Source organism: Natronoarchaeum sp. GCM10025321, assembly GCF_042663585.1.
In the GTDB taxonomy this organism is placed as follows: domain Archaea; phylum Halobacteriota; class Halobacteria; order Halobacteriales; family Natronoarchaeaceae; genus Natranaeroarchaeum.
In genome coordinates this window covers 1,898,919-2,010,163 of sequence record NZ_JBHTAN010000006.1, presented here as the reverse complement: position 1 = coordinate 2,010,163, position 111,245 = coordinate 1,898,919, and the positions used below count along the sequence as shown (strand labels likewise).

Here is a 111,245-nt window from a genome sequence, read left to right as displayed (position 1 = left end):
TTCGAGAGACAGACCGGTACGTCGTCCAGCCCGAGATCGGTCAGATTCTCGATATCGGCGCGGGCCTGCGGGGTGAACTCGACATCGTCGGCTCCGTACACCTGCGTGGCGACGGCACGGATCTTCTCGTCGATGTCCATCGACAGGTCGTACGAGGGGTCCAGCGACGCGGTCCCCGAGGTGGCTGCTTGCTGCACGTACGCTGCTAGCTCGAGGCCACCCTCTCCGCCGTCACGGTGCATCGTCGAAACCGCGGCCGGAACGTCGCGCACTTCGTAGTGGTCCAGAACCGCCTGAATCTCCTCGTCGGTATCGTCGGGAAACCGGTTGACGGCTACGACGACTGGAATACCCATTGCCCGAAGGTTGTCGACGTGGTGATCGAGGTTCGCACAGCCAGCGCGAACGGTCGCCAGATGATCGTCCGCTGGCGGCCCTGCGCCATCGCCGGAGTCGTGAGTGCGTTGCTGTCGCTCCACCATCGCCTCGCCGTGTTTTTCGAGAGCGTCGACGGTCGCGACCACCACGGCAACGTCCGGCGCGACCCCTTCCCGGGAGACGATATTGACGAACTTCTCCGCGCCGAGATCGGCACCGAAGCCCGCCTCGGTGACGAGATACTCTCCGAGGCGCAAGCCGAGCTGGTCCGCGAGAATCGAGTTCGTTCCCGTTGCGATGTTGGCGAAGGGACCGCCGTGAACGAACGCCGGCGTTCCCTCCATCGTCTGGACGAGGTTCGGCCGCAAGGCGTCTTTCAGCAGGGCAGTTACGGCACCCACGCAGTCGAGATCCCTGACCGTAATCGGGTCGCCGTCGGTGTCGTAGGCCACGATGATGCGACCGATTCGTTCTTTGAGGTCCGCGATATCGGTCGCCAGACAGAGGACGGCCATCAGTTCGGAGGCCGCAGTAATGAGAAACGAGTCCTCCCGCGGTGGCCCGTTCACTTTTCCCCCAAGGCCGACGACGACCTCTCGAAGCGCCCGGTCGTTGACGTCGAGTGCGCGGTTCCAGGCGACGCTATCCGGTTCGATATCCAGGTCGTTGTCGTGCGTCCGCTCGGCGTCGATCATCGCCGCGATGAGGTTGTGCGCCGCCGTGACGGCGTGGATGTCGCCGGTGAAGTGCAGATTGATCTCCTCCATCGGGAGCACCTGGCTGTAGCCGCCACCCGCTGCACCGCCCTTGATGCCGAACACCGGCCCTTGCGATGGCTCTCTGATGGCGACGACGCTCGATTCTCCCCGCTGTGAGAGGGCCTGTCCCAGCCCAACGGTTGTGACGGTTTTTCCCGCCCCGCGTCGCGTCGGCGTCATCGCCGTCACGAGAACCAGGTTCCCATCGGACGGGGCGTCTAGCTCCCGGTGAATTGCATCCCAGGACAGTTTCGCGATGCCGTCTCCACGCCGGTCGAGATCGGTCTCGTCGAGACCCAGGTCTCCGGCGACCTCTTCGATCGGTCGTCGCGAAGCGTTTCGGGCGATTTCGACGTCCGGGGGTACGGTTTCGTCGGAGCCTGTTTCACTCATGTGTCAATCTTGACCGTCCTCTCAAAAATACTGTAACCTTGTTCCCACGAACTGGTAAATCGAATGCCGCGCCACTCACGTCTCACGACCCACAGCGACTGGATCCTCGACCAGATCTCACCCCCTCGGACAGCGCTTCCGGACCGTTCCCAAACGTTCATAGCCGCACAGAGGGTTCGACAGGCCTCGGATTTGTAACGCTGTAACTCGTTCTTCTATATGATGCGTCGAACGAACGGAAGCGGACAGCGGCCATCTACTGTCGTGTTGTACGGTGGAAAAGGCGGCGTCGGAAAGACCACCTGTGCGACGGCACATGCACTCGCCCTCTCGGCCAGAGAGTCCGATTCGAAGACGCTCGTCGTCTCGACGGACCCGGCACACTCCCTCGGCGATGCGTTCGAACAGGACCTCGGCGGTGAACCGACGGCGGTGACCGACTCGCTGTTCGCCGCCGAGGTCGACCCACAGACCGGACAGGAAGCGTATCAGTCAGTCGTCCGGGCGCTCGCCGACGAGTTCCGAGACGCAGGATTGCGATTGGGAGAAGACGACCTCGAACGCCTCTTCGAGGCCGGACTGATCCCGGGTGGCGACGAAGTGGCCGCCCTGGAGTACATGGCTCGCTACACCTCGGCAGGGTACGACACCGTCGTCTTCGACACTGCGCCGACCGGTCACACCCTTCGGCTATTCGATCTTCCAGAGGTGCTCGACGAGACGCTCGGCGTGGCTGGCGAGGTCCAGCGCCGCGTCCGGCAGACGGCCAGAACAGCACGGAGCATGGTGATGGGCCCTGCCGCGTACTGGGGCAGTCGCGACGAGGACGACGAAATCGCGTCGCTTCGCGAGCGCGTCAGCGAGGTGGGCGACCTGCTTCGCGACCCGGCCCACACTCGCTTTCGAGTCGTGCTCACACCCGAGCAGATGGCGATCAGCGAAACCGAGCGCCTCGTGTCACAACTCGAAGACGCCTCCGTCCCAGTCGACTCCCTCGTGGTGAACCGCGTGTTCGAGAACGACGAAGAATGCCCGTGCGACCGGTGCCAGCGCGACGCCAGGCGACACAGGAATCGCCTCCAGGAGATCGAGGATCGGTTCGAGTTCCCGGTCGGGGTCGTTCCGCAACTGGAGGGTGAGGCCCAGGGCCTGGAGACACTCTCCGACCTCGGACAGTATCTGCTCCCGGACAGTCATGACCGACAGCACACGAATACCCCGTAGTTGCTGACAGCATGCGTCAGTAGACGGTTTCCCGTTCGGCACGTCCGACCCCTGCCCAACTGAACTGTTACTCCTGGTCGAGTATGCATCGGGAGACGCGGCGAGAACGAGAGGTTGCCAGAAGCCCCCGCGTACAGCGCTCTGATACCTCGTCGACGACTGAATCAGGGTCCGGATCTGACGACACGTCCCGGATCGTATGTCGGGTATCCCCCGCCTTTGGGCCCTAAACGAACGGAATCTCGGGGAGGTAGACTCGGATATGGCTCGGCATCTCCTGTGCGACGACCGCGAAAAGTGTGGGTCGGCGTCGACCCGCGAAACTGCACAGTCGGGATTCAGTGATCGGATGGGGAGAATAGACGCTTAGAGCGCGTCGAGGATGTTCAGATAGCCGCTCCCGTAGAACGCTTTATCGTAGTCGTTGGGCACATCTGCTGCTCGCTTGAGTGCGCTTTCGACCTGATTGGCGTTGTAGTTCGGGTTCGCGCTCTTGACGAGCGCGGCCGCGCCGGCGACGTTCGGTGCCGCCATCGAGGTGCCGGCCTTCCAGCCGTAGCCCGGATCCTGTGGGATGAGGAGGTCATTGTCCTCGAACGAGACGCCAGTGTAGGTTATGTTGACCGGGTCGTCGCGACCGATACCGCCGCCGCTGAAGACGCCGACGCCATTGACCTCTGCCTCACCCACGACGTCGCTCTCGCTGGCACTCGGCGAGGATGGGTCGATCTCTGGGTCCTCGAAAATCTCGACGACGTTGCTCGCCTCGAAGACGCCGCCGGGACCGTCGCCGAACGTGTCGCTCGCTGTCCAGGCGACCGACGAACCCGAGGACTCGGACACTTGCCAGTCGATCACCACGTAATCCGTCGGGTCGCCGTCGTCGCTCTCCGCTGGAACGGTCACGTAGATCGAAATCCAGTCCGGTGCGGGCCGCTCGTGGTCAACCCCCGTCTCGTAATCGACAGTCACGGTTTCGTCCCCCTCGAAGGTGTCTTTGCTTGCCGCGAACTCCGCACCGCCGAACCCGACAGAAGCGTACCACGGTACGTCGTCGGTCGTGTAGGGCGGCGTCCCCTGAACGGTGACGTTCCCTCCGTCCTCGCCGGTTCGCTCGGCGGTTACATCGCCAGGATAATCCTCTGCCTTCGGCCCAAACGTCCCTGACACGAGATTACCAGTGGGGGCGAACACTGTATTGAACACGAGGTCATAGAACCACGGAACACCCGTCCCGATAGCGCTCAAATCGGCGTCCCCGCCTGGTGCCCCAAGCACGATATCGTTGGTCCCATAGTTCGTATAAAACGCCGGACTCTCTGGGGGTGCCTCCCTGTCGCCGGCGTCCCAGCCGTATCCGATCGGACCTGTCGCAGCGACCGAGAGGCCCTGTGCTCCTTCGTTCGGGAGGCTGATGAAGTTCTTGTCCTTTCGCAGGTCTGCGCCGGCGTTACCGGCAGACAACACGAGTAACGTCCCTTCTTTGTTTGCATAAGTCATCACGCTGTTGAGGACCTTCCCGTAGAAACTACCCAGTCCCTGTCTCGGGATCGGGTACGCGCCCAGCGAGAGGTTCGCGGCGTCGGCGTCGACGTTTACGCTATACACCACAGCAGCGAGGATGTTCGCGAAAGATGCGCCCTCCCCCGAGAACACCCGACAGTCCACGAGGTCGGTCTTCGGCGCTGTCCCGTTGACGCCGGTTCCCTCAGCGTTGTCGGCCGCGACGATACCGGCGACGTGCGTTCCGTGGTCGTCGCCGCCGACTGGGTTGTGATCGCCACCGTCGTCGGTGAAGTTCCTCGAAAGATCGACGTTTAGTGGCCCAGCGAGATCAGGGTGCGTCTCCAGCACCCCGGAATCGATGACCGCGACGCGTGTTCCTTCACCCTCTGTCGTCTCGTGGGCCTCCGGAACGTTCAGATCGGCCTTGTCCCATTGGAGGAAATCGCCTGGCTGACCCTCGTAGTCCGAGGCGTCGAACGTCGGCACGTCCTCGTTCACGTCCGGTTCGTTCAGTTCGATCTCGATGTCGGGCGCATAGTCTTTGACAGCCCGTTTTACCTCCTGTTCGGATCCGCGGACGACCGCGAAATTCACTCCCGGCATCTCGTGGACGACGTCTAACCCCCGTAGTCCACGCTTGCCGCGTGTCTTGACGATGAATCGATCAGTCCGTGTCGCCGCTGTGACTTCTGTTCCTACCGCGATACCACCCAGCAGTGCGCCACCTACCTTGAGGAAGGTTCGTCTGTTGTGTCGTGGCATGTAACACGATGTCAATTATTGGTGTATAAGTTTATGCTGATTATTAGAGGTAGGCGTCTTTTACTGGGTGGTTATTAGAGTTTCATCTGAATGGGTCCGAGCGATGACCCACGCTCTCGACGGCTAGATCGGGGAGTTCAGCGTGCCGAAGTACACCTGCCACGCGAGGGCGGACTTGGCCACCAGGCTCAGCAGGATGTACGCCCTCTCGCCGAAGAGGTAGTTCTTCCAGCGTGAGACCTCCAGATACTGCAGGGCCTGATTCAGCGCAAAGAGGTTGAAAAAGACGAAAATCGAGACGTAGATGTAGATGACGAACTCGGGGAACTCGCCGTCGCTGGCCACTACTGTGCCGATGAACGTAATCGCGATGACGATCCAGGGCACGATACCGGCGATGACACCCACCCAGTAGGGCGTCCAGTCAGTTTCGTCGGTCGACTGGTTGCGTTGCTCCATCAGGAGTCCGCAGAGATTCATCACCGCAACGAGTCCGAACAGCGCCACGAGCGTGCCGACGTCCCAGACCCCGGCCAGCATGCCGATCACGACGATCATCAGCGAGGCGCTCATGGAGTACTCGTACCAGCGGTAGGGGTTCATCCCCCTGTCGAGATACTCGATGTACTTGTCGTACCGGACAGTCGCGATGATAGTGTGCGCGAACGCGGAAATGAAGAGGAATCCAGCCACCAGCAGCGGGAGGTTGGCGTCGAAGAAGGAGACTGTCTCCGGAAAAATCGACTCGGTTGCGGGGTTGAACCCGTATCTGGTGCGCGTGACTGGCCACAGGACGCCTTCGGCCAGGAGGACCATCGCCAGTCCTTGCAGGAAATGCAGGACAGCCATGACGGCGTTCCATAGCCGGAGTCGGGTGTCCCGAGCAGACGTCTGTTGTTCGGTATCGGTAGCCGTCGCACTTTTCGTAGACATTGGTATACTTGAACCAATCACTACTCGCAAATACATCTGTGGGAAATGTGACACCCTCTCCGGATCCCGGATAGCGAGCGTTTCTCCGGAGTTCGATGATGTCTGTCGGTACCGCCAGTTCTCGGAGTTGATGTGATCCTCGACCGTTTCGACGAGTTCGTTCGTGTGGTTGTGGTCTCGTTCGGAGACAATCAGGTGAGAGAGTCGAAACGACAAACTGCAACTTTGGAACGTCGAGTGCGACCGCCCTCTCTCAGCGAGTAGCAGACGCAATTCTCCGACGTTTATTCACGTCTCTCCGCAACTGTATGGATCGAAAGTCGGCCTCGGCACTCATAGGGCTCGTCGTCGCCGGATGCCGAGTCCGCCTCGGAGCGAGTGCGTCGTCATCGGCCGTCCAGGCGTACGCGGTCGCGGGTCAAAAACCGTCCGCACTCCCGATGTGCGGTGTGAGATAACATGTTACAGAAGCGGCGAGAAGGTTATAATGGTTAGAAACGTATCTGCGATACTGTGTTTCTCGGTCACGCGTTGCTGGCGTTCGCCCTCGCCGCGCTGATCGCGGACTGGCGAGGCTGGCCGGCGCGGCGCGCGCTGACGCTGGGGCTGGTCGCCGGTGCGTTCGCCGCCGTCCCGGACATCGACGTCGCGTACGCCGCAGTCGCGCTCGACGCCGGGTCGCTGACGGCCGAGTCAGTGGTCGAACCAAGCACGTTCTGGGACGCCACGCGGAACGTCCACCGGACGATAACCCACTCGCTAGTCGTCGCCCTCCTTGCGGGACCCGCGTTCGGGCTCTGGGCGGGCACGAAGACTGCGACCCCGCAGACCCGGGCTGTGGGTCGCGGTCTCGCTGTCGTCATCCTCACCGCGCTGATCGTCGTCGCCTACGCGGTGAGTGGCCTGCTGGGCGGGGTCGTGATGGGGCTGTTCGCAGTCGCCGGCGTTGGCGTCGCGACGCTGAGCCGCTGGAAGACTGAGTTCCCGGCTCGAACAGTTGCTCTGGCCGCCACGGCGGGACTGCTGTCCCATCCGTGGGGCGACCTGCTGACTGGGGACCCACCGGGACTGTTCTATCCGTTCGGCGTCGCCGTCTTCGATAGCCGGGTGTTGCTTCACGCCGATCCGACGATCCACCTGCTGGGCGCGTTTGCGGTCGAACTGTCCGTGATCTGGCTCGCGGCGCTGACGACTGCCCGGATCGGCGGCCTGTCGTGGTGGAACTTCGTCGACCGCCGTGCATCCGTCGGCGTCGCCTACGGGGTCGCCGCCCTCGCGATGGCGCCGCCGACGCTCGACGTGTCCTATCACTTCGTGTTCTCGATCCTCTCGGTAGGGCTCGTCTGCGGGGGGCTCTCGGTGCGACCCAGCCCGATTCCGACAGCGACCGAGCTTCGACGACGGTTCTCGCGGTGGTCGCCGCCACTCACCCAGCGCCCGAGCGCGACCACCGACGACGAACTGCTGCCCGACTGGCTTGGCGTCGCGTTTACCGCGCTCGCGGGGATCACTGCGGCACTCCTGAGCTACGCGATAGTGTACGTCCTCGCCGCGGCGGTCTGACGTTATCGCTCGACTGTCGGCCGCGGGTCACACATCAATATATGTGTGAACCTCTTAGAACCGGTATGTCGCTGTCCGGACTCGACGAGTTGCTCGCCGGCGGCCGTCGAAACGCGGTCGTTTCGTGGCTGTTGATCGCTCTGCTGGGAGCCGCCAGCGTCGGTATCGTCGTCGTCACTGGCGTGCTCTGGTCGCTCTTTGCCTTCGTGCTCCTCGTCCTCGCGGTGATCCCGCCGCTCGCCTATCGCTCGCCGTACGTCATGTTGCCGTGGGAAGTCCTGCTAATGGCCGCCTTGCCGGTGGTCGGTCTGGCGCTCGGATCAGAACGGCTCTCCAGTCAGTTCGCCGCGTACTTCGCGGTCGCCGCCATCGCCCTGGTGATCGCCGTCGAACTGGAGTCCTTTACGGCCGTTCGGCTCTCACCGGGCTTTGCGATCGTGCTCGTCGTCGTGGCGACGCTGGCCGCCGCCGCGCTCTGGGGGCTGGTCCAGTGGGGCTTTGACGTCTACCTCGGCACTAACTACATCTCGACCAACGAGGAACTGATGTACGAGTGGATCTACTCCGCGCTGGCTGGGCTGTTCGCGGGCGGCGTGTTCACGCTATACTTCCGCCGGTACACGTCGATGGAGCCCCGACTCGTCGCCGAAAGCAAGCGCGTCGACGACGCCGGGGACCCCGGTTCGGGGACCACTCCTGAGGGACGGGGTGAGACTCGTGAGTAATAGCATCTCGCGGCTGTTCGGCTCGGAGCACCGACAGCGCCAACTCTCTCGACTGATGGAGGTCAGCCTCGTCGGATTGCTGTTTATCGGCATCGAACGGGGGAGTATCGGGATCATCGTCAACACGGGCGTCGCGCTGGCGGTCACCCGGATCCCGGGGCTTCTGGAGCGGGATTACGGCCTCCCGATGGATCCCCGGATCACGCTCTGGATCACGACCGCCGCCTTCCTCCACGCACTGGGGACTGTCGGCATCCCCGGCGCTGGCTGGAACTTCTACTCGGGGACGGAGTGGTGGGATCACATGACGCACGCGCTCTCGGCGTCAGTCGTGGCGGCGGCGGGCTACGCCACGGTGCGCGCCATCGACGAGCACTCCGACGCGGTCTACCTGCCGCCGAAGTTCATCGCGGTGATCATCTTGCTGTTCGTGCTCGCGTTCGGCGTCGTCTGGGAACTCCTCGAGTTCGCTATCGGAGTTAGCGCTGGAGCGCTGGGTATGCCGTCGGTACTCACGCAGTACGGCGTCTACGACACGCTCTGGGACATCGTCTACAACACGATCGGCGGCCTCCTCGTGGCGTTGTGGGGCGGGGTGTATCTGACGGATCTGTCGACGGCGCTCAGCCAGCGGTTCGCTGAACGCCGATCCTGAATCGGGCCGGCGTGTAGATTGCGCCGTCGCCGCTCAGTTCTCGGCGAGCGTTCCGGTGACCGCGAAGACGCCGACGGTGTCGACTGTGACGGTCCCGCCGTCGCTCCCGCCGTCGTCGACTGCGAGGTTCTCCGGTTCGACGCCCTCGGGCAGTCCGATCGTCACTGGCTCGGACTCGAAGTTGACGACGACGAGTACCGTTTCCGGCCCCGACACGTCGTCTCGCTCGCTTGCGTCGCGGGTGAACAGGACAGCATCTATCTCGTCGTCGGTCGGCTTCGACGATAGCTCGGCGTCCGGGTGCAGGACGTCGAGGTCGTGATACAGATCGATCATCCCCCTGTAGAACTCGAGATGATCCTCGTCGTACTCCTCCCAGTTCATGAACGCACGCTGGCGGCCGCCCGGCCGGACGTCCTCTTCGGGTCTGACGTTCCCCTCGTCGTCGCGCCCGCGGCGGTCGTCGGGGTCGGAGACCCGTCCCTCGCCGTAGCGGCTGATCTGGCGCTCCTGCCCGTAGTAGACCATCGGAACGCCCGGCAGGGCGATGCAGGCAGCGAAGGCAGCACGCTGTCCCTTCGCGGCGTCGTCCCACTCAGCCTCGGTGACGCTGTCGCGGTCCGGATTCGCAAGGTCGACCGCAGTGCGGTTCAGAAGACGTTGCTCGTCGTGGTTCTCGACGGCGTTGAGCACTCGCGAGTGATCGGGGACGCCGTGGTCCTGGCGCGCCAAGACGTCCTCGACGAGTTGTTCGGGATTGCTGGGATCGGCGGCGAAGTCGTAGAGATGCTCGACGCGCTCTTGGCCCTCGGTGAGGCCATCACCCTCTTCAAGCACGTTCTGGGCGGTGAAGGTGAACCCGTAGGAGTCGTAGTGCATGTCGAACTCGTTCTCCGAAAACGCGGGATCGGTCGGGAGCGTCTCGTCGAGCAGCAGGAACTCGCTGTTGTTCTCCCGAACCAGTTCGCGGACATCCTTCCAGAAACTGTGGGGAACGCCGTAGGCGACGTCACAGCGGAAGCCGTCGACGCCGACCTCGCGGGACCAGAAGTCCGCGACGCTGAGGATGTACTCGCGCATCGCGAGGTTCTCGTAGTTGATGTTGGGCATCCACTGGAGATCCGCAAAGCCGGTCGCACGCGGTGCGGCCTCGATCTGGGAGCCGTCTTTGGCGTAGCGGGGGGAGTTGACGCGGTCCCACCAGTCGAAGTATGTGGACTCCTCGTTCCAGGCCTTGACGGTAGCGCTGTTGCCCGCCTCGACCGACTGATCGCCCTCGGCGATGGTGTCGACGAACTGGTCGATCCACCGTCCGGCGTGGTTGATCACGAGGTCGAATAACACCTTGATACCGCGCTCGTTACACGCCTCGACGAAATCGGCGTAAGCGGCGACCGGGTCGTCGTAGCTCTCGGGGACGAGGTCCTCGGCGATCCCCAGATAATCGAGGGTGCCGTAGCCGTGGGGGCCGCCCGGTGGCAGGTCCATCTGCGCGCTCGTCGCCGGGACGACCGGCGTCACCCAGAGGACGTCGACGCCCAGTTCGTCGAGATACTCGACGCCGCGTGCGCCGGTCTCCTCGTCGCCGCCGATCAGCGTCTGGAAGGTCGTCTTGCCGCGTTCGCCCGCCCACGAGCGCGGGAAGATCTGATACATGACGGCGTCGTCGATCCACTCGGGCGAGCGGTTCGGCAGGAAGACCTCGCCTGCGGGATCGAGTTCGACCGAGTCCTGTACGCTGGTCTCGTACCCGTCGTAGGCGGCGGCGTGAACGCGTGCCGTCTCGCCGTCGAGCGCTGCGACCGGTACGGTGGCCGACCGGCCGTCATCCGCGACCTCGACGTCGGCCGTCGCGAGTGCGTCCCGGTCGTCCGCGAGGAACTCGACGCGCAGATCTCCGGGAGCGGCGTCGCTCGACGGCGCGAGGTTCGCGTTCGATTCGATTCGGAAGCGCTCGCCCGTCTCGTCGTACTCGCCGTCGAGTTCGATGCGAGGACGAGGGGCACCCGTCCCCTCGGGGAACGCGTACAGCGTCAGTTCGTGCTGGCCATCCGGCGCGTCGAGTCCGAGTACGTACTCGCCCGGCACATCGGCCACGAACTCGGCGGCGTTGTCCGCCCCGGCATCGTACCGGATAATCTCCGTCTTCGAGGTCGCAAAGGAGAGGACCTCCCCATCGCTCTCCTCGGGCGTCGAGACGACCGACCACTCGAAATCGTCGTCGTCGTAGTTCTCGGGGTCGACAGACAGATCCGGAAGGCGCGGCGCGAGATTGTCACGCCCTCCCTGGTCGATCTCCACGTCGACACCGAGTGCGGTGTCGTCGGCGTCGATGACGAACACCGAATCGTGGATCGGCTCACCGACGCGGACGAACCGCGTGTGGCCGGGATGATACGACTCGACCGGTGTCTCTGGATCAAATGAGGATGACATTATTCATCGTTTTTTCGCCCTGGCTCAATACGTCTTCGGTCTCACTCCTCCTCGCGCTCCCGAAGGTTCTGGCGAGTAAACTGTGGGCTTGCCCGGATACCGCGGCGCTTGGTGAACGAGCGGTACAGCAGAAAGCCAACCAACAGCGTGGGGACGACGACGATAGCCGCGGACTCTGCGGTCGCAAAGGCGTACAAAAGCGCCGTCGAGAGGGTCCCCGTCGCCACGAGGATTCCCAGCACGAGTCGTTTCGCGAGGCGGTCCAGAAGGTCGTCCGAGTCCTCGATATCCGCTCGCAGATGGAAGTTTTCGCGCTCGATCCGGTCGAGTGCGCTCTCGACTTTCGGCGGGACTCTGAACAACGACTCGGCGGTGTCCTGTAGTTCCTCACCGGCGTCGGAGAGGTATCGGCGTGCCGTCTCCTCGCGATACCCCTCCTCGGAGAGATAATCGGTCGCGATCGTGATGAAGTCGAAATCCGGGTCGAGCGTCACGCAGACCCCTTCGACGACGGTCGCGACGCGCAGGACGAGTGCGAGGTTCTTGGGTAGCCGGAACGGGAACTCGTAGATCGAGTCCTCGATCTGGCCGACGATCTCCTGGACGCGATAGGTCTCGATGTCCTCCCCGCGGGCGTCGGCGATAGCCAGTTCCAGCGCGTCGGCCATCACTGCCCGGTCGGCGTCCGGCGAGAGCGTTCCCAGTTCGACGAGCACGTCCAGAATACCGTCGATATCCTGGTTTGCGACGGCGATGTAGAAGTCGACGACTTTCTCCTGGACGAACGGATCGACCTGCCCGCTCATACCGAAGTCGTAGAAGACGATGGTCCCGTCCTCCTGCACGGCGAGGTTGCCGGGGTGGGGGTCGGCGTGGAAGACGCCATCGTCGATGATCATCTTGAGGTATGCCCGCTGGAGGGTCGTCGCTAGCTCGGTCCGGTCGATTCCCGCGTCGTCCAGCGCCTCGATATCGTTGATCTTCGTCCCCGGGACGTACTCCATCGTCAGTACCTTCGGCCCGGACCGGGAGTCGATCACGGCGGGGATCCGGATCGTCTCGTCGTCGGCAAAGTTCTGCTTGATATCTTTCAGCATCGCCGCCTCGCGCTGGTAGTTCATCTCCTCGCGGATCGTCTTCGCGAACTCGTCGGAGAGGTTCCGGAGCGAGAACGACCGCGCCTCGCCGATGAAGAACATGAGGATCGGAAGCGACCAGTTGATGACTCGCAGGTCCGCCTCGACGAGCCCTTTCACGTTGGGGCGTCGGATCTTCACGGCGACTTCCTGCCCGTCAACCCGGGCGCGGTGGACCTGACCGAGACTCGCGCCGCTGATCGACTCGGTGTCGAACCCGTCGAAGTACTCGTCGACCGGGCCGAGTTCGTCCTCGATGACGGTCCTCGCGTCCTCCCAGTCGGCCGGGGGAACCTCGTCCTGTAGCTGTGAGAGCACCTGAATGTACTCCGGGGGCAGGATGTCGGGCCGTGTCGACAGTAGCTGTCCGAGTTTGATGAACGTCGGTCCAAGCGTCAACAGCGTGTCCAGCAGATGCTCGGCGCGCTGGCGGCGCGTGCTGCTGTCGACCGACCGCCCTCGCCCGAACACCAGGAAGCGGTTCCGGTCGCGGGCGTACGCGAACAGGAGGGGAAAGAACTGTCTCGCTACTATGAAAAAGCGCCAGTAGGCGCGGAGGTTGACCAGGCTCACCACCCCCGTCTACTCGTCATGCACTTCGATCGTCGTTTCGACCTCTCCGGTCTCTTTGGGGAGGGTGAGTTCGAGCACGCCACGGTCTATCGTCGCCGTGGCATCTTGGCCGGTCGCGTCCGGCGGCAGGGGTACCTCGGCGTCGAGAAACAGCGAGCGGTCCTCGCGGAGATACTCGAAATCGGTCGGCAGGGCCTTCTCTCTGCGGGCCTCGATGATCAGGCGACCGCCGTCGACTCGCACGTCGAGGGTCTCGCCGGTCACGCCTGGCAGATCGATCACGAGCAGATACTCCTCCTCGCTCTCCAGTAGATCGGCGAACACGGCATCGGGCAGATCGCGCAGGGCATCGCGCAGCGCTGACATAACTCTCTCTTAGTAACGGGAAGCGAAAAAGGCCGTGGTCCCGGTATCTCCGCCCGGAGCAGTTGTGCCGGGCGACCGGGCCGACCGATCTCCTGGCAGGTTCGTTACCAGCCTGGCACTCGGTTTTTTGCCGTCGCGACACCACACTGGTGTATGAGCGATTCCGAGCCCGATCGGAAACGGTCGGGGTTCAAACACCGGACGCCGGTCGACGAGGCCAGAGAACGACTGCGCGAAGCAACGAGCCAGACGGTCGGCTCGACGGAACTTCCACTGACCCAGGCTGACGGCAAGTTCCTCGCAGAGCCAGTAACCGCACGGCGAAACGTCCCGCACTATCGTCGGGCGGCGATGGATGGCTACGCCGTGCGCGCGGCGGACACCTTCGGCGCGAGCAGCCGATCACCGGAACTCCTGCGGACCGCGGACCGGGACGCCGACCCCGCACCGGGCGAGGCCGTTCGCGTCCACACGGGGAGCGAAGTGCCGGAGAGCTGTGATGCCGTCGTGATGATCGAGGACGTCGACGAGGTCGCCGGCGAGATAGAGGTGTTCGACGCCGTAGCCGAGAGCGAGAACGTCGCACCGGTCGGCGAGGACGTCGAAGCGGGCCAGGCGCTGTACGAACCGGGCCACCGACTTCGCCCCTCGGATCTGGGGCTGCTGAAGTCGCTAGCCGTCGACGAGGTCGCCGTCTACGACGAGCCGACGGTCGGCGTGATCCCGACCGGCGAGGAGCTAGTCCAGCACGACCCCCAGCCCGGCGAAGTAATCGAGACGAACGGCCTGACGGTCTCACGGCTGGTCTCGCGCTGGAGCGGCCGCACGGAGTACCGGAACGTCGTCACCGACGATTTCGAGAGCCTGCGGGCGGCGGTCCAGCGCGACCTGACCAAGGACATCGTCGTGACGACCGGTGGCTCGTCGGTCGGCGAGCGCGACCTGATCCCCGAGGTCGTCGACGAACTGGGCGAGGTGCTGGTCCACGGTGTCGGCCTCAAGCCCGGCCACCCCGTTGCGCTCGGCGTCGTCGAGGAGACGCCGGTGCTCATGCTCCCGGGCTATCCGGTGGCGTGTATCGTCAACGCCGTCCAGTTCCTGCGACCGGCGATGCACTGGGTCCGTGGCACGTCGCCCCCTGCCCATCCGACCCGACAGGCTCGACTGGATCGGAAGATAGCGAGCGAACCCGGAACCAGAACGTTCGCCCGGGTCCGGACCGGGCAGGAGGGCGAGGAACTGGTCGCGGAGCCGACACGGGCGAAAGGCTCGGGGGTCCTCTCCAGCGTCGCGCTCGCTGACGGCTGGGTCGTGGTGCCCGAACCCCGTGAGGGGATTCCAGAGGGTGAGACGGTCGCTGTCCAGCACTGGGAGTGGTCGCCGTGAGCGAGCGCCGCCAGTTCCGCGAACTGACCGATCCCGACGTCGCACACGAGGTCGTCGACGGTCTAGAGCTATCGCCCGACACCGAGCACGTCCCGCTGGCCGACGCCGGCGGTCGTGTGCTCGCCGAGCGCGTCGATGCGGCGCTCGACGTGCCGGGGTTCGACCGTGCCAATCTGGACGGCTACGCGCTGCGCGCTCGGGACACGTTCGGTGCGGACGAGGCCGACCCCGCCAGACTCTCCGTCGTCGGTACCGTCCACGCGGGCGCGGACCCCACAGTCGAAGTGGACGATGGCGAAGCGGTCGAAATCTCTACCGGCGCGGTGATGCCGCCGGGCGCGGACGCGATGGTCCCGGTCGAGCGGACCGACGACGAGGGCCAGGGCGACGACCGTGACGTGCTGGTCCGTACCTCGGTCGCGCCGGGCGACAACGTCATGCTCGCCGGTGCGGACGTCGCCGCTGGCGAGCGGGCGCTCGGCCCCGGAATGCGACTCACCGCCCGTGAGATCGGCCTGCTCTCGGCGCTCGGCGTCGACGAAGTGCCGGTCCGCGGACAGCCGACGGTCGGCATCGTCTCGACGGGGGACGAACTCGTCCGGCCGGGCGAGACGCTGAACAGCGATGCCGGACAGATCTACGACGTCAACAGCTACACTATCGCGACGGCTGTCGAGGAGGCCGGCGGCGAACCGGTGCTGTACCCCCACGCCGGCGACGACTACGACGAGATGGAGCGCATCCTCGTCGAGGCCAGCGAGGAGTGTGACATCGTACTTTCGTCGGGGTCGACCAGCGCCAGTGCGGTCGACGTCATCTACCAGGTGATCGAGGACCGCGGCGAACTGCTGCTCCACGGCGTCGGCATCAAGCCCGGCAAGCCGATGCTGGTCGGCGAACTCGCCGGCGGCGCGTACGTCGGCCTGCCCGGCTACCCCGTCTCCGCGATGATGACGTTCCGGGTCTTCGTGGCCCCGCTGATCAGAGACGCCGCCGGGCTACCGGAGCCTGCGTCCGCGACGGTCGACGGCGAGATGGCGACAGAAGCCCGCCACGATCAGGGTCGACGCCGGCTCATGCCGGTCGGACTGGTCGAGAGCGGTACGGGCGACCGACTCGTCTATCCGGTCGACAAGGGCAGCGGCGCAACGACGAGTCTGGCCGACGCCGATGGACTCGTTACGGTCGACGCCGAAACGGACTACCTCGCGGCGGGCGAGCCAGTCACTGTCAAACTGTTCTCGCCGGACGTCCGACCGCCCACCGTCTTCGGCGTCGGCGAGGACGACCCGGCCGTCTCCCGGCTACTGGACCGGCTCTCGAACCCCCGCTATCTGTCGGTCGGGACGCGTCAGGGACTCCGCCGGCTTCGCGATGGCGTCCCCGACGTAGCCGTCACGAGCGGGTCGGCGGCTCCGGACGTCGAGGCCGACGAGCTGGCCACCTGGCAACGCGAGTGGGGGCTGGTCGTTCCGGCCGGCAATCCGGACCGTATCGAGGGGCTGGGCGACCTCGTCGACCGCGATCTGCGCCTGATCAACCGGACGACCGATTCGGGCCTGCGGACGACGCTCTCGGAAGCTATCGCGGATCTGGCGGACGACCGGGGGACGACCCGGCACGAACTGGTCGAGGCCATCGACGGCTTCGACCTGGCCGTCCGTGCGCACGAGAGCCCCGCTCGAAAAGTGAAACACGGCCGTGCTGACGCCGGTCTCGGGCTTCGGGCGACCGCGTCACGGCTCGACCTCGGCTTCGTCCCGCTCGGCGTCGAGACGGTGCGCGTGCTGGCGCTCCCGGATCGACTTGGGAAACACGGACTGCAGGAACTCGCTGCTGCGCTGGCGGATATCGACTCGGTGCTCGCCGACCTCGACGGCTATCAGCGCCCCTAAATCCGGCGGCACGTTAGCCGTCGGTTGGGGCGATCCGGCGGTCAGGCCCTCGGCACGGTTTCATGCGAGTTCGTCGAACGAGCGGATGTGGCGGTCGCCCCAGACGACGAAGCCGCGTTCGTGGGGATCGTAGCGCTGGACGTGGATGCCGTCGATACCGGCGTTTCTGGCTGCACCGATATCCTCGGCACTGTCGCCGACGAGCGCGCCGGCGTGGCCGTTCTGGCCGACGTCGAGGTTGCCCATCGCCTCTTCGACGGGCGCGGGGTCGGGCTTCCACCCCACGTCGTCGGTGCAGCAGATGACGGTGTCGAACCAGTCGGCGATGTCGTGGTACTCCAGGACAGGACCGGTCAGATAGTTCTGACAGTGGGTCACCAGCCCGGTCGGCCGGTCGAGTTCGCCGACGAAGGTGGCGTCCTCGTACAGGAACGTCGACTCGGAGCGGGTGATCGGGTCCTCGACCTCGTGAAACGTCGCCCAGAACCGCTGTGGATCGATCCCTAGCTGGTCGAGCAGTTGGTCACGCTGCCCGCCGTAGCCGTGCCAGAGCAGTTCGGCCTGGCGTGTCGTGAACTCCCGGCCGAGTCGCCGCCCCACCTCGTCCATCACCTCGTAGACGTAGGCGGGTTCGACGTCGACGAGCGTCCCGTCGAGGTCGAGCAGCCAGAAGTCGTAATCGGGAACCATCGGGAAGATTAGGTATGCGATAGAACGGAATAAGTATTCCCCTCATTCGGAGCCTCAGGGGCTCTCTAGGCAACAGTATACGGTCCCTTCGATGCCGGACTGGGCGACGGTGGGCGACACGACCATCCGCCGTGGTTTCCGGCGCGATAGGCTCCGAACCGTGGCGTTACTCGACCTCCAGCGAACTCGAAAAGTACTTCGAGAGCACTTCGGTGACGCTGTCGGCGTTGAACGGGTCGAGGTCCGCGGCGATCTCCTCTTTCAGCGCGTCTAGATACGCCTCGTCCGTCTCGAACGCCCGGTACTCGACGGATTCGACGTCGACGTGGAGTTCCTCGGTGGTCAGTTGGCGCATATGTGCCTCGTCGCCGACCTCGCCGCGCCAGAGGTTGTTACGGAAAAACAGCCAGCCTTCGTCGCCCGGCGAGGCCGCCGAGCGGTAGAGTTTCGTCTCGAACGTCTCCGGGTCGAGGCGTAGTTCCGGGTCGTCGACTGGCACCCGGAACTCGACGGCGAAGACGTAGCGAGCGTTCATCTTCAGTCGTGTTCGGACTCGATCAGGTCGGCCATATGGATGTCCTGATCCGTGATTCCACCCTCCTCGTGGCTGGTAAAGCGGATCTCGACTTCCTTGTAGCGGATCTCGATCGTCGGGTGGTGGAACTCCGCCTCGGCGATTTCGCCGACCATCTGTGCGAAGGTGACCCCACGAAGGTACTCGTCGAACTCGTAGACGCGAACTATCTCGTCGCCCTCACGCTCCCAGCCATCGGGAAGTTGCTCGCTGATCTCCTCGTCGGATAGCAAATCTGCCATACGACGTTCGTCGGTCTGCAAGAAAATAAAAGGTCACCCCGTCAGTCATCCGAAAGCGCGCTTTCGGTGATTTCTTCCGGGAACTCGTCAGGGAGTTCTTCCGGGGAGATACCCTCGGGAAGTCCGTCGACGAAATCTTCGCGGTCGATCCCTTCGGGAGGCATCGGCGGGTAGCTCTCGCCGTCGAACTCGGGGTCGAATAGCTGGAGTGCCGTGTTGATGGTCGTCCAGTCGTCCTCGCCGGCGGCCTCGCGCAGGCTCTTGGTCGGCGGCGCGAGTAGCTTGCTCACGAGCGCGTCGGCCATCGACTCGACGACCTCGCGTTCGTCCGTGGAGAGTTCGGCGTCCGCTTCGGCCTCCAGTTTCGAGACGGCAGTCGAGACCTCCTGGGATTTGACCCGATCCGCGCTCTCGTACATCGCGGCGATAACCTCGTCGGCCCGTTTCCGTTTGTACTGGTTGACCAGCCGATCGAACTCGGCATCGATTATCTCCTCGGCCTCCTCGGCCGCGGCGCGGCGCTGGCGTCGCGTCTGCTCGGTGACCGACGTGAGCGTATCGAGATCATAGACGGTGACGCGCTCGATATCCGCAACTCTCGGATCCACGTCGCGAGGCTGTGCGAGGTCGACGACGACCGTCTCCCCCTCTGTCTCGAACGGTTCGACGCCGATGACCGGGCTATCGCTCGCGGTCGTCGAGACGACGAGGTCGGCACGCTCGGCGACGGCGTCCGCACCCTGTAGCGGGACGGCGGTCGCATCGGCGTCGACCTCGCTCGCGAGATGCTCGGCATGCGGCATCGTCCTGTTGGCGACGACGATATCGTTGACGCCGCGATCCGCGAGCGCCTTGACGGCAGTCGTCCCCATCTCCCCGGCACCGATGACGAGCGCTGTCGGCGCATCGGTGTCGAGTTCGCGCATCGCGACGGTCGCGGCGGCACTGCCCAGCGAGACGATTCCTTCGTTGATCGCTGTCTCCGTCCTGACGCGCTCGCCCACGTGAATCGCCTTCGTCACGGCATCTTCGAGCATCGGGCCGATCCCGTCTTCGCCGCGGGCGTCCTCGTAGGCCGTCCGGACCTGCCCGAGGATCTGGTCCTCGCCCAGGACCAGCGATTCGAGTCCCCCTGCGACGCGCATGAGGTGTCCGAGGCTCTCCTCGTGGTCCATGTAGCGGACCGACTCGTCGTCTACGTGCGGTGCGAACGTTTCGAACGCCGCCCGGCCGACGGAGGCGTCGTCGGTGACGACGTACGCTTCCGTTCGGTTGCAGGTGTGAAGCGCGAACGCTTCAGTCACGTACGGCTTCTCGATTAGCTCTGCGACCTCTGCACGCTGGTCGGCCGCACCCGCCCGTGCCACGTCGTCGACGGTCGCGGTGCTATGCGAGACGCTAACCCCAGTTACGGCCCCTGTAGCGTTCATCATTCACCATCACCCGGGAACTCCCCGAGTTCCTCCTGGATCACGTCCTCTGCCACTTGCCGGACATTAGATGTTCGACTACGTAAAGCCTTCCAAACCGCTGGAGACTCCACGACCGTTCTGACGGCGTCCCGGCGCTCGCTCGGCGAGAGCGATACCGTCCGGAGTTCGCCGCGGAGCGTCCCTGTCAACTCGGCCATCCCGCCCGCGCCCTCGAGTTCCGTTTCGATCTGCCGGCGGAGATACCGCGATAGCGCCGGGCTTGTACCGCCGGTGGAGACGGCGACGACCACCGGATCGTCCCGCACCGTTGCCGGGACGACCACGTCGTCGACCGCCCTGTTGCCGTCGTCGGTCGCGCCGCTCCGGTCCGCTCGGTTGACTAGCGCCCCGCCTTCGCGGGCGGCCGTCTCGGCCGCCTCGTTGACCGATTCGTCGTTTGTCGCCGCGACGACCAGTGCTGGCTCCGTCCGATCGATCCACTCACGGACCGACTCGGCGTCGGGCGCTTCGCGGATCAGGTCGCTGTCGCCGAACTCCTGCTCGGCGAACGTCGGGCTAACGACGATTACGTCGGCCTCGCGGGCGAACCGGCGGGCCTTTCGCGCGCCGACGCGGCCGCCGCCGAAGACGAGCACCGTCGCACCGCTGAAGTCGTGGAGCAGTGGGATCATGGTCTTCGCTCGATAGCTCTCGCGATAGTCTGCATATCTACACTCCACACGATGGTCGTTGTGCCGTACATGTTCGGGCGATCACTCCCCGGCCGGTGTGGTGTTGGCCTCCGCCCGTTCGTCGAGGCGGATTCCGGTCTTTTTCAGGATCTGCGTCGAGAACAGGGAGTCCCAGTCCTCGTCGCTGACGTCCCAGTACTCGGCCATCCGCTCGCGTACCTGCTCGATCCGACGTTCGCTCTCGGCCTCGGTCCGACCGTGGGTCATCGCGAAGAAGTTGTACGGCCAGACGCCATCGTGACGCGGCCGACGGTAGCAGTGGGTGACAAAGGGGAGTCCGGCGATTTCGGGGCCGACCTCGTCGACCAGTTCGTCAGGGACGTCCCAGACCGTCATGCCGTTCTCGGTGTAGCCAAGCGCGTAGTGGTTCGGGATCACGCCGACGCGTCTGACTTTCCCCTCGGCATCGAACCGCTTGATCGTCTCGATGACCCAGTCGGTTTCGGCGTCGATTGCCGCGGCGACGTCCGCATAGGGCGTCGCCGAGATCGGTAGGCCGCCCTGGATCTCCAGGACGAGATCGAGTTCCTGGGGCGTGAGCGTCTCGCGACCGCTCGGCGTCACGTCTGGCCCGAGGTCGGAGCAGTCGACCGCACCGCCCTCGATCGGCCCGTCGACGTAGAACTTCGCCTCGACGCGGAACTCCTGGCGTTTGGGCAGGTTGTACGTCTCCTGGCCCGTCGCGTCCTCTATCTCCCCGAGCACCGTCTCGACCCGGTCGGGATCGGCGACGCTCACGACGAACCACATGTTCAGATACGGATGCTCGCGCTCGTAGTTGTGTGCGACCTCGGTGAAGCCGTTCACCTGCTCTGCGATCTCGTCGAACCGTTCCTCGGGGGCGTGCATGGCGACGAGCGTCGCCGCGCCGCCGATCTCCTGGGCGTTGATCAGCGCGCCAAAGCGGGTCAGCGTCCCCTCCTCGTCGAGTTCACGAACCCGGTCCAGTAGCGCCTCGGCCGATAGCTCGATCCCGTGTTCGGCAAGCGCCGCCGCGGCCGGTTCGAACGGCTCGGCGACGACGGGGAAGCCGCCCTGAAACGCGTTGACGATCGCCCGGTCCTGCTCGGTCAGGTCCGCGGCGTCAGTACTCATACCCGAACCTCGGGAACGACCGGACATAAGCCCCTCGGGACGACTATCGGCTGGCGGTCACGGCTGTCGAGGACTCCCGGCCGAGGAATTAACGGGGTTCCGTCCCAGTGGCCGCATATGAGCGGTCGCTATCGGTTGACGAGCGTCGAAACGGTGCGAGAGGAGGGATCGTGGCTGTTCACGGTACGTGACCAGCACGGTTCACAGGAGGAGGTGGTTCTCGTCCCCTGTGAGGGCACCGGCGTCGAGGCGTGGATAAACCGCTGTACCCACGAGAACCAGCGGCTCTACCGGGAGGAAATCGGTGCAATCGTTCGCGACGACGGCATCGTCTGCCCGAAACACGGCTCGATCTTCGACACGTGCTCGGGCGAGTGCGACAACGGCGAAGCGGCGGGCACGACGCTCCCGTCGGTCGATATCACCGTCGATGGGGGACAGGTGTACCTGACTGACGATTACGTCGATTATCTCGGGACCGGTACGAGCGACGACGACGGCGACGACGGTCCCGACTCGACCTCACATCTCCAGTTCTGAGTCGGCGAGAGCGCTATTCGCCCTCGACGCCGGAGACGGCGAACCCGGCCGCCTCGATGTCCGCCAGAATCGCGTCCTGGTCGGCGCTGGCCTCGTAGTAAAAGACGATGTCGAACGTCCCCTCGCGCAGTAGTTGTTGGCACTCCCAGACGAACTCCTCGTCGTCGAGGGTCAGCCCCTGATGCTGATTCGAGGAGAAGTCGGGGTCGTCGTTGCCGGAGTAGACGAAGGTGTCTTTCGGATCGTAGCCCGCGTGCTCGGCGATAATCTCGCCGACGTCGAGGGTCGCTTGCATCATGTCGATTTCGTCCTCGGAGCCGAGTTCGGTGTGGACCACGGCACCGTTGAGCTGGATCTCTCCCGGTTCGAGTAGCCGCTTCGTGCGCTGGTAGAGTTCCTCGTCGAGTACCTCGGGCATACCCGTTACTTTCGGAACTGAACGTATATCGCTCACGGTCTCGCGCTCCACGATTTCGGAACGCGGTGAGCGAACGAGATAGCCTCGGCTGGGAAGTGTAGAAAATACGGGAAGACGTACTGCACGGGCGGACCGCCTGAGTGTGACCCCAACGCGACGCCCGGAACCGCACCGTTCGGGTCGTGTTACAGGCGGACGAGGTTCTTCGCTCGTGGGCCCTTCTCGGCCTCTTCGATCTCGAATTCGACTTCCTGACCTTCCTCCAGGTCAGGCCCGCCGACGTCTTCCATGTGGAAGAATACGTCTTCGTCAGCGTCGTCACTTTCGATGAATCCGTAACCGCCCGTGTCGTTGAAGAAGTCAACCGTACCTTTCGCCATTGCACCTAGTAGTCGTTTGTTCTGGTATAAAAACGGTTGGGTTTCGTACGCTCGATGACACGAAACCACGGAGGACCCACTGCAAACGAAGTGGGTATGGGAACACGAGAGAGTTCGTCTCCCGGCGTTCTCCTACCGGCCGAACCGCCGGGAGCGTTGTTTGTACTCCCGTAGGGCACGGAGATAATCGCGACGCCGGAAGTCCCGCCAGTTGACGTCAGTGAAGTATAGCTCCGAGTAGACTGACTGCCAGATCATGAAATCCGACAGGCGTTCGGCACCGGTCTTGACCACGAGATCCGGCGCGTCCGGAAAGACGAGTCGTTCCTCGACGTCGTGCTCGGTGACGGCGTCGGGCGAAAGCTCCCCCCCTTCGACCTCCGTCGCGAGCGCCTGGACAGCCGTCGTGAACTCGTGTTTCCCCCCGAGGCCGATGCTTATCTGGATCGGCGCGTCGGCCCGGTCCCCGTCGGTCGGCCCCCTGATCGCCATCGGTTTCGGTGCGTCGACGTCCCGGAGCGACCGTTCGAGCGTCGGTGCGACGGCTTCGTCCAGCACGCTGACGTAGACCGTTACGCGGTCGGTGCCGTACTCGAAAGCCAACTCGAAGAAGGATTCGAGCGTGTCGTAGGCACCCCGCTCTAGCAGGTCACGCTCCGCGAGCACGAGGGCGACGTGTGCCGGCGGCGGTGCGTCGTGACGGCGGACACGCAGGGCGAGATACCGATCGTACAGTCCCACGTTCGTGTTCAGATCCCGCGCTGTGGTAAACACACCGGCTTGGAACGCCGTGGCTTCGGGACTCTTATGTAACCATCAGGTAAAGGAAGGGAATAGTGTGACCTCATCCGAACGACGAGCGGGGGCGTTTGCCGCGGTCGGAACACTTGCGCTCGTCGCAGCAGTCGACGCACGCGTCGCGACCGGCCTCTTCGCGCTGGTCGCGGTGGGCGCGGTCCTCGTCACCGACGGGGTTGCCTTCGAGTTGTTCGCTCGCCCCGGTGATCGCCGGGACGAGCGGCTGAAAGGCCTCGTCGGCTTCTCCGTCGCAGCCGTAGTGCTCGGATTTCTCACTGTTTTCACCGCTCTTCCCGTAGCGGTGTTTGCTGGCTCTATCGTGCTGTACGCCTACGGGAACCTCGCCGCGGAACTCGGTCGGGGCTACGGCGACGGCCCCTTCGCCGACGCCGCAGGTTTTGTCGCCGGCGGACTGCTCGCGGGCGTTGCCGCCCAGTATCTCGCCGTACTGATCGCGGCCGAGCCGATACCACACGCCTCACAACTCGTCGTGATGGCGACCTGTGGCGCGCTTGTCGGCGCGTTGATCCGGACGGTCCTGCTGGGCCGTGACGACCCGCCGGTGATCCTCTCGATCGGCCTGTTGCTGTGGCTGCTCTCGGAGGTGACGCTCACGACGAGCACCCTCGACGTGGCAGTCGCTCTCGGCGTCACCGTCGCCGTCGGCTACCTCTCGTACGCGCTGGAAACTGCCTCGGTCGAGGGGATGCTCACCGGCGTCTTCCTCGCCTTCGTCGCCATCGTCCTCGGCGGCTACTCCTGGTTCGCCGTCATGATCGCCTTCTTCGGTATCGGCGGGCTATCGACCAAGTTCCGCTACGAGGACAAGCGTGATCGGGGCGTCGCGGAGGGCAACGACGGCGCGCGTGGGAGCGCGAACGTACTCGGTAACGCGACGGTCGCGCTCGCCGCCGTCTTCGGCTACGCCGCCGCGGACGCGGGGCTGATCGCGGTCGATCCGTACCTCTTCCTGTTTGCCTTCGCTGGCTCGCTCTCGACAGCGCTGGCCGACACCCTCTCCAGCGAGATCGGGAGCGTCTTCGATGCGCCGCGACTGATCACGACGCTCGAACCCGTCGCCCCCGGTACCGACGGCGCGATCACCTGGCAGGGCGAACTCGCGGGAACAGTCGGTGCGACGATCATCGGGCTCTTTTCCGGACTGCTGTTCGCGACCATCGGAACGACCGGAACGCTCGTCGTCGTCGCCGCAGGCATCGCCGGGATGACAGTCGACAGCCTCGTCGGTGCGACCCTCGAAGGCGAGTACTTCGGCAACCAGAGCGTCAACTTCTTCGCGACGCTTTCGGGTGGGATTACCGGTGTCGTACTGGCTGTCGCCTTCGGCCTCACTGGACTCTCGTGATCCGAACTGCAACCGGGGCCGACGCCCCCGTTTTGCGCGCGCTCCAGTCGCTTCTACCGGAACCTGCGCCCGAGACGTTAGAGCGCGCGCTGGAGGACTATGGCCTGTTGCTCGTCTCGACCGACGATACCGACACGCCGGTCGGCTACGCGATGACGCTCCCCGGGGGAGAGAGCGCCTACCTGGCCGAACTCGTCGTCGCGCCGGACGCCCGACGGGAGGGCCGCGCATCGGCGCTGCTCGCGGCGACGATGGCGCGGCTTCCCGACCGCGTTACGACGCTGTCGCTTGCGGTGTCTCCCGACAACGACGCGGCGCGGTCGCTCTACGAGGACGCCGGGTTTCACGTCGTCGACGTCGATCCCGAGTACTACGACGGCGACCCGGCGCTGTTGCTCGCGCGGACCCTCTAGGCCGACTCGTCGACGAGTTCGTCGGCCGTCCGAATACGGACGCTCGTCGGTCGCTTCGTGAACTCGCCCAGCGACGTCGAGACGACCTGTCTGACCCCGCGCTGGGCCGCCAGATCCAGCAATCGCTGTTCGAGCGGCGCGTCGAGGACGAGCGCGTTCGCCGTGGCGTCGCTCCGGTCCAGCAACTCGAACGCCTCCGAGACGGCCCCCTCCTCGACGACGCCGAAATCGTCGTCGAGCAGTCGGACCAGACCGTTCCCCACGACCTCGTGTACGTGACCGTGGATGGTCTGTGGCTCGCTCTCGTCGGCGTCGTCGCGGTCCTCTGTCTGCTTGCCGGCGTCAGCCGCCTCCGTCGTGGCGGCCTCCTCCTGGGGAGTGCACTCCGCCCCGTCGGCGCCTTCCCGAGTTAGTTCCGGATCGATCGTCGTGGGCGGACCCTCCCCGACCGGTTCTTGCGCCGAGGAACTGCCACTGGGTGGGGCTGGACTGGCGCTTCCGTCCGTCGCGGCGACGGCCGAGCGCGGTGCCGACGCGCCTTCGACGACGTTGTACGGCACTTTCTCGCGGAGCGCCTCGAACACTTCCTCTCTGGAGAGGTCTTCGACCGACTGACCGTTCGGCGCGAAGGTGACGTAATCGACGTCGCCCAGTTGGCTGAACTCCTTGAGGATCAGGTCGCCGCCGCGGTCGCCGTCGAGAAAGACCGTGGTCGTCCGCTCGGCCGACAGGTCCGCGACCTCCTGGGGAACGTCGGTCCCCTCGACCGCGATGGCGTTTTTGACGCCGTACTCTAGCAGCGTCAGGACGTCAGCACGCCCCTCGACGACGATGACAGCGTCGCTCTCCTCGACGCGTGGGCCGGCAGGGAGCCCCTCGTACTCGGTGATGTCGGCGACCCGGACCTGCTGGCGCACCTCTTCGAGGATCTGTTGGCTGCTGCTGGTCGTCTCGTCGAACGCCTCGACGAACAGTTCCTGTGCTCGCTCGATGACTTCCCGGCGTTTCGCCGCGCGAACGTCCTCGATGTTCGTTACTTCCAGGTCGGCCCGACACGGGCCGATTCTGGTGAGTGTTTCGAGGGCCGCGGCGAGCGTTGCCGTCTCTACCTTGTCGAGACTCGTCGCTATCGTTACGGTACCGTGCGTCTCCCCGCCCGCGGAGTCGATTTCGACGTCGATGCGACCGACTTTCGAGGACTGCTGTAAGCTTCGCAGATCAAGTTCGTCGCCGAGGAGTCCCTCGGTCTGACCGAAGATCGCACCGACAACGTCACTCCGCTCGACCACCCCGCTGGCGATGACGTCGGCGTGAATGAGATATTTTGTGGTGTCGTCCATTGATGATCTGCCCCGGTGAGAGGCGTGATTGTGATGTGCCCATGATGAAGGCCATGGAACAGTTTATATAGGAGTCGGCCGGCCCAAATAGCTGTCGTCACTGGGCGAGGACACCTGCGAGCGCCTCAGTCGCCATCTATCGTGATAACTACGGATACTGAAGTTGTTTACTACAGTTATAAAAGTAATACGCTACAGTCTTTGCACTAAAACACTACAGTTCTCGAAGTCAGCACTCACCGGGCGCGGTGGGGTTCCTGCAATACGGCGTCGGCATTCGCCAGCGATGCCAGCGGATCCTCTGGCTGGTCGTGCTCGAAAAGTATCCACTCGACGCCGGCGTCCCGGGCGGCCTCGATACAGGACGGGATATCGAGAACGCCGTTGCCGAGGTCGATCGGTTCGCCGTCGGCGGTGACATCCTTGAGGTGGACGAGCGGGATCCGGTCGCCGTATCGGTAGAGCAAGTCGATCGGGTCCTGGCCGGCCGCTTTCGCCCAGCCCAGATCGAGTTCGACCCCGACCGAGTCGTCCGCTGTCTCGACGAGCAGGTCGAACGCGGTCTGTGCGTCGGTATCGGTCGGCGTGACGAACTCGTGATCGTGGTTGTGATAGAGGAGCCGACAGCCGTGTTCGTCGAGCGCGTCGGCGAGCAGGCCCAGACGCGTCGCTGTCTCCGTCACTGCCGCCCGGTCGACGAAGCGGGACTCGTCGAGATACGGGACGACGACCGTGGCACAATCGAGGGCGTGACAGGCGTCGGCGACCCGCTCCGGTTCGCGTTCGATCAACTCAGCCTGTAAGTGGGCCCCAGCGACCGTCAGCCCCGCCGCCGATACTGCCGTCGACAGGCCGTCTTCGCTCGGGAGGCCGGCGAACTCGACGCCGTCGAGGGAAGTTTCGCCGACCATCGTCAGCTGGTCGACGACCGAACGGTTCAGGTCGCGAAGTGTATATAACTGGATACCTGTCTGCATGTCAAATTATCACACGCGAGTTGTCAAAAAGTTCCGCACTGAATCGGCTGTACTGTCCATCTCTCTCTCTGCCGTCTGTACTCTCGTTCGTCCGTCATGATACGACAGCACTTAACATCCGCAGGCCCGACGTGGTGGCAATGGCGACACGTCTACGACGGATCGGTTGGGCGCTGGCGTTTCTCTCGCTGGCAGTCCTCGGAATCCCGTGGTTCCTCTGGGGTGTCGATACGGTGATCTTCGGACTTCCGGTCTGGATCTGGTGGCACGCCGGTGTGATGATCACGGCGACGCTTACGTTCTGGCTGTTCGCTCGCGAGGACTGGGGACTCTGGATCGAACCGGGCGACGAACCGCGCCTCGGACCGGAGGGCGATAGCTCCGGCGACGACCGCGGTGGTGATGGCCTGTGACCGCTATCGGTATTCAACTCGGAATCATCGTCGGCTATCTGTTCCTGGCGCTTGCGATCGGTCTGGTGGCCTACCGAGTCACCGAGCGGACTGCCGAGGACTTCTATCTCGCAAGCCGGTCGTTCGGGACGATCGTTCTCCTCTTTACGACCTTTGCCACTCTCCTGTCGGCGTTTACGTTCTTCGGCGGGCCGAACCTCGCCTACGCGCAGGGGCCCGAGTGGATCCTCGTCATGGGATTGATGGACGGGATCATCTTTGCCATTCTCTGGTACGTCGTCGGCTACAAGCAGTGGCTGATCGGCAACCGTCACGGCTACGTCACGCTTGGAGAGATGCTCGGCGACCGGTTCGGATCCGTCGGCCTTCGGGGGCTTGTTGCCGGTATCAGCCTGTTCTGGCTGTTCCCGTACGTGATGCTCCAACAGATGGGCGCGGGGGCCGCGCTGAGCGGACTGACCGCCGGCGCTCTGCCGTTCTGGGCCGGTGCGGCGCTCGTGACCGTCTTCATGATCATCTACGTCGTGCTCGCGGGGATGCGCGGCATCGCGTGGACCGACACGGTACAGGGCGCGTTCATGCTCGTCATCACCTGGGTCGCCGCGCTATGGGTGTTAGACGCCGTCGGCGGTGCGGGTGCGGCGACCGCCGCAGTCGCCGAATCGAACCCCGAGTTCCTCGCGCTGGGAAGCGCCTTCTACACGCCGCAGTACATGCTCTCGACGGCCATCTCGATCGGTTTCGGCGTCGCGATGTTCCCGCAGGTGAACCAGCGCTTTTTCACTGCTAACTCGGAGACGGTGTTCAAACGCACCTTCATCCTCTGGCCGGTGCTGGTCGTCCTGCTGTTCATCCCGGCCTTCCTGCTCGGGACGTGGGCCGCAGGGCTCGGTATCGACGTTCCGGCGGGCGAAAACGTCGTCCCGATCCTGCTCAACGAGTACACACCCGTCTGGTTTGCCGCGCTGGTCATCGCCGGCGCGATGGCCGCGATGATGTCCTCCAGCGACTCGATGTTGCTGTCGGGGTCGTCTTACTTCACTCGGGACGTCTACCGCCCCTTCATCGATGCCGACATCTCCGACCGGCGCGAGGACCTGCTCGGCCGGGTCGGCGTCGTCGTCTTCGCCACCGCGACCTTCTTCGCGAGTCTGAGCCAACCCGGCACACTGATCGAAATCGGCAACCTCGCGTTCTCGGGCTTCGCGCAACTCGCGTTCCCGGTCCTCGTCGCGCTCTACTGGCGACGGACTACGCTTTCGGGGATGTACGCGGGGATCGGCGGTAGCCAGCTGTTCTACCTGTTCTCCGTGTTCACGTCGTTCGTCCCGGCGACCTACCTCGGCTGGAACGCCTCTATCGTCGGCATGCTGCTGGGACTCGTCCTGACGGTCGCCGTCTCGGCGGCGACGACGGCGGCCGCCGACGAGCGCCGGTCGCGGTTCTTCTCCGGCGTCGACCGGTAGGTCGGCGGCGTGCTCCTCCGGGGACCCACTCCCGATGTAGCTCGTCTCGACGACGACGAAACACAATCTTCAGGCACTAACAGCTGTGATATCGATTGTTGTGTGTATAAATCCCAATACCAAACAATTATCTTTCCCAGGCGGATACAGTCGTGTATGACGACCCACGTTGCAGTTGTCGGTGCCCACGGAAGTGCCGCCGGACCGGTGGTCGAACGGCTTGCCGCGGAACCCGATCTCGAACTGACGCTGATCGACGACGGCGAACCGGGGGGCGGGCTCTGCGTGCTCGCCGGCTGTATGCCGTCCAAGGAACTGCTGTCGGCGGCCGAGCGGCGGTTCGCCGCCCGCACTGACGACCGGATCGGGGCGGACGTCCCCGACCTCGACCTCGAACAGGTCGTCGCGCGGAAAGACGAGAGCGTCTCGATGTACACCGGGAAACGCCAGTCGAAAATGAACTCCATTATCGAGCGCGACGACGTCACCCTCCGTCAGGAGGAGGCGACGTTCCTCGACGACCGCCGGCTTGCAGTCGGCGACGACGTTATCGAGCCGGAGTACGTGGTCGTCGCGACAGGGTCGACGCTTTCCGTCCCGCCGATCCCCGGCATCGAAGAAGTCCCCTTCCAGAGTAGCGCGGACGTCTTCGACACGACCGAGTTCCCCGAGTCCGGGCTAGTCATCGGGCTTGGCGCTATCGGGCTGGAACTGGTACCGTATCTCTCCGAGGCGGCCGGAATGGATATCACGGCGGTCGAACAGCTCCCGGCCGTGCTCCCCGACGCCGATCCGGCGTTCGGAACCGAACTCGTCGATCACTACGAGGACGCCTTCGGCATCGACGTCAGACTCGGCACGCGGACCGAACGGCTCGAACGGACAGATGACGGCGGGGTCCGCGCCGTGGTGAACGACGGCGAGACCGAGAGCACTGTCGAGGCCGACCAGTTGTTCATGTTCACCGGGCGCAAGCCCGCACTGGATCGGCTTGGACTCGACGCGACGGCGCTGACTCCCGAACCTGGCTGGGTTGAGGACACGATGCAGGCCCGCGACCACGAGCGCATGTTCGTCATCGGCGATGCCAACGGGAGCGAACCCATCCTGCATGTCGCCAAGGAGGAGGGCGAAGTCGCCGCCGAGAACATCCTCAGACATCGCGCAGCCGAAGAACTGGAGTCCTACGAGAACGTCACTCATCAGGTCGTCTTCTCCGGTCTCGCCGACCTGCCGTACGCACGCGTCGGTCACACGGCTGACTCCGCGGAAGCGGCCGGCATCGACTACGTCACCGCGACGCAGTCGGTCGACTCGCTCGGCGTCTTCCGGAGTCGGAACTACTCCGAGGGACTCGCCAGCATCGTCGTCGGGGGCGACGGGACGGTGCTCGGCTATCAGGGGCTCCACCCCGACGCGGACGTGATGGCCAAGACGATGCAGTTGGCCGTCGAGATGGGCCTAGACGTCCACGAGATTCCGGACCGCGCCTACCACCCCACGACGCCGGAGATACTCGACGGCCTGTTCAGCGACGCTGCTGCACAACTGTAGTAGAGTACCCGACCGCGTCCTGCCGTCAGTCCCGGACGGCCACGCCCCCTACCACGACCCTAGTCCTCGGCCTCCTCCTGTTTGACGTAGACGTTCCCGTCGAACTCGATGGCGTCGCCGCGGTCCTCCGGTTCGGAGTCGGTCTGGAGTGTCGTCGGGACGTAGCCGCGTCCGGCCGCGCCGCCCATGATCCACTCGCGGATCGATAGCTGTCGTTCGACGCCGTCCCGCCGGGCCTCTTCGACGCGCCGTTCGGTCGTCTGGAAGTAGTTGACGACGGTGACCAGTACGACGCCGCCGATGGTGTTACCGAGCAACACCGGCAGGATGAACCCTGTCAGTCCGGACAGGAGCACCGGTTCGCCGAGGAAGACCAGATACATCAACTCCGTGAAGGAGACGACGACGTGAAACAGATCGGCGTAGGGGATCATCAGAAACGCCATGTAGATGAGGAAAAAGCGCGTGATGGTGTCGCGGACGGCGTAGTCGAGCCAGACGACACCGGCGACGATCAGCCCCGCGAAGCCGCCCTTGAAGAACAGATCCCAGAAGGGGGTGTCGATCCCCTTCATCGCGAGGTCCGTCGCCGCGAGGGCCGCCGGATCGCCGAACACGCCCGTCTGTGCGAGGATCAGCGCGCCCATCGTCCCGCCGGCGAAGTTCCCGACGATCACGACGCCCCAGATACGGAGGAGAGCGGGGAGGCTCGCGAGGCGTTCGAGAAAGAGCGCGACCGGAGGGAGCGTGTTCTCGGTGTATAGCTGGTAGCCGCCGAGAATGATGTAGACGAAACCGATCGGGTAGAGGATCCCGCTCAGGACGGGATGGCTCCCTGTCGATGCAGTCATAGAGGCGTAGACGAGAAACGTGAGCGTGATGGCGAAGCCGCCGGCCAGACTGCTGAAGAACAGTTCACGCAGCCCGATATCGATCTCCTCGTCGGCGGCCGCGATGATCCGCTGGAACACCTCGTCCGTCTCGAAGCGGTCGCGGACTACTTTCCCTTCCGCGGGCGCTCCGTGTTCGGATTGCTGCGCGGAGTCGTCTCTATCGGGTGTCGCCATTACGTAGATGCTCTCGCTCGCTCCACTAAACGCCGTCTATTCGTGCCAGCCTTGCAGGGGCCGGGACGACTTGCGGAGATTCTTAAGCCACGCCGCCAATGATCGGATATGCAGACACACATCGTGCCGGTCGGCTTCGATTACGACCGGCTGATCGCGCCCCTGGTCCGCGATCAGCAGGACGTCGACCGGGTGATCCTTCTCGAAGGGGCCGTCGGCAGCGAGGAGAACGTTCAGTACGCACAGCACCTTTCGGAAAAACTGGACAAGGACTTCCAGAACCTGCTCGGCGCGGAGACGGATCGGTTCGTCCTCGACGACGTCTACGACTACGACGCCGCCTTCGAGCAGGCGTTCGACCTCATCAACGACGAACTGGATCGGGGCAACGAGGTCTGGGTGAACATCAGTGCGATGCCGCGGACCATCTCGTTTGCGTTCGCCACCGCGGCCCACTCGATCATGGTCGAGCGCCAGGAGGACCGCGATAAGATCCACACCTACTACACGGCACCCGAAAAGTATCTGGAGACCGAACTCGCCAAAGAGCTACGCAAACAACGAGAGCTACTGGAGACGCTGCAGGAGGAGTCCGAGGTCCCCGGAGAGCGCCTCGACGAGCGCCTCGACAGCGCCACCGACCTGCTCTCGGAGTTCGACGAGCGCGGGACGACCATCGGTGCGAAGGAGATCGACGGCAGCCACATCGTCGAGCTACCGGTCGCCTCCTTCTCGAACGTCAAGCCGTTCGAGGAGCTAATCCTCTTCACGCTGGGCGAGCACGGCGAGTTCGAGAGCGTCTCCGAGTTGGCCGAGGCGCTGGCACGCGAACTCAACGAGGAGTACACCGATAGCTTCCGCTCGAAAGTGATCTACAACGTCGACCTGCTCGGCCCCGGCGGGAAAGGCTACATCGAACAGGAGTCACACGGCAAATCCCACCGGACCAGCCTGTCGCGCATCGGTGAACTCTGGGTCCGTGCGCACTCGAACGACAGCGAGTAGCTCCTTCCGTCCGCCCGGTCCCTTACTGGACACGTTCGGCGACGACCCGATCTAGCTGTGGCAGGACCTCCGCAACCGTGAGCGCGTAGCCGACGGCGAGCACTGCCGCAAGTCCGATGGGCGGGACCGCTTCCGACGGAACGCTCGCGGGGACGAGCGCGCCGATATCGACGCCGGGAAGCGACGGCGAGGCGATCAGGAACCAGATGCCGAGCGCGGCGACGAGCAACAGCGTCGATCCCAGCGCCGCCAGGTTCCCCGTCCGGTAGGCGTGGACGACGAGCACGAGACCGACGGCATCGGAGATGATCGGGTAGTTACTCGTCGGATCACCGACCAGCACCGCACCGACCAGCAGGATGGCGAGGATGTACGCGAGCGACAGTACAGAACGCACTATCTCCTGGTGTTCGTCGACCAACTCGCCGACTCCGGTCCAGTCCATCGAATCGGACTACGCGTCGCCACCGACAAGTGGGTTGTCGTTTCTGGCCGTCATTCCCCGGCAGTCCGTCCTGCACGCCACTCCCGGACGCGCTCGCGTAGCACGAACAGCACCGGGAGCAAGATCACACAGGCCATGAACGCGTAGACGATGCTCAGCCCGGTGACGAGGCCGAACCGCCGGAGCGGTGGGGCCAGCGCCAGCGCGAGAACGCCGAACCCGGCCGCGGTCGTCGCGGCGCTCCCCAGTAGCGCACCGCCGGTGCCGGCAATCGCCGTCGAGAGCGCCTCGTCGAGCGAGGCGCCGTTGCCCTCGACCAGTTCGTCCTGAATGCGCTCGCTCAGGTGGATGCTGTAGTCGACACCCAGTCCGATGGCGAGGCTGGTGATGACGGCCGTCTCGCTGTTGAACGGGATGCCGAGCGCGGACATCGTCCCGAGTAGCCACGCGAGCGCGATCAGGACTGGCGTGATAGTGACGATGGCGAGGTCCGGCGCGCCGTGCCGGATGAAGTACAGCAGGGAGAGAAACGCCATGATGACCACGAGCGTCACCGCGAACGCCTGCACCAGCGTCTCCAGCAGAGCGTCCTGCTGAACGGCGGTGAGTACCGGCCCGCCGGTCGCGGTGGCGGAGACGGCGTCGGTCGCCGCGATGCCGTCGGCGATCATACGGGTGTCGTCGGCGACTGACTGGGCGGACGCGTCGCCCTGCACGCCGACGAACAGGCGAGCGCTCTCGTACTCGTCGCCGCTTCGGTAGAGGACCTCTCCAGCACGCTCCGGCGCGACGTCGTAGAGCGTATCGTAGACCGCCGCGACGTCCTCGTCGGGTAGTCCATTTCCGGTCTCGTCGCGCGCGTCGATGGCGTCGGCGAGTTGGTCGTTCTCGGCGGCGACGTCGCGCAGCACGCTCGCGGGGCTGTCGACCGCGGCGTTCCCGTCCGGTCGAGCGACGACGGTACTCCCGGACTCGGGCGGCGCTGTCGCCTCGTCCATCGCCGCCAACACGTCGGGATCGGTGACCTCTCCCCTGACGAGTATCTGTGTCTCCGTCCCCGCGCCCTGCTGGCGGAAGTTGTCGCCGAGATAGGCGGCGTTTGCGCGAACGTCGTAATCTCCCGGCGAGAGCGGCCCGGGTATCGACTTGACCCAGTCAGGCGGATCCTCGGGCAGGAAATCGGCCTGGTTGAACTCGGTGTCGATACCGGTCGCGCCGTACGCCCCCGCGGAGGCAAGCAAGAGCGCGAGCACGAGCACCGCGACGGGACGGCGCTGGACGAGCGAGACGATACCGGTCAGCGTTCGGTTGATCGGTCCCGTACCCACGCCGACTGCGGCGTTGCGTCGCTCGCGGCCGAATCTGGCGAGTAACTGTTCGAGTTCCAGTTTCACCGCCGGGACGAGCGTGCCGAACACGATCAGCGTCGCGAGGATGCCGCCCGCGCTCAACAGTGCGAAGTCCTGGATCGCTGCCAGTGGGCTAACGTAGTTCGAGAGAAAGCCGATACCGGTCGAGAACGTCGCGGCCGCGAGCGCGAGGACGACGCTCGCGACGCCGAGTCGCATCGCCGCCGTCGGTTCGCGGGGGACCGTCGCGTCGGGACCGTCGTCACGCAGTCGTCCCTCTCTGGCCTCCCGATAGCGCATGACGACGTGAAGCGAGTAGTCGATGCTGAGACCGATCACCAGGAAGGGGACGGCGATCAGCAGTTGGCTGGAGGGAATCGAGAGCCAGCCCTGAATGCCCGCAAGCCACGCCATTACGACGGCGATGCCGAACACGCCGACGAGGACGTCGACGAGGTCGCGGTAGGCGACGCCGAGGACGGCGAGGACGAGTACCAGCGCGACGGGCGTGATGATGGCGAAACTGTCCCCGACCGCCCGCGTCGAGGCGTCGTCGGTGATGCCGCCGCCGAAAGCGAACGCGTCGTCGAACCGCTCGTCGACGAGGCCGTCGATAGCCAGTTGGGCGTCGCCGATTGCGTCCTCGCCGCCCTCGACCGAGTCCGCGCTGGCGTGGAAGACGAAGGTGAGGCGGGCGTCGGCGGTCGTCGTTCCTGGCTCGTAGCTCGACGGCAGGAAGGCCGTGGCGTCCGGACCGGGCGTCTCGGTCGCCGGATCGAGCACGTCGCCGAGCAGGGCGTCGACGTCCTCCTCATCGAGGGCTTCGAGGGCATGGATCTGTTCGGCAAGCGTCGGTTCTCCCTCGACGGGGGGGCCCGACTGCGCTTGCTGCTGGAAGTAGGCCGCCGTCGCGACGACGTTCTCGACGCCACCGATGGCGTTATCCTCCTGCAGTGTGGCGTCTGTCGCGTCCTCTTCACGTATCTCCTGCTGGAGATAGAGGCCGTCGAGCAGTGATTCGCGGGTGAGGACGTCACCCCCCTCGTCGCGGACGACGATCTGAGTGACTGCTCCCTCGTCTTCACCGTACGTGGCCCCGATTTCCTCCTGGGCCGCTTCTTCTGCTGACCCGGTCGCAAACTGACCGATATCACCGCCTTCGGTGTCGTCGAGGACGGGACCGGCCGCGACGAGCGCAGTAGCGGCGAGCAAGAGGAGGATGACGAGTTTGCTGTTCTCGACGAGGGTGTCCGCGTACCGGTCGATGATGCCACCGCTCATCTATCCGGGGCGGTCGGTGGCTGGAGGGCGGTCGGCTGACGGGAGGGGATCGAGTACGGCACTGTAGCCGTCTCGGCGGGGATTGGCTTCATACCCTCCCTGTGATCGCCCGGCATACTTAAATTTCTGATCCGTTTCAGTACGTCGAGAGCTACACCGGCGGCTTCGAATTGAATGTTACCCCGCGCACGGTGGCGCGGGGAATCCTGCTCTCACGAGGGCAAGCTTCCTGTTTCTACGACGTGACTTGCAGACACAGACTCAAACAGAGCCCTGTCCGTAGCGGCCACAGTCTCCACAGGCGTGTCTTCGGGCCATCCCAGCCCTAACTCAGAAAAGCCCCTCTGCAAGACGTTCATTGCCGCGTTCGCATCCCTGTCTGTCTCGAAGCCGCACGAGGGGCAGGAGTGTTCCCTGACCCAAATGGGCTTCGTTGTCTCCACGCCACACGACGCACACTCTTTGGTTGTGCCTCGGGCTTCGACTTGCACGACGTGACAGCCGTACAGCTCAGCCTTGTATTCGAGGAGCGTGATGAACTGCCGCCACGCCGCATCCTGCTTGTTGCGAGCGTTATGCGACTGCTCTAACATCTTTTTCACGTCCAAATCTTCAACGAACACGGCATCGTACTCGCGGACGAGCCATGTCGTTATCTTGTGCTGGTAGTCCAGCACCTTCCGGCGAATGTGACGCTTCACCTTCGCCAGTTCAACCCGTTGTTTCTCGTAGTTGTTTGACCCTTGTTCTTTCCACGAGAGTTTGCGTTGCTCTCTGCGGAGTCGCTCGTGTTCGGCTTCAAGATCGAGCCAATCAACGGTCTTGCCATCGCTGGTGTGGATGTAGTTCAGGATGCCAAGGTCAACGCCAACGCTATTGGTTGCGTCAAGTGATTCTTTATCCGGTTTCTCGGGCAAGTCAGCATCGTCGGTATCCAGTCCGAATGAGACGAACCACTCACCAGTCGTCTCCTTCTTGAACGTGACCTCTTTGATGGTGGCGCGGTCGGGGATTGGACGCGAGTACCGGATTTTCACCCATCCGATTTGGCTGAAGCGGACGTATGCGTACTTGTCGTGGCCCCTCTTTTCATCGAGGTCGAAACCGGACTGACTGTACGTCACACTTCGATACTCTGCGGGTGCTTGCCGCTTGAGCCGACCAACCTTGTATCCCTTTTCTTTCTTCTTGCGAAGGTTCGAGAGGTTGCGGTGGAAGCGAGCGACAGTAGCTTGTGCGGCTTTCGAGTGCAGGTCGCTGAACACTGGCCACTCGCGCTTCCACTCGGGGAGTTTATTGTTCTGGTCGTATTCGGACGGTTTGTCGTCTTCGGGACTGTTTGTATAGTCCCAGCGGACGTGGTTGTAGAGTTGGCGATGAACGTCGAGATGGTGTTTCAGTCCTTCCGCTACCTCTTGTGTCGGATAAGCGTGGTAGCGGTGACTGTAATCCATCGCTGTCTTTTGATTAGAGACGTGTTCATTTAATGGTTCGTATCACAAGTTGTCGGCTTCATCCCCGACCACGGTGGGTCGAGGTATTCGCCTTGCTGACCAGTATAAATAACAGCACCGGTAGAGTAACTGGGTATATGGCGAGGTCCGGTCACCCCGGCCGCGGCGACAGTTTCGTAGGGGCGTCCTAGCCCCATCTCTCCCACCCCGTTTCGACGGATGTATTGTGCCCGACCAGTATTCAGCGAACAACGACCAGTATGTACGACCACTATCGACAGCGAACTACGCGGTATCGACGACGCCCCACCCGGGCGGTGAGAGCATGAGCACCGACGACGCGAGCGACGCGGGAGCCGACGCAACGGCCGATAGCGACGGTCTCGATGGCAGCTACGAGCCAAGCGAGATCGAACCGGCGTGGCAGGAGTACTGGGTCGAGCAGGGCGTCCACGAGTACGACGAGTCCGTCACCGACCCGAACACCCTGTTCTCGATCGATACGCCGCCGCCGACGGTGTCGGGCGACCTCCACATGGGCCATCTCTACCAGTTCACCCTGCAGGACTTCGTCGCCCGCTTCCGGCGGATGTTCGAGGAGACGACCTACTTCCCCTTCGGCTACGACGACAACGGGATCGCCTCCGAGCGACTGACCGAGCGCGAACTGGACATTCGGCATCAGGATTTCGAGCGCCGCGAGTTTCAGGAGAAGTGTCGTGACGTCTGTACCGAGTACGAGGACGCCTTCACCGACGACGTCCAGTCGCTGGCCGTCTCCGTCGACTGGGACAACACCTACAAAACGATCGAGCCACGCGTCCAGCGCATCTCCCAACTTTCCTTTATCGATCTGTACGAGCGCGGCCGGGAGTACCGCCAGAAAGCGCCGGCGATATGGTGTCCCGACTGCGAGACCGCGATCTCGCAGGTCGAGATGGAGGGTGCGGAACGCGACTCACACTACAACGACGTGGCCTTCACCCACGTCGATAGCGAGTCGCAACGCGACTTGGAACAGTCGAGCGACAACCAGCCGCGAGACACCGGCGAGGATATCGTCATCTCGACGACCCGCCCCGAACTGCTCCCCGCGTGTGTCGCCATGTTCGTCCATCCCGACGACGAGGAGAACGCGCATCTGGTCGGCGAGACCGCTCGTGTCCCCCTGTTCGATCACGAGGTGCCGATCATCGAGGACGAGCGCGTCGACATGGAGAAAGGGACCGGCGTCGTGATGTCCTGTACCTTCGGCGACCAGACTGACATCGAGTGGTATCAGGCCCACGACCTGCCGCTTCGCGTTGCCATCGACGAGTCCGGGACGATGACCGATCTCGCCGAGGAGTACGAAGGCCTCTCGACCGACGAGGCTCGCGAGGAGATCGTCGAGGACCTCGACGACGAGGGCTATCTCCGGGACCGCTGGGAGATCAGCCACGACGTCAACGTCCACGAGCGCTGTGCGACCGACGTCGAGTTCCTCGTCACCGAGCAGTGGTACGTCGAGATCCTCGACAAGAAAGAGGAGTATCTGCAGGCGGGCCGGGAGATGGACTGGTACCCCGAGAAGATGTACACCCGGTACAAACACTGGATCGAGGGCCTGGAGTGGGACTGGTGTATCTCGCGCCAGCGCGACTCGGGCATTCCGATCCCGGTCTGGTACTGCGAGGACTGCGGCGAGACGATCATCGCCGACCGCGAGACCCTGCCGGTCGATCCGCTTTCGGACGACCCGCCGGTCGACGCCTGTCCCGAATGTGCAAGCGATGATCTGCGGCCCGAGGAGGACGTCTTCGACACCTGGGCGACCTCCTCGCTGACGCCGCTGATCAACGCTGGCTGGGACTGGCGCCGCGACGAGTCGGCAGAGACAGCCGACGAGGTGGACGGCGCATCCGGGGAGTTCACCATGGACCGGCCACAGCTATACCCGTTCGACCTGCGCCCGCAGGGCCACGACATCATCTCGTTCTGGCTGTTCCACACCGTCGTCAAGTGCTACGAGCACACCGGCGAGGTGCCCTTCGACGCGACGATGATCAACGGGATGGTCCTCGACGAGAACCGCGAGGCGATGTCCAAGTCCAAGGGCAACGTCGTCCGCCCCGAGGAGGTCCTCGACCGGTTCCCGGTCGACGCCGCGCGCTACTGGGCCGCCGGCACTTCTATCGGCGACGACTTCCCGTTCAAAGAGCAGGATCTGGTCACCGGCGAGAAACTGCTCCGAAAGCTCTGGAACGCCTCGAAACTCGTCGGCCACCTCGTCGACGAGACCGATCCCCAAGAGCCCGAGGAACTCGCCGCAATCGACGAGTGGCTACTGGCCAAACAGAACGCCGTTATCGAAGAGGTCACCGAGAAACTGGAGAACTACGAGTTCTCGAAGGCCCGCAACCAACTTCGCGGGTTCTTCTGGAACACGTTCTGCGATGACTACCTCGAAATCGCCAAACAGCGTCTGAGCGAGACCGACGACCCCTCGACGGCGTACGCCCTGCGGACGGCCCATCGGCGATTCCTCAAACTGTTCGCCCCGCTCCTCCCGCATATCACCGAGGAGATATGGCAGTCGGTGTACAGCACGGAGAGCATCCACACCACCGACTGGCCGACGACGACGCATCACGAGGCCGACCTCGACGCGGGCGAGACGGCGACCGCGGTGATCGGTGCGCTGCGACGCTACAAGAGCGAGCACCAACTTCCGCTCAACGCCGAACTCGACCGCGTCGAGGTGTACGGTTCCATCGACGGGTTCGAGAGCGCAATCGGCGAGGTCATGCACGTCGATGATCTGATCGCTTTCGACGAGGACCCCGACGTGACGACCGAAATCGACGAGATCAGCCTGGACTACTCGCAGGTCGGTCCGAAGTTCGGCGGCAAGGTCGGCGAGTTCGACGCCGCGCTCGAAAGCGGCGACTACGAACTCGACGACGGCACCCTTCGACTCGCCGGCGAAGCACTCGATTCGGATCTCTTCGAGGTGCGTGAAGAACGGACCTACGCGGGCGACGGCGAGATGGTCGAAGCCGATGACCTCGTCGTCGTGGTCGACAACTAGTCGTCCTCCCGCAGGCTCAACCACGCGATTATCGCACCGACGGCGAGCAGCCCGATAATTCCGAGCAGCCCGAGAGGGCCACTGAAGAGGGCGAGTTGCCCGGCAGCCAGCGCGGTGAAAGCGAGCCTGTAGCGCTGGCTCGTGTCTCCCGGCGTTGCGAGAAACACGATGCCGGCGGCGGAGAGCGAGACGCCCAGAGCGAGGACGAGCGTTTCGACTCCGGCGACATCGAGCACGACGCCGACCGATACGAGGGCAATCCCGGCGGCGGTCACGCCCTGCACAGTCCGCCGATCCGGTTCGGGGAGATTCGTGGCCATGGCTCCGATTCGTCCGACTGTCGACTTAACCCTGCTGAAACGACACCTGCTTGCGTTACCGATCCTGAAGCAGTGTGCTGTCCTCTCGGGGCCTCCGAACGGCGAGACGGGTCCGTACTCCTGTATGCACTGCTGGCAGTGACCAACTACGTCCTGCTGTTCAGCAGGGGTATCCACACCTGGGTTCTCTGATGCCTCGCCCGGATTCAGCGGGTACTCCCGGTGCCCCTGTGCCGTTGTTCGACTTTCTTCGTGCGGATTGCAAGTGCCAGAAACACCGCCAGCAAGGTGAACACGAACGTTCCCGCACCCGCTGCGTCGAACGCCGTCGCTCCGAGCCAGAGTTCGGTATCCCGCGGAACGGGCAGGACGGTGTGATGTGGCTCGCCGACGAGCGGAATGAAGAAGTCGACGACGAAATCGAACCCGTACCAGAGGGTGGCGATGCCGACCGCCCACGGTGGGAACTCGCTGATCCGATAGAGTACCAGCGCCTGGACGACCATCGAGAGATGACTGAAGAACATGAACGTGTAGAGAAACGGTGAGCCACCGGCCATGTAGACGTCGGCAAAGACGAGGATGGTGTAAGGGGTCCAGAGCCCGAGGATGACGTTGCCGAAAAAGGCCAGCGCGGTGAGCCACTCGCGGGGGTTCCCGCGTGCCCAACTGGCGAACGCCCCTGCGGCGAACAGCGTCGCGAGCGGGCTATCGGGCACCCACGGCCACATGACCGTCGGAGTGTTGAGTAGCTGACCCGTCTCGAAGGCGTAGAACCAGAAGCCGAAGGCAGTCCCTACCAGATTGATCGCGACGACGATCCAGACCAGTCGCAGGCCCAGATCCTCGACGACGCGTGGTACCGGCGCTAGCCACTGCGGGAGCGGATCGTGCTCCGGTAGCTCTCCCATCGTCGTGTACGACACGGGAGACCTTCAAAACGCTAGCGGTTCCGGCGGCATCGTCTGCGTGTGATCGCCGCGACGAGCGGGAGAGCTACGGCGGATAGATCTCGGTGTACTTGTCCAGCACCGACTGGAGATGCTGCCGATTTGAGATCTCGTAGCTCTCGCGTTCTATCTCCTCGCCGGTGGCGGTATCAGTGATCTCGACCGTCCACTCGGCGTGGTCCTCGTGCTCTAGGCCCCGCTTTGCGTACAGTAGGACCCCCTCGTCGTGGACGAGCGAGACCGAGCTTTCGTCTTCGACATCGACGCTCCAGCCCATAGTACCGACTGGGGGTCGGCCGGCCAAACCCCTGTCGACGGTAGAGCCAGTCAATCGCGACCAATGTAGCTCCGGGATATCCGTCGAGAACCACCGCTGATCCGGCGGTTTTCAGGCGTCAAAACTCAACCAAAGGAACGGGTTAAGTGTGCTCAGTCCTAACGAAGATTCATGCCGGAAGAGACCGATCTTGAGGAACTCAGACGCGGGACCGAACTCGTAAAACGCGGTTTCGCTCGCATGCAGAAAGGTGGCGTCATCATGGATGTCGTCAACCGCGAGCAGGCCCGTATCGCAGAGGATGTCGGTGCAGTCGCGGTGATGGCACTGGAGGCAGTGCCAGCGGACATCCGTAAGCGGGGCGGTGTCGCCCGTATGCCCGACCCAGTCGAGGTCGAGGCAATCATCGAAGAGGTATCGATTCCCGTGATGGGCAAGTCCCGGATCGGTCACACCGCGGAGGCCCAGATCCTCGAATCGATCGGTGTCGATATGATCGACGAGTCCGAGGTACTGACCCCCGCCGATGACCGGTTCCACATCGACAAGCGCGAGTTCACCTCCCCGTTCGTCTGTGGCGCCCGGAACCTCGGCGAGGCGCTTCGCCGGGTCAACGAGGGCGCGGCGCTGATCCGAACCAAAGGTGAGGCCGGGACCGGTGACGTCAACCAGGCGGTCCACCACCAGCGCAACATCAAGAGTGCGATCCGACAGCTAACCGGGATGTCCCACGAGGAGCGCGAGGAGTGGGCCCGCGCGAACGAGGCGCCGCTTGACCTCGTTCACGAGACCGCAGAGCAGGGACGCCTCCCGGTCGTCAACTTCGCTGCGGGCGGCATCGCGACGCCGGCCGACGCGGCACTGATGATGCATCACGGCTGTGATGGCATCTTCGTTGGCTCGGGGATCTTCGGCGCGGAAGACCCCGAACAGATGGGCGAGGCCGTCGTCGAAGCGGTCAACAACTGGGACGACCCGGACGCCCTGGCGGAGATCAGCAAGGATATCGGCTCGGGCATGCGCGGCGACGCCAACGCCGACCTCCCCGAGGACGAGAAACTGCAGCACCGCGGCGTCTAGGCTCGACGCCAGTTTCCGGTTTCTGCCGCTCTCGTTCGCTATATCGTACGTAGCGACTGCTTTCACCGCCCGTCTGGCTATCAGTTTTCGATCATTTTCGTATGTTAACAATGGGCGGTAAGTTAAATAGCCCCGACAGCAAACCCTAGAGCGTGAGTACTATGGATATTTCTGATATCGCGTCACAGGAGTACGTCGAAGTCGACGTCGGGACGAGACTCGGGAAGGTTCGCTCGCTGTTCGACGAAGAGAACCCGAAGGGGATCATCGTCACGCGCGATGGTGAGTACGACGGCGTGCTCGCCGAACGGGACGTGCTCCAGTCTCACGTCGAGGACGACGCGAAGGCCGGTTCGCTGACGAAGCCCAGTCGAAACGATCCGGCGCCCCAGATCGACCGGACCGAGCATATCCGGGACGTCGCCCGCCAGCTCGTCGAGGGCGGGACCAAGGTCGCGCCGGTGTTCGAGGGTGAGAAGCGGTACGGCATCATTACGGCCGACGCCATCTTGACGGCCGTCATCGATAATTTAGACGCGCTGACCGTAGAACAGATCTGTACCGACGATGTGATCAGCATCCCGGAGGATGCAGGTGTCGGGAAGGCGATCAACTACCTCCGGGAGAACGGTATCTCTCGACTTCCGGTGGTCAACGAGAACGGCCACCTCTCGGGGGTGATCACGACCCACGACATCAGTAACATCGCGATCCGCCGGATGGACAAACAGACCACCGGCGACCGGAAAGGCGACGTCGAGCGCGTGCTCGACATGCCAGTCTCCGACGCGATGTCGAACCCGGTGACGACGACGACCGAAAACGAGAGTGTCAAGGAGGCTGTCCAGATGATGCTGGACAACGACTACGGCGGCCTGATCGTCACTCCCGAGGACGACGACCGACTCGTCCGCGGTATCCTGACGAAAACTGACGTGCTGCGGGCGCTGTCCTACACCGAGAAGGACCGACTGGACGTCCAGATCACCAACATCCGGCTCCTGGAGACGATCAGCCGTGACGACATCCGCGAGCAGATCCAGAACGTCGCCGACAAATACCGGAAGATGCAGGTGCAGCATGCTCACGTCCGCTTTCACAAACACAAGGAGAAACTGCGTGGCACGCCGTTGATCCAGTCTCAGATCCGCCTCCGGACGAACAAGGGGCAGGTCGCCGGCACCGGCGAGGGCTACGGTGCGGACAACGCGTTCCGCGTCGCCGCAGACAAGCTAGAGCGCAACGTTCTGGAACTGAAAGGCGTCATCAGCGACGAAGAGTACAAGGGGCAGGTGCTCCGGAAACTCGGCGAGATGTAGGCTAGGGCGTTCGCCCTTCCGCCGCCTCCAGACCGTCCTCAGTAATCCGGAACTGGGCCGTCTCGCCCGCGGCCTTTGCGCGATGCTTTTCGAGGGTCACTCGTCTGTTCCCGCCACGATACCGATCCAGTCTGAGCACCGTCCCAGTCCAGTGTTCGAGCGTGTTCCCCCCGAGCCCCCGCGTCCGGTCGCTGTCGGGATCCGAGAACACCTGATTGGTGAGGACGACCGCGAGGTCGTGTTTCCGCGCCAGCGAGAGCAGGTGCGTCACCTGCTTTGCGACCTGCCGGAGCGTATCGCCCTGATCGTCCTCGCTCCGTTCGAGCCGGTAAAAGCCGGTTGCACTGTCGAGGACGATCAGGTCCGCTCGCTCGGCGAACTCCGCGGCGTCCCGGACGGCCGTCTGTTGTTCCTCGAAGTCGTAGGCGCTCTCGATCACCACGTTCGAGGCGACGTCTTCGATCCGGTCCTCGTCGACGCGCCCCGACAGCACCTGCTGGAACCGGTCCAGCGACAGCCCTTCGGTGTCGATATAGACCGCCAGTGCGTCGTTTGCGGCGACCTCGACCGCCGCGGACAGCGCGAGATTCGTCTTGCCGGCCGCGGGCTGGCCGTATAGCTGGGTGACGGTGCCGCGCTCGAAGCCACCGCTAAGGAGCTCGTCCACCGACTCACAGCCCGTCGGGATCGGCGTACCTGCGTTCACGCCCGACTCTTTCGCCGTTTCCCGCAAAAAGTTCCCGGTCGACGGGCCCGGGAGAGTTAACACGACCCGGAGCGAAGCCTCCGGCAGTGATCGTCGTCGCAACTAGCGATTTCGAGGTGTACCACGGCGTCGTCAACGAGCTTCGCGACCGGAGTGTCGATTTTACGACGATCGAACCGGACGACGAACTGCCCGAGACTGCGGACGCGGTCATCACCGACGCCGAGACCGCCGAGTCCATCGAGGAGTTCGAGACGGTGGTCGCGACGCCGGGCGAGCCACGTCGCGCAGTCGAGGAGGCCCTGGCACTGTTGCGCGAGGCAGGTGGTCGGCTCGTCGTCGGTATCGATCCCGGCACGAAGCCGGGTGTCGCTGTACTCGTCGGCGAACTCATCGTCAGTGCGTATCACGTCCCGCTGAACGATGCCGTCGAGACCGTCCGTGGAGAGATCGAGTGTGCGACGGACCCGCTTGTCCGGATCGGTGACGGTGCGCGGCTGGAAGGCGCGCGAATCGTGGACGAACTCGACGTCCCGGTCGAACTCGTCGACGAGACCGGGACGACGCCATACGTCGGGACGGGTGCCCGGGGGATGGGCGACGTGCTCGCCGCGGTGAACATCGCCCGAATCGAGGGCGAACTCGTCGAGAGCCGGGAGTTCGAACCGACCGACGGCGAACTACAGGTGATCAAGAACCGTTCGCGCGAGCGCTCCGAAAAGAACCGGAGTATCGACGAGACGCTGGCGCGACGCGTGGCTGCCGGAGAGCTAACGCTCGACGAAGCGCTCAACGAACATCGAGAAACCGAATGACCGGTCGGTCAGGCGACGTCGGGACTGCCCTGCCGGAGCGATTCACTGCCCGTTCTGTGCTCTACCTCGCGCGTATGACAGACAGTACAGCGGTATTCGACGAGTTTCGTCGTCTCGTCGTCCAGACTCATCCGCGTTCCACACCGCGGGCAGTCGGGCATCATAATACCTAATATTCTTTGATGAACCTTATACTTTGCGTCGATGGTCAGTTCTTCGTGTGACCTCCGACCGAGAACCGATACGTGAGCCGGCCATCCCCATCTCAGAGCGAATACAGCCGAACGCTGAAGAACTCCCGTACCGCGTTCTCCAGGGCCGGTTCGGGATCTCCGGATGCGTCGACGGCGGCGGTCGCAGCGGCGTCGACGTCCGCTTCGAGTCGGTCGATAGCCTCCGCGTCGCCGAGCAGGAACAGTTCCGACGCCGATCGGTCCTCGATCTTCGAACGACATTTGTCCAGATGCCGGCGCACCTGCTCGTCCCGTAATCGCTCGAATCGGGCCTGCGAGTAGCCGCCCTTCGAGTGGTCGCCCTTCACGTCGGTCCGGAAGCCCGACAGCGAAACCTGCTCGTCGCCCGTGTACTCCGCAATCGCGAACAGGTCTGCACGGACGAGTGCCACCGCATACCGTCCGGTCGGGCGGAACCACTCGCGATTCAGGTCGACGCTGTCGTCCCACCTCTCGAACGGGGCCGGCTGGATCGGCGGCCGAAGCGCGACGCTCAACAGGCCCTCGTCGTCCGTGACCGCCAGACAGGGGCTAGCTCGTTCGACGAGCGCGGTCCGGTCGCCGAACGCGTCACGCGTTGCCGACGAGGCGTGACCCTCGACCATCGCGGTGAAGACGCCCTCCTCGCCAGTCTCGAAGCTCTCCAGCCTGTCGAGGACGCCGTCGAGCCGTCGGCCGCGAACGTCATCGACCGCGCGAAAGGAAAGTTCCTGCTCGTCGTCCCGCAGTCGCTCGACCGTATCTTCGAGCTGTGTCACCTTGTCTTCGAGCTGATTGACTCGCTCCTGAGCATCCTGCCGGTCGCTAACGGCGTCAGCACGGCGGTTTTCGGCCGCTTCGAGCTGTTCCCGAAGCCGATCACGCTCCTCTTCGGTCTCCGCGAGGCTCGCCTCTAGCTCCTCGATGCGCGCTTTCAGTCCGGCACGCCCGAGCAGGGTGTCGATCATAGAAGGGACAGTGCACGGCGCACACTTTTACGTTCCGACGGACGGCCACGGACCTCGGAACCACTACACGATCGATTCGGCCGGATCCTCGGCTTCCTGTAGATAGCTCTCTCCCCATTCGATCATTGATTCGATTACCGGTTCCAGTGATGCCCCGTGCTCTGTCAGTTCGTACTCGACGCGGAACGGTGTCTCATTGATCACTCGTCGGTTCAGGAGTCGCTTGTCTTCCATGTCTTCTAGACTCTCCGAAAGGACTTTCGAGGAGATACCGTCTACGTTTCGCTGGAGGGCGTTGAAACCGAGCGGCCCGTTCTCCAGTAGACTGTGGACGATTACGGGATGCCACTTCTTGCCGATAATGGCGGCCGTCGACTCCATGGGGCACCATTCTTCCCCGTCACACCGGGTAGGAAGAACGGAACTCGGTTGGCTCATACTCGCAGTTATGGCCGTTCACTCTAAAACATGGCGAGTGAGGTCGCTGGATCCGACACAGATTCGGCGTCTTCGGCATTGCGAGCCTTGGAACCCGGACTGTGGGCAACAAATATCAACGCCATTACATTCAAGTGCGATCAGTTTCACGTAGCGGTATGTCCGATTTTGGAGCGGACGAGCTGTCGCTCGAATCCGAGGACGCCTCCGAAGGCACGTCAGGTACGGCTCGATCCAGTGAGGAGAACAGCACGCCACGAACGATACTGGCCGGTCTCTGTATCGCTCTTGGACTCTTTCACCTGGTCCCGGAGTACACGCCCAGCCTGTACGATTCCATCGCAACCACCTTCGAGTTCACCTGGATCCTCACCGTCAGACCGTTCGCTGACCTGGGCGTGTGGGCTGGGCTGTGGACCTGGGAGACATCCCGCGCGTTCGTCTGGGCGTACGCGATCGGTCTCGTCGGTCTCGGCGTGGTCACACACGCCCGCCTGTCGGACGGTGTCGCCCGGGATGCGACCGTGTTTTTCGGTGGGAATCTGGTGACCTACTGGCTGCTTCTCCTGTTCTGGGACGAATGGGGCTCGTTCGGCCAGTTCCTCACGGGCGATATCCTCTACACCGGTCTGAGCATCGCCCTGATCGGCATGTTCGTCGCCTGGATCGATACGTAGCGACTCAGCCCGATGCTTTCCAGATCGTTGCGACCGGAAAATACCGTCGACGGTTACGCGTGAATCCGCGTCACTGGACTTGCGTTCCGGGGGCGGCGTCCTCGTGCGTGGTCAACAGATCGGCCTGATCGCCTGCCGCGAGCACCATCCCATCGCTCTCGACGCCGAACAACTCGGCCTGTTCCAGGTTCGCCATCACGATCACTTTCGTGCCCGGTAGCTCGTCGATGTCGTGTAGCTGTTTGAGGCCGGCAACGATCTGACGTGTCTCCACACCGATGTCGACCTCGAGACGGACCAGTTCGTCCGCACCCTCGATCGCCTCGGCGCTCTCGATCCGCCCGACGCGCATGTCGAGGTTCTGGAACTCGTCGAAACCGATCCGGTCGTCCAGAACGGGATCGAGGTCGGGAGCCGCGGCGTCGTCGCTCTCCTCGTCCTCGGCGTCGTCTCCTGCCGCTTCGACGCGTGCTTCGAGCTTTTTGTTGAGTTCCTCGACGCGTTCGTCTTCGATCTTGCCGAACAGTTCGGAGGGTTCCTCGAACGTTCGCGGCGGAGCGGCAAGCGCGGCTTCGAGTTCCGTATCAGCAACCTCGCCCTCCTCGCCCAGTTGCTCCCAGACCTCCGCGGCCTTGCCGGGTGCGATGGGATCGAACAGGACGGCGCTCGCTTTGGCGATCTGGACGCAGTCGCGGATGACCTGTGCCGCCTCGGCGGGGTCGTCGTCGACGAGGTTCCACGGCTCGTTGCGCTGGATGTACTCGTTGCCGAACTTCGTCAGTTCGAGCGTTGCGGAGGCGACGCCCCGTAGCGAGTAGTCGTTGACGCCAGTGCGGAACGCCTCGATGGCGTCGCCGATGCGTTCCTCGACCTCCGACGAGACCTCCGTCTCGGGCGTCCCCTCGTAGTTCCGGTACGCAAAGAGGAGGCTCCGATAGAGGAAGTTCCCGACGTTGCCGACGAGTTCGCCGTTCACTTTCTCCTGGAACGCGTCCCACGAGAAGTCGACGTCCTGCTGGAGGCCACCGGTCGTCATCAGGTAGTATCGCAGGAGGTCGGGGTGGAACCCCTCGTCGAGATACTCTTTCGCCCAGACGGCACGGTTCCGACTCGTTGAGAGCCCCTTCCCGTTGATCGTGATGAAGCCCGTCGCGGCGATGCCCCGCGGTGCGGTGTAGCCCGCCCCTTCGAGCATCGCGGGCCAGAAGATGGCGTGGTGCTGGATGATGTCGCGACCGATCACGTGGACGATCTCTCCGCCGGAAGAGCGCAGCTCTTCCGAGCCTCCGCTCGCTTCGCTCGCGGAGATCTCTTCTGTCCATACCTCTTCCCAGTCGTACTCGTCCGCACCCACGCGCTCGGTGTACTGCTTGGTCGAGGAGATATACTCGATCGGCGCGTCCACCCAGACGTAGAGGACGAGGTCGTCGTCGCCCCCTTCGACGGTGCCACCGTCTCCGTTTCGTTCCGGAGCATCGGTGTCCGGGTAGTCGATCCCCCAGTCCATATCCCGGGTGATACACCAGTCCTGGAGGCCGTCCTCGATCCACTGACGCGGCTGGTTCCGTGCGTTCGAGGTCCCTTCGAGGCCGTCGAGGAAGTCGGTGAGGTAATCGGCGAACTCCGAGACCTCGAAGAACTTGTGGGTGCGCTCGCGGTACTCGGCGGGGTTACCGGTGATCGAACTCTGCGGGTCCTCGACCTCACCCGGTTCGAGGTGGCGCTGACAGCCCTCGTCACACTCGTCGCCGCGCGCTTTCTCCCCGCAGTACGGGCAGGTGCCGACGACATAGCGGTCCGGCAGGTACTGGTCGGCGTCGGGGTCGTAGGCGACCTGGATCTCCTTCTCGTAGACGTAGCCCTCCTCGTCGAGCGTCCGGACGATCTCCTGCGTCAACTCGGTGTTCGTCTCGTCGTGGGTGTGGCCGTAGTTGTCGAAGTCGACGTTGAACTTGGGGAACGTCTCCTCGTACTGTTCGTGCCACTCCAGCGCGAACTCCTCGGGGTCGACGCCTTCCTTCTCGGCGTTGACCGCGACCGGCGTGCCGTGCATGTCCGATCCGCAGACGTAGGCCGACTGCTGGCCCAGCGTTTGTAGGCTTCGGTTGAACGCGTCCGCGCCGATGTACCCGCGCAGGTGACCGATATGCAGGTCGCCGTTGGCGTACGGTAGCCCACAGGTCACCACCGCAGGTCGGTCCGTCGGGAACTCCTCCTTGCTCATACTACCCCATCTCGGCTTGCGGGAGTAAAACCCGCTGGTTTCTCTCCGGCCCTGCCCCCTCTCACGACACCGTTGGCCTCTTGTTGCGGCCATACTACGATGGCGGTGGGAGTCGTCCAATCGACCGGACCGCAACAGGGAGTTCGCCGGCCCCCGGTCGACGTTACCCACGAGGAGTAGCGTTCGGTACGTATCGAACTGATACCCGAGTGTAAACGGACGCAAGGTGTCCATACCGCTATGTCCGCTCGGTCGGAAGTAGGATCATCGTACTCGCGACTGGGTACGCTGAGATGCCATGAATACCGAAACCAGAGATGACGACTACCGATCCGGCCGAACCGAACTCTCTACGGAGGACATCTTCGACCTGTTGAGCGTTACCAGGCGTCGACACGCCCTGAGCTACCTCGCCGAGACTGTCGGGACGACCACTCTCAACGACCTCTCCGATGCGCTGGCGACTGCGGAGGGAAACGTCGACGAGACGCATCGACGACGGATCGTTATCGGCCTCTATCACAGCCATCTTCCGAAACTCGCTGCTGCGGGCGTCGTTCGCTACGACGCCTCGGCGGATCGCATCGAACTGTTGCCGGCCGCCGACAGACTAACGCCCTATCTCGACCGTGATGGCGATGCTCAAGCGGTCTGACGTTGCCGCCGTTTCTTGCGGTCGGCGTTTTTCTCCGATCGGTACTGTCGCTGACTACAAACCGTCTACCGGTAGTATCGGGTTACCGACACGCCAGCAAGGACTCGCTATCGACGATGTGCGCCGCTACGCTGGTCATGTATCGTAGAATGTGGTTTCGTATCGCAGTATGATGTTTATACTTTGTCTGGATGCCACCGCTCCTTCGAGCTAAATACGCTGCCGGAAAGCATACCTGTTGTTATCGTATATGCGCTTTTCAGACACTAATACGGGCTTTTTCGGCAGTATCGCGTAGAAACTCCGCCCTCTGCGTAGCCCTCAGGAGTTCGTCCGGGCTGGCGCTCGCAGTGCGTCCACGTCGCTGATGAACTCGCTCAACATCTCACGAGTGACGTGGGGCATACAGACCACCCGTAGCTCTCCGGTGCTCGTCCGGGAGATCCGCCACCCCCTGTCGCGCAGTCCGGCGAAGAGCCCCTCTGGGAGGTCGACCGCGATCAGCGGGAGCGTCGGCGAGATGGCGTCGAACCCCCGCTCCTCGAAGGCGGCGGCCAGCCACTCCGCGTTCGCCATGGCGCGGTCGTACTGCTCGCGGTAGCCGTCCGGCCAGAGTTCGTCCATCACGGCAACGGCACTGGCGACGCCTGCACCGCTTCGCGTCCCCGTCAGCGTGGCCTGATCGGTCGACTCCAGATACGGCGTGTCGATTGCCAGCGCGTCGAGGACGTCCGTCGACGACGTGAGAAATCCACCCGCGGGAACCGCGGCCTGACCCATCTTGTGTGGGTCGATGGTCATCGTATCGATCGGTACCTGATCGAAGCGCCAGTCGTAGTCGGTAAACGGAAGGGCGAACCCGCCCCACGCCGCGTCGACGTGGAACAATGCACCGACCTCTCGGGCGATCTCACTCAGTCCCGCGAGCGGATCGATCCGTCCGTATTCGGTCGTTCCGGCGACGCCGACGACCAGCGCCGTGTCCTCGTCGACCAGCGATCGGACGCCGTCGAGATCAGCCCGGAACTCGTCGCCTACCGGCGCGGTCCGGAGTTCGACGTTGAGGACGCCCGCGGCCTTCTTGAAACTGAAGTGCCCGCTCTCGGGGACGACGACGTTTGGCTCGGCAGTCACGGCCAGGTTCCGGGCCGCCCGCACGGCCTGGATGTTGGCTTCCGTGCCGCCACTCGCGATGTATCCCCGTGGCTCGCTGAGCCCGGTTATCTCACCGAGTATCGCTATCGCTCGCTCTTCCAGGTCGGCCACTGACTGGTAGGTGTCCGGATCGCCGGGGTTCGTGGCGAGAAACCGCTCTGCCGCCTCGCGTGCGGCCGGGTGCGGCGTCGTACACATCGAAGAGAGGACCCGACTGAAATCCTGCGGCTCTGCTCGCATTGACACCAATGACGGGCGTCACCCGTTTAGTGATTGTGTTTGCAGAAGGGGGCCGGCGTATCGTCGTCGCTCGCGGGTCGTTTCGTACCGATCTCGCGGGAACACGAGGGACTCACTGCGTTCGCCCCTCTGGCTCCCGCTCGACAGTAGCGTCGTCGCCTACGGCGACAGACGCTGCCGATCTCGCGGGAACAGTACCGCTTCCCGAATGTTATTGAGATCGAGCATCGTCATGACGACGCGCTCGACGCCGTAGGCCCACCCGGCGTGGGGCGGCATCCCGTAGCGGAACATCTTCGTGTAGTACTCGAACTGGCTGGGATCGAGACCCTGCTGCTCGAAGCCTTCTTCGAGCGGCTCGAAGCGGTGTTCACGCTGACCGCCGGAGACCAGTTCCATGCGCGGGTGCATCAGGTCGAAGCCCTTCGAGAGTTCGGGGTCGTCGTCGTAGTCCTGGATGTAGAACGGCTTGATCTCGCTGGGCCAGTCGGTGATGAAGTAGTGGCCGCCCATCTCCTCGCCAAGCGTCTTCTCGGCCTCTGTCGAGAGGTCGTCGCCCCAGACGAGCTGTTCGTCGAGTTCGCCCGTCGCGTTGATGCGTTCGAGCGCCTCCTCGTAGGTGAGTCGGGGGAAGTCCTCTTCGGGAGCCCCGAACTCGTCGTAGCCGAGCAGTTCGAGCTGCTTCTGGCAGTTCTCCTCGACGGCCTGATAGGCGGCGTGCAGCGTGCCCTCACAGACGTCCATTGCCTCGTTGTGGTCGATGAAGGCCGACTCGAAGTCGATCATCGTCGCCTCGTTGAGGTGTCGCGGCGTGTTGTGCTCCTCGGCACGGAAGATCGGGCCGATCTCGAAGACGCGTTCGAGGCCGGAACCGACCATCAGCTGCTTGAACAGCTGTGGCGACTGGTTCATGAATGCCTCCTGACCGAAGTAGGTGACCGGGAACAGCTCGGTGCCGCCCTCAGTCCCTGTGGCGACGATCTTCGGCGTGTTGATCTCGGTGCCGCCGACCGAGCGGAAGTACTCGCGGACCGCGCGAAGGATCTCGGCGCGGATCTCGAAGATGGCTTTCACCTCGGGCTTGCGGACGTCGAGGGTTCGGTTGTCCAGCCGCGTCGAGAGATCTGCATCGACTTTCCCGGAGGGATCGAGCGGTAGTTCGGGGTCGGCCTCGGAGATAATTTCGATCGACTCGGGGACGATCTCGACGTCTGTCGGTGCACGCGGCTCCTCCTCGACACTCCCGGTCACGCTTACGACGCTCTCGCGGGAGACGTCCAATCCGGTCTCGACGAGGTCGTCGTCCATCTCGTCTTTCTCGAATTTGACCTGGATCTTTCCGCTCGTGTCGCGCACGATGAGGAATGCGATGCCACCGAGGTCGCGGAGCTCGTGTGCCCACCCGGCGACGGTGACGGTATCGCCCGGTTCGGCGTCCGCTGTGTACGTTCGGTCTTCCATACCCTCGATTTTCGCCGCCGAGCCTTAAACTGCGTCGGTTCGTTTCGGAGGCGACGAGCGGTCCCGCATCGGCGGTTATATAGCTTTTATCGCTATACGCAATCAGCGCTCGCCGGTGGTTTTTGACGAGTCCGGACCGTATCATCCCGTATGACGCAGATACGCGTAGCGAGCGCAGAGGACGCCGAACGGATCCTCGTGCTTCAGTAAGAGACCAGTTCGAGTGAGTCCGCTGCCCGGAGTCGTTCAGCGTTCCGTGACCTGTTTGATCGCCCACTTGTGGAGGTGGCCGAAGGCCGGGAACAGCGCTTCGGCTTTCTCCGTCGGCTCGTAGACGACCCGCGGCGGGACCTCGTCGTATGAGGTCCGTGAGAGGAACCCCGCCTCGGTTAGCTCCGAGAGCCGTGTCGAGAGCGTGTTCGGCGGGACATCGAGGGTCGACTGGAGTTCGGAAAACCGGAGCGCTTCCTCCGAAATCGCGAACTCGCTCAGGACCGCCATGGCATGGGCTTTTCCGAGGAGCCCGAGCAGGTCGCCGACTGTCTCCTCGACGGCCGCTCGCTCGCGCTCAGAGAGCGACGCTCGGAGCGCCTCGACGTCCTCGCCCCTGCTACGGGGTGGTTCGCGATCCATCGGCGGCCCGTTGTTCTCGCTCATACGCGGTGCAACGAGGTACTGTTTCTAATACTTTTGTTTTCGAACTATGGAAGGGATCCCGGCTTCGAGGCCAGCACCGTGATACTTCGAAGTTGTAAGTTTATCACTTCGAAGAGTATAGTCGGTGTATGACCACGATACGTCCTGCCCTTCGAACGGTCGCCGACCGAGCGGCATACGCGATCAGTCTGGCCGTCGCTGGCAACCTGCTGTTACTCGTGCTGGCGTCCGTGACGGTCGGCTGGTTCGGGCCGCTCTCACTCGTTCCGGTCGTGCTCGTCTCGACGGCCGCCGGGATCGGTGCGGCGGTGACGTACTCGGTATTAGCGTGGCGACTGGAGGACCCGGACCGGCCGTTCCTCGGTATCGCTGTGGTCGTGCTTTTGCTCTCCGCTCTCGTGCTTCAGTTCGCGTCGACGCTCGATGGCGCGACGACGGGGCGGTTGATCGCGCTCGGACTGGCTCACGTCATTGCGGCGGTCGGCTGTGTCGTCGCGCTCGTCGATCGGGTCAGAAACCTCTGAAAAGAGCGGTCAGGCGTCCTGTGCGCCACGCACCGTCTCGGCGACCGCCTCGGCCCCCTCGTTGTGGACGAGGTCGCCGACGACGACGACATCGCTATACTGGCCGAGTTCGTGCGCCGACTCGTAGTCGTGGACGCCGCCACCGTAGAACAGGGTGGCCTCGTCGAGGGCGTCGTGGGCCGCACCGACGACTTCAGGATCGCCGAGCGTGCCCGAGTATTCGACGTAAACGATCTCCTGGCCGAACAGCCGTTCGGCGACGCTGGCGTAGGCGGCCACGTCGTCGGGTGTCAGATCACAGTCGGCCTCGGTGTACGTGGCGACGGCCGAGTCGGGGTTCATCACGATATACGCCTCGGTCGTGATCCGGTCCCAGGGCAGGTCGTCCTCGATCCGCGTCCACTCCTTGTGGGCGCCCGCGAGCCAGAACGGGTTCTGTGTGTTGAACACCGTCGGGATGAGATAGCCATCCAGTGCGTCGTCGTTGACGGCGACTTCCGGCGCACTCGGTTCGAGATACAGCGGTACGTCGTAGGTCGCACAGGCCTCGATGACCCGTTCCATCTTGTCTGTCGTCATCCCGGTGGTCCCGCCGATCTCGATCGCGTCAGTGCCGGTCGCCAGCACGTCTTCGTAGGTTTCCCCCTCCGGTAACGTCTTGTCGGGATCGATCTTCACGATGTGGTCCCACTCGGCCCAGGGAGCAGTCATACCCGAATCAATCCAACGAAGCGACTAAAACCCCTTCGGAATGTAGCCCCTGACTTCCGAATCTCTTTTGAGGCGAGGCTTGCTATCTCGCCTCGATGGAGGTACTGATCGTCGGCGCGGGTGCGATGGGCCGCTGGATCGGCGGGACCGTCGATGCCACGCCCGTCTTCACGGATCTCGACGAGGCCGCCGCAGCGGCCGCAGTGGAGGCTGTCGGCGGCCGCACCGCCGCGCCGGACGAGCAGTACGAGGTCGTCTGTATCGCCGTTCCGATGTCCGCCGCCGAGGCCACGATTGCGACGTACGCGGATCGGGCGACTGCGGCGATCATCGACGTTACGGGCGCAATGGCGGGGGCGGTCGATGCGATGCGCACCCACGCCCCGGAGCTCGAACGCATCAGTTTCCACCCGCTGTTCGCGCCGGAGAACGCCCCGGGCAACGTGGCCGTCGTCTCCGACAACGCCGGGCCGGTCACCGACGAACTGCGGGCGGCGCTCGCGGCGGCGGGCAACGATCTGTTCGAGACAACCCCGAAAGAACACGACGAGGCGATGAACAGTGTGCAGGCCAGCGCACATGCAGCAGTGCTCGCGTACGCGCTGGCGACCGACGACGTTCCCGATCGGTTCCAGACGCCGGTGTCGGGCGGGCTAGAAGAACTGGTCGAGCAGGTGACGGGCAACACGCCGGCGGTCTACGCCGAAATCCAGTCGACGTTCGACGGTGCAGAGGACGTCGCGGCGGCGGCCCGCCGGATCGCCGAGGCGGACGACGAGGCGTTCGAGCGACTCTACCGGGCCGCAGAGAGGACTACTACTGATGACTGACGACGAACGAACGGCGATCCGCGAGAACGCGAAGTATCTCCGACAGGTGCGACCGATCGATCCCGAGGAGATCTACGAGTACATAGAGAGCCAGCCACATCCCGCGGTCGTGCGCCAAACCCTCCGCGAGGAGGCGGTCGACCTCGGCCTCGTCGAGACCGACGACGGCACGTTCGTGCCGGTCGAGGAGGAGCCAGTGACGACCGAGGTCCGACGCATCGACCGGTTCCCCGAGCAGTACGGGCAACGGCTCGAAGACTTGCTGACCGAAGAGTACGGCCGGGACTGGCCCACGGGCGAGTCCGGCGAGATCCTTCGAGACCGGATCCGGAAGCTCAAAGACGCCTACTACCGCCAGAACCCAGTCGAGTACGGTTACGAGGCGGCGCTGGCGTACGCGATCTATCACCTGCCGGACTACTACGCGGTCGTCCAGTACGCGCTCTCGGACCTGATCGACCGTCGATTGCTACCCCGAACGCTCAGAGTACTAGATGTCGGAGCGGGCGTTGGCGGCCCCGCGCTGGGACTCTGTGATCTACTCCCCGACGACGCGCTGGTCGAGTATCACGCGGTCGAACCAAGCGAGGCCGAGACGGTGCTTTCCTCGATGCTCGACGCGACGGGGCGGAACGTCCACACGGAGATTCACTCCGAGCAGGCGGAGTCGTTCGACCCGCCGGGCGAGTTCGACCTGATACTCTTCGGCAACGTGCTCAGCGAACTGTCGGATCCGACGGCAGTTGCGACGCGGTATCTGGACGCCCTCGCGCCGGATGGATCGATGGTCGCGCTGGCGCCCGCCGACAGGAACACCAGCACGGAACTGCGGGAAGTGGAACGCGCTCTCGCCGACGATCCGACGGGACCTGGTGCGACGGTCTACTCGCCGACGATCCGACTCTGGCCCGACGAATCGCCCACCGATCGGGGCTGGTCGTTCGACGTCAAACCCGACCTCGCGGTGCCGTCGTTCCAGCAGCGCATCGAAGACGCCGCGACCGACCCCGACCATCATCAGGGCGAGTTCGTCAACGTGGACGTGCAGTTCTCCCACTCGATCCTCAGAACCGACGGGAAACGGCGACTGGAGGCAACGCCCGACCCAGACCGCTGGGCCAAGATGGCAGAGATGGAAGCGCACGTCTCGAACCGGATCGATCTGCTGGCGCTCAAACTCAGTCACTCGCTCTCCGAGGGTGACGCCAATCCGCTATTCAAGATCAGCGATGGGAGCGAGTCGGTCGAACACTACGCCGTCCTGACGCGGGAGACGTCGCTCAACCGGAACCTCGTCGATGCCGAGTACGGGGACCTGCTGGCGTTCGAGTCGGTGCTGGCGCTCTGGAACGACGACGAAGGCGCATACAATCTGGTCGTCGATGGCGAGACGGTTGTCGACGCGATGGTTGCGTGATACTCAACAACATGAAGGTTTTGATTATTATCGCTATTCGTGAGGTATAACCGCTCGCTCTGCCCGATGGGATTTCCATACCAAAGCTATTATATAGGAGTGCTCGCAAGTCATACGAAAGGAATCACCCGGGATTTTTCCAGGGTTACCTGCCCGGTTAGCATCCGCCTTCGCACCAATGACTGAATCAAACACCCGCACGCGAACGCGCGACCGAGAACAGGAACAAGAACAGGAAAGCAACGACGAGGGGCTTGCCTGTCCAGAATGTAGCGGCCAGCTCATCAACGACGAGGAACACGGCGAGACCGTCTGTACTGACTGTGGACTCGTCGTCGAGGAGGACTCGGTCGACCGTGGCCCCGAGTGGCGCGCGTTCGACGCGCAGGAGAAAAACCAGAAGTCCCGCGTTGGTGCGCCGACGACGAACACGATGCACGACAAAGGGCTCTCGACGAACATCGACTGGCGCGACAAGGACGCGTACGGCAACTCCCTCGGGTCGCGGCAGCGCGAGAAGATGCAGCGGCTTCGCAAATGGAACGAGCGCTTCCGCACTCGTGACAGCAAAGAGCGCAACCTCAAGCAGGCACTCGGCGAAATCGACCGGATGGCCAGCGCGCTCGGCCTGCCCAGCAACGTCCGCGAGACGGCCAGCGTCATCTACCGCCGCGCCCTCAACGAGGACCTCCTCCCCGGCCGTTCCATCGAAGGCGTCTCGACGGCCTGTGTCTACGCCGCCGCCCGTCAGGCCGGCGTCCCCCGCAGTCTCGACGAGATTGCGGAAGTCAGCCGCGTCGAGAAAAACGAAGTCGCCCGGACCTACCGCTACGTGGTACGCGAACTCGGCCTCGAAGTCCAACCGGCGGACCCCGAGAGCTACGTGCCGCGGTTTGCCTCCGGCCTCGGTCTCTCCGACGAGTCCGAGCACCGCGCCCGCAAGCTTCTGCAGAACGCCAAAGAGAAAGGCGTCCACAGCGGCAAGTCGCCGGTCGGTCTCGCCGCCGCCGCAGTGTACGCCGCTGCACTGCTGACCAACGAGAAGACGACCCAGGCCGCAGTCAGCGAGGTCGCCGACATCTCCGAAGTCACGATCCGTAACCGCTACCACGAACTCCTCGAAGCCGAAGAGAGCCTCGGTCTCGCCTGATCTGTCATCGGTTTTACGTTCTCTCCCTCTCGAGCGACAGCGCCCGTATCAGGCTTGTCAACGTGTAACGCACCTTTTTTTGTTCCCCCTTCCGTGTCCGTAGACATGAACTTCGATTCGTTCGTGCTCGCGGCCTCGACCGCGAGCCTCGACGACGAACCAGTTGCCCGCGACCACGCCGATGCCGTCGAGTTCCGGATGGATCTCGCTGCCGATCCAGTGCCGGCGCTCCACGAATACGACGGCGAACTCCCGATTATCGCGACCAACCGCGCCGAGTGGGAGGGCGGCGAGGCACCCGAAAACGGACGTCTCGAAACGCTCGCGACGGCCGCAGAGCTACCAGCAGTCGAGGCAATCGACGTGGAACTGAACAGCCTGGAGACGGAGCAGGGCAAAGAGACCGCGGCCAGTGCCCGGGCCGAAGACGTGTCCGTCATCGCGTCGACCCACGACTTCGAGCGCACGCCCTCGGCGGCCGACCTCCGAAAACTCCTCCGACGGGCGACGAATCGCGGTGACGTCGGCAAGCTAGCCGTCACCGCACGGAGCACCCGAGACGTACTCGACCTCCTCGGGGCGACAGAGGCGTTCAGCGCACGGGGAGAGACCGTCGCGACGATGGCGATGGGTGAGCAGGGTCGACACTCCCGCGCTGTTGCGCCCGTCTACGGCTCTGCGATAGGCTACGCACCCGTCGACCCTGCGGACGCGACTGCGCCCGGACAGTACGATCTGTCAACACTCCGACGGCTCGTCGACGACCTCCGAGCAGAGGAGTAACCGCTGGCTCGCTGTCGACAGTCTAATGAGTCCACGGTAGCTAACCTGAGCAAAGGTCATGATCCGGAAACGTCCGCTGATCGCTGTCCTGCTTGCGTTTGTCTACCCCGGTCTGGGGCACGCGTACCTCCGTCGCTGGCTCCGCGCCCTCCTCTGGTTCGGTCTAGTCGTTTCCGCAGTCGTGTTCATTATTCCGAACGCTGCGTTCGAGTCCGCCGACACGGTGCTCGGTGGTGCCCAGGCCGTTGCTCAACAGCTCAGTTTCGGCGAGTCGCTTGCGCTCTCGTCCATCCTGTTTTTCAACGTCCTCGACGCCTACGTCCTCGCGGCGTACGTCGACCGGCCGACAGCCACTGAGGACGACGTCGCGGCGTCCTGTCCCTACTGTGGGAAGGAACTCGACGAGGACCTCACGTTCTGTCACTGGTGTACGACAGAACTCGAACAGCTAGACGAAACCGAGGGAACGAAGAACGCGGACCCGACCGGCGAGGCGGACGGCGCAGGGAACGTCTGACAGTCCCGACCGTTACTTTTCGATAATCTTTTCGTCGACGGCTTCCCCGAAGTGCCGAGCCGTATCTTCGTGGTAGAGCATGATCTCGTCACCGGCTTCCAGGTCGGTGACGGCCTTGCGGCCCTCGTTCGTCGCGACTTTCACCGTCTCGGCGTTCTGGATCAGCGTCTCGATCCGGTCGCCGTTGTCGAGCTCCGCTTCGAGGCGGAACATCGGGCGCTGTTCTATCTTCACGCGTCCGACGACTGCCTCGCGGGTGTTGCCGTCGGTGTCGACGACCTGTACCTCGTCGCCGCTTTTGAGTTCAGAGAGATATTTCGTGCCGCCGTCGGGCGTTCGGATGTAGGCGTGGACCGCACCAGCGTTGACGCGGAACGGCCGGGAAGCGACGTACGGCGACTCGGCCGTCTCGGCGTGGACGAAGACGAGACCACGTGACATCGACCCGATCAACATCCCCTCGTCGTGTTCGAGCAGTGAGCCGGTGTCGACGCAGACGCGGTCGGCGCTACCGGCGCGTTCGATGGTCCGCACTTCAGCCTGAGTGAGATCGAGCGTCTCGCGTTCGGCCTCGTCGCGGACCTCGACCGTCGAGCGGATCTCGTCGGGATTGTCGCTGTCGAGCAGGACGGCATCCGCACCGATCTCCAGGGTCTCGTAGGCCGTCTGTGCCTCCTCGGCGCTGGTGACGCCGGCGATCAACGTCGTCTCGTCGCCGATCCGCGCGATGAGGTTCTCCAGCGGAATGATCGACCAGTTCTCGCTGACGATCATCGTGTAGTCGGCCTCGTCGGCGGCGGCCTCGGCGAACGCTTCGTAGTCCTCGTCGAAGATACGAACGTACGCGCCGTCAGCGCGGTTGTCCTCGCGCCGGAGCGTCGAGAGGTCGGCCGAGCCGGAGAAGTCGCTCGGAAGGTCTACTGTCCCGTCGCCCTCGCCGTCTTTGCCGACGATGTAGGCATCGGCATCGGCGGCTTCCTGTTCGGACTCAGCGTCGTCGATGACGTCGACGTCGCCGCCGGTGCGAAAGGCCGCCACGTTGACGTCGCCGAGCTCTCGTACCTTCGCGACGTCGTCCTCGTCGACGAGTATCCAGTCGACGCCGGACTCCAGGCCCGCCGTGATCCGCTTGCGCCGCTGATCCCAGTCGCCGACGGAGTCGTCGGCCTTCAGCCAGACTTCGCGTGTCATGTCCCAACGCTCGCAGCGGTCCGGCTTGAACGTGGCGGAAGCGGGCAGGGCCCCCGCCGCCACGGTCGAACTCGTTGCTGGAGGGACCACGTGGACCCGGCGGATAGTGTCCGCAGGAGAGAGCGCGGCGGCGAGGACAAAACGTCAGGCTTCGACAGCGAGGTCAGCCCGGTCGAGCGCTTCTTCGGTCGAGCAGTCGTCGTGGATGACCGCGCTGACCGCGGTCGTGATCGCTTCCGGATCGTCGTGCTGGAAGATCGACCGACCCATCGAGACGCCGTCCGCGCCGGCGTCCATCGCGCCGCGGACCATCTCGACGGTCCCGCGGTCGGTGCCGGGGCTTCCGCCGGCGATGACGACCGGCAGGCTGGTCGAACTCGTCACGTGGGCGAAACTCGCTGCGTCGCCGCTGTAGGCGGTCTTGACGACGTCGGCACCGGCCTCCTCGGCGAGGCGGGCCGCATGGCCCAGATACTCGGCGTTGTGTTCCGGATCGTCGCCTTCGAGATGCTCGCCGCGGGCGTAGGCCATCGCCAGGACCGGGACGCCGAGACGGTCGGCCTCGTCGGTCACTTCCGCCAGATCGGCTAGCTGTTCGCGCTCGTACTTGCTGCCGACGTTGATGTGATAGGAGACGGCGTCGGCACCGACGCGGACCGCTTCCTCGACCGTCCCGGTGCGGCGCTTGTCGTTCGAGTCCGGGCCGATAGCCGTCGAGGCGTTCAGATGGATGATGTAGCCCGCACCGTTTTTGTGCTCGTGGACCCGTGGAGCGAGCCCTTTCTGCGTGAGGACGGCGTCCGCGCCGCCGCTCGTGATCCCGTCGATCGTCGATTCGATATCTTTGAGTCCCGTTACTGCGCCCAGTGTGATCCCGTGATCCATCGGGACGATGAGGTATTTCCCTCCTGTCCCGATACGCTGGAGTCGTGCGATCGTTCCCGTATTCATAGTATGTGAGTCTGTGGCAACCGTAGGTTATGGTTGTTGCGATTCGTGGCAGTTATCGTTCCGGTTCGGCGGTCCGCTTCGTGGTCCCATCGAGCGCTCCCTGCTTGAGTTCGGCGGCTTTCGCTTCGAGGCGTTCGGCGACGTCCTCGCCCTCTGCGACCATGTCGACGAAGACGCTGCCGGCGACGACGCCGTCCGCGCCCGCTTCGACGATTTCGGTGGCGTGTTCGCCCTTGCTGACGCCGAAGCCGACTGCTCGTGGGACATCCCACTCGGAGAGTCGGGCAAGGCTCTCGTGTGTCGTGTCGCTGACGTCGGCCTGCGCGCCGGTCGTGCCGAGTCTGGCCTGTACGTAGACGAACCCCGAGACCTGCTCGCGCATCTTCCGCAGGCGCTCGTCGGTCGTCGTCGGCGCGACGATGAAGATCAGGTCGAGGCCGTGCTCGTCGCAGGCGTCCCGGAGCGGGTCGCTCTCGTCGACGGGCAGGTCGGGGATGATGAGTCCGGAGACGCCCGCTTCGGCGGCCCGCTCGACGAAGCGCTGGAGTCGGTCGTAATCGCTTTCGCCCGGACTGCTCTCCCCGTACTGGTAGAGCAGGTTGTAATACGTCATACAGACGACCGGCACGTCGATATCGAGCGACTCGACGATCTCGAAGTACCGTTCGGGGGTCGTGCCGGCCTTCAGTGCCCGCTGGATCGCGTTCTGGATCGTCGGACCGTCCGCAATCGGTTCCGAGAAGGGCATCCCCAGTTCGATCACGTCTGCCCCGCCCGCGGCGAGCGCTTCGACGTACTCGGCGGTCGCCTCCGGTGCAGGATCACCCGCAGTGATGTACGGGACGAGCGCCGGGTCGCCCGTGAAGGCGTCCTCTATTTCGTCACTCATAGAGGACCTCCATCGACGGTGCGGAATCGAGGTCGCGCTTCTCGGTCTCTTCGATCACCGCTTCGAGGTCCTTGTCGCCGCGGCCGGAGACGTTTACGACGATCAGGTCGCCGAGGTCGTGGCTCTGGCTGGCGTCCGGACCGAGCGTCTCTTCGAGGAATGCAAAGGCGTGTGCGGTCTCCAGCGCCGGAATCACGCCCTCTAGCTGGGAGAGGCGGTGGAACCCTTCCAGTGCGGCCGTGTCGTCGACGTTCACCGGAGTTACGCGCTCCTCGTCGACGAGATGTGAGAGTTCGGGGCCGACACCTGCGTAGTCGAGTCCCGAGGAGACGCTGTGGGACTCGACGATCTGACCGTCGGCGTCCTGCAGCAACTTGGTTCGCGCGCCGTGGAGCACACCCTCGCTTCCGGTCGATAGCGACGCCGAGTGTGGCGCAACGCCCTCTTCGTCGTCGACGACGAGTCCGTCACCGCCCGCCTCGACGGCGAACAGGGAAACGTCGCCGTCGCCGACTAGCTCGTGGAAAGTACCCATCGTGTTCGATCCGCCGCCCGCACAGGCGAGGACGCTGTCGGGCAGGCGACCCACCTTCTCCTGAATCTGTGCGCGGATCTCCCGGCCGATCACCGACTGGAAGTCACGCACCATCCGCGGGAACGGGTGCGGGCCGACGATAGAGCCGATGACGTAGTGGGTGTCCTCGACGTTGGTCGCCCAGTCCCGCATCGTCTCGTTGATTGCCTCTTTGAGCGTGCCCCGGCCGACCGTCACGGTGTTGAGTTCCGCACCGTTGAGCCGCATCCGGAAGACGTTGGGACGCTGGCGGTTGATGTCGCGTTTGCCCATATAGATCTCGCAGGGCATGTCCAGATACGCCGCCGCCATCGCAGTCGCGGTGCCGTGCTGGCCCGCACCGGTCTCGGCGACGATGCGTTCTTTCCCCATATACTTCGCGAGCAGCACCTGTCCCAGCGCGTTGTTGAGTTTGTGTGCGCCGCCGTGGAGCAGGTCCTCGCGTTTGAGGTAGACCTCCGCGTCGTAGCGGTCGCTCAACTGATCGGCGCGCTGGAGGGGCGTCGGTCGGCCGCCGAAGTCGGCCAGTCGCTCCCTGAACTCGTCCATGAAGCCGTCCTCGTTCTCCAGGACGTAGCGCTCGTAGGCGTCGTCTAGCTCTTCGATTGCCGGCATCAGCACTTCCGGCACGTACTGTCCGCCGTACTCTCCGAACTTCGTTGTACTCATGAGTTTCGTGTCTCCGTTGGTGTCGCGTCGTCGCTTGCCGAACCGTCCTGCGCGTTGCTATCCCCGTCTCCGGACTCGGTAGACGTGAGTGATTCGGTGTTCGACCGGACCGTCGCGGCCGGATCGTCGCCCTCGCCGTAGTTCATGATCGCGCTCCCGATCAGCAGGGCGTCTGCACCCGCCGCCCGCAGTCGGTGGACGTCCGCGCGGTTCGAGATGCCGCTTTCCGCGATCAGGGTTACGTCCTCGGTTACAGCCTCCGTCTCGGCGGCGACCCGCTCGAACGTGCCGAGATCCACGTCGAGTTTGGCCAGGTCGCGGTTGTTCACGCCGACGAACGTCGCCCCCGCCTCGACCGCTTCGCGGAGTTCCGCTTCGGTGTGGGCCTCGACGAGCACCTGAAACCCTCGCTCGCGCGCGGCGGCGAGCAGGCCGGGCAGGTCGTCGACAAAGCGGACGATCAACAGGATCACGTCCGCCTCGACGGCGTCGAGTTGGGGCTCTCGAACCACGAAATCTTTCCGCAGGACCGGCACGTCGACGGCCTCGCGGACGCGTTCGAGGTACGCCGGACTCCCGCCGAAGTGATCCGGTTCTGTCAGCACCGACAGTGCCGCCGCACCGCCCTCGACCATCGCCTGTGCCAGTTCGACCGGGTCGTCCCTGCGAGTCTCCCCAGTGGTCGGACTGGTCGGCTTCACCTCCGCGATGACCGGGGCCCGGCCGTCCGCCTCGGCGCTGGCGAGGGCGTCGGGAAGCGACCGCGGTTGGACGTCGACACGCTCGCCGTCGGGATCAGGGCGTGAGCGTGCCGCGTCGAGGATCGATCGAACCGCCGGTGCGACCGCATCATCAGCGTTCATTATCGTACATTAACGGACGGATATGTACATAAGGCTTGCGCACCGTCGGGGCGCGTCGGGAATCTTCAAGTCCCTGACGCCCGGATCCAAACACATGGCCACGGAGGATGCCGGCATCTACGCACGTGAGTTCGACGTTATCGATCGATACATCCAGATCGGCGTCGCGAGCAGCAAGGTGCTCCGGGTGACGTTTCCCGAAACGCCCGAGGAGGGGGCTCTCAGCGAGCATCCAGTGCTCGACCGTCTGGAGGCGTATCTGACCGCGAGAGAAGAGGACGGGTTCGACGACGTACAGGTAGCGCTGACGGTCCCGACCGATCAGCGGCGGGTACTGGAATCTGTCCGGGACGTCCCGTTCGGAAAATCGATCGACATGGATGCGCTCACGCGGATGACATCGGGCCTCTCCCACGAGGACGACGCCGACCTCGAAACGGTCCGCACCGCACTGCGGGAGAACCCCGCACCGATCTTCGTGCCCGACCATCGCATCGGCAACGCGCCGGGTGCGACGCCGCCGGACGTTGCCGAGCGGTTGCGATCGATCGAAGGACTGTAGCTACTCGCCCGAAGTTCTGGTTCCGTACATGTACAGGCCGACACCGCTCAGCACCGCAAGCGTCGCGAGCAGATCGAGCGCTACGTCGTCCATCAGCACCGCAAGGAACTGTGCCAGGCCCCCGGTGACGAAACTCGCGCCCGCGGCACGCACCGGATCGGTCCGACTCTCCGCGGCCCAGTACAGCACCGCGCCGATGGCGATTGCCAGAATCCCGAACAACACGTCGGCGGTTAGCTCAGCGACCGGATCCCCGGTAGCGGTGCCGTACAGTAGCATCATGACGTATCCGAAGATGCTACCGATCAGCGCCAGGTTCATCCACCGCGGGAGGTCCGCCAGTCCGCTCATACCGTGACTCAGACGCACACAGCACTTAGGCACTACTGTTTTCCGACAGGTCGACGCCGAGTCCCTCGTGGACGACGAACTCGGCGGCGTTGATGAGGTAGTGAGCGGTTACCACGACGAGCAGGCTTCCCGTGAGAACGAAGGCGGCCGCGAGAACAAAGCCCAGTGCCCCCGTGACGACGATTCCCCCCGGTCCCTGCAGTCCGTGGCCGAGGCCGAACGCGACCGAGGAGATGGCCGCCAGCAACCACGGCGAGAGGCCGAAGCCAGTCGAGAATGCGCCGATCAGCGCCGCCCGAAAGAGGAGTTCCTCGAAGGCCGCGACAGTCGGCAACACGAACAGGAAGAGCACGACCCACTCGCGAAGGGAGTCCGGTGCGAGTAGTTCCCGGAGCATCTCGTCGAACTCCACACCGACCCGTTCGAGGCCGAGGGCCGCGACGGCGTTGGCGACGTACAGCGCAAGCCCGATTCCGGTGCCGAGCGCGACCGCTTCGACGCCGATGCTTGCACTCGTTTGCTCGACGCCGAGCGCCGAGGCTGGCACGCCGGTCCACCACGCCGCCCCGACGAGGACGGCACCGAACACCCCCTGCGTGAGTGCGACGTTGGCGAACAGTTCGCGTTTCGAGAGGTCGTCGAGGTCGACCGACTCTCGCGGCCGGGGACCGGACTGCTCTGGCACGCCCTCGCCTCGGTCGTCGGGACCGGTATCAGGCCGGTCCTCGACACCGCCTACTGGCGGGGTCGTGGGCTCCTTCGCGGACTCCGAACCCGGGTCGGGGATCCGGTCGACGCCCTCCAGCGCGCGGCCGGCCTCACCGCTCTCGCCGCCACTCTCTCCCGCGAGAGACGCCGTCATCCGTGCGAAGACGAGGACGAGGACGAGAACGACCACGGTCACCACGGCGAAGACGAGCCACTGTGTCACGGGTAGAGAAAGGACGCCGAACCGACAAAAACGCACCGTCGCCCCGCTCTCGGGAGCAACATCGCTCCGCGATAGCTACCGCTCCGAGAATCGTGATGTCGACAAAAAAGGATCGACCGGCGTCTGAACGCCTTACTGCGGGCTCGGGTTCGAGTTGCCAGCGCCGACCTGTCGGTCGAGCGCGTTGCCCGTGATCGACTTGAGGCGGTCGACGAGGCTGTCCTTCTCGGTCTCGCCGATCAGCGCGATGTCGAGCACCTCGCTGATGTGGCTGACCGGGATGATCTCGACCATCTCGGCGTACTCGTCCTCGATCATCACGTCCTGCTCGTTGGCCTTGGGGATGATCACCGTCTCGATGCCGGACTTGGCGGCGGCCTCGATCTTGTGGGTGACACCGCCGACCGGTAGCACGTCACCGCGCACCGACAGCGATCCGGTCATCGCCAGATCCTGTCGGAGCGGCATGTCTTCGAGCGCGGAGATGACGGCCGTCGCGACCGTAATCGATGCGGAGTCGCCGTCGACTCCCTGCTGGCCTGCCTGCACGAACTGGATGTGGATGTCCTTCTCCGAGAGATCCACGTCCGAGAACTTCTTGATGATCGCGGAGACGTTCTGGACCGATTCCTCGGCCATCTCCTGTAGCTTCCCGGTGGCGATCACCTGGCCGCCACCCTGTGCGGGGGCGACCTCGGCCATGACGGGGAGCATGATACCGGAGTCCTCGCCCATGACCGCGAGTCCGTTGACGCGACCGACGACGTCGCCGTCCGCGACCGTTAGCTCGTAGTCCTTGCGGCGCTCGATGTAGTTGTCCGCGAGCTGCTGTTCGATCGAGCGCGAGCGGCGTTTCGCCTGCAGGACGTCCTCACGCTCGGTGAGTTCCTTGTCCTCGGCACGGGCGATGTCGCCCGCGACACGGACGAGGCCGCCGAGACTCCGGAAGTGAAGCGTCAGATGGCCTTTCCGGCCGGAGCGGCGCTTCGCTTCGAGCATCACTTCGCGCGCTGCTTCCGGCGTGAAGTGGGGCAGGCGGCCGTCGTTTTCGACCTCCTGGGCGATGAAGCGCACGTACTTCCGTCGCATCTCGGGGGTGTCCTCGATGGTATCGTCCATGAACACCTCGTAGCCGTACCCCTTGATACGCGAGCGCAGGGCCGGATGCATGTTCTCCAGCGCGTCGCGGTTCCCGGCCGCGATCATGATGAAGTCACAGGGAACGGGTTCGGTCTGGACCATCGCGCCCGAGGAGCGCTCGGACTGACCGGTGATCGAGAACTCGCCTTCCTGGATCGCCGTCATCAGTTTCTGCTGACTGCGGACGTCGAGCGTGTTGATCTCGTCGACGAACAGCACGCCCTTGTTGGCTTTGTGGATCGCACCGGGTTCGACGCGGTCGTGGCTCGGCGTCTCCATTCCACCGGACTGGAACGGGTCGTGCCGAACGTCACCGAGCAGTGCACCGGCGTGGGCGCCGGTCGCGTCCTCGAACGGCGCGGTCGTCTGATCGGTAGCGTTGACGATCATGTTCGGGATGACTGCATCGCTGCCACGCTGTGTGTAGCGGAACAGGATGTACACCGCGATAGCGGCGATAATCCCGAGCAGGATCGACGCGTTCGAGATGATCGTGTATCCGAGGATGATCACCACGATGATCAGCATCAGGAAGGTCCGGAGCTGGTTTCGCTTCCGGGCTTCTTCCTTGTGGGCGTCGATGATCTGGTCTCCCTTGCCGGCGGGTACCGTCCGGACTTTCGGTTCGTTACCGTCGTCGGGGTTGTGATAGACCAGGACGTCCTGAAGATCCTCTTTCGGCAGGAGGTGGCTCATCGCCTTCGCTAGCATCGACTTACCGGTCCCCGGCGAGCCGATCATCATCACGTGGCGGCGCTGTTTGGCCGCCTTCTTGACGATGTCTCGGGCCTCGTCCTGCCCGATCACCTGATCGACCATCTGCTCGGGGATCGACATGTCGTCGGTCGACTCGATGTCGAGTCCGCCGAGCAGGTCGTCGTCGTCGAAGTCGTCGCGGACGTCGGCTTCGACCTCGCTACCGAGTTCGTCGTCGAGGCCGTAGTCGTCGTCTATATCCGAGCGGTCGATGCGTTCCTCGGACGAGTCGCTGAAGTCCGAATCCGGATCGATTACCTCGTTCGGTTCGACTCCCTCGTCGTCTTCGGAACTCTCCTCGGACGTGTCACTCGCGCCGTCGTCCGGCGCTGAGGGCTGTTCCTCTCCTGGCGACCGCTCGTCAGAACTGCCTGACGAACCGGCGTCGTCGGTCGAGTCAGCCCGAGCATCGTGCTCTGATGCCGGGGACTCCACAGGCGGATCGTTTCCCCCATCTCCGCGGGGGTCTTCGTCGGTATCCCTATCGTTACTCATAGAATCGTTCTGTTACCTGTTTTCAAGGCTGCTCCACTGATATACTTTCTCCCTCCCCATCTCTCACTGAGATCACAAAACCGCAGCACAGCGACGACCCGAACTGGTTACTAGAACGTTACCACCCAGTCGTACTAGCCGCGTGACACACCCTGTTCGCTCAAAAGGCCACGTTTAACCCGGATTGCGGTCAACGGCCGGTATGGACCGCGGATGCTACATCGGTCGGTTTCAACCCTTCCACAACGGCCATCTGAACATGGTCGAGCAGATCGTCGACGACGACGACATCGACGAACTCGTCCTCGGGATCGGGAGTGCTGATGCCTCTCACGCCAAACACGACCCGTTCACCGCCGGGGAGCGTATCATGATGATCACGAAGTCGCTCGTCGATCTGGATCTGGTTACCTACGCCGTCCCCATCGAGGACCTGGAGCGCAACTCCGTCTGGGTGAGCCACGTGCAGAGCATGAGCCCCGAGTTCGACGTGGCATACTCGAACAACCCCCTCGTCATCCAGTTGTTCGGGGAGGCCGGCGTCGAGGTCCGCCAGTCCCCGATGTTCAACCGCGAGGTGCTAGAGGGATCTGAGGTCCGCGAACGGATGATCAAAGGCAAGAACTGGCAACCGCTCGTCCCCGATCCGGTCGTCGAGGTCATCGACGAAATCGGCGGTATCGAGCGGATTCAGCGGGTCAGCAAGACCGACGGCGTGTAGATGATTACGCTCAGTTCCGACTTCGGTTCGCCGTATCCGGCAGCGATGAAGGGCGTTCTCCTCCAGCACTCGGAGGCTCGTCTCGTCGACGTGAGCCACGAGTTCCCGCGCCAGGACGTCCGCGCCGCCGCGTTCTGGCTACGGGAGATCCTGCCGTATTTTCCGCCAGCCGTCCACCTCGTCGTCGTCGATCCGGGCGTCGGTACCGACCGCGCCGCGGTCGCTATCCAGGCCGGCGAGCATGTGCTGGTCGGCCCGGACAACGGTGTCTTGCTTCCTGCGGCCCGCTCCCTTGCTCCCGACGACGAAGCGTTCACCGTCTACGAGATCAGCGACGAGGACGCCGAAAGCTCGACGTTTCACGGCCGCGACGTCTTCGCTCCGGCGGCCGGTATCGTTCACGAGCAGTGGCGCGACGAGGACGCCCTCGCCGCCCTTGCCGATCTCACGCGGACCGACGAACACGTCGAACTGCGGCTTCCAGAGCCGACGATCCGTGACGATGCCGTCGTCGGCGAGGTGCTGGTCGTCGACGGCTTCGGCAACGTCATTACGAATCTTCCCGGCTACACCGTCGAGGGCTGCGAGGAAGTCGATGTAAACGGCCAGAGGGTCCCCGTCGGCGAGACCTTTGCCTCCGTCCCGACAGGCCAGTGGCTCGTGACGGTCGGTAGCCACGGCAACGTCGAACTCGACGTCAATCAGGGGCGTGGCGACGAGGCGTTCGGCCTCGAGGCCGGTGACGACGTCCGAATCGAACTCTGACTCCCGGACCGACGCGTTCGCCTCAGACAGCGGCGTCACTCGCCAGCGCGTAGACGAGATAGCCGAAGACGAGCAGTACGAGCGCGACCGACGCCCAGACGAGCAGGGCGAAAGCGAGGCCGCCTAGCGCGCTCATTGTTCTTCCTCCCGACCGCCATCAGTCATCGGATCGTCGAGCGACCGGACCGCCGCGCCGAGCGTCGCGTGCTCGAACTCCGCGTCGACCAGTCGGTCGGCCACGACTGTCACCAGCGCCGAGATGACTGTCGCCCCGACGAACGCGACCAGGAACGAGGGGGCCGGAAGCACGTCGGCGAGACCGGGAACCGCCGCCAGAACGCCACGAAGCGGCGGGAAGTATGACACGCCGACAACGAGGCCGGCAAGGGCCGCAACGACTGCGGAGCCCTGAGTCAGGCGCGTCGAGTAGAGTCCGTAGAGGAACGGAACGACGGTAGCGGCCGCGAGCAGGTCCGCCGTGAGAAACAGTTCGAGCACGCTGTAGCCCTGCGCGCCGATCAGGATGGCACCGAGCGCGACGACGACTGTCAGCGCCCGTCCCGAGAGCGAGAGAGTTCGACCGCTCGGATCGTCGAGCAGTCGCGCCAGATCAGCGGTGACGATGCTCGCGATGGCGTTGAACATCGTATCGGCCGAACTCATCACCAGCAGGACGGCGAGGACGACCACGACGAGCAGGACCCACTCGGGGAACGCCGCCCCGGCGACGAGAAAGAAGGCGATGCTGGCGTTGCCGCCCTCGATCAGCCCCATCCCGGCCGCGGCGACGCCGAACAGTCCGGCGAGCAGCACCATCGGCACCACCGCAACGGCGGCGACCCCGAACGAGCGCTGGAGCGTTGCGGTGTCCTTGCTCGCGTAGACGCGCTGCCACATGCCCTGGTTCAGCAGGTTCGCGCCGATGATGGCGAAGACCACGTAGATGCCGAACTCGACGCCAGCGAGGTAGCCCGGGTTCAGGAGGTCGGGGTTGCTCGCGACCGTCGTGGCGTGGACCTCGCCGGTCCCGCCCAGCGCGAACAGCGCGCCGCCGAAGCCGACGGCCAGCAGGGGCAAGATCACCAGCGTCTGGATGGTGTCGGTGAAGATGCTAGCGACTAGGCCGCCGTAGGCAGTGTAGACGAGGACGAACCCGCCGATGAGCGCCGCGGTCTGCCACTGCGGGACGCCCGCAACCAACGAGAGCGCGAGCGCGATACCGGTCATCTCCGCGGCCAGGAAGATGAACATGTAAAACACCGAGATGACCAGCACGTAGCCGTACATCCACGGCCCGTAGCGCGCGAGAACGTACTCGGTGAGCGTGTGGCCCGCCGGCATCAGTTCGCGGATGCGCGCACCGATCGGAATGAACAGCAACAGCGGGATCGCGCTCCCGATAGCGTAGCCCAGGATCGCCGGAATCCCGCCGAAGGCGGCTCCGGCCTCCGCCGGGCTAAAGAGGATCCATGCGCCCATCACCGACGCGATCAGCGTCGCCGTAGTCGCCCCAGTGCCGGCGCTGTCCCGCGCGGAGACGAACTGTTCCAGCGAGTCGACCCGTCCCCGCGAGTACCAGAGGCCCAGCAGGGTGAACGTTGCGAGCGTGAGCGTCGTGACACCGAGCGCGAGCGTCGTCGAGACCATCAGAGCTCCCACTCCTCCTGCGTGTAGGCCATCTCCCAGAAGTGGTGTTCGAGTCGCGCGCTCGTGCGGAATGCGTCCCGCATCGCGTCGTGCTCGCCGGGATAGCGCTCGCCACAGTGGTCAACGAACTCGCGCATCCAGTCGACCGCCTCGTAGAACTCCTCGCTGGTGTACTTCTCGATGAATGGGGTGTAGCGGTGCTCCTCGTCGGCGAGGTCAGCCATGTGCTCGGCGATGTCGAGATAGCCCTGCCCGCAGGGGTAGATCGCCGCCGCAATCTCGGCGAGCGAGCCCTCGTGTGCGGTCCGGATGAGGAAGTTGGTGTAGGCGACGCAGGTCGGCGCTTTCGTCGTCGATTCGAGGTCGTCGACGGAGAGGCCGTAATCGGCGGCGAACTCCCGGTGGAGATCCATCTCGTAGTCCAGGACGGTGTGAGAGACACCCATCAGATGCCGCATCGTCTCCTCGTCGCGCGCTTTCGTCCCCGCGATGGCGAACGTGCGCGCGTAATCGAGTAGGTAGCGATAGTCCTGTCGCACCCACGTGGCGAAAGAGTCGGGATCGAGCGTTCCGTCGGCCAGTTCCGTCACGAAGGGATGGTTTTTCTGTGCCGCCCAGATCTCCTGGCCCTCGTCGAGCAGTTCGTCGCTAAATGCCATTACGTGAGAGAACGCGGCTCTCGCCAGTTATAATTTACTAATATCACCCAGTTATCCCTCTAACTGCCCTCGTCCCCCACCATTACGTCATCGCCGGATCAACGGGGCGTATGGACATCCGCCGAGTTCAGGACGACGAGGTAGAGCAGTTCGTCGACGACCTCTGGCACCCGTTCTCCCGCGAGATGGCGGATCTCGATCCGTACAACGCGCTGGCCGACGGGATCCGAGAGGCCGAGGTGGCGTTTCGCCGGGAGCAGTTCAATGACGACGATATCGCGACGTTCGTCGCCGACGACGACGGCACCTTCGCTGGCTACACCGCCGTCGAGTACGAGGACTCGGCGTCGGTGTTCGCACGCGGCCCCAAAGCCAATATCAACGACGTCTACGTCGTTCCCGAGTACCGGGGAAACGGCCTGGCGGATGGCCTGATGGAGCGGGCCGAACGCTGGGCGGCCGACCGCGGTTGCGAGTACGTCTCGCTCTCGGTGAACGTCGACAACGAGACCGCTCGCCGCGTGTACGAGTCCCGCGGCTACGCGACTCGACGCCTCAAGATGGACAAACGGATCGATTGACCGGTCGGCGGTAGTGGCGTACTGTCGGCTCTGCGAGCAACGCTACTACAATACGCTTCCTCGAACGGGGTGTGGTGGGACCGAATTGTTCATCCGGCTACTCGCCGCCGAACGCGGGTTTGGGATGAACCCTCACCCGATCACCCTGCAGCTACTCGCCGCCGACCACAGTCTCGCGATGAAACGCTCGCCCGCTTACTCGGCGGCGATCACGTCGTCGATCCGAGCGATCATCGTCGCGGCCTCGGTGGCGCTCTCGATGGCCTCGTGTTTGACCGCGGCAGGGTCGACGACGCCGTGTTCGACGGGGTCGCCCACCTCACGGAACTGACCGTCGACGATCAGGCCGGCGCGGCCGTTATCGTCGTGGTCGCCGCGGAGTTCGACGAGCGAGTCGATGGCGTCGAGGCCGGCGTTCTCCGCCAGCGTGCGCGGGACGGTGTCGATTGCGTCGGCGAAGGCTTCGACGGCTAGCTGTTTGCGGCCGGAGATGCCCGCCGCTTCCGAGCGAATGTGGGCCGCGATGGCGATTTCGGTTGCTCCGGCACCGGGGACGATGCTGCCGGTTTCGGCCGCCGAGGAGACGACGTCGACGGCGTCGCGCAGCGTGCGTTCGAGTTCGTCGACGACGTGCTCGGTGCCGCCGCGGACGAGTACAGTGACGGATTCCGCTGCTGCACCGCCCTCGATGAATACGAGTTCGTCGTCGGCGAAGGCCTCGGTACGGATCGAGTCGGCGTGGCCGAACTCCTCGCTCTCGAAGTCTTCGAGCGCGCCAACACGTCGTGCGCCGGTCGCACTCGCGATGCCGCGGATGTCGCTATCCGAGAGGCTATCGAACGCGAGGACTCCCTCGTTGGCGAGCAGTGAGGCCACGCGGTCGTCGATCTCCTCGCTGTTGAACAGGACATCGACGCCGGAGTCGACGATGCTCTGTGCCGTCTCCTTCAGTTCGGACTCCTCGGCGTCCATCGCGGCGTTCAGTTGATCGATGTTCTCGATGCTGTACTCGGCGTCGACATCGCCCGCCTGGACGCCGAGTTCGACGTCGAGCAGGCCGATATCGGCGTTCTCGACGGCGTCGGGCATCGTCTCGTGGACCGCTTCTTCGTCCAGCGCGATCCCCTGGATAAGTTCGGTCTCGCTGGAGGAGCCACCGACCTGCGTCTGCAGGGTGATGTTATCGCGCTCGACGCCCTCGTCGCTGCTAATGTGGCTTACGGCTCCGACGACCGTCTGGGCGAGCGATTCCGCCGTGACGCCGCCGGTTCCCTTGCCGGTCATGCTCGATTCGGCGACGTTTATCAGAAGTTCGTCGTCGACGTCGACGTCGAGTGTCATCTCGTCGACGGCGTCGTGAGCGAGTTCGGCGGCCTCGTGATAGCCCTCGACGACCGTCGTCGCGTGGACGTCGTCCTCGAAGAGGTTCTCGGCCTGAGCAAGTAGCTGACCGGCGATGATCGCCGCTGTCGTCGTACCGTCACCGATCTCGTCTTCCTGTGTCTGGGCGACGTCGACGATCATATCGGCGGCCGGATGCTCGATATCCATCTCGTCGAGAATCGTCGCGCCGTCGTTCGTGATGACGACGTCGCCGGCGTCCGACACCAGCATCTTGTCCATCCCGCGGGGGCCAAGCGTCGTGCGTACGGCCTCGCTAATGGCCTTTCCGGCGGTGATGTTCGACTGCTGAGCGTCCTCCCCCGAGGTTCGCTCGGAGTCTTCGCTCAAAATAAACATCGGCTGTCCACCCATGCGTCGCTGACGATTTGCGTTTGCCATGGTAATCTACGCTTGATATGTACCTTGCAGTTCGATATAAATGTTACTGAACCGGAACGGGGCAGGCCTGCTCTCTCGGCCGACTCCTCCGGTCGCAGTCGTCCCCTTCGAACCGTCAGTTAGAACTGGCACGCTCAGAAAGGCGGGGGTATGCTGGAGCTGGAACACCGCTTCCGGGTCGTCGATGTTCACGTCCGACTGGCCCCCGACCCCGGGGCGAGTACGGGGAGGTCGATTACGCCCGATACCCTGGCACGCGAGATGCATCAGGCCGGTGTCGTCCGGTCAGTCGTCTTCCCCGATCAGCGGTCGAAGACCGATTATCTCCGATCGAACAACGCGGTGGCACGTCTGAGTGTCGACCGGCCGTTCGTTGCGTTCGCCCGGATCAACGGCACGCGCGAACCGGGCGATAGCGCGACCTCACAGCTCCGAAACCTCACGTCCTCGCGCGAGGAGTACCACACCGCTCCCGAGGATATCGAACAGTACGCCTACGACGACCGGTTCCACGGCTTCAAACTCGATCCGGTCCGGGACGGAATTCCGGACGACGAAGTCCTCACGGCACTCGACGAGGTCGGACTGCCGGTGCTCGTTCGCGGCACCGAAGCGACCCCGCCGGAGACGATTGCCGAGGAACTCCTCGGCTACTCGTTCCCGGTGATCCTCGCCCACTTCGGCGGCCACCCGCTGAACCGTGACGCGATGAGCCGCGCAATCGACCTTCTCGATGAGTACGACGAGTACTATCTGGACACTAGCTACGTCCGCTACCGGGATCAACTGGAACGCGCTCTGCTGGAGTATCCCGGCCGTATTCTCTTCGGGAGCGGCGGCCCGGAGACGCATCCGAACGTCGCCGTAATGGAGATTCTAACGCTCGATGTCTCGGAGGACAAACTGCATCGCGTCTTCGATACGAACCCGTCGCGAGTGATCGATGCGCTCGCACCGGAGAACGGCTGAGGGCCCGATTAGCGCCGGTCGTAGCGCCGGACTGCACGGTCGTGCCGGGTCGAGACCCCGTTCGGGTTCCGCCGAGACGACGGGTCGGCACGTCTTGCCCGAAGCCCGGTGTAGCCGCCACTGAGGAGCCCACCGATCACGTCCTGGCCGCTCCGGAGCCAGACGGTCGGCTGGAGGTCTCCCCGGGTGACGTCGCCCGCGGCATCGATCGAGTCCCGAAAGGCGCGCCAGAGCGTCTTGACCGCGGTCAGCGGTCTAATGCCGTAGTTCTTGCCGAGCCGATAGGCCCGTGAGCGGTAGCTGGAGCCGATCGCTCGTTCAATCTGGCCGCCGTCGGCCTCGAACTCCCCCCGGACGCACATCTCGCCGTTCCAGGTGATCGAGTAGTTCATCCCGGCAAGCCGGTGTGAGGCGTCGCGTTCGCCGTCTTCGTTCAGGAACTCGTCGAACCCGTCGAGCGCCCGGAGCGTTTCGGCGTCGAACGCGACGTTATCACCGTTGAAGAACGTCACCGTCCGTCCAGCCACCGTCGTAGTGGTCTCCTCTTCGGTCGTCACTCCGGCACGAAGACTCCGATGTGTCGGGCCAGTGACGACGTCAGCCCCCGATTCGAGTGAGGTCATGACGGCACGGTACCAGGAGGGCTCGACCGCCAGTTCGGTACTGACGAACGCCACGGCGTCGCCGGTAGCCGTCGAGATTCCAGCGTTCCTGGCGACGTTCCCGTTCCGTTCGGAGATTTCGACCAGCACGTCGACGTCGTCGCGGGCCCGAACCATCCCGGTCGTTCCGTCGGATGAGGGACCGTTGACGACGATCAGTTCGATATCGTCAGCGTGTGCTGCCAGCGAGTCGAGGCAGCCGCGCAGCTCCTCCCGGTTATTAAGGGTCGGGATCACTACCGAGAGGTCCATACCATCGGGTTCCTGTGCCAGAGCTATAAATATCCCGAAAGAAAATGTCGGTCGTCAAACAGTGGCGTGCCAGTACGATACCGATGCGAGCGGCTCGCCGACCGGCGTCTTCCCAAGCGTCGTGTCGACTCGCCGGAACGCGCTGGCCAGTCCGTTCGGAATCGACCGGTAGAAGCCGTACGGAAGCAGGAAATCGTGCGAGTCGCCGACCATCTCCAGGCCTGCGCCCTTGACGAGCGACTTGACTTCCGAGCGGGAGTACAGGCGCGACCCCATCGGGAGCGCCCAGTTGTAGATGCTCCTGGTGCTACTGCTCTTGAACGTATCGAACATTACGTCGCCGCTCGATACGCGTCGAATCTCCGCGAGGTACTCGGCAGGAGTGTTAGCGAGATGGAAAAATCGCATCGCGATGACGGCGTCGAACTCGTCATCCTCGAACGGAAGCCGTCCGGCGTCCCCACGCATGAACTCGACGGTATCTCTGACACCGGCGGCGTTTGCCTTGGAGCGGGCCTCGTTAAGCATCTCGGCCGAGATATCGAGGCCGACGATATCGGCCCCGAGTTCGGCTAGCATCGCGGTGAACCGACCAGTACCACAGGCTATCTCGAGGACTTTCTTGTCCTCGACAGGCCCGATGGCGTCGAGCACTGCTTCTTTCTCTCGGCGGTCGATGAGTCGACCGCCCTGGGAGAACCGCTTATCGTCGTATTCTTGGGCGACGTCGGTCGCCTGGTACCACTCCTGCCCTTTCACGCTTACGCTGATTATCTGGCCCGGGAATAAAACGATACTGGAAACGGATTGGGAAAGGCGGTCGCCGCTGGTCGAATTGTGTGCGACGGTGCGCAACTATTGCCGGATGTTGCGGAAAATAGGTATGGCATATATACACTTTATATTCTTGTATTTATTTTGACACACATATAGACAACTTTTACCATCAACGACGACCGCTCCTCCAGTATGAGCACGATCACGGGTGAACGTTCGGACAGTATCGAAGAACCACTCTCGGATACGGAATACCGCGACCGCCTGCGCGAACTCCCACCAAGTGCGAAACTGATCGCCAAGGTACTCGAAACGGAGTCGCCTCTCTCGCAGGGCCAACTCGCCGAAGAATCGCTCCTGCCCGACCGCACAGTTCGCTACGCGCTGAACCGCCTCGAAGAGGTCGATCTGGTCGGGTCCCGTTACAGTTTCCGCGACGCCCGCAAACAGGTATACTACCTTCACAACTAGGCCCTTCTCGGTGAGCGTTCGTCCGACTGCGTTTCCCCGAGTAGTCTCCCACAACAGTTAGCACTCTCGACGGATAGTCACGAACGAACCGGTATACAGGTGACTCATCCACCTTTCGACGCCGACCAGAACCGACCCGGAGGCGATACACCACGTGTACGAGCAGAGGGCCCTCCCTTCGAGTTCGCCGACGTCGTCGTTTCACAGGGAGGCCGACAGTGATTTCATCCGCTCGCACGAAGCATCGTCGATGACAGCGGTTCGACGCGTTCCGATCGAAGCGTCCCCGCGAGTCCCGACTGGGTCGACCAACGCCTATGTCGTTGGCCACGACGGCGGCGTCCTGGTCGACCCGGCCGACCGTACGGCAGCGCTCGACGAGGTCGTCGAAGAGCGCGAACCCTCCCGACTGCTCGTCACGCATACGCACCCGGATCACGTCGGCGGCGTCGCTGAGTACGCCGCCGAGTACGATCTGACGGTTCTCGCACGGGCCGGCTACGAGACGCGTTTCGAGCGGGCGACCGGGATACCCCCGGACCGGACGATCCGCGACGGCGCTCACGTCGACGCGGGGGAGTACGGACTCCGCGTGACTGCCACGCCGGGCCATGCACCGGATCACGTCGCACTCGCCGTCCGCGGCGCTCCGGAAGACGTCCTCCTGACCGGGGACCTCGCCGTCGCCGACGGGAGCGTCTTCGTCGGCGGCCCGGACGGGGACATGCGCGGCTATCTCAGCGCTCTCCGTCGACTGCTGGCACGCGATCCGGATCGGCTGTTCCCGAGTCATGGCCCCGTCATCGACGATCCAGCCGAGACGCTCGCGCGGCTTATCGCACACCGGATCGACCGCGAGCGCCGCATCGAGCGGGCAGTCCGGGCGGGCGCGAGTACCCCCGACGGAATCGTCGACGAAGCCTACGAGAAATCGCTCGACGGCGTCCGTGATCTGGCGCGCAAGACGGTGATCGCCCATCTCGAAAAGCTCGCCGTGGAAGGCCGTGTCAACTGGGCCGATGGGGTCGCCCGGCCTCGCTGAGGGATCCGATTGCTCGATTCCGCCGGGCGTGCCCGTCGAGTAGAACGCTTCCTCACCTCACAGAGAGCGAGGGGCTTTTGCCCGCTCGGCCGCTCGCTCGGGTATGGATAGCCTCGAAACCGAACTGGAGCGCGCGAGGGCGCTAGACGTCGGCGAACTGGCCGACGCCATCGAGACGATCGGTTTCGAGTGTACGCGCTGTGGTGCCTGCTGCAAAGCCGACGACGAGGACCCACACACTGCGACGGTGTTTCCGGACGAGGTTCGAGAGCTACAGGACGAGGAGTACGACTGGCGGGACGTCGCCCGGCCGATGCCCTACGGCATCGAAGAGGGCGAGGACGGGCCCGAGGGCGAAACCTTCGAGTGGGCCCTGGAAACCGACTCGTGTGGGAACTGTACGTTTTACGAGGAGTCCGCGGACGGTACGGGAGCGTGTACGGTCCACGACGACCGGCCCCTGATCTGCCAGACGTATCCGTTCAGCGTGGCGCTCGGGGGCACCAGCCAGCCGATGGGTGAGGCCGTCGACGAGGCCGGGATGGTCCGGGCACACGAGTGTGAGGGGTTGGGCCGGGAGATTAGCCGAGAAGACGCCGAAGAACTCGCGGCGGCGTTACAGGAGCGAGCGATCAGAGAACTGCAAGAAGCGATCGGAGTGCGTGACAACTACGCGCCGGTCGAGGCCGACGGCGTTGTCGTCCACGACTCCGAAGGAGCGAAGGATCGGGCTGGCGACAAGATCGACTAGAAGTCTTCTTCGACGATTTCGCCGACTGCAAAGTTCGATTTGACTTCCGTGATCTCTACTTTGACGCGCTCGCCGACCTCGGCGTCCGGGACGATGATGACGTAGCCCCGCTCGACGCGGGCGATTCCGTCGCCCTGCTTGCCGATGTCCTCGATCTCGACGTAGCGCGTCTCGTTGATCTCGACCGGCGGTTGTGGCTCCGGTGGCGCTCCGGACTCCTTCGACTCGCTCTCCTCGTCCGTCTCGGTCTCGCGTGCAATGAGCGCAACACGGTAGGTGTCGCCGGCATCGATCTCACCGGTCTCCACTTCCCGCCGCGGGATCTCGACGACGTAGTTGTCCTCCTCGGCTCGTACCTCAGCACTGAACAGACACAGCAGTTTATCAGATATCTCCAAGTTCAAATACCTCCATGCAGACCCTGGCAGCCATTCGTAATAGTAGTGTCGGCGAAAATATGTGCTGAAACCGCTCAACAAAACTTTCTCAGAGTTTTCGAGTCGGGTTCTACAGGAGCACTCAGCGCCGGGGTACAGTGGCTATATCAGTCAGCGCCTTCGGGCCGCCCCGCACGAGTGAACTCGGTCAGGTCCACCTCCGCCTCTATCTCCGCCGGAGTCTCGTACGGGCGATTGACGACGATATCGCCAGCCCGCTGTTTGCCGATACCCGGAATCGCTGTCAGTTCGTCCATCGAGGCCGCGTTGACGTCGAGCGGGTAGGGAACCCCGGTCACCGACCGGTAGCCGTGATCGACAACCGCGATGTCGATCTTCCGGTCGAGTTCGAGTTCGCCCGGGATCCCGACCAGCAGGGGGTAGGTGCCGAGTTGGCGGCCGAACGTCTTGCCGTCCTGATGATACTCCAGGTGGACGTCCGGCAGGCGCGTCCCTGGGGACACGAGTCGCTGGAGCATCGGGTTGTCGATCTCTTCGCGAACTTCGCGCTTGTACTGTTTGAACTGCTTTTTGTGGTCGCGAGCGATCTCGGCGCCGGTCTCGGACATGTCGGTTCCGGCAAAGGCCATTACCTGCCGGATGTTGACCCGACGGAGCATGTAGCCCTCCTCGTAGACCCGGTGCAGGAAGCGCTTGTTGTGTGCGAACGTCTCCTCGCGCTCGCCCTTGAGACCGTGGACGAGGTTGATACCGGGAAGGAGTTTGGGGAGGCGGTTGGAAGCATCTGCCCCCCACGACGGCCCGGAGCCTGGCTCTTCACCCGGTCGCCACCCACCCTCCTCGTTGACGATCCGTACCGCTTCGAGACACTGGTCGGCGGTGACGTTCAGGTTGTTGTCGCTCATCACGTTCGGATCGGCGGATTCGAGGCCGAATGCGGCGGTGTCGCCGGCCGTGTTGTGCTCCGCGATGATCCGGATCCCCTCGCGGGCTAACTCCGGCCACTTGACGACCGTGATCGGATTCATGTTGTCGAGGTGGAGGGTCTCCAGATCCGGGGCGACCTCACGGATGCCGGCGTAGAGTTGGCGGAGCGCGTCGGGATTGGGCTTCTCGCCGTCCCCGCCGTACGCGAGGATGTCGGCCTGCCGGCCGAGGCGGAAGTGTTTCACGCCGTAGTCCGCGAGCAGGTCGACCTCGGTGACGACCGACGGCGGCGGCCGGAAGTCGGGGTCGCCGTAGAGCGGTTCGGTACAGAACGAACAGCGGTACGGACAGCCACGGGAGGTCTCCATCTCGCAGATCAGGTACTCGGGATGGTTCGGGTGCTGTTCGACGATGAAGGTGCCGTCGGCCGCCCAGCGGTCGATCTCCTCGTTCGAGCGCATCCGGTTGCCGAAGCCCTCGAGGCCGCTCTGGACGAGGTCGTAGGCCGCCGCCTCGATGTCGCCTTTCGCCACGAAATCATAATCCAGATCGTCGCGCTCGGTCTCGATGCCCCCCTCGTTCTCGTCGCCGACGCCGAACTTGACGGGGCCGCCCATCAGGGTCGTGCCCTTGGCCGTCCAGGCGAGTTCGCGGACCTCGTCCGGTTCGGCGGGTGTCCCGCCGACGTACTTGCCGGGGACCGTGATCCCGCCGACGTAACAGAACAGATCGGCGTTGGCGACGTCTGCCCACTTCGAGCGGTCGTCGCGGAGTTCGTCGATGGTGTGATAGGTGATCTGCTCGCGGGGCACGCCGGCATCGACCAGCGCCCCGGCGGTGTAGCGCGGATACGTCGAGATATACGGCGGAACCCCGAAATGGGCCGGTTCGTCGACGTAGCCGTCGACGATGGTCACGTCGAGTGTTGCGGGGTCAGTCATATCTCCTGATACAGCCTCGATGGGGAAAACCCATGCGAAAGCCCCCTGCGCCACAACCGCTACGGCCCCGTCGCGGCGAGTAAGGTTCTATTTACCTATTTCGGAGACGGCGACAGCGTCTGACGACTGTCTGACGCCCGAGGGGAAAGATAATTAACCTCCACTTAGTAACAGTGGGCAAGAATGGACTCAATCGTGGATGATGCCATTGACGAGGCCGAGGAGGGGGAGGAGGGGGACACGGAGCGAGGCAGCGCCACCCAGGACGTTAACCCGTCGGGGACGATGACCGACGACGAACTCGAAGACGTTCTACAGGACCTACAGACTAACATCACAGTCGTCGGCTGTGGCGGCGCGGGCGGCAACACCGTCGACCGGATGTTCGAGGAGGGGATTCACGGTGCGAAACTGGTCGCCGCGAACACCGACGTCCAGCATCTCGTCGAAATCGATGCCGACACCAAGATCCTGATGGGCGAGCAGAAGACACAGGGCCGCGGTGCTGGCTCGCTGCCGCAGGTCGGCGAGGAGGCCGCCATCGAAAGCCAGGAGGAGATCTACGACGCCGTCGACGGCTCCGATATGGTCTTCGTCACGGCAGGGCTCGGCGGCGGCACCGGCACCGGTAGCGCACCGGTCGTGGCCAAGGCGGCCCGGGAGAGCGGCGCGCTGACCATCGCCATCGTCACGACGCCGTTCACCGCTGAGGGGGAGGTGCGGCGGACCAACGCCGAAGCGGGGCTCGAACGGCTTCGCGACGTCGCCGACACCGTCATCGTCGTCCCGAACGACCGACTGCTCGACTCGGTCGGCAAGCTTCCCGTCCGGCAGGCGTTCAAAGTCAGCGACGAGGTGCTGATGCGCTCGGTCAAGGGAATCACCGAACTCATCACGAAGCCCGGTCTGGTCAATCTGGACTTCGCCGACGTCCGGACCGTTATGGAACGCGGCGGCGTCGCCATGATCGGCCTCGGCGAGTCCGACTCCGACTCGAAGGCACAGGACTCGGTGAAGACGGCGCTCCGATCGCCGCTGCTCGACGTCGATATCTCGGGCGCGAACTCCGCGCTGGTCAACGTCACCGGCGGGTCGGACATGTCCATCGAGGAGGCCGAAGGTGTCGTCGAGGAGATCTACGACCGGATCGACCCCGACGCCCGGATCATCTGGGGGACCTCCGTCGACGAGGAACTCGAAGGCATGATGCGGACGATGATCGTCGTCACGGGCGTCGACTCGCCCCAGATCTACGGGGGGAGCGACGAGGAGGAAGCAGAGGCCGAGACCCAGCCCCAGCAACAGCCTGCAGAGCAGGTCGAGGACATCGACTACGTCGACTGACACCGCTCCGTCCGTTTTCCGAAGTAGCTAGGTTCAGGGCGCTCCAGTACAACTCTCTCCTATGAGCGACAGCGCTTCGTCCGCGATCCGCGTCGGCGTCGACGTCGGTGGCACCTTTACCGACGTGACGCTGGTCGATGCGAACGGCGGGCTGACGACGGCGAAAGTCCCCACGACCGATGACCAGAGTGAGGGCGTCCGGGCAGGCATCGAGAAAGCCTGCGATGGGGCCGGACTCGATCCCTCGGAGATCGACCGGTTTCGCCACGCGACGACGGTCTCGGTCAACGCACTGCTCGAAGGCGCGGGTGCGACGACCGCGCTGGTGACGACCGAGGGGTTCCGGGATGTGGCCGAACTCGGCCGCCAGGATCGGCCGTCGCTGTACGATCTCTCCGATCGGCCGCCAGCGCCACTGGTCCCGCGCGAGCGCCGGTTCGAGGTGGATGAGCGCGTCACACCCGAGGGCGTCGAACAGACGGTCGATCCGGAGCAGGTACGCGACCTCGCTACCCGGATTCCGGACGATATCGAGAGCGTCGCGGTCTCGCTCTTGCACGCCTACGCCGAACCGGCGAACGAGCGCGTCGTCACGGACGTCCTGCGCGAGGAGCTAGCGGTGCCGGTCTCCGCCAGCCACGAGGTGCTTGCGGAGTTCCGCGAGTACGAACGCACCGCGACGACGACAGTCGACGCCTACGTCAGGCCCACCATCGAGGCGTACCTTTCCAGATTGACCGAGCGCGCGGCCGACGCCGGCATTCCTGCGCCCCGCGTGATGCAGTCAAACGGCGGCATCGCCGACGCCGAGACGGTCCGGTCCCGTGCCGTCACCTCTGTCCTCTCCGGGCCCGCCGCGGGCGTCGTCGGCGCGCGAGCAGTCACTGACCGCCTCGACCGCGCGGATCTCGTCACGTTCGACATGGGCGGGACCTCCAGCGACGTGAGTCTGATCCGAGCGGGAGCGGCCGAGCGGACGACCGAGGCGACCATCGACGGGCGACCGATCCGGGTCCCAGTTGTCGACGTCAACACCGTCGGTGCGGGCGGCGGCAGCATCGCGTGGGTCGACGCGGGCGGCGCGCTCCGGGTCGGTCCCCGATCGGCCGGCGCGTCGCCCGGACCCGCCTGCTACGGCCGCGGCGGCACCGATCCGACAGTGACAGATGCCGCCGTCGTGCTCGGCTACGTCGGCGCGAGTACTGAACTCGGCGGCGAACTATCGATCGATCGTGAGGCCGCAGTAGACGCACTCTCACGGCTCGCGGACGAGGCCGGGATGGACGACGCACTCGCGGCGGCGGAGGGCGTCTACGAGGTCGCAAACGCCAGTATGAGCCGACCGATCCGCTCGGTGACGGTCGAGCGCGGGCACGATCCCCGCTCGTTCGGGCTGGTAGCCTTTGGCGGCGCGGGACCGATGCACGCCGCCGCGCTGGCCGACCGACTCGACATCGACACGGTGGTCGTCCCGCGGGCGTGTGGCGTGCTCTCGGCGTACGGACTGCTTGCGGCCGACGAGAAACACGATGCCGTCCGCACTCATCGTGAACGGCTGGATACGCTGGATCCGTCCACGGCGGGGTCGATTCTCGATGACCTGCGCGCGGACGTGCTGGCATCGGCGAGCGACCCGGACGCCGCAGCGGTCGAGTACGCCGCGGATCTCCGGTACACCGGGCAGAGCTACGAACTTGCCGTGGAGATCGCTAGCGGAGCGGATGCCGTCGATCCCGCAGCGCTCGAAGGTGGATTCCACGCTGCTCACGAGCAGGCCCACGGCTACCGGATGGACGAACCGGTCGAACTGGTCAATCTCCGGGCGACGGCGACGATCCGCGAGTCGCCGCTGACCGTGGCGTACGAACCGGCAGGAGAGCCGCGGACCGGCGAGCGCGAGACCCGCTTCGGCGGCGAGTTCCACAGAACGCCGGTGTACGACCGGGAAGCGATCCCCCCGGGCACCGAACTCCCCGGGCCCAGAATCGTTGAGGGTGCGGAAAGCACCATCGTGGTCCCCCCGGCGTGGACCGGAACTGTCGAACGCGACGGAGCGCTCGTTCTGGAACGAGGTGAGACCGATGCCTGAGTCGTTCGATCCCGTCTCGCTGGAGATTCTCCGGAACCAGCTAGAGGGCGTCGCCGAGGAGATGGGCGAACTGCTGATCCGGAGCGCCTACTCGCCGAACATCAAGGAGCGCCGGGACTGCTCGACGGCGCTGTTCGACGCGGCCGGTCGACTGGTCGCCCAGGCCGAACATATCCCGGTCCACCTCGGCGCGATGCCCGAGGCCGTCGAGGCCGTGCTCGACCGGGATCCAGCGCCCGGAGACGTCTTCGTTCTCAACGATCCCTATGCGGGCGGCACCCACCTGCCGGACGTGACGATGGTCTCACCGATCACGGTCGAGGGGTCGATCATCGCCTACGGTGTCTCCCGCGCCCATCACGCCGACGTCGGTGGGATGTCTCCCGGTAGCATGCCCGCCGGGGCAACAGAGATCGTACAGGAAGGATTACGGATCCCGCCGACCCGACTCGTCGACGGTGGCGACCCACGCGAGGAGGTTCGCGCCCTCCTGTTGTCGAACGTCAGAAACCCGGACGAGCGCCGGGCCGACCTGCGCGCCCAGCGAGCAGCAAACGACCGGGCGGCCGAGCGCGTCGCGGATCTGGCCTCCGAGTACGGCGTCGACCGGCTCTGGGACGGCTTCGCCGCAGTACAGGAGTACTCTCGCCGTCGGATGGCAGAAGAGATCGGGTCGCTCCCTGACGGCACCTACCACGCTACGGACGTGCTAGAGGGGGATGGCCAGACCGACGAAGAGATCCGGATCGAGGCGGCTGTCACGGTCGATGGCGAGTCGCTCTCGGTCGATTTCAGGGGGACCGATCCACAGGTCGGCGGCAACGTCAACGCCCCGCTTGCAGTCGCGAAGAGCGCAGTCTACTTCGTCGTCCGCTGTCTCACTGATCCGGAAATCCCCGCAAACGGTGGCTGTTACGATCCGCTCTCGATCAGCGTTCCGGAGGGGACGTTGCTGAATCCGACCCCGCCCGCGGCCGTGGTCGGCGGGAACGTCGAGACGAGCCAGCGCGTCACCGACGTCGTCTTCGCCGCCTTCACCGACGCCGTCCCCGACCGGGTCCCGGCCCACGGACAGGGGACGATGAACAACCTCGTCGTCGGGTCAGACGAGTTCACCTACTACGAGACGATCGGGGGTGGCGGCGGTGCACTGCCCGACGCCGACGGGATCGACGGGCGGCAGGTCGGCATGACGAACACGCTAAACACGCCGGTCGAGTCGATCGAGACGGAGTATCCGCTGCGCGTCGAGCGGTATCGCCTCCGTCCGGACAGCGGCGGCGAGGGGCAGTACCGCGGTGGCTGGGGCGTCGAGCGGTCCATCCGACTTCTCACCGACGCCACAGTCTCGCTACTTACCGAACGTCGGTCGGTCGCACCCGCAGGAGTGGCCGGCGGCAAGCCTGGGGCGACGGGCGAGAACCTGATCGACGGCGAACCGGTACCTGCCAAGACCACCCGCTCGCTCTCCGCCGGAACGACGGTGACTATCCGGACACCGGGTGGTGGCGGCTACGGCACTCCCGATGACCGCTCGAACGACTCACGCCGAGACCAGTGACGAGCAGCGCGAGTCCGAGAGCTGATATTTCGATTCCGGAACACGTCATCGACGGGTAGAAAGATAGAAAAAGGCCCCTCTGCTAGATGCCACATAACCATGGACGTCCCTCTAGATCTCACATCGTACGTACGGGTCCTCAAGATGGCCAGTACGCCGGGGTGGGACGAGTTCTCACAGGTCGCCAAGATCGCCGGTGCCGGCATCCTCGTCGTCGGACTCATCGGCTTCCTCATTGCCGCGATAATGCTGCACCTGGTGCCGCCGTACGAGGGCGGCTTCTTCCTTGCAGCAGCCCTCATCGGAGCGTGATCCCGGATGGGAATCTATGCAGTCAAAACGACCGCAAGCCAGGAACGCACCGTCGCGGACATGATCATGACCCGCGAGGAGGACGACATCCACGCCGCGCTAGCACCTGACTCGCTGACCAGTTACGTGATGGTCGAGGCGGACGACGACGCCGTCCTCTCGCGCGTCCTCGACGAGATCCCACACGCCCGCAGTATCGTCCCGGGCGAGAGCGGCGTCTCGGAGGTCGAACACTTCCTCTCGCCGACGCCGGACGTCGAAGGGATCGCCGAAGGAGACATCGTCGAACTCATCGCCGGGCCGTTCAAAGGCGAGAAAGCACAGGTCCAGCGGATCGACGAGGGGAAGGACCAGGTGACGGTCGAACTCTACGAGGCGACGGTTCCGATTCCGGTGACCGTTCGAGGCGACCAGATCCGCGTGCTGGATAGCGACGAGCGGTAGGCTGTTCCACGGTTCTGTACTCCGAGCGGCAGACTGTTTTCGGTTTTCCCACTCCGAGTAGTAGCCGGTCCGACGGTTCTGTGCTGTGAACACGGAGCGCGAACGGAGTGTTAGCCCGGATTCTTTGACGAAGTGAAGCAAGGGAACCGCACGGGGAGTAACAGATGGCCGCGTGCTACAGCGAATCGCCGTCGTTCAGACGCGCAACGACTTTCTGGAGATCCGCGGTGTTCTCGACTTCCGCTTTGATTTCCTCGCGCTCGCGGACGTCGTCCGAGTCCGCGTCGTACGCGCGGACGTACTCGGCACGAGTGTGTTCGTTGAAGGCGTGGCGGAGCGCCAGATAGCCGTCCGGCACGACGACGCCACAGACCTTGCACTCGCGGCGCTGGTGCTCGCTCGTCTGGTGGATGATCGTATCTTCGACCTCCTCGAACACCTCGCCACAGCCGTTGATCCCGCATGCCCAGGTCATTACTACACTCGTCTCCGGCGAGGGAGTAAAACCCTTCGGCACTCAGGCCCGCTCACGGTCGAGAGTCCTCGCGCGCTCGCTGATCCAGCCGATCCCGGCGAACTCGTAGGCGCGGTCGAGTAACCACATGTACAGGACGATCCCCTGAACGAGGAAGACGTTCGTCAGCAGGAAAAACAGCGCCTCCTCGATCGGCAGGCCGGCGATCGTGAGTCCGGTCGTGTATATCTCCGAGATCGACCAGATCCCGAGGTCGATCGCGATCCGGTCGGCAACACAGAGGTACAGCGTCGGAACGGCAAGCGCCACCGCGACGAGACGCGGGACTTCCCGGAGCAGGTACGTGATACCGAACGCCCACTGAATGGCGAGGATTGGGCCCGCCCAGAGTAATAATGAACCGAGGTAGAACGTCGACGCGGTTCCCATGAGGACCCACCCCAGCGCGCTGACCCCCACCCCACCGAGTGCGCCCAGGATCCTGTGCGAGACTGGGATCAGCAGCGACCGATCCTCGACAGTCAGGAACTGGAACAGCCAGAACGCCGTCAGGACTGGCTGGAGAATAAAGAAGAGATACTCCTCGATCGGCGTGTGCCAGATCGTCGCGAGGACCGCGCCGTCGCCGTACCACCAGACCCCACGCGGGATCAGCAGGTTCGTCCAAGGCGTCGTATAGACGAGGGCGAGAACCAACATGATGATGAGCCCGGAAAGCGGTGCTCTCCCCCAACTGGCACTCTCGCGGCGCGCTGCCAGCCAGCCCAACAAAAGCAGCGGCGGGAGGATAAACACCAGGTGAAACCCCAGATAGGTGAGTGGAGGGCTCATCGCCGATCACCGGCCAGATGTCGCGAGCCCTCCCGCAGGGAACGGGGACCAGTGCTCGGACGACACCTTCCCAGAGCGTGGCAAGGGCTGTGCCGGTGAGTGCGATTTCTCATTACAACTTCGGTTGCAACCCGGTGTACTAATGAACTTTACCTTACTAGTTAGGGTCGATATACGCTTCGACGAGTTTCCGCTCGGCCGCCCGCAAGTGCTGGTGGAACGTCTGGCGGGTGATCCCCAGCGTGCTCGCGACCTCCTCGCCGTCGACCTCCCGCGGCCACTCGAAGTAGCCGTTCATATGTGCCGTTTTCAGCGACGTGCGCTGTCGCTTTGTGAGACGGTCGTCGATTTCCGAGGTGAACTCGCGGGAGGTCTCCTCCCGTTTGTCGCGCTCGCTTTTCGATCTGAGTTCGACGCGGTCGTATAGCGACTCCAGAAGTTCGAGCACTGATCGAACGTCGTATTTCGGAGGGACTTCGAGCGAGAGCGTTGCTCTCGTCGGTTCTGCCGTGATGTTGACGACCGATACACCGTAGTCGGCGATCCTGTCGAACGGCTCTTTCGAGGACATCTCGATTGCGAGGGTGTACCCATCCTCGGTCTCGGATATTTGGCGGACGCTCTCGACGAACGGAAGCGTGAGCAGGTCGCTCCGATCGCCCTCCACTCGCGGCGTCCGGATATACGCTTCACAGTCGTCCTCGCCCGTGAGTCCGACGTACTCGACGTCGCTACCGAGCACCTCCGAGAACGCCGAGAGCGGGAACGAGCGGTCGTAGATCTCGACTTCTAGCTCGATGACGTTCTCCGTCGACAGTATCCGCGCCGTTTCGACGGCGTTCAGGCCGCTCGCGATCATCTGGCCGATCGACGCGAACAGTTGTTCCTCGCGGCTATCGAGGGCATCCTCGCTGTCGGCGTAGACGCCCAGGAGGCCGTACCGTTTCTGTTGGTAGATAAGCGGTACGACGGCGAACCGTCTGGTCCCGACCGATGCTGGATCCAGAACACTACACTGTTCGGCTTCGGCAGCACAGGACTCGACTTTCCCGGATTCGAGCGCGTCCTGTAGGACGGTCGGCATGGATTCGACGGCTAGCTTCGAGTCGATATCGCCGACAGTTCCCGAGGAAGCGGACAGCTGAAACGTGGTATCTGTCGGGTTCGTCGTTCCGATCCAGCTTGCGACGTAGCCTTCCGAATCCACTATCTCGTCGCACACCTCCTGCATGATGATTTCGCGTTCGTTCTCCTCGACGAGGATACGCGAGATTTCGCTGAGAAGCCCATTGACACGCGTGATAACACGTTGAAGCACGGTTCGCTCCGTCGCTAGCTTCTCTGCACGTTCTTCCGCGAGTCGTTCGGCGGTCTTCCGGTCGGTGATGTCGTTCTGGAACCCGACGTAATGAACGACTTCTCCATCGTCGTCGTGGATCGGCGCGACCGTCAACTGGTTCCAGAACGGCGTTCCGTCGCTTCTGTAGTTTCGGATCTCGACGGTCACTGGCTCCTCCTCTGCGATCGCGTTTGACAGTTTTTCGACAGTCTTTGGATCGGTCTCGGGTCCCTGCAGTATCCGTGGGTTCCGTCCGAGCATGTGTTCTTCGTCGTAGCCGGTTAACTCGGACCACGCCTCGTTAACGAACACGAGCGGGTTCCCCGAGAGGGACGGATCGCTCATCGTCATTCCGATCGGTGCCTCGTGGGCCACCCGGGAGATCTCCTCGGGCGTCGGTCTGTGATCCGAGATATCCTGCTGTTGTACGGGGAGTCCTCTCGACGACGTGACGTCGTCTACCTCCGAGCGCAACTGACGCAAGGACTCGGACCCGTTTTTGCGGAGGAATCGGCTGACACCGTTCTCGAAGGCTCGGGTGGTTACCCCCTGCTCGTCAGAGTCAGTAAAGAGGACCACCGGAAGTTCCGGGTAGGCTTCTCGTACGGCCGACAGGAGGGCGACCCCGTCGTCTCCCGGCAGTTCGTACTCGCTCACCAGACAGTCGAACTGATCGCCGGAGAGTTTTGCCAGCGCGCTCGTCGCGCGTTCTACGCGGACGACCTGACACCCCGCCTTATCGAGGGTATCCTCGATTCTATCGGCCCCACTATCCGGATGTACCAGTAGTGCCCGGGCGCTAGACATGGGTATGAATTGGTTCCGATCGAATAATATCTTCGGGTATGTCACCTCTGACACATTATTGTATAAAAACAGCCGTTTATGTCCCAGAGCGTCTAGGTATTGCGTTTGTTGCGATCTATAAAGGATAGCAGCGCGAGTACCCCGACCCACCGTGGTCGGGGGTGAAGCGCGTCACAACACGAACTTTTAACAAGTTCCAAATCATACCAGAATACACTGCAGTCGTCCAAACTCACCCAAACCTTGTCGTTCGGACTAGACATCCACACGGGGAGTGACGACGACCTGCAAACCGGCTGTCTCGAATCACGACGTATCCGCAACGAAACCAACCGCCTCGACCGACAAGGCGGTGACTGGAGTGACATCAAATCAACTGTCGTGGATAACGCGAACCACGTCAAAAACACCAGTCAACTCATCGTTGACAAGGCACTGGGGGAAATCGAAACGTACCACGACAACAAAGACGACGATGGGGGTCGGCCATACCCCTACATCGACGGGATGTACCCGATGGTGATGAACCACGAAGAAGGCTACCGCCTATTCCCCGAAAATGGTGGGTTAATTCGGTTCCGAGTCACGGCCACGAGAGGCACCCACGTCAAAGGTGAACTCCGTGGCAGCCCCGACCACTTCGACCGACTCCAGACAGCGTTCAACGACGATGAGTGGCGGGTTGGAACGGCTGAAGTTGTTCACAAACACGACGAGTGGCGGCTCCACGTTACCGTCACACACGAGACGCATCGAGTGGCCAACAAAGTCGATGCAGATACGATTGTTGGCGTGGATGTGAACGAGGACTGCATCGCTCTCGCTGCGATGAGTCGTGACGGCGCAATAAAGGACTCAGTAGTGTTTGAGTATCCGTCGGTGAAAGAACAGCGCCACGAGTTTTTCACCAAGCGAAAGCGGATGCAGAAAGCAGGACAGACCGCGTTCGAGACGGTCGTTCAAACTGAAGAACGCGACTATGTTCACGACTGTCTGCACAAAGTATCGCGTCGAGTAGTTGAATGGGTGTCGCAGTTCACGAACCCGCTTTTTGTCTTTGAAGACCTCAAAGACATGCGAGACTCCATCGACTACGGAACGCGAATGAACCGTCGCCTCCACTCACTGCGTTCGCTGCACTCCAAAACATGGTGTCGTACAAAGCTGCGTGGGACGGGATTCCCTCTGACGAGGTTGACCCTGAGTACACGAGTCAGCGATGCCCGAGAACGGAGTGCCAGCACACTGAACGAGGGAATCGCCACAAGAAACGGTTCAAGTGCGAGAAGTGTGGTTTTCAAGACCACGCTGATAGGAAGGCGGCGGTGTGCGTTGTGCAGAACTGGTTAGACGAAGAAACTGGAAATGTGCCGTCTCTCAACAAGCTTCCCCGCGTGAAGAAGATGAGACGGGCGGCATCGGGGGCTGGTGGAGGCCCCGACTCTCACGGAGCAATTTACGCTTCGGGTGTTCACCGACACGGAACGTCGGCGCAAGACTCTCAGAGTCAAGCGCGAGAGGAATTAAAGACCGTTGCCTCAGCTGTGCAGGACTAAACACGGACGCCCCGCGCCACCGTGCGCGGGGTACTTCACGTCGTTCGATATATGTCTCTCAGTCGAAATGAAATCAGAATCTGCTGCTTGCCGAGAGGGTGGCATGGGGTCATTTGTTGGTGGTCACCATACTAGTAAGGTTGTACTCTTTTTATGTAACCGTACTGCTGGACTAATGTATTCATGTTAGAGGCGATAGCGGGTGATATAGCGACGCTAGCACAGTTCGAACTGATCCTCGAAATGACGCAGACGGACGTTTATAACGAAATCATCGACGACCAGTTGCTTAACCTGTCGCTTTGGGTTAATATCGCGCTGGCTGGGTTGTCGATCCTCCTGTTCGTCTATATGGGACGTAACGTCGAGGATCCACGGTCACAGCTGATCTTCGTGGCGACGCTGATGGTCCCGCTTGTTTCCATCTCCAGTTACACCGGGCTTGCATCCGGGTTGACGATGAGTTTCGAGACAATGCCGGCGGGGCATGCACTCGCGGGCGAGGAAGTACTGAGCCTGTGGGGCAGATATCTCACGTGGGCACTGTCGACGCCGATGATCCTACTTGCCCTCGGATTGCTGGCCGGATCTAACATTACGAAGATATTCACCGCCATAACCGCAGACATCGGGATGTGCGTGACCGGCCTCGCCGCCGCGCTGACCACGTCCTCGCACGGCCTGCGATGGTTCTGGTACTTCATCAGTTGCATGTTCTTCGTGGCCGTGCTGTACGTGATCCTCGTCGAGTGGCCGGAGGACGCTGAAGCCGCCGGGACAGCCAGCATCTTCAACACGCTGAAGTTGCTGACTGTCGCGATGTGGCTCGGTTACCCGATCGTCTGGGCGCTCGGTGCCGAAGGCCTCGCAGTCATCGAGAGCGTTGCCCTCACGTCCTGGGCGTACTCGCTCCTCGACATCGTCGCGAAGTACATCTTCGCGTTCTTGCTGCTGAACTGGGTTGCAACCAACGAGTCGGTTATCGCAAACATGCCGTCGCTCAGCAGCGAGTCGACCAGCGGTGCCGCCCCGACTGACGACTGACATCCGTCGCCGACCCGCAGTTCGTCCTTTTTTATGCGACAACACCAACAGTAACCCATGACCGGTAGGACAATTCCGACTGCACGGGGTGTCGTCGATGCCGTCTCCGGAACCCGCCTCGACGGCCCCGTTCGGCTGGCGCTCCTTCCAGGGTGGCTCACGCTCGTCATCGCGTCGGTCGCCGTCTCGGTGCTCGGGAGCGATATTCCGCTGTCGATACAGCTTCTTCCGCTGTTCGTGAGTGCACTCCTGCTTGGGCTTCCGCATGGCGCGGTCGACCACCTCGTCGCTCCCCGCGCAAAAGGCACCGGGCTGACGACCCGCTCGATGGCCGAGGTCGGCGTAGTCTACGCGCTCCTCGGCGGCGGCTACGCCATAGTCTGGATCCTCTCCCCCGTAGTTGCGTTCGTATTTTTTATTCTACTCACCTGGTTCCACTGGGGGCAGGGCGACGTCCACCCGCTGCGTGAAATCGTGGGAGCCGACCACGTTCGCGGCTTCGGCGGGACGGCACTGACCGCGCTCGTTCGCGGCGGCGCGCCGATGCTCGTGCCCCTCGTCGCGTTTCCCGGCGAGTACCGGCGCGTCGCTGGCTGGATCGTCGGTGTCGTCGACCCCGGTGCGGTCTCCGCGCTCGATCCCGTATTCACCGCGGAGGCTCGGCTTTTAGTCGGACTGGGCTACGGGCTTCTCGTCGTCGCAACGCTCGCTATCGGGCGGATCCGCGCGAGCAACGACCGTGGCTGGCGGATCGATGCCGCCGAGACCCTGCTGTTGGTTCTGTTCTTCACAACGGTGCCGCCACTGCTTGCGATCGGTCTGTACTTTTGCTTCTGGCACTCGCTGCGGCATATCGTCCGCTATCTCCTGCTCGACGACGATATCGAAACGGCGATTTCCCGCGGCGCGGTGCGCAGGCCCCTTGTCCGGTTCACCCGGGACGCGCTTCCGCTGACCCTGCTCGCGCTCGTGTTCGGCGTCGGATTCGTGGCGTTTCTGCCCGAAGCGAGTACCGACCCGGAGAGCCTGATGGGTGTCTATCTGGTCTTCATCGCCGTGTTGACGCTCCCGCACGTCGCCTTCGTCTCCCTGCTCGATCACTACGACGGCTTCTGGCGGCGGTGAGGACACGCCGATACCGCAACCGCTAATTCAGATCGCCGGAAACTCGCCTGCGTGAACGAACGAGACGGGACGCGAGTCGATCTTCACGTGAAGATGCTCGACGATGCAATCGTCGACCGGGCGAAAGACTGTGGGATCGACGTGCTGGTGTACGCACCGCATTTCAAGTCGCTCCCCGAAATCGAGCGCCGAGCGAAGCGGTACTCCGACGACGAACTGCTGGTCGTCCCTGCCCGCGAGGTGTTCACTGGCAACTGGACGAACCGCAAACACGTTCTCGCGATAGGCCTTTCCGACCCGATCCCCGACTTCATTCCGCTCGACGCCGCGATGGCCGAACTCGAACGGCAGGACGCTACGGTCGTCGTCCCGCATCCGGAGTTCCTGACTGTGGGGCTGACCGAAGGGAACATTGTCGACTATCGAGATACTATCGATGCGATCGAAGTGTACAACCTGAAACACTGGTCCCGACACACCGCTCGCGCCCGCGAGATCGCCGAAACGGTCGACGTGCCGGTGACTGGATCGTCCTACGCACATCTCGCCGGATCCGTAGGCGCCGCGTGGACAGCCTTCGAGCGCAATATCGACACCGCGACAGACCTGTGTGCGGGATTGCAGGAGGGAGTACCTCGACAGGTCTGTCGGCGAACGGGTCGGCGTTACCGCCTCCAGTCAGCGGCGGAGTTCGCACATCTGGGCTGGGAGAACACGTGGACAAAGTTCGATCGGATCGTGCTGTCGGGGCCCGAGCCAACAGCGCCGACACAGCCAGTGTACGACGGTCGGTTCGACAACGTTGCCGTCTATTAGATACCGAGCGACTGTCGGGCGGCGTCGAGCGCCATCAGCGGCACGTCGTAGATGATGAGCGCTGCCACGACGAGTTCCCCAACAGTGACGATCAGGGTCATCAGTGTCGAGCGGTTGCTGCTCACGGCGACGCCAATCGGGAGCCCGAACTCCTCCTTCCAGAGCGGATAGAACAGCGCGATGCCGCGCTTGCTCCCGGCGATATCGAGCACGTAGTGTGTCAGGACGCCGATCCAGACGTACTGGAGGTTGCCGCCGAAAAAGTACGGAAACGCGACGAACAGACCCAGTATCGGGAGGTTATGCAGGGTCTTCCGGTGTTTCCCGAAGTCGGTGTCGACGTCCGGAAACAGCGCGCCGAGCGTGACCGGGATGCCGACTGCAACCATCGTGAGAAACGTCGTTTCGTCGCCGGACGGTTCCAGCAGGTAGGCGAGACCGATGCTCAGAAAGATACCGTTGAGGACGTGTCCTTTTTTATTCATTCGTGGGTGGGCGTTGCTTCCTCTCGGCTCTCATGCTGGATGATACTTTCCCTTTGTGGAGACGTACTGGCCACTCGTTCACGACTCCGTCCGGACCTCCATGAGGACGTCCTCGAGCGCCTGTCGGGCCGTCGCAGCACGGACTGCGGCCCGGTCGCCGTCGAACTCGTACCGGGAGACGGTGGTGTACGAGTCGTTCGTCCCCCACGGTGCGGCGTACGCGACTCCGATAAACACGGTTCCGACCGGCGTCTCCTCTGTCCCCCCGTCGGGGCCGGCGACGCCGGTTACGCCGACGCCCCAGGTGGTGTCTGCGGTATCACGAACGCCACTCGCCATCTGTTCGGCGACCGGTTTGCTGACCGCGCCGTGCTGGTCGAGCGCCTCGCGGTTGACGCCGAGAAGCTGTCGTTTGGCGTCGTAGGCATAGGTGACGAGCGACCGGTCGAAGTAATCACTGGAGCCCGGTACTGCGGTGAGCATCGTTCCGATCAGTCCGCCAGTGCACGATTCCGCCGCGGCGATGGTGCCGTTGCGCTCGCGGAGCGCGTCGCCGAGTTCGTCGACGAGTTCGGTTTCGGTCGGCTGGAGTTCGTCTTCCGGTTCGTTCATGTCGGTGGGTCGGTCGGCTTCCTCTTGAATCCACGCCGTCTCGAAAGACACACCTATCATGGCTCGAACCGATCCCTATGGAGAACGAGCGGCCGCTGTTCTTTCAGGTCATGGCGTACGCCGATCAGTCGGACCAGGACGTGATCAGTATGGTGAGCGGCAGTCCGGACTGGGAGGCACCCGCCGTGCTCCGCGATGGACTCAGGGAGTACGCGGGCGGGGAGCCGTCGACGTTTCAGTACCAACCCAGCGAGGGGCTGACGAAGCTTCGTGCCGAAATCGCCGAGCGCCGGGGGGTCGACATGGAGCGCGTAGTCGTCACGAACGGCGGCGCGGAGGCGAACTATCTCGCGATGGCGGCGGCGATGGAGCGCAAGCGCGGTGACGAGGTGTTGCTCACTGATCCCGTCTACCCGTACTATCCACAGAAAGCCACCATGCTGGATGGCACTCCCCGGTACGTCCCCGTCGCCGAAGACGGCTCTCTCGATCCGGCACGGGTCCGTGAGGCCGCCAGCGAGGACACTGCGATGATCGTTGTGTCCACGCCGAACAACCCCACCGGCGCCGTCTACGACGAGGCGACGATGCGCGAACTCGTGGCGATAGCCGAGGACGTCGACGCGCTGTTGATCAGCGACGAAGTGTACGACCATTTCGATTACTCCGGGACGTTCACGAGCGCGCTATCTATCGACTCCGCACATCGGATCGTCACCAACTCCTTCTCGAAGTCACTCGCGATCACGGGCTTTCGCGTGGGCTACACCGTCCTTCCGGAGCAGCTGGTCGACGACGTAAAAACGCGACACATGCTGGTCAACGTGGCCGGGAGTCGCCCTGCCCAGTACGCCGTCCTGCAGGCCCTACAGGAGACCGGGACGGAGTACTACCGGAAGAACCGCGAGCGGATGCAGGCACGGATCGAGGCGTTCACCCGCGGTCTGGATCGTGCAGGTGCCGAGTACACGACGCCCGAGGGGGGGTTCTACGTGCTCGCCCGCTTTCCCGACTTTCCGGGGACACTCGCGAACGTCGAGCAGTTGATCGATGACACCGGCGTTGCGGGGATGCCCGGCGAGGCCTTTGGCGGCGCACGCGAGGAGTGGCTACGGTTCGCGCTGCTGTCGCCCCGCGCCGAGGAGGCGGCCGACCGACTCGGAGAGTACTTCGCCTAGCACAGCCCTCTCGGGGTAGTCGGACTACGGGTCGGCACTGCTGACCCTTCGCGTCCGCGTGCTCTGGTCGCCCGATCACATATAAACCGACGAGTACACAAGTCCCCGCGCGGTAGCGCCAGCCATGAGTAGTATCGACGTCGAGGCGGTCGACGAGGTCGAGGAGGAGTCCGAAGAGCCGGCCAATGAAGACGTTGCGCCCGTGGATGACGGCGATATGCAGGTAGACGTCGAATCCCGAGCGGAGATCGCACCCGAGACGCCCGAGTACGTCCTGTACGGCGGCAAAGGCGGCGTCGGGAAGACCACGATGGCGGCCGCGACCGCGCTGGCTAGCGCCGAGTCCGGGACGAAGACGCTGGTCGTCTCGACCGATCCGGCCCATTCGCTCTCCGATACGTTCGAGACCGACATCTCGCCGCGCCCGGAACGCGTACGCGAGAACGTCCCGCTGTATGCCGCCGAAATCGACCCCGACGACGCGATGGAGGACAACGCCGCGATGTTCGGTGGCGGCGACCCTGCTGGCGGTCCCGAGATGGGTGCAGATGCGGGCGGAGAGGGCGGCATGGGCGGTCTCGGTGACATGCTCGGCGGCGAGGGGCCGATGGACATGCTGATGGGCGGATCGATGCCCGGATCCGACGAGGCGGTTGCCATCCAGAAGCTGATCGAGTACATGGACGACCCGCGATTCGACCGGGTCGTCGTCGACACCGCGCCGACGGGTCACACCCTGCGACTGCTGGAACTGCCGGAGATCATGGATACGATGGTCGGCCGAATCGTCGCCCTGCGCGAACGCTTCAGCGGGATGCTCGACGGCGTCAAGGGGATGTTCGGCGGCGAGGAGGCCACGCAGGAGGAGGGCGTCGACGAACTGCGCGAACTCAGCGACCGGATCGAACGTCTCCGGGCGACGCTGCGGGACCCCGCACAGACCGACTTCCGCGTCGTGATGGTGCCCGAGGAGATGAGCGTCCTCGAGAGCCAGCGTCTCATCGACCAGCTAGTGGAGTTCGAGATTCCCGTCGAGACGGTCGTCGTAAACAAGGTGATGGAGGACCTCGCGGACGTGACAGACGCGGTCGATGCCGACCAGTTCGTCACGCCGAACCTCGACAGTTGCGAGTTCTGCCAGCGCCGCTGGGACGTTCAGCAGGACGCCCTGCAGTCGGCCCAGGACGTGTTCCGCGGGCACGACATCAAGCGCGTCCCGCTCTTTGCCGACGAGGTACGCGGCGAACGGATGCTCAGGATCGTCGGGCAGTGTCTGGCCTGATCAGACGAACCTGAAGACGAGTGCCCACTGACGTGCCGGTGTAAAAGGATCGAAACCTACTTTCTCGACGCCCCTGATGGCCAATCATGACGACTGCGGTCTACTTCGACCTCGACGGGACGCTGCTCGAATACAGCAGCCCATTCGCGGAGCTATTTACACGAACGGTTCCCACCGACGCCAGCGAGGACATGATCGAAACCTACTCCAGAAACGTGCTCGCAGGAATCAGCCAGAGTGACGAAAGACCCTACGAACAGGCGTTCGATGCGGTTCGTGTCGAGTACGACCTCGACGTTGATCCAGCGGCGCTTGCGAAGAAGTATATCGAGACGGAAGCCGACGCGACGCGGTTGTCGCCCTCGGTCCGCGGGCTCGTGGAAGCTATCGCAACACAGCATCCGACCGGCATCCTGACGAACGGCGACGGACGCATGCAACGGCGGAAGATCGAAACGCACGGTCTTGCCGAACTCGTCGATACCGTCATCGTTTCGGGCGAAGTCGGCACGCGGAAGCCGGACAACGGCATCTTCGAGATTGCCAGAGAGCGACTCCCCGCAGACACGTTCGTCTATATCGGCGATACGTTCGAGGAGGATATCGTTCCCGCCCGTGAAGCGGGGTTCGAGACGGTCTACATCGGCGATGACGACCGCCCGGACGCGCCAGTGGCTGCCAGCGACATGGAGGAACTGGCCGCACTACTTCGTCCGTTACTCGACGACTGAGTGTAGGCGCTCACTACACGAACCGCCGCACAACGCCGAACAGTGCGTCCCGGATCGGATCGGGAGTAAGTCGAGCAAGCGAACTCAGTTTCCCGAACGAGCCGACCGGATAGCGCGAGTTGGGATCCGGGCTGTTCGCCGCTTCGAGAATCGTCTCCGCGACCTGTTTCGCCTCGACGGACCCGAACCCGCCGCCCCCGATCAACTGGGTGTCCTCGATCACCGAGTAGAACCAGTCGTACGCGCCCGAGCGCTCCAGCGCTTCCGTCCTGGACTGCACGTTGTCGCTGAACGAGGTGTTCACCGGTCCCGGTTCGACCAGTGCGACATCGATATCGAACGGCTCGACCTCGGGGCGGAGCGCGTCGCTCATCGCTTCGAGCGCGAACTTCGAGCCAGCGTAGACGCCGCCACCGGGATGCGAGACCCGGCCAACGACGCTGGAGACGTTGACGATGGTTCCGCGCTCGCGCTCGCGCATGTGCGGGAGGACGGCCCGGGTCAGCCGATGTGGCCCGTAGACGTTGACGTCGAACTGCTCGTGGACGACCTCGGTTGGGACCTCCTCGATCGGTCCCATCTGCCCGTAGCCGGCGTTGTTGACCAGCGCGTCGACCCGGCCGGTCTCGCTGATAACTCGCTCGACGACCTGGCGTACCTGGTTGACGTCGGTGACGTCCAGAGTCGCCGTCTCACAGCCAGCCTCACCGAGGTCAGCGATATCGTCGGTGTCGCGTGCGGTGGCGTAGACTCTCCACCCGTCGTCGTCGAGAAAGGCCTTCGCGGCCTCGCGTCCGATCCCCGACGAACAGCCCGTGATGAGCACCGTCTTCAGTCGGCCGCCCTCCTGCGGCGGCGTTTCGCTCGTCTCGTCGTCTCGCGTATCGGCCATATACCTCAATTATCAGCCAGGTAATTAAGCATAGGAGAAATCTCCGCAGGGTCGGGCCGACATTCACTCCGTGATCAGGGACTTCGCCTCCTCGGCGTAGGCATCGGCGCGACGCGTCGGTTCGGGAAGCTTGTAGCCCTCGGTGAGTGCCAGCACGAGGTCGGTCACCGTGTCGTTGCTCACCCGATGGCCAGGGCTGACGTACAGCGGGTTGATGTGTCTGTCGGGCGAGTCGTACTGGCGGGTCTGGAGGGCGTGGCCGATCACCGTCCCGTCCGGGGCAGTCACGCTGTCGTCGGCCTCGATGGGAACGCGCTCGCCTTCGGGCAGTCCCTCGACGGACTCGGTCGGCGTCCCACAGAGCAGGTTCTTCGCGACGCCGATGCTGGGGAGGTCCAGAACGACGCCCATGTGTGTGGCGATTCCGGCCTCGCGAAAGTGGATGCGCCCGCTCCCGTCGAACAGGACGAGGTCGGGGTCGACGGAGAGACGCTCGAAGGCGTCGAGAATCGGCCCGCCCTCGCGGAACGCAAGCAGGCCGGGAACGTACGGGATCGAGAGGTCAGTGACGGCGTAGACGCGCTCTACAACCTCACCGCCCCGAGAAACGACGATCGCACTGATCGCCCGGTCGTCCAGAAACGCCTGATCGACGCCGGCGACGAGCGGCAGTTCCTCGCCGAGTACCGACAGCGGGCCGTCGGTGATCGCCGCCGGATCGAACTCCAGGTCGTCCGTGAACGTCGCCGCGGCGGCGATTTCGCGTTGCTGGGCCTTCATCTCCTGACGGCTACTGTCGGGATCGGGAGCGAGGTCGGGACGGGCGAGCGTTGCGGAGTCGGACATCCGTCTTTCAGAAGCGTCCGCGTCCGGGGCCGCCGGGGCCGCCCGGACCACCGGGGCCGCCACCGCCGCCGCCCAGTTGAAGCTGGTTCGGCGTCCGGATCTGTCCTTTCACGTAGTTGCCGTAGGCCAGGCCGACAGCAAGCCCGATCAGGTGCGCAACGTGTGCGACGCCGCCGCCGACGCCCGGCGCGCTGGCCGCGAATATGGAGTAGCCGGCGAACAGCACCGTCAGCAGCCAGATCGGCATCGGGATGATGAAGTAGACGTACACCTTCAGGCTGGGGTTCAGAATCGTCAGGACACCCATGATCGCCAGCGCCGCGCCGCTTGCGCCGAGGACGGGAACGGCGTTACCCATGAGCAGCCCGATTCCGATCTGTCCGAGTCCGGCGAGGATGCCACTCACGATGAACAGCACGGCGAAATCGCGCGATCCGACGTAGTTCTCGACCAGCCGGCCGAAGAAGTAGATCACGATGCTGTTGACCGCGATGTGGAAGAGGCCGCCGTGCGCGAAGATGGAGGTGACCCACGTCCAGACGTACAGCGGGTTGGCCGGATCGAGCGTAAAGAGCGCCTGAAACAGGCCGAGATCGTAGATGCCCGGGTTCCCGGTGATGCCGGTGAACGTCTGGACGACTAGCTGTGCGGCGAACGTGACCCACATCAAGACGAGGAACACGAAGGTCATATTGCCGCGGAAATAGCCGAGCGGGCCGCCCGGTCCCGTGTTGATCCCGAGCCGTTCGGTCAGGCTCTTCGAACTGGTCGAGTCCTCGACGGTGTCGTCGAAGCCGCTGTCGAAGACGCCGTCTGGATCGTTCCACTGGGTGAGGCCCGGACAGTCGTGATTTTCCGGTAGACGATGCTCCGGACAGAACGTGCCGCCGCACTCGCTACAGTTGTACGGCATGTTCTCTTCGCGCCCGCACACGTCGCATTTCGCCATTTGATACACCTTCGGGCGGCCGTCAAAAGGGGTTTGCGGTCCGACGGGCTTCGCGGTTGGTCCGGAGGGATTCGGTTACCGGAGCCGAACGTTCGGAACGTCCGACCGATCGCAGTTCATGGCTCGCCGTGGGTTTTTGATCGTCGACGCCTCACCTACGACCATGCAGGAGTACCAGCGCAAGCAGCTCATCGAGCGCGTCGACCGGGAGGGGTCGACGGTCGGCGCGGAGATCCCGGAGCAGATCTCCGTGCAGGGCGAAGAGATCGACCTCCACGAGTTCGTCTTCGAGATCAAGCGCCGCGACACGTTTCCGGAGAGCGAACGCGAGCGCGTCGACCGGGCGAAAAAGAACCTGCGGCGCGAACGGCTCCAGCGCCGCCAGCGGATCGAGGAGGGCGAGATAACGTTCGAGGAGGGGGAACGAATTGCCCGGAGCATCGTCGGGATCGATCGGGCTCTCAACGCCCTGGAGAGTCTCGAACCCACTGACCTCGAACGCGAGGAGATGGCTCAGGAGGCCGCAGACAAGAAACGCTGGATGTCCTTCCTCAAGCAGGCGCTTGGCCACGAGGATTCGAGTTCGGGACGGCTCGGTAGTACCGGGAGGGGCCGATGACCCCCGACGAGGAGGTCGCCGCCGAGCTAGAGGCCATGGCCGATCTGCTGGAGGCCAAAGACGTCGAGTACAAGCCCCGCGCCTACCGTCGTGCAGCCGAGAACATCCGCGAACATCCTGCGTCCGTGTCGGACCTCGCCAGGGAGGGTGTCGAGGGGCTCGAAGAGATCGACGGCGTCGGCGACGCCATCGGCGCGAAGATCGTCGAGTACACCGAGACGGGGCAGATCGAGGAGCTAGAGGAACTTCGCGGCGAGATGCCCGTCGAGATGGACGCGCTCACGCGGGTCGAGGGCGTCGGTCCAAAGACCGTCGGAACGCTCTACCGCGAACTCGGCGTCCAGACCCTCGCCGACCTGGACCGGGCCGCCCGCGAGGGCAAGATCCAGGCGGTACGCGGCTTCGGCGCGAAGACCGAGCAGAACATTCTGGAGAACATCGAGTTCGCTCGCACCGCCCGCGAGCGTGAACTGCTCGGCGACGGCCGCCCGCTTGCTGACGTGCTCGTCGAGTATCTCGCCGACAGCAAGCCGGTCGACCGCCTGCGAGTTGCCGGGTCGATCCGGCGCTGGCGCGCGACAGTCGGTGACGTGGACGTGCTCGTCGGGGGCGACGACAGCGAGGCGGTTCTCGATGTCTTCACCGACTGGGAGCGCGTCGACTCGGTCATCGAATCGGGCGAGAGCAAGGCGAGTGTCAGAGCGGGCGGCGGCGTCCGCGTCGATCTCCGGGTCGTCGTCGACAGCGAGTTCGGCAGTGCATTGCAGTACTTCACCGGCAGCAAGGATCACAACGTCCACCTGCGCAACTACGCGCTCGACCGGGAGATCAAGCTCAACGAGTACGGCGCGTTCGACGTTTCGGCGGTCGACGACCCCGACCGGGACCAGCGCGTCGGCGAGCGGATCGCCGGAGAGACCGAGGCCAGCATGTACGAGGCGCTGGACCTGCCGACGATACCGCCGGAACTCCGCGAGGACCGCGGCGAGATCGAGGCCGCGGCGGCGGGCGAACTCCCCGACCTCGTGACGGAAGCCGATATCCGCGGCGATATCCACACGCACACCGACTGGTCGGACGGCGGGTTCGCCATCGAGGAGATGGTTGCGGAGGCCGCCGCGTTCGGCCACGACTACCTCGCGGTCACCGATCACGCGAGCGGCCCGGGCATCTTCGGCAACACCGGCCTCGACGACGAGGAACTGATCGAGCAGGTCGACGCGGTACGAGCGGTCGCGGAGGACGCCGATATCGACGTGCTGACCGGCGTGGAGGCGAACATCGACGCCGACGGCGGGCTCTCGGTAGGCGAGGACGCAGTGGACGCGCTCGACGTGATTGTCGCCTCGCCACACAGCGCGCTCGACGCCGACATGGGGCCCGCGACCGAACGGCTCACGACGGCGATGGAACACCCGGCGGTAGACGTGTTGGGCCATCCTCACGGCCGTCTGCTCAATCAGCGCGCAGGCCTCGACCTCGACGTGACGGATCTGGCCGCCGTGGCCGCCGAGCAGGACGTCGCACTCGAAGTCAACAGCAACCCCGCGCGCCTGGATCTGTGGGGCCGCCCCGTTCAGGTCGCCGTAGAGGCCGGCGCACCCATCGCTATCAACACCGACGCTCACGGCCCCGGCGAGTTCGGCAACGTCAGATACGGCGTCCACACCGCTCGCCGTGGCTGGGCCGAGGCGGCGGACGTGCTCAACACGTGGCCGATAGAGGAGCTTCGAAACTTCATTCACTGACTCAGATGGCACGCTTTCTGGTCGACGCGATGTGCGGTCGCCTGCCGCCGTACCTCCGGCTCTGCGGTCACGACGCCGTCTACGCGCCCGACCGGGGGCTCGAAGCGGACGACGCAGTGCTCGCGGCCGCCGACGCGGAGGACAGGATCATCCTGACGCGTGATCAGGCGCTTGCCGACCGCGCCGACGAGGCCGTCCTCTTGACGGTCCGGGACACGGAGGGCCAGCTATCCGAACTGGCCGATGCGGGGATCGATCTCACGCCCGCCGAGACGCCCACCCGGTGTGGCCAGTGTAACGGCCCCCTCGAGGCAGTCGAAACGTTCCGGCCGGACTTCCCGGAGTACGTCCCCGACGAGCTACCGAAACCGGGCGAGAAGGAGACGCTCTGGCGCTGTCGCTCCTGTGGACAGTACTTCTGGAAAGGGAGCCACTGGGAGCGGATGGTAGAAACGCTCGAATCTTAACGGTTCGGCTGCCACTCGTCGCAGGCGTCCATGTCGTCCATGACCTGCTCGTTGTAGCCGCAGTACGGCTGCATGCCGTTCGAGGAGTTGACGTATCGGAAGTGCCTGCAGTTTCCGCAGTACGTGTCGCCGACGTTCTTCGAGGGACTCGACTCCGAGGAGGGAGCGTCGTCGTCGAGCGGCGAACTGATGTCGGAGGCGGCTGCCCCCCCGTCGCTGGCCGTGCCCGAGGAACCGAAGCCGCCGCTGGTATCGTTCGTTTCCCGTGTCGAACTGCTCGTCGACGAGCCGTACGTCCCGGGAGTACGACCCGACTGGTCCGCGCTCTGGCTCTGTTCTGCTCCCCGCGTCACGTTTTTCTGTGGTGTTTCGGACCGGTTCGTCTGCGTCTCGACCTCACCGTCCGGCGTCCCGCCGAGCATGCCGACGCCGCCGAGGCCGCCAGAATCGACCGACGAGCGGTCGACTTCGACGATGCGCGTCTCGCCGCTCTCGGTTCGGACCTCCAGCGAGACGGTGCCGCCGGGGTCGTTGCGCTCTTTGAAGTTTGCGATGCCGACGAACAGACAGCCGAGCGTGATCATGATCCCGAGGAAGTACACGCCCAGCACGTACGGCGTCAGGTTCTGGTTGTAGCCCGCCCAGTCGGTCGGATAGGCGTGCCAGAACAGCGCGACGCCGAGGACGGCGATGCTCGCGCCGATCACCGAGGCGGCGCGGAGTCGATCACTTGCTGGTAGGATCGTCGAAACGCCGAGGAGTATCGCCGGAACGCCGAGGCCGGCCAGTATGCCGCCGATAAGGTTCGGCGTGAACTCCCCCTCGATGCCGAACACAGCGGCGAGGCCGGTCGTCGCGACGAGCATTGCAAGGACGGTCAGCACCGCTCCCGCGAGAAACAGCCCGGTGCCGACGTAGAGCCGCCGGACGTCCCCGACCTCCCCGACGTGGCCTTCGTAAACGTCCGCGAGGCTAGACATGTGCATGGTGTTGTAGCCCCTGCTACATAACAGTACGTCAGACATTCCGTTCTCGGCCGTTCCGGTGCCGTCAAGTATTGGCGTTCGGCGCGGCCGGTGAAAAGAAGGCCATCAAACGATCCAGTGGTAGTGCGGGAGTCGGCGAAACGAAAAACATAATCGCAGGGGCCCAGAACGTCGAGGTATGTCAGACGACGAAACGGAGGATGAAGCACCTGCCGTTGAACTGGGCGACGAGACACCCCTCAAGGGTGCGCCCCTCGCCCGTCCCGCGTCGCGGCTTACCTGGCCGCTCCAGCAGAGCGAGGTCATTCGCCGCGAGGGTGAAACGGAGATCAGAACTCCGGACGGCCCACAGACGCTCGAAACGCTCCTCGGCGACGTCGAGACGACCTACTTCCAGAGCCGACAGGAGTTCCTCGACGACGTCGAGGCCGTCATCGGCGACGGTCCCGTCGCAACCAACTGATACGGTGTGACCGAACTCGCGAGCACAGCCAGACGAACGGTGATGTCGCTCTCCTGGATACAGCGGGCGTTTCTCGCCGCCGGAGGCCTACTTCTACTCTACGAGTACTGGTCGACCGGCGGCCTCTCCGAGCGTGTCGTCCGCGACGTTCTCGTCTTCATCGTCGGCCCCTTGCTGGTGGGTCTTTCACACGGCCGCCGAATCGGCTGGCAGGTCGACCGGACGGCGATCAGAAACACCCTTCTGCTTGCGGCGTTCGTCCTGCCGTTTTACATCGTTGGCTCGACCCTGCCCAGCATCCGCTCGTTCTACCCGATGTGGCACACTACGCTGGCGCTGGGCGAGTTCGTCCCCCACGCCGTCCAGCTATTCTTGCTCGCGCTGGCGACCGAGACCTACTTTCGGGGACTGCTCTGTGTCGGCGTCCGGGAGATCGGATTCAAAGCCGTGTTCATCAGCCCCGTCGTCTACGCCCTGTTGCACGCCGGGAAGCCGCCGGTCGAGTTTCTGCTCTCGGGGCCGACCGACGTGCTCTTCGGTAGCGTCGATTACTACAGCGAGTCGATCCTGCCGTCGGTCGTCGCCCACGGCGCTGGACTGGTGTTGCTCGATTGGCTGGTCCTGCGCGAGCCATTACTGCCTCCGGAACTCGTGCTCCGGGCGCTCAGGTGGCTTCCGGTCCCGCTGTGACTGTCTTGCGCGATACGTACTGTTTTATCCGCGTAGCCAGTAGGAGATGTATGACGCTCCCGTACGATCCACAGCAACTGGACTCCGACGATATCGGCGAGAAACGTGCGACTCTCGAGATGGACCACGAGGAAGCGATCGATCACGTCCGCGAGATCTGTGTGGACGCCGGCTTCGGCGTCCCGGTCGAGTTCTCCCCGTCCGACATGCTCAACGAGAAGGTCGACGCCGACCGCGACCCCTACTACGTCCTCGGAGCCTGCAATCCGGCGATTGCGGACCGCGCGCTCGGCGTCACGAAGTCGATCGGCGGACTCTTCCCCTGCAACATGATCGTCTGGGAGGAGGAACCGGGCACGCAGACCGTCTACCACGTCTCGATCATGCGGATCGCCCGGCTTTCGGGCATGGTGCCGCCCGAGAGCGAGGAGTGGGACAGTATTCTCGACGATACCGGCGAGATGGTCGACGGCGTGTTCGCGAAGATCGAAGCGACCGACTGAGTCTCACTCGAAAGCCACGACGAACTCACCATCATCTAGTAGCCCGGGTAGCTGAGCGACTAGCTCGTCGGGGGCTCTCCCCTCCGGCCCGTCCACGTCGACCCTGGCGGCACCGGTCTCGTCGACGCCGTATACGATGCCACGGAATCCCAGATCGGCGGCCCACTCGTTGCCATCCTCGTCGACCCCGCCGGTCGCTCCGCCGGCGTAGTACAGGTAGACAACGGTCGTCTCGCCGTCCCAATCGAGCGTATTGCGCTCCTCGACGTTGTATGCGAAGCCGATGATGTCGTCCGAACTCCCGCAGAGGGCGTCGTGTCGCACGTACGCCGCCTCGAACGATTCGACGTACTCGAGGACGTCCTCGTCGCTGAACGACGACGGCGCATCGGGGTACGGGATCGTCCCCACTGTCTCTTTCTCCTGCGTCTCGTCGCCGCGCTCGACGGTGATCGTCTCGGAGTCCTGCTCGCACTCCGGTCGGGTCGGTTCGCCGTCGAATCGGTCACGGATCCGGTCCTCGTCGGGCGTCGATTCGTTGCCGTTCTCCTCGTTCCCGTTTTCAGCAGCGGGACTGCGAGCGCCCTCGCCCAGACAGCCAGCGAGCGCGGCGGTCGTGCCGAGCGCGGCCAGTAGAGATCGCCGTCTCATACCCGGCACTTTCCGGGACCGGAATATTATAGATACCGTAGGCTCAAACAGGCGCTTCACTCTCTCGGACGCCTCGACTGTGCCCGCTCAGAAGTCGCTCAACTGCGACTGGATCCCCGCCACCATATCGGATTTCCGACGCAGGGCCCCGATCGAGATCGGCAGTTGTGACTCCAGTCCCTTGATCCCCTCCCGGAACGACTCCGCGGTGGCGTGCTCGCCCGCGAGCGATGGCGGTATCTCCGCACCAGCCACCTCCCGTCCGGCGTCGGGATCGAACGCGTTGCGAACGCTCTCTCGGATCTGCCAGACGCCGACCGGGGCCCAGTACTCGTCGGTGACCTCACGCAGGACGAGACACTTCGCCTGGCGGCCCTCCTCGGCGAGATGTTCGAGGACGCCGAGGCGGGCGGCGTAGTACGCGCCGGCGGTCTCGTCGACGTAGCCCGTCCGGCCCTCGTAGCCCTCCGAGGCGCTGGCGAGCCAGTAGCCGGAGTCGACAGTCGGGTTCCAGACGCTGCCCGGTGCTTTCATCTCGACCAGTTCGTACTCCCACTGGCCGGGCGTGAGGACGATCCAGAAGCGATTGCCCATGAACTCGTTGTACCAGATCTGGGTCTCGTCGATGCTCGTGGCGTTGCGAAGCGTCCCCCGGAGATACTTCCCGATGGTATCGTCGACCGCGGTGATCGACCAGCGCGTCGGGACGAGGCGTCGGTTCTCGCCCTGTCCGAGCGCACCCGCCGAGAGTATCTCGCGGATGTCGTAGACGTCGAAGCCGCGCCGGTAGAGATACGTCATCGCACC

General features: G+C 64.0%; 110 protein-coding genes and 2 pseudogenes (2 of these 112 cut by a window edge). 53 read left to right on the top strand and 59 right to left on the bottom strand.

The genetic code is table 11. From position 1 onward, the window contains the following. Positions 1-1,529 carry the 5' portion of a formate--tetrahydrofolate ligase gene (locus ACFQL3_RS13100; protein ID WP_377054993.1) on the bottom strand. It extends 208 nt beyond the left edge of the window, so only the first 1,529 of its 1,737 coding nucleotides appear in the window; its start codon is at positions 1,527-1,529; its stop codon lies beyond the left edge, outside the window. Positions 1,530-1,751: 222 nt separating this feature from the next. Here ACFQL3_RS13100 and ACFQL3_RS13095 point away from each other — a divergent pair, with 222 nt between their 5' ends. Continuing rightward, positions 1,752-2,753 carry an ArsA family ATPase gene (locus tag ACFQL3_RS13095; RefSeq protein WP_377057102.1) on the top strand — a complete coding sequence of 334 codons (1,002 nt, stop codon included), beginning with the start codon at positions 1,752-1,754 and terminating at the stop codon, positions 2,751-2,753. Between the two features lie 366 nt (positions 2,754-3,119). Here the strand turns inward: ACFQL3_RS13095 and ACFQL3_RS13090 are convergent, their stop codons facing one another. Together ACFQL3_RS13090 and heR are read right to left on the bottom strand one after the other, a co-directional pair. Next, the gene (locus tag ACFQL3_RS13090; protein ID WP_377054991.1) at positions 3,120-5,021 is read right to left on the bottom strand and encodes a S8 family peptidase; all 1,902 of its coding nucleotides are present in this window, start codon (positions 5,019-5,021) and stop codon (positions 3,120-3,122) included. 123 nt (positions 5,022-5,144) lie between these two features. Continuing rightward, on the bottom strand, positions 5,145-5,954 hold the full coding sequence (gene heR / locus ACFQL3_RS13085) for a heliorhodopsin HeR (protein ID WP_377054989.1): 810 nt from the start codon (positions 5,952-5,954) through the stop codon (positions 5,145-5,147). A gap of 513 nt (positions 5,955-6,467) precedes the next feature. Here heR and ACFQL3_RS13080 point away from each other — a divergent pair. The 3 genes from ACFQL3_RS13080 (at position 6,468) to ACFQL3_RS13070 (ending at position 8,897) form a co-directional block, all read left to right on the top strand. Beyond that, a complete protein-coding gene (locus ACFQL3_RS13080; protein WP_377054987.1) occupies positions 6,468-7,517 on the top strand; it encodes a metal-dependent hydrolase in 1,050 nt (349 codons plus the stop codon). Positions 7,518-7,582: 65 nt separating this feature from the next. Continuing rightward, complete coding sequence (locus ACFQL3_RS13075; RefSeq protein ID WP_377054985.1) at positions 7,583-8,242, top strand: hypothetical protein; 660 nt, start codon at positions 7,583-7,585, stop codon at positions 8,240-8,242. 55 nt (positions 8,243-8,297) lie between these two features. Further along, positions 8,298-8,897, top strand: a complete 600-nt coding sequence (locus ACFQL3_RS13070; protein ID WP_377057100.1) for a hypothetical protein — start codon at positions 8,298-8,300, stop codon at positions 8,895-8,897. 33 nt (positions 8,898-8,930) lie between these two features. Here the strand turns inward: ACFQL3_RS13070 and ACFQL3_RS13065 are convergent, their stop codons facing one another. From ACFQL3_RS13065 to ACFQL3_RS13055, 3 genes are read right to left on the bottom strand one after another with little or no spacing between them, the layout of a single operon-like run. Further along, positions 8,931-11,333, bottom strand: a complete 2,403-nt coding sequence (locus ACFQL3_RS13065; RefSeq protein WP_377054983.1) for an alpha-amylase family glycosyl hydrolase — start codon at positions 11,331-11,333, stop codon at positions 8,931-8,933. Between the two features lie 41 nt (positions 11,334-11,374). Continuing rightward, positions 11,375-13,045 (bottom strand): ABC1 kinase family protein, encoded by a 1,671-nt coding sequence (locus tag ACFQL3_RS13060; protein ID WP_377054981.1) that lies wholly within the window; start codon positions 13,043-13,045, stop codon positions 11,375-11,377. Between the two features lie 6 nt (positions 13,046-13,051). Continuing rightward, the gene (locus ACFQL3_RS13055) at positions 13,052-13,408 is read right to left on the bottom strand and encodes an Hsp20/alpha crystallin family protein (RefSeq protein WP_377054979.1); all 357 of its coding nucleotides are present in this window, start codon (positions 13,406-13,408) and stop codon (positions 13,052-13,054) included. 153 nt (positions 13,409-13,561) lie between these two features. On the opposite strand from ACFQL3_RS13055, the gene glp reads away from it, so the two are divergent. Both glp and ACFQL3_RS13045 read left to right on the top strand, forming a co-directional pair. After that, positions 13,562-14,794: a gephyrin-like molybdotransferase Glp gene (glp, locus tag ACFQL3_RS13050; RefSeq protein WP_377054977.1), complete on the top strand. Its 1,233-nt coding sequence runs from the start codon at positions 13,562-13,564 to the stop codon at positions 14,792-14,794. Continuing rightward, positions 14,791-16,689: a molybdopterin biosynthesis protein gene (locus ACFQL3_RS13045; RefSeq protein ID WP_377054975.1), complete on the top strand. Its 1,899-nt coding sequence runs from the start codon at positions 14,791-14,793 to the stop codon at positions 16,687-16,689. The genes glp and ACFQL3_RS13045 overlap by 4 nt, the downstream gene beginning before the upstream one ends. Positions 16,690-16,749: 60 nt before the next feature. On the opposite strand, the gene ACFQL3_RS13040 is transcribed toward ACFQL3_RS13045, so the two are convergent. The 6 genes from ACFQL3_RS13040 to ACFQL3_RS13015 form a co-directional block, all read right to left on the bottom strand. Then, on the bottom strand, positions 16,750-17,379 hold the full coding sequence (locus ACFQL3_RS13040) for an HAD family hydrolase (protein WP_377054973.1): 630 nt from the start codon (positions 17,377-17,379) through the stop codon (positions 16,750-16,752). A gap of 166 nt (positions 17,380-17,545) precedes the next feature. Beyond that, positions 17,546-17,914 (bottom strand): LWR-salt protein, encoded by a 369-nt coding sequence (gene lwrS / locus ACFQL3_RS13035; RefSeq protein ID WP_377054971.1) that lies wholly within the window; start codon positions 17,912-17,914, stop codon positions 17,546-17,548. Positions 17,915-17,916: 2 nt separating this feature from the next. Continuing rightward, complete coding sequence (locus ACFQL3_RS13030; protein WP_377054969.1) at positions 17,917-18,195, bottom strand: 4a-hydroxytetrahydrobiopterin dehydratase; 279 nt, start codon at positions 18,193-18,195, stop codon at positions 17,917-17,919. A gap of 41 nt (positions 18,196-18,236) precedes the next feature. Continuing rightward, positions 18,237-19,625 (bottom strand): glutamyl-tRNA reductase, encoded by a 1,389-nt coding sequence (gene hemA, locus ACFQL3_RS13025; RefSeq protein ID WP_377054967.1) that lies wholly within the window; start codon positions 19,623-19,625, stop codon positions 18,237-18,239. After that, a complete protein-coding gene (locus tag ACFQL3_RS13020; protein WP_377054965.1) occupies positions 19,625-20,299 on the bottom strand; it encodes a precorrin-2 dehydrogenase/sirohydrochlorin ferrochelatase family protein in 675 nt (224 codons plus the stop codon). Before ACFQL3_RS13020 ends, hemA begins: the two co-directional genes overlap by 1 nt. 81 nt (positions 20,300-20,380) lie before the next feature. Beyond that, positions 20,381-21,454 (bottom strand): Lrp/AsnC family transcriptional regulator, encoded by a 1,074-nt coding sequence (locus tag ACFQL3_RS13015; RefSeq protein ID WP_377054963.1) that lies wholly within the window; start codon positions 21,452-21,454, stop codon positions 20,381-20,383. 117 nt (positions 21,455-21,571) lie between these two features. Here ACFQL3_RS13015 and ACFQL3_RS13010 point away from each other — a divergent pair, with 117 nt between their 5' ends. Further along, positions 21,572-21,994: a Rieske (2Fe-2S) protein gene (locus ACFQL3_RS13010; RefSeq protein WP_377054961.1), complete on the top strand. Its 423-nt coding sequence runs from the start codon at positions 21,572-21,574 to the stop codon at positions 21,992-21,994. 13 nt (positions 21,995-22,007) lie between these two features. Here ACFQL3_RS13010 and ACFQL3_RS13005 read toward each other — a convergent pair whose 3' ends face one another. The 3 genes from ACFQL3_RS13005 to ACFQL3_RS12995 form a co-directional block, all read right to left on the bottom strand. Further along, positions 22,008-22,412 (bottom strand): DUF5778 family protein, encoded by a 405-nt coding sequence (locus tag ACFQL3_RS13005; RefSeq protein ID WP_377054959.1) that lies wholly within the window; start codon positions 22,410-22,412, stop codon positions 22,008-22,010. 185 nt (positions 22,413-22,597) lie between these two features. Further along, complete coding sequence (locus ACFQL3_RS13000; protein WP_377054957.1) at positions 22,598-22,792, bottom strand: cold-shock protein; 195 nt, start codon at positions 22,790-22,792, stop codon at positions 22,598-22,600. 132 nt (positions 22,793-22,924) lie between these two features. Continuing rightward, complete coding sequence (locus ACFQL3_RS12995) at positions 22,925-23,533, bottom strand: undecaprenyl diphosphate synthase family protein (protein WP_377054955.1); 609 nt, start codon at positions 23,531-23,533, stop codon at positions 22,925-22,927. 97 nt (positions 23,534-23,630) lie between these two features. Between ACFQL3_RS12995 and ACFQL3_RS12990 the strand changes: the two genes are divergently transcribed. Beyond that, entirely contained in the window at positions 23,631-24,956 is a 1,326-nt protein-coding gene (locus tag ACFQL3_RS12990) for a DUF92 domain-containing protein (protein WP_377054953.1), read from the top strand. Beyond that, entirely contained in the window at positions 24,953-25,369 is a 417-nt protein-coding gene (locus ACFQL3_RS12985) for a GNAT family N-acetyltransferase (protein WP_377054951.1), read from the top strand. Before ACFQL3_RS12990 ends, ACFQL3_RS12985 begins: the two co-directional genes overlap by 4 nt. Here ACFQL3_RS12985 and dnaG read toward each other — a convergent pair. Together dnaG and ACFQL3_RS12975 are read right to left on the bottom strand one after the other, a co-directional pair. Further along, positions 25,366-26,709, bottom strand: coding sequence for a DNA primase DnaG (gene dnaG / locus ACFQL3_RS12980; RefSeq protein WP_377054949.1), 1,344 nt, complete (start codon positions 26,707-26,709; stop codon positions 25,366-25,368). The genes ACFQL3_RS12985 and dnaG overlap by 4 nt on opposite strands. Positions 26,710-26,945: 236 nt before the next feature. Beyond that, positions 26,946-27,686, bottom strand: coding sequence for a sugar phosphate isomerase/epimerase family protein (locus ACFQL3_RS12975; RefSeq protein ID WP_377054947.1), 741 nt, complete (start codon positions 27,684-27,686; stop codon positions 26,946-26,948). A gap of 140 nt (positions 27,687-27,826) precedes the next feature. On the opposite strand from ACFQL3_RS12975, the gene ACFQL3_RS12970 reads away from it, so the two are divergent. The 3 genes from ACFQL3_RS12970 (at position 27,827) to ACFQL3_RS12960 (ending at position 31,119) form a co-directional block, all read left to right on the top strand. After that, positions 27,827-28,099 carry a DUF3311 domain-containing protein gene (locus ACFQL3_RS12970; protein WP_377054945.1) on the top strand — a complete coding sequence of 91 codons (273 nt, stop codon included), beginning with the start codon at positions 27,827-27,829 and terminating at the stop codon, positions 28,097-28,099. Beyond that, entirely contained in the window at positions 28,096-29,565 is a 1,470-nt protein-coding gene (locus ACFQL3_RS12965; RefSeq protein ID WP_377054943.1) for a sodium:solute symporter family protein, read from the top strand. The genes ACFQL3_RS12970 and ACFQL3_RS12965 overlap by 4 nt, the downstream gene beginning before the upstream one ends. A 156-nt stretch (positions 29,566-29,721) precedes the next feature. Next, positions 29,722-31,119: a dihydrolipoyl dehydrogenase family protein gene (locus ACFQL3_RS12960; protein WP_377054941.1), complete on the top strand. Its 1,398-nt coding sequence runs from the start codon at positions 29,722-29,724 to the stop codon at positions 31,117-31,119. Between the two features lie 113 nt (positions 31,120-31,232). Here the strand turns inward: ACFQL3_RS12960 and ACFQL3_RS12955 are convergent. Beyond that, a pseudogene (locus tag ACFQL3_RS12955) lies at positions 31,233-32,186 on the bottom strand (formate/nitrite transporter family protein); the annotation flags it as partial. Between the two features lie 108 nt (positions 32,187-32,294). Here ACFQL3_RS12955 and ACFQL3_RS12950 point away from each other — a divergent pair. Next, positions 32,295-33,191: a DUF6293 family protein gene (locus tag ACFQL3_RS12950; RefSeq protein WP_377054939.1), complete on the top strand. Its 897-nt coding sequence runs from the start codon at positions 32,295-32,297 to the stop codon at positions 33,189-33,191. A gap of 22 nt (positions 33,192-33,213) precedes the next feature. Here the strand turns inward: ACFQL3_RS12950 and ACFQL3_RS12945 are convergent, their stop codons facing one another. From ACFQL3_RS12945 to ACFQL3_RS12935, 3 genes are all read right to left on the bottom strand, one after another. After that, the gene (locus tag ACFQL3_RS12945) at positions 33,214-33,636 is read right to left on the bottom strand and encodes a hypothetical protein (RefSeq protein ID WP_377054937.1); all 423 of its coding nucleotides are present in this window, start codon (positions 33,634-33,636) and stop codon (positions 33,214-33,216) included. A gap of 50 nt (positions 33,637-33,686) precedes the next feature. Further along, positions 33,687-36,266, bottom strand: coding sequence for an efflux RND transporter permease subunit (locus ACFQL3_RS12940; protein ID WP_377054935.1), 2,580 nt, complete (start codon positions 36,264-36,266; stop codon positions 33,687-33,689). Positions 36,267-36,478: 212 nt separating this feature from the next. Continuing rightward, on the bottom strand, positions 36,479-37,720 hold the full coding sequence (locus ACFQL3_RS12935; protein WP_377054933.1) for an RNA-guided endonuclease InsQ/TnpB family protein: 1,242 nt from the start codon (positions 37,718-37,720) through the stop codon (positions 36,479-36,481). Between the two features lie 325 nt (positions 37,721-38,045). On the opposite strand from ACFQL3_RS12935, the gene ACFQL3_RS12930 reads away from it, so the two are divergent. Next, positions 38,046-40,790, top strand: coding sequence for a valine--tRNA ligase (locus ACFQL3_RS12930; RefSeq protein WP_377054931.1), 2,745 nt, complete (start codon positions 38,046-38,048; stop codon positions 40,788-40,790). Here ACFQL3_RS12930 and ACFQL3_RS12925 read toward each other — a convergent pair. Continuing rightward, a complete protein-coding gene (locus ACFQL3_RS12925; RefSeq protein WP_377054929.1) occupies positions 40,787-41,110 on the bottom strand; it encodes a hypothetical protein in 324 nt (107 codons plus the stop codon). The genes ACFQL3_RS12930 and ACFQL3_RS12925 overlap by 4 nt on opposite strands. On the opposite strand from ACFQL3_RS12925, the gene ACFQL3_RS12920 reads away from it, so the two are divergent. Beyond that, complete coding sequence (locus ACFQL3_RS12920) at positions 41,109-41,252, top strand: hypothetical protein (protein WP_377054927.1); 144 nt, start codon at positions 41,109-41,111, stop codon at positions 41,250-41,252. The genes ACFQL3_RS12925 and ACFQL3_RS12920 overlap by 2 nt on opposite strands. A 64-nt stretch (positions 41,253-41,316) precedes the next feature. Here the strand turns inward: ACFQL3_RS12920 and ACFQL3_RS12915 are convergent, their stop codons facing one another. Both ACFQL3_RS12915 and ACFQL3_RS12910 read right to left on the bottom strand, forming a co-directional pair. Then, complete coding sequence (locus ACFQL3_RS12915; protein WP_377054925.1) at positions 41,317-42,021, bottom strand: DUF1405 domain-containing protein; 705 nt, start codon at positions 42,019-42,021, stop codon at positions 41,317-41,319. A gap of 85 nt (positions 42,022-42,106) precedes the next feature. Continuing rightward, positions 42,107-42,337, bottom strand: coding sequence for a hypothetical protein (locus tag ACFQL3_RS12910; RefSeq protein ID WP_377054923.1), 231 nt, complete (start codon positions 42,335-42,337; stop codon positions 42,107-42,109). Positions 42,338-42,508: 171 nt separating this feature from the next. Here ACFQL3_RS12910 and pdxS point away from each other — a divergent pair, with 171 nt between their 5' ends. Continuing rightward, the gene (gene pdxS, locus ACFQL3_RS12905) at positions 42,509-43,417 is read left to right on the top strand and encodes a pyridoxal 5'-phosphate synthase lyase subunit PdxS (RefSeq protein ID WP_377054921.1); all 909 of its coding nucleotides are present in this window, start codon (positions 42,509-42,511) and stop codon (positions 43,415-43,417) included. A 161-nt stretch (positions 43,418-43,578) separates the two neighbouring features. Then, complete coding sequence (locus ACFQL3_RS12900; RefSeq protein WP_377054919.1) at positions 43,579-44,736, top strand: CBS domain-containing protein; 1,158 nt, start codon at positions 43,579-43,581, stop codon at positions 44,734-44,736. Between the two features lies 1 nt (position 44,737). Here ACFQL3_RS12900 and radB read toward each other — a convergent pair whose 3' ends face one another. Further along, the gene (radB, locus tag ACFQL3_RS12895) at positions 44,738-45,442 is read right to left on the bottom strand and encodes a DNA repair and recombination protein RadB (RefSeq protein ID WP_377054917.1); all 705 of its coding nucleotides are present in this window, start codon (positions 45,440-45,442) and stop codon (positions 44,738-44,740) included. A gap of 86 nt (positions 45,443-45,528) precedes the next feature. Here radB and ACFQL3_RS12890 point away from each other — a divergent pair, with 86 nt between their 5' ends. Then, positions 45,529-46,257 (top strand): hypothetical protein, encoded by a 729-nt coding sequence (locus ACFQL3_RS12890; RefSeq protein WP_377054915.1) that lies wholly within the window; start codon positions 45,529-45,531, stop codon positions 46,255-46,257. Between the two features lie 8 nt (positions 46,258-46,265). Here ACFQL3_RS12890 and ACFQL3_RS12885 read toward each other — a convergent pair whose 3' ends face one another. The 3 genes from ACFQL3_RS12885 to ACFQL3_RS12875 all read right to left on the bottom strand — a co-directional run bounded on the left by ACFQL3_RS12885 (position 46,266) and on the right by ACFQL3_RS12875 (position 47,875). Then, positions 46,266-46,421: a hypothetical protein gene (locus tag ACFQL3_RS12885; protein WP_377054913.1), complete on the bottom strand. Its 156-nt coding sequence runs from the start codon at positions 46,419-46,421 to the stop codon at positions 46,266-46,268. A 101-nt stretch (positions 46,422-46,522) separates the two neighbouring features. After that, positions 46,523-47,437 carry a Vms1/Ankzf1 family peptidyl-tRNA hydrolase gene (locus ACFQL3_RS12880; protein WP_377054911.1) on the bottom strand — a complete coding sequence of 305 codons (915 nt, stop codon included), beginning with the start codon at positions 47,435-47,437 and terminating at the stop codon, positions 46,523-46,525. A gap of 63 nt (positions 47,438-47,500) precedes the next feature. After that, positions 47,501-47,875: a winged helix-turn-helix transcriptional regulator gene (locus ACFQL3_RS12875; RefSeq protein ID WP_377054909.1), complete on the bottom strand. Its 375-nt coding sequence runs from the start codon at positions 47,873-47,875 to the stop codon at positions 47,501-47,503. 158 nt (positions 47,876-48,033) lie between these two features. Here ACFQL3_RS12875 and ACFQL3_RS12870 point away from each other — a divergent pair, with 158 nt between their 5' ends. Continuing rightward, positions 48,034-48,552: a hypothetical protein gene (locus ACFQL3_RS12870; protein ID WP_377054907.1), complete on the top strand. Its 519-nt coding sequence runs from the start codon at positions 48,034-48,036 to the stop codon at positions 48,550-48,552. A gap of 70 nt (positions 48,553-48,622) precedes the next feature. On the opposite strand, the gene metG is transcribed toward ACFQL3_RS12870, so the two are convergent. Next, on the bottom strand, positions 48,623-50,776 hold the full coding sequence (gene metG / locus ACFQL3_RS12865) for a methionine--tRNA ligase (protein ID WP_377054905.1): 2,154 nt from the start codon (positions 50,774-50,776) through the stop codon (positions 48,623-48,625). 298 nt (positions 50,777-51,074) lie between these two features. Here metG and ACFQL3_RS12860 point away from each other — a divergent pair, with 298 nt between their 5' ends. Next, complete coding sequence (locus ACFQL3_RS12860; protein WP_377054903.1) at positions 51,075-51,431, top strand: DUF7344 domain-containing protein; 357 nt, start codon at positions 51,075-51,077, stop codon at positions 51,429-51,431. Between the two features lie 321 nt (positions 51,432-51,752). On the opposite strand, the gene mfnA is transcribed toward ACFQL3_RS12860, so the two are convergent. The 3 genes from mfnA to ACFQL3_RS12845 form a co-directional block, all read right to left on the bottom strand. Beyond that, positions 51,753-52,826: a tyrosine decarboxylase MfnA gene (mfnA, locus tag ACFQL3_RS12855; RefSeq protein WP_377054901.1), complete on the bottom strand. Its 1,074-nt coding sequence runs from the start codon at positions 52,824-52,826 to the stop codon at positions 51,753-51,755. A 159-nt stretch (positions 52,827-52,985) separates the two neighbouring features. Next, a complete protein-coding gene (gene aspS, locus ACFQL3_RS12850) occupies positions 52,986-54,287 on the bottom strand; it encodes an aspartate--tRNA(Asn) ligase (protein WP_377054899.1) in 1,302 nt (433 codons plus the stop codon). Between the two features lie 246 nt (positions 54,288-54,533). After that, on the bottom strand, positions 54,534-54,944 hold the full coding sequence (locus tag ACFQL3_RS12845) for a winged helix-turn-helix transcriptional regulator (protein ID WP_377054897.1): 411 nt from the start codon (positions 54,942-54,944) through the stop codon (positions 54,534-54,536). Positions 54,945-55,072: 128 nt separating this feature from the next. Between ACFQL3_RS12845 and ACFQL3_RS12840 the strand changes: the two genes are divergently transcribed. Continuing rightward, positions 55,073-55,468 carry a hypothetical protein gene (locus tag ACFQL3_RS12840; protein WP_377054895.1) on the top strand — a complete coding sequence of 132 codons (396 nt, stop codon included), beginning with the start codon at positions 55,073-55,075 and terminating at the stop codon, positions 55,466-55,468. Between the two features lie 9 nt (positions 55,469-55,477). Here ACFQL3_RS12840 and ACFQL3_RS12835 read toward each other — a convergent pair whose 3' ends face one another. Then, positions 55,478-56,179 (bottom strand): phosphoglycerol geranylgeranyltransferase, encoded by a 702-nt coding sequence (locus ACFQL3_RS12835; RefSeq protein ID WP_377054893.1) that lies wholly within the window; start codon positions 56,177-56,179, stop codon positions 55,478-55,480. A gap of 95 nt (positions 56,180-56,274) precedes the next feature. Between ACFQL3_RS12835 and ACFQL3_RS12830 the strand changes: the two genes are divergently transcribed. From ACFQL3_RS12830 to ACFQL3_RS12810, 5 genes are all read left to right on the top strand, one after another. Further along, positions 56,275-57,009 carry a prephenate dehydrogenase gene (locus tag ACFQL3_RS12830; RefSeq protein WP_377054891.1) on the top strand — a complete coding sequence of 245 codons (735 nt, stop codon included), beginning with the start codon at positions 56,275-56,277 and terminating at the stop codon, positions 57,007-57,009. Then, the gene (locus ACFQL3_RS12825; RefSeq protein WP_377054889.1) at positions 57,002-58,426 is read left to right on the top strand and encodes a small ribosomal subunit Rsm22 family protein; all 1,425 of its coding nucleotides are present in this window, start codon (positions 57,002-57,004) and stop codon (positions 58,424-58,426) included. Before ACFQL3_RS12830 ends, ACFQL3_RS12825 begins: the two co-directional genes overlap by 8 nt. 178 nt (positions 58,427-58,604) lie before the next feature. After that, positions 58,605-59,576, top strand: a complete 972-nt coding sequence (locus tag ACFQL3_RS12820) for a transcription initiation factor IIB (protein WP_377054887.1) — start codon at positions 58,605-58,607, stop codon at positions 59,574-59,576. 105 nt (positions 59,577-59,681) lie between these two features. After that, positions 59,682-60,359 carry a type I 3-dehydroquinate dehydratase gene (locus tag ACFQL3_RS12815; protein ID WP_377054885.1) on the top strand — a complete coding sequence of 226 codons (678 nt, stop codon included), beginning with the start codon at positions 59,682-59,684 and terminating at the stop codon, positions 60,357-60,359. A 58-nt stretch (positions 60,360-60,417) separates the two neighbouring features. Further along, positions 60,418-60,876 carry a DUF6677 family protein gene (locus tag ACFQL3_RS12810; RefSeq protein ID WP_377054883.1) on the top strand — a complete coding sequence of 153 codons (459 nt, stop codon included), beginning with the start codon at positions 60,418-60,420 and terminating at the stop codon, positions 60,874-60,876. A gap of 12 nt (positions 60,877-60,888) precedes the next feature. On the opposite strand, the gene ACFQL3_RS12805 is transcribed toward ACFQL3_RS12810, so the two are convergent. The 5 genes from ACFQL3_RS12805 to trpC form a co-directional block, all read right to left on the bottom strand. After that, positions 60,889-62,067, bottom strand: coding sequence for a 3-dehydroquinate synthase II (locus ACFQL3_RS12805; protein ID WP_377054881.1), 1,179 nt, complete (start codon positions 62,065-62,067; stop codon positions 60,889-60,891). Positions 62,068-62,211: 144 nt separating this feature from the next. Beyond that, the gene (locus ACFQL3_RS12800) at positions 62,212-63,018 is read right to left on the bottom strand and encodes a 2-amino-3,7-dideoxy-D-threo-hept-6-ulosonate synthase (RefSeq protein WP_377054879.1); all 807 of its coding nucleotides are present in this window, start codon (positions 63,016-63,018) and stop codon (positions 62,212-62,214) included. A gap of 52 nt (positions 63,019-63,070) precedes the next feature. Next, positions 63,071-63,907 (bottom strand): tryptophan synthase subunit alpha, encoded by an 837-nt coding sequence (trpA, locus tag ACFQL3_RS12795; protein WP_377054877.1) that lies wholly within the window; start codon positions 63,905-63,907, stop codon positions 63,071-63,073. After that, on the bottom strand, positions 63,900-65,150 hold the full coding sequence (trpB, locus tag ACFQL3_RS12790) for a tryptophan synthase subunit beta (protein ID WP_377054875.1): 1,251 nt from the start codon (positions 65,148-65,150) through the stop codon (positions 63,900-63,902). The genes trpA and trpB overlap by 8 nt, the downstream gene beginning before the upstream one ends. Then, positions 65,147-66,013, bottom strand: a complete 867-nt coding sequence (gene trpC, locus ACFQL3_RS12785) for an indole-3-glycerol phosphate synthase (protein ID WP_377054873.1) — start codon at positions 66,011-66,013, stop codon at positions 65,147-65,149. The genes trpB and trpC overlap by 4 nt, the downstream gene beginning before the upstream one ends. Positions 66,014-66,107: 94 nt before the next feature. Here trpC and ACFQL3_RS12780 point away from each other — a divergent pair, with 94 nt between their 5' ends. Further along, positions 66,108-66,575 carry a methylated-DNA--[protein]-cysteine S-methyltransferase gene (locus ACFQL3_RS12780; RefSeq protein ID WP_377054871.1) on the top strand — a complete coding sequence of 156 codons (468 nt, stop codon included), beginning with the start codon at positions 66,108-66,110 and terminating at the stop codon, positions 66,573-66,575. Here ACFQL3_RS12780 and ACFQL3_RS12775 read toward each other — a convergent pair whose 3' ends face one another. The 3 genes from ACFQL3_RS12775 to lonB form a co-directional block, all read right to left on the bottom strand. Further along, the gene (locus ACFQL3_RS12775; RefSeq protein WP_377054869.1) at positions 66,576-66,926 is read right to left on the bottom strand and encodes a hypothetical protein; all 351 of its coding nucleotides are present in this window, start codon (positions 66,924-66,926) and stop codon (positions 66,576-66,578) included. It abuts the gene before it with no gap. Between the two features lie 25 nt (positions 66,927-66,951). Further along, positions 66,952-67,857: a CPBP family intramembrane glutamic endopeptidase gene (locus tag ACFQL3_RS12770; protein ID WP_377054867.1), complete on the bottom strand. Its 906-nt coding sequence runs from the start codon at positions 67,855-67,857 to the stop codon at positions 66,952-66,954. A gap of 132 nt (positions 67,858-67,989) precedes the next feature. Next, on the bottom strand, positions 67,990-70,248 hold the full coding sequence (gene lonB / locus ACFQL3_RS12765; RefSeq protein WP_377054865.1) for an ATP-dependent protease LonB: 2,259 nt from the start codon (positions 70,246-70,248) through the stop codon (positions 67,990-67,992). 202 nt (positions 70,249-70,450) lie between these two features. On the opposite strand from lonB, the gene ACFQL3_RS12760 reads away from it, so the two are divergent. Both ACFQL3_RS12760 and ACFQL3_RS12755 read left to right on the top strand, forming a co-directional pair. Beyond that, a complete protein-coding gene (locus ACFQL3_RS12760; RefSeq protein WP_377054863.1) occupies positions 70,451-70,969 on the top strand; it encodes a nicotinamide-nucleotide adenylyltransferase in 519 nt (172 codons plus the stop codon). After that, positions 70,970-71,734: an SAM hydrolase/SAM-dependent halogenase family protein gene (locus ACFQL3_RS12755; protein ID WP_377054861.1), complete on the top strand. Its 765-nt coding sequence runs from the start codon at positions 70,970-70,972 to the stop codon at positions 71,732-71,734. A gap of 132 nt (positions 71,735-71,866) precedes the next feature. Here ACFQL3_RS12755 and ACFQL3_RS12750 read toward each other — a convergent pair whose 3' ends face one another. Then, positions 71,867-73,381 (bottom strand): sodium:solute symporter family transporter, encoded by a 1,515-nt coding sequence (locus ACFQL3_RS12750; protein WP_377054859.1) that lies wholly within the window; start codon positions 73,379-73,381, stop codon positions 71,867-71,869. Continuing rightward, positions 73,381-74,040 (bottom strand): thiaminase II, encoded by a 660-nt coding sequence (tenA, locus tag ACFQL3_RS12745; RefSeq protein WP_377054857.1) that lies wholly within the window; start codon positions 74,038-74,040, stop codon positions 73,381-73,383. The genes ACFQL3_RS12750 and tenA overlap by 1 nt, the downstream gene beginning before the upstream one ends. A gap of 110 nt (positions 74,041-74,150) precedes the next feature. Here tenA and ACFQL3_RS12740 point away from each other — a divergent pair, with 110 nt between their 5' ends. Continuing rightward, positions 74,151-74,621: a GNAT family N-acetyltransferase gene (locus ACFQL3_RS12740; protein ID WP_377054855.1), complete on the top strand. Its 471-nt coding sequence runs from the start codon at positions 74,151-74,153 to the stop codon at positions 74,619-74,621. Between the two features lie 195 nt (positions 74,622-74,816). Here ACFQL3_RS12740 and thsA read toward each other — a convergent pair whose 3' ends face one another. Then, positions 74,817-76,361 carry a thermosome subunit alpha gene (thsA, locus tag ACFQL3_RS12735; protein ID WP_377054853.1) on the bottom strand — a complete coding sequence of 515 codons (1,545 nt, stop codon included), beginning with the start codon at positions 76,359-76,361 and terminating at the stop codon, positions 74,817-74,819. 192 nt (positions 76,362-76,553) lie between these two features. Here thsA and ACFQL3_RS12730 point away from each other — a divergent pair, with 192 nt between their 5' ends. Further along, positions 76,554-77,372 (top strand): amidohydrolase family protein, encoded by an 819-nt coding sequence (locus tag ACFQL3_RS12730; protein WP_377054851.1) that lies wholly within the window; start codon positions 76,554-76,556, stop codon positions 77,370-77,372. Between the two features lie 8 nt (positions 77,373-77,380). On the opposite strand, the gene ACFQL3_RS12725 is transcribed toward ACFQL3_RS12730, so the two are convergent. Both ACFQL3_RS12725 and ACFQL3_RS12720 read right to left on the bottom strand, forming a co-directional pair. Further along, positions 77,381-78,286 (bottom strand): glycosyltransferase family 2 protein, encoded by a 906-nt coding sequence (locus ACFQL3_RS12725; RefSeq protein ID WP_377054849.1) that lies wholly within the window; start codon positions 78,284-78,286, stop codon positions 77,381-77,383. 54 nt (positions 78,287-78,340) lie between these two features. Then, the gene (locus ACFQL3_RS12720) at positions 78,341-79,045 is read right to left on the bottom strand and encodes a class I SAM-dependent methyltransferase (protein ID WP_377054847.1); all 705 of its coding nucleotides are present in this window, start codon (positions 79,043-79,045) and stop codon (positions 78,341-78,343) included. Positions 79,046-79,255: 210 nt separating this feature from the next. On the opposite strand from ACFQL3_RS12720, the gene ACFQL3_RS12715 reads away from it, so the two are divergent. The 3 genes from ACFQL3_RS12715 to ACFQL3_RS12705 all read left to right on the top strand — a co-directional run bounded on the left by ACFQL3_RS12715 (position 79,256) and on the right by ACFQL3_RS12705 (position 81,327). Then, the gene (locus tag ACFQL3_RS12715; protein WP_377054845.1) at positions 79,256-79,534 is read left to right on the top strand and encodes a MarR family transcriptional regulator; all 279 of its coding nucleotides are present in this window, start codon (positions 79,256-79,258) and stop codon (positions 79,532-79,534) included. Positions 79,535-79,784: 250 nt separating this feature from the next. Next, complete coding sequence (locus tag ACFQL3_RS12710; RefSeq protein ID WP_377054843.1) at positions 79,785-80,576, top strand: MBL fold metallo-hydrolase; 792 nt, start codon at positions 79,785-79,787, stop codon at positions 80,574-80,576. Positions 80,577-80,679: 103 nt separating this feature from the next. After that, complete coding sequence (locus ACFQL3_RS12705; RefSeq protein ID WP_377054841.1) at positions 80,680-81,327, top strand: YkgJ family cysteine cluster protein; 648 nt, start codon at positions 80,680-80,682, stop codon at positions 81,325-81,327. Here the strand turns inward: ACFQL3_RS12705 and ACFQL3_RS12700 are convergent. Together ACFQL3_RS12700 and ACFQL3_RS12695 are read right to left on the bottom strand one after the other, a co-directional pair. Continuing rightward, positions 81,324-81,725, bottom strand: a complete 402-nt coding sequence (locus ACFQL3_RS12700) for a TRAM domain-containing protein (RefSeq protein ID WP_377054839.1) — start codon at positions 81,723-81,725, stop codon at positions 81,324-81,326. The genes ACFQL3_RS12705 and ACFQL3_RS12700 overlap by 4 nt on opposite strands. 146 nt (positions 81,726-81,871) lie before the next feature. Continuing rightward, the gene (locus ACFQL3_RS12695) at positions 81,872-83,593 is read right to left on the bottom strand and encodes a radical SAM protein (protein WP_377054837.1); all 1,722 of its coding nucleotides are present in this window, start codon (positions 83,591-83,593) and stop codon (positions 81,872-81,874) included. 183 nt (positions 83,594-83,776) lie between these two features. Between ACFQL3_RS12695 and ftsZ the strand changes: the two genes are divergently transcribed. The 5 genes from ftsZ to ACFQL3_RS12670 all read left to right on the top strand — a co-directional run bounded on the left by ftsZ (position 83,777) and on the right by ACFQL3_RS12670 (position 89,343). After that, the gene (gene ftsZ / locus ACFQL3_RS12690; RefSeq protein WP_377054835.1) at positions 83,777-84,937 is read left to right on the top strand and encodes a cell division protein FtsZ; all 1,161 of its coding nucleotides are present in this window, start codon (positions 83,777-83,779) and stop codon (positions 84,935-84,937) included. A 61-nt stretch (positions 84,938-84,998) separates the two neighbouring features. Continuing rightward, positions 84,999-87,026, top strand: a complete 2,028-nt coding sequence (locus tag ACFQL3_RS12685; RefSeq protein ID WP_377054832.1) for a hydantoinase/oxoprolinase family protein — start codon at positions 84,999-85,001, stop codon at positions 87,024-87,026. Beyond that, positions 87,019-88,587 (top strand): hydantoinase B/oxoprolinase family protein, encoded by a 1,569-nt coding sequence (locus ACFQL3_RS12680; RefSeq protein WP_377054830.1) that lies wholly within the window; start codon positions 87,019-87,021, stop codon positions 88,585-88,587. Before ACFQL3_RS12685 ends, ACFQL3_RS12680 begins: the two co-directional genes overlap by 8 nt. Before the next feature lie 99 nt (positions 88,588-88,686). After that, positions 88,687-88,899, top strand: coding sequence for a protein translocase SEC61 complex subunit gamma (locus ACFQL3_RS12675; protein ID WP_377054828.1), 213 nt, complete (start codon positions 88,687-88,689; stop codon positions 88,897-88,899). A 6-nt stretch (positions 88,900-88,905) separates the two neighbouring features. Further along, positions 88,906-89,343, top strand: coding sequence for a transcription elongation factor Spt5 (locus ACFQL3_RS12670; protein ID WP_377054826.1), 438 nt, complete (start codon positions 88,906-88,908; stop codon positions 89,341-89,343). A 175-nt stretch (positions 89,344-89,518) separates the two neighbouring features. Here the strand turns inward: ACFQL3_RS12670 and ACFQL3_RS12665 are convergent, their stop codons facing one another. From ACFQL3_RS12665 to ACFQL3_RS12655, 3 genes are all read right to left on the bottom strand, one after another. Next, positions 89,519-89,818 (bottom strand): DUF7565 family protein, encoded by a 300-nt coding sequence (locus ACFQL3_RS12665; RefSeq protein ID WP_377054824.1) that lies wholly within the window; start codon positions 89,816-89,818, stop codon positions 89,519-89,521. Positions 89,819-89,860: 42 nt separating this feature from the next. Beyond that, the gene (locus ACFQL3_RS12660; protein ID WP_377054822.1) at positions 89,861-90,649 is read right to left on the bottom strand and encodes a lycopene cyclase domain-containing protein; all 789 of its coding nucleotides are present in this window, start codon (positions 90,647-90,649) and stop codon (positions 89,861-89,863) included. 157 nt (positions 90,650-90,806) lie between these two features. Beyond that, positions 90,807-92,795, bottom strand: a complete 1,989-nt coding sequence (locus ACFQL3_RS12655) for a bacterio-opsin activator domain-containing protein (RefSeq protein WP_377054820.1) — start codon at positions 92,793-92,795, stop codon at positions 90,807-90,809. 507 nt (positions 92,796-93,302) lie between these two features. On the opposite strand from ACFQL3_RS12655, the pseudogene ACFQL3_RS12650 reads away from it, so the two are divergent. From ACFQL3_RS12650 to ACFQL3_RS12630, 5 genes and pseudogenes are all read left to right on the top strand, one after another. Next, positions 93,303-93,926, top strand: a pseudogene (locus ACFQL3_RS12650) (IS200/IS605 family accessory protein TnpB-related protein); the annotation flags it as partial. 17 nt (positions 93,927-93,943) lie between these two features. After that, complete coding sequence (locus tag ACFQL3_RS12645) at positions 93,944-94,351, top strand: zinc ribbon domain-containing protein (RefSeq protein ID WP_377054818.1); 408 nt, start codon at positions 93,944-93,946, stop codon at positions 94,349-94,351. Between the two features lie 183 nt (positions 94,352-94,534). Next, the gene (locus tag ACFQL3_RS12640; protein WP_377054816.1) at positions 94,535-95,395 is read left to right on the top strand and encodes a bacteriorhodopsin; all 861 of its coding nucleotides are present in this window, start codon (positions 94,535-94,537) and stop codon (positions 95,393-95,395) included. Between the two features lie 57 nt (positions 95,396-95,452). Continuing rightward, positions 95,453-96,520, top strand: coding sequence for a Brp/Blh family beta-carotene 15,15'-dioxygenase (locus ACFQL3_RS12635; RefSeq protein WP_377054815.1), 1,068 nt, complete (start codon positions 95,453-95,455; stop codon positions 96,518-96,520). A 51-nt stretch (positions 96,521-96,571) separates the two neighbouring features. Further along, on the top strand, positions 96,572-97,336 hold the full coding sequence (locus tag ACFQL3_RS12630; protein ID WP_377054813.1) for a PHP-associated domain-containing protein: 765 nt from the start codon (positions 96,572-96,574) through the stop codon (positions 97,334-97,336). On the opposite strand, the gene ACFQL3_RS12625 is transcribed toward ACFQL3_RS12630, so the two are convergent. Further along, the gene (locus tag ACFQL3_RS12625; RefSeq protein ID WP_377054811.1) at positions 97,333-97,821 is read right to left on the bottom strand and encodes a metal-dependent hydrolase; all 489 of its coding nucleotides are present in this window, start codon (positions 97,819-97,821) and stop codon (positions 97,333-97,335) included. The genes ACFQL3_RS12630 and ACFQL3_RS12625 overlap by 4 nt on opposite strands. A gap of 78 nt (positions 97,822-97,899) precedes the next feature. Further along, positions 97,900-98,433 carry a CinA family protein gene (locus tag ACFQL3_RS12620; RefSeq protein WP_377057098.1) on the bottom strand — a complete coding sequence of 178 codons (534 nt, stop codon included), beginning with the start codon at positions 98,431-98,433 and terminating at the stop codon, positions 97,900-97,902. 77 nt (positions 98,434-98,510) lie between these two features. Between ACFQL3_RS12620 and ACFQL3_RS12615 the strand changes: the two genes are divergently transcribed. The 3 genes from ACFQL3_RS12615 to ACFQL3_RS12605 all read left to right on the top strand — a co-directional run bounded on the left by ACFQL3_RS12615 (position 98,511) and on the right by ACFQL3_RS12605 (position 101,624). Further along, positions 98,511-99,611 (top strand): pyridoxal phosphate-dependent aminotransferase, encoded by a 1,101-nt coding sequence (locus ACFQL3_RS12615; RefSeq protein WP_377054809.1) that lies wholly within the window; start codon positions 98,511-98,513, stop codon positions 99,609-99,611. Between the two features lie 124 nt (positions 99,612-99,735). After that, positions 99,736-100,893, top strand: coding sequence for an ArsA family ATPase (locus tag ACFQL3_RS12610; protein WP_377054807.1), 1,158 nt, complete (start codon positions 99,736-99,738; stop codon positions 100,891-100,893). Positions 100,894-100,979: 86 nt separating this feature from the next. Further along, positions 100,980-101,624: an HAD family hydrolase gene (locus ACFQL3_RS12605; RefSeq protein WP_377054805.1), complete on the top strand. Its 645-nt coding sequence runs from the start codon at positions 100,980-100,982 to the stop codon at positions 101,622-101,624. A 13-nt stretch (positions 101,625-101,637) separates the two neighbouring features. Here ACFQL3_RS12605 and ACFQL3_RS12600 read toward each other — a convergent pair whose 3' ends face one another. The 3 genes from ACFQL3_RS12600 to ACFQL3_RS12590 form a co-directional block, all read right to left on the bottom strand. Continuing rightward, positions 101,638-102,516, bottom strand: a complete 879-nt coding sequence (locus ACFQL3_RS12600; RefSeq protein WP_377054803.1) for an SDR family oxidoreductase — start codon at positions 102,514-102,516, stop codon at positions 101,638-101,640. A gap of 63 nt (positions 102,517-102,579) precedes the next feature. Continuing rightward, positions 102,580-103,362 carry an endonuclease V gene (locus ACFQL3_RS12595; RefSeq protein ID WP_377054801.1) on the bottom strand — a complete coding sequence of 261 codons (783 nt, stop codon included), beginning with the start codon at positions 103,360-103,362 and terminating at the stop codon, positions 102,580-102,582. 7 nt (positions 103,363-103,369) lie between these two features. Then, positions 103,370-104,311, bottom strand: coding sequence for a rhomboid family intramembrane serine protease (locus ACFQL3_RS12590; protein ID WP_377054799.1), 942 nt, complete (start codon positions 104,309-104,311; stop codon positions 103,370-103,372). 163 nt (positions 104,312-104,474) lie between these two features. Here ACFQL3_RS12590 and ACFQL3_RS12585 point away from each other — a divergent pair, with 163 nt between their 5' ends. From ACFQL3_RS12585 to ACFQL3_RS12575, 3 genes are read left to right on the top strand one after another with little or no spacing between them, the layout of a single operon-like run. Continuing rightward, a complete protein-coding gene (locus ACFQL3_RS12585) occupies positions 104,475-104,930 on the top strand; it encodes a DUF5788 family protein (RefSeq protein ID WP_377054797.1) in 456 nt (151 codons plus the stop codon). Then, entirely contained in the window at positions 104,927-106,678 is a 1,752-nt protein-coding gene (gene polX / locus ACFQL3_RS12580; protein WP_377054795.1) for a DNA polymerase/3'-5' exonuclease PolX, read from the top strand. The genes ACFQL3_RS12585 and polX overlap by 4 nt, the downstream gene beginning before the upstream one ends. Before the next feature lie 5 nt (positions 106,679-106,683). Then, positions 106,684-107,145 carry a Mut7-C RNAse domain-containing protein gene (locus ACFQL3_RS12575; protein WP_377054793.1) on the top strand — a complete coding sequence of 154 codons (462 nt, stop codon included), beginning with the start codon at positions 106,684-106,686 and terminating at the stop codon, positions 107,143-107,145. Here ACFQL3_RS12575 and ACFQL3_RS12570 read toward each other — a convergent pair. Further along, positions 107,142-108,125, bottom strand: a complete 984-nt coding sequence (locus ACFQL3_RS12570) for a DUF7139 domain-containing protein (RefSeq protein ID WP_377054791.1) — start codon at positions 108,123-108,125, stop codon at positions 107,142-107,144. The two genes, ACFQL3_RS12575 and ACFQL3_RS12570, sit on opposite strands and share 4 nt — an antisense overlap. A 184-nt stretch (positions 108,126-108,309) precedes the next feature. Between ACFQL3_RS12570 and ACFQL3_RS12565 the strand changes: the two genes are divergently transcribed. From ACFQL3_RS12565 to ACFQL3_RS12555, 3 genes are read left to right on the top strand one after another with little or no spacing between them, the layout of a single operon-like run. After that, a complete protein-coding gene (locus tag ACFQL3_RS12565) occupies positions 108,310-108,594 on the top strand; it encodes a DUF5789 family protein (RefSeq protein WP_377054789.1) in 285 nt (94 codons plus the stop codon). 42 nt (positions 108,595-108,636) lie between these two features. Continuing rightward, a complete protein-coding gene (locus ACFQL3_RS12560) occupies positions 108,637-109,284 on the top strand; it encodes a CPBP family intramembrane glutamic endopeptidase (RefSeq protein ID WP_377054787.1) in 648 nt (215 codons plus the stop codon). Between the two features lie 50 nt (positions 109,285-109,334). Beyond that, positions 109,335-109,787: a DUF302 domain-containing protein gene (locus ACFQL3_RS12555; RefSeq protein ID WP_377054785.1), complete on the top strand. Its 453-nt coding sequence runs from the start codon at positions 109,335-109,337 to the stop codon at positions 109,785-109,787. Between the two features lie 3 nt (positions 109,788-109,790). On the opposite strand, the gene ACFQL3_RS12550 is transcribed toward ACFQL3_RS12555, so the two are convergent. Together ACFQL3_RS12550 and nreA are read right to left on the bottom strand one after the other, a co-directional pair. Next, a complete protein-coding gene (locus ACFQL3_RS12550; RefSeq protein WP_377054783.1) occupies positions 109,791-110,438 on the bottom strand; it encodes a hypothetical protein in 648 nt (215 codons plus the stop codon). Positions 110,439-110,525: 87 nt separating this feature from the next. Further along, on the bottom strand, positions 110,526-111,245 hold the 3' portion of the coding sequence (gene nreA, locus ACFQL3_RS12545; RefSeq protein ID WP_377054781.1) for a DNA repair protein NreA. It continues 621 nt past the right edge of the window; only the last 720 of its 1,341 coding nucleotides appear in the window; its start codon lies beyond the right edge, outside the window; the stop codon is at positions 110,526-110,528.

Bases quoted from the DNA above. Each gene is read 5' to 3' on its own strand.
- ACFQL3_RS13095 (WP_377057102.1), top strand. From the start codon at position 1,752: ATGCGTCGAACGAACGGAAGCGGACAGCGGCCATCTACTGTCGTGTTG.
- ACFQL3_RS13090 (WP_377054991.1), bottom strand. From the start codon at position 5,021: ATGCCACGACACAACAGACGAACCTTCCTCAAGGTAGGTGGCGCACTG.
- heR (WP_377054989.1), bottom strand. From the start codon at position 5,954: ATGTCTACGAAAAGTGCGACGGCTACCGATACCGAACAACAGACGTCT.
- ACFQL3_RS13075 (WP_377054985.1), top strand. From the start codon at position 7,583: ATGTCGCTGTCCGGACTCGACGAGTTGCTCGCCGGCGGCCGTCGAAAC.
- ACFQL3_RS13070 (WP_377057100.1), top strand. From the start codon at position 8,298: ATGGAGGTCAGCCTCGTCGGATTGCTGTTTATCGGCATCGAACGGGGG.
- ACFQL3_RS13065 (WP_377054983.1), bottom strand. From the start codon at position 11,333: ATGTCATCCTCATTTGATCCAGAGACACCGGTCGAGTCGTATCATCCC.
- ACFQL3_RS13055 (WP_377054979.1), bottom strand. From the start codon at position 13,408: ATGTCAGCGCTGCGCGATGCCCTGCGCGATCTGCCCGATGCCGTGTTC.
- glp (WP_377054977.1), top strand. From the start codon at position 13,562: ATGAGCGATTCCGAGCCCGATCGGAAACGGTCGGGGTTCAAACACCGG.
- ACFQL3_RS13040 (WP_377054973.1), bottom strand. From the start codon at position 17,379: ATGGTTCCCGATTACGACTTCTGGCTGCTCGACCTCGACGGGACGCTC.
- lwrS (WP_377054971.1), bottom strand. From the start codon at position 17,914: ATGAACGCTCGCTACGTCTTCGCCGTCGAGTTCCGGGTGCCAGTCGAC.
- ACFQL3_RS13030 (WP_377054969.1), bottom strand. From the start codon at position 18,195: ATGGCAGATTTGCTATCCGACGAGGAGATCAGCGAGCAACTTCCCGAT.
- hemA (WP_377054967.1), bottom strand. From the start codon at position 19,625: ATGAACGCTACAGGGGCCGTAACTGGGGTTAGCGTCTCGCATAGCACC.
- ACFQL3_RS13020 (WP_377054965.1), bottom strand. From the start codon at position 20,299: ATGATCCCACTGCTCCACGACTTCAGCGGTGCGACGGTGCTCGTCTTC.
- ACFQL3_RS13015 (WP_377054963.1), bottom strand. From the start codon at position 21,454: ATGAGTACTGACGCCGCGGACCTGACCGAGCAGGACCGGGCGATCGTC.
- ACFQL3_RS13010 (WP_377054961.1), top strand. From the start codon at position 21,572: ATGAGCGGTCGCTATCGGTTGACGAGCGTCGAAACGGTGCGAGAGGAG.
- ACFQL3_RS13005 (WP_377054959.1), bottom strand. From the start codon at position 22,412: ATGCCCGAGGTACTCGACGAGGAACTCTACCAGCGCACGAAGCGGCTA.
- ACFQL3_RS13000 (WP_377054957.1), bottom strand. From the start codon at position 22,792: ATGGCGAAAGGTACGGTTGACTTCTTCAACGACACGGGCGGTTACGGA.
- dnaG (WP_377054949.1), bottom strand. From the start codon at position 26,709: ATGGACGACACCACAAAATATCTCATTCACGCCGACGTCATCGCCAGC.
- ACFQL3_RS12975 (WP_377054947.1), bottom strand. From the start codon at position 27,686: ATGCAGACAGGTATCCAGTTATATACACTTCGCGACCTGAACCGTTCG.
- ACFQL3_RS12970 (WP_377054945.1), top strand. From the start codon at position 27,827: ATGGCGACACGTCTACGACGGATCGGTTGGGCGCTGGCGTTTCTCTCG.
- ACFQL3_RS12960 (WP_377054941.1), top strand. From the start codon at position 29,722: ATGACGACCCACGTTGCAGTTGTCGGTGCCCACGGAAGTGCCGCCGGA.
- ACFQL3_RS12950 (WP_377054939.1), top strand. From the start codon at position 32,295: ATGCAGACACACATCGTGCCGGTCGGCTTCGATTACGACCGGCTGATC.
- ACFQL3_RS12945 (WP_377054937.1), bottom strand. From the start codon at position 33,636: ATGGACTGGACCGGAGTCGGCGAGTTGGTCGACGAACACCAGGAGATA.
- ACFQL3_RS12940 (WP_377054935.1), bottom strand. From the start codon at position 36,266: ATGAGCGGTGGCATCATCGACCGGTACGCGGACACCCTCGTCGAGAAC.
- ACFQL3_RS12935 (WP_377054933.1), bottom strand. From the start codon at position 37,720: ATGGATTACAGTCACCGCTACCACGCTTATCCGACACAAGAGGTAGCG.
- ACFQL3_RS12930 (WP_377054931.1), top strand. From the start codon at position 38,046: ATGAGCACCGACGACGCGAGCGACGCGGGAGCCGACGCAACGGCCGAT.
- ACFQL3_RS12920 (WP_377054927.1), top strand. From the start codon at position 41,109: ATGGCTCCGATTCGTCCGACTGTCGACTTAACCCTGCTGAAACGACAC.
- ACFQL3_RS12925 (WP_377054929.1), bottom strand. From the start codon at position 41,110: ATGGCCACGAATCTCCCCGAACCGGATCGGCGGACTGTGCAGGGCGTG.
- ACFQL3_RS12915 (WP_377054925.1), bottom strand. From the start codon at position 42,021: ATGGGAGAGCTACCGGAGCACGATCCGCTCCCGCAGTGGCTAGCGCCG.
- ACFQL3_RS12910 (WP_377054923.1), bottom strand. From the start codon at position 42,337: ATGGGCTGGAGCGTCGATGTCGAAGACGAAAGCTCGGTCTCGCTCGTC.
- pdxS (WP_377054921.1), top strand. From the start codon at position 42,509: ATGCCGGAAGAGACCGATCTTGAGGAACTCAGACGCGGGACCGAACTC.
- ACFQL3_RS12900 (WP_377054919.1), top strand. From the start codon at position 43,579: ATGGATATTTCTGATATCGCGTCACAGGAGTACGTCGAAGTCGACGTC.
- ACFQL3_RS12885 (WP_377054913.1), bottom strand. From the start codon at position 46,421: ATGATGCCCGACTGCCCGCGGTGTGGAACGCGGATGAGTCTGGACGAC.
- ACFQL3_RS12880 (WP_377054911.1), bottom strand. From the start codon at position 47,437: ATGATCGACACCCTGCTCGGGCGTGCCGGACTGAAAGCGCGCATCGAG.
- ACFQL3_RS12875 (WP_377054909.1), bottom strand. From the start codon at position 47,875: ATGAGCCAACCGAGTTCCGTTCTTCCTACCCGGTGTGACGGGGAAGAA.
- ACFQL3_RS12870 (WP_377054907.1), top strand. From the start codon at position 48,034: ATGTCCGATTTTGGAGCGGACGAGCTGTCGCTCGAATCCGAGGACGCC.
- metG (WP_377054905.1), bottom strand. From the start codon at position 50,776: ATGAGCAAGGAGGAGTTCCCGACGGACCGACCTGCGGTGGTGACCTGT.
- ACFQL3_RS12860 (WP_377054903.1), top strand. From the start codon at position 51,075: ATGAATACCGAAACCAGAGATGACGACTACCGATCCGGCCGAACCGAA.
- mfnA (WP_377054901.1), bottom strand. From the start codon at position 52,826: ATGCGAGCAGAGCCGCAGGATTTCAGTCGGGTCCTCTCTTCGATGTGT.
- aspS (WP_377054899.1), bottom strand. From the start codon at position 54,287: ATGGAAGACCGAACGTACACAGCGGACGCCGAACCGGGCGATACCGTC.
- ACFQL3_RS12845 (WP_377054897.1), bottom strand. From the start codon at position 54,944: ATGAGCGAGAACAACGGGCCGCCGATGGATCGCGAACCACCCCGTAGC.
- ACFQL3_RS12840 (WP_377054895.1), top strand. From the start codon at position 55,073: ATGACCACGATACGTCCTGCCCTTCGAACGGTCGCCGACCGAGCGGCA.
- ACFQL3_RS12835 (WP_377054893.1), bottom strand. From the start codon at position 56,179: ATGACTGCTCCCTGGGCCGAGTGGGACCACATCGTGAAGATCGATCCC.
- ACFQL3_RS12830 (WP_377054891.1), top strand. From the start codon at position 56,275: ATGGAGGTACTGATCGTCGGCGCGGGTGCGATGGGCCGCTGGATCGGC.
- ACFQL3_RS12825 (WP_377054889.1), top strand. From the start codon at position 57,002: ATGACTGACGACGAACGAACGGCGATCCGCGAGAACGCGAAGTATCTC.
- ACFQL3_RS12820 (WP_377054887.1), top strand. From the start codon at position 58,605: ATGACTGAATCAAACACCCGCACGCGAACGCGCGACCGAGAACAGGAA.
- ACFQL3_RS12815 (WP_377054885.1), top strand. From the start codon at position 59,682: ATGAACTTCGATTCGTTCGTGCTCGCGGCCTCGACCGCGAGCCTCGAC.
- ACFQL3_RS12810 (WP_377054883.1), top strand. From the start codon at position 60,418: ATGATCCGGAAACGTCCGCTGATCGCTGTCCTGCTTGCGTTTGTCTAC.
- ACFQL3_RS12805 (WP_377054881.1), bottom strand. From the start codon at position 62,067: ATGACACGCGAAGTCTGGCTGAAGGCCGACGACTCCGTCGGCGACTGG.
- ACFQL3_RS12800 (WP_377054879.1), bottom strand. From the start codon at position 63,018: ATGAATACGGGAACGATCGCACGACTCCAGCGTATCGGGACAGGAGGG.
- trpA (WP_377054877.1), bottom strand. From the start codon at position 63,907: ATGAGTGACGAAATAGAGGACGCCTTCACGGGCGACCCGGCGCTCGTC.
- trpB (WP_377054875.1), bottom strand. From the start codon at position 65,150: ATGAGTACAACGAAGTTCGGAGAGTACGGCGGACAGTACGTGCCGGAA.
- trpC (WP_377054873.1), bottom strand. From the start codon at position 66,013: ATGAACGCTGATGATGCGGTCGCACCGGCGGTTCGATCGATCCTCGAC.
- ACFQL3_RS12780 (WP_377054871.1), top strand. From the start codon at position 66,108: ATGGCCACGGAGGATGCCGGCATCTACGCACGTGAGTTCGACGTTATC.
- ACFQL3_RS12775 (WP_377054869.1), bottom strand. From the start codon at position 66,926: ATGAGCGGACTGGCGGACCTCCCGCGGTGGATGAACCTGGCGCTGATC.
- lonB (WP_377054865.1), bottom strand. From the start codon at position 70,248: ATGAGTAACGATAGGGATACCGACGAAGACCCCCGCGGAGATGGGGGA.
- ACFQL3_RS12760 (WP_377054863.1), top strand. From the start codon at position 70,451: ATGGACCGCGGATGCTACATCGGTCGGTTTCAACCCTTCCACAACGGC.
- ACFQL3_RS12755 (WP_377054861.1), top strand. From the start codon at position 70,970: ATGATTACGCTCAGTTCCGACTTCGGTTCGCCGTATCCGGCAGCGATG.
- ACFQL3_RS12750 (WP_377054859.1), bottom strand. From the start codon at position 73,381: ATGGTCTCGACGACGCTCGCGCTCGGTGTCACGACGCTCACGCTCGCA.
- tenA (WP_377054857.1), bottom strand. From the start codon at position 74,040: ATGGCATTTAGCGACGAACTGCTCGACGAGGGCCAGGAGATCTGGGCG.
- ACFQL3_RS12740 (WP_377054855.1), top strand. From the start codon at position 74,151: ATGGACATCCGCCGAGTTCAGGACGACGAGGTAGAGCAGTTCGTCGAC.
- thsA (WP_377054853.1), bottom strand. From the start codon at position 76,361: ATGTTTATTTTGAGCGAAGACTCCGAGCGAACCTCGGGGGAGGACGCT.
- ACFQL3_RS12730 (WP_377054851.1), top strand. From the start codon at position 76,554: ATGCTGGAGCTGGAACACCGCTTCCGGGTCGTCGATGTTCACGTCCGA.
- ACFQL3_RS12725 (WP_377054849.1), bottom strand. From the start codon at position 78,286: ATGGACCTCTCGGTAGTGATCCCGACCCTTAATAACCGGGAGGAGCTG.
- ACFQL3_RS12715 (WP_377054845.1), top strand. From the start codon at position 79,256: ATGAGCACGATCACGGGTGAACGTTCGGACAGTATCGAAGAACCACTC.
- ACFQL3_RS12710 (WP_377054843.1), top strand. From the start codon at position 79,785: ATGACAGCGGTTCGACGCGTTCCGATCGAAGCGTCCCCGCGAGTCCCG.
- ACFQL3_RS12705 (WP_377054841.1), top strand. From the start codon at position 80,680: ATGGATAGCCTCGAAACCGAACTGGAGCGCGCGAGGGCGCTAGACGTC.
- ACFQL3_RS12695 (WP_377054837.1), bottom strand. From the start codon at position 83,593: ATGACTGACCCCGCAACACTCGACGTGACCATCGTCGACGGCTACGTC.
- ftsZ (WP_377054835.1), top strand. From the start codon at position 83,777: ATGGACTCAATCGTGGATGATGCCATTGACGAGGCCGAGGAGGGGGAG.
- ACFQL3_RS12685 (WP_377054832.1), top strand. From the start codon at position 84,999: ATGAGCGACAGCGCTTCGTCCGCGATCCGCGTCGGCGTCGACGTCGGT.
- ACFQL3_RS12680 (WP_377054830.1), top strand. From the start codon at position 87,019: ATGCCTGAGTCGTTCGATCCCGTCTCGCTGGAGATTCTCCGGAACCAG.
- ACFQL3_RS12675 (WP_377054828.1), top strand. From the start codon at position 88,687: ATGGACGTCCCTCTAGATCTCACATCGTACGTACGGGTCCTCAAGATG.
- ACFQL3_RS12670 (WP_377054826.1), top strand. From the start codon at position 88,906: ATGGGAATCTATGCAGTCAAAACGACCGCAAGCCAGGAACGCACCGTC.
- ACFQL3_RS12665 (WP_377054824.1), bottom strand. From the start codon at position 89,818: ATGACCTGGGCATGCGGGATCAACGGCTGTGGCGAGGTGTTCGAGGAG.
- ACFQL3_RS12660 (WP_377054822.1), bottom strand. From the start codon at position 90,649: ATGAGCCCTCCACTCACCTATCTGGGGTTTCACCTGGTGTTTATCCTC.
- ACFQL3_RS12655 (WP_377054820.1), bottom strand. From the start codon at position 92,795: ATGTCTAGCGCCCGGGCACTACTGGTACATCCGGATAGTGGGGCCGAT.
- ACFQL3_RS12645 (WP_377054818.1), top strand. From the start codon at position 93,944: ATGGTGTCGTACAAAGCTGCGTGGGACGGGATTCCCTCTGACGAGGTT.
- ACFQL3_RS12640 (WP_377054816.1), top strand. From the start codon at position 94,535: ATGTTAGAGGCGATAGCGGGTGATATAGCGACGCTAGCACAGTTCGAA.
- ACFQL3_RS12635 (WP_377054815.1), top strand. From the start codon at position 95,453: ATGACCGGTAGGACAATTCCGACTGCACGGGGTGTCGTCGATGCCGTC.
- ACFQL3_RS12625 (WP_377054811.1), bottom strand. From the start codon at position 97,821: ATGAATAAAAAAGGACACGTCCTCAACGGTATCTTTCTGAGCATCGGT.
- ACFQL3_RS12620 (WP_377057098.1), bottom strand. From the start codon at position 98,433: ATGAACGAACCGGAAGACGAACTCCAGCCGACCGAAACCGAACTCGTC.
- ACFQL3_RS12615 (WP_377054809.1), top strand. From the start codon at position 98,511: ATGGAGAACGAGCGGCCGCTGTTCTTTCAGGTCATGGCGTACGCCGAT.
- ACFQL3_RS12610 (WP_377054807.1), top strand. From the start codon at position 99,736: ATGAGTAGTATCGACGTCGAGGCGGTCGACGAGGTCGAGGAGGAGTCC.
- ACFQL3_RS12605 (WP_377054805.1), top strand. From the start codon at position 100,980: ATGACGACTGCGGTCTACTTCGACCTCGACGGGACGCTGCTCGAATAC.
- ACFQL3_RS12600 (WP_377054803.1), bottom strand. From the start codon at position 102,516: ATGGCCGATACGCGAGACGACGAGACGAGCGAAACGCCGCCGCAGGAG.
- ACFQL3_RS12595 (WP_377054801.1), bottom strand. From the start codon at position 103,362: ATGTCCGACTCCGCAACGCTCGCCCGTCCCGACCTCGCTCCCGATCCC.
- ACFQL3_RS12590 (WP_377054799.1), bottom strand. From the start codon at position 104,311: ATGGCGAAATGCGACGTGTGCGGGCGCGAAGAGAACATGCCGTACAAC.
- ACFQL3_RS12585 (WP_377054797.1), top strand. From the start codon at position 104,475: ATGCAGGAGTACCAGCGCAAGCAGCTCATCGAGCGCGTCGACCGGGAG.
- polX (WP_377054795.1), top strand. From the start codon at position 104,927: ATGACCCCCGACGAGGAGGTCGCCGCCGAGCTAGAGGCCATGGCCGAT.
- ACFQL3_RS12575 (WP_377054793.1), top strand. From the start codon at position 106,684: ATGGCACGCTTTCTGGTCGACGCGATGTGCGGTCGCCTGCCGCCGTAC.
- ACFQL3_RS12570 (WP_377054791.1), bottom strand. From the start codon at position 108,125: ATGTCTAGCCTCGCGGACGTTTACGAAGGCCACGTCGGGGAGGTCGGG.
- ACFQL3_RS12565 (WP_377054789.1), top strand. From the start codon at position 108,310: ATGTCAGACGACGAAACGGAGGATGAAGCACCTGCCGTTGAACTGGGC.
- ACFQL3_RS12560 (WP_377054787.1), top strand. From the start codon at position 108,637: ATGTCGCTCTCCTGGATACAGCGGGCGTTTCTCGCCGCCGGAGGCCTA.
- ACFQL3_RS12555 (WP_377054785.1), top strand. From the start codon at position 109,335: ATGACGCTCCCGTACGATCCACAGCAACTGGACTCCGACGATATCGGC.
- ACFQL3_RS12550 (WP_377054783.1), bottom strand. From the start codon at position 110,438: ATGAGACGGCGATCTCTACTGGCCGCGCTCGGCACGACCGCCGCGCTC.